Annotated in this window: 99 protein-coding genes, 1 tRNA gene and 1 pseudogene (2 of these 101 only partly in view); 36 read left to right on the top strand and 65 right to left on the bottom strand. The window is 72.6% G+C overall.

The window, feature by feature from the left end; translation table 11 throughout:
• Positions 1 to 870 carry the 3' portion of a hypothetical protein gene (locus ASG83_RS09680; protein WP_055860545.1) on the top strand. The gene continues 456 nt to the left of window position 1, outside the view, so 870 of the gene's 1,326 nt are visible here — the last part of the coding sequence; its start codon lies off the left edge, out of view; the stop codon is at positions 868 to 870.
• Positions 871 to 1,702: 832 nt separating this feature from the next.
• Here the strand turns inward: ASG83_RS09680 and ASG83_RS09670 are convergent.
• From ASG83_RS09670 to ASG83_RS09640, 7 genes are all read right to left on the bottom strand, one after another.
• Positions 1,703 to 3,835, bottom strand: coding sequence for a DEAD/DEAH box helicase (locus ASG83_RS09670; protein WP_055860539.1), 2,133 nt, complete (start codon positions 3,833 to 3,835; stop codon positions 1,703 to 1,705).
• Between the two features lie 296 nt (positions 3,836 to 4,131).
• Positions 4,132 to 5,919, bottom strand: coding sequence for a DUF2207 domain-containing protein (locus tag ASG83_RS09665; RefSeq protein ID WP_055860536.1), 1,788 nt, complete (start codon positions 5,917 to 5,919; stop codon positions 4,132 to 4,134).
• Between the two features lie 26 nt (positions 5,920 to 5,945).
• Entirely contained in the window at positions 5,946 to 6,854 is a 909-nt protein-coding gene (locus ASG83_RS09660; protein ID WP_082599196.1) for a glycerophosphodiester phosphodiesterase family protein, read from the bottom strand.
• Positions 6,855 to 7,030: 176 nt separating this feature from the next.
• On the bottom strand, positions 7,031 to 7,438 hold the full coding sequence (locus tag ASG83_RS09655) for a hypothetical protein (protein ID WP_055860530.1): 408 nt from the start codon (positions 7,436 to 7,438) through the stop codon (positions 7,031 to 7,033).
• Positions 7,439 to 7,587: 149 nt separating this feature from the next.
• Entirely contained in the window at positions 7,588 to 8,415 is an 828-nt protein-coding gene (locus ASG83_RS13360; protein ID WP_055860527.1) for a CAP domain-containing protein, read from the bottom strand.
• A gap of 22 nt (positions 8,416 to 8,437) precedes the next feature.
• Positions 8,438 to 9,907 (bottom strand): SDR family oxidoreductase, encoded by a 1,470-nt coding sequence (locus ASG83_RS09645; RefSeq protein WP_055860524.1) that lies wholly within the window; start codon positions 9,905 to 9,907, stop codon positions 8,438 to 8,440.
• Positions 9,908 to 9,959: 52 nt separating this feature from the next.
• On the bottom strand, positions 9,960 to 10,607 hold the full coding sequence (locus tag ASG83_RS09640) for a hypothetical protein (protein WP_055860521.1): 648 nt from the start codon (positions 10,605 to 10,607) through the stop codon (positions 9,960 to 9,962).
• A 22-nt stretch (positions 10,608 to 10,629) separates the two neighbouring features.
• On the opposite strand from ASG83_RS09640, the gene ASG83_RS09635 reads away from it, so the two are divergent.
• Complete coding sequence (locus ASG83_RS09635; protein WP_055860518.1) at positions 10,630 to 11,517, top strand: A/G-specific adenine glycosylase; 888 nt, start codon at positions 10,630 to 10,632, stop codon at positions 11,515 to 11,517.
• On the opposite strand, the gene ASG83_RS09630 is transcribed toward ASG83_RS09635, so the two are convergent.
• Positions 11,496 to 12,056 (bottom strand): transcriptional regulator, encoded by a 561-nt coding sequence (locus ASG83_RS09630; RefSeq protein ID WP_055860516.1) that lies wholly within the window; start codon positions 12,054 to 12,056, stop codon positions 11,496 to 11,498. The genes ASG83_RS09635 and ASG83_RS09630 overlap by 22 nt on opposite strands.
• An 80-nt stretch (positions 12,057 to 12,136) precedes the next feature.
• Here ASG83_RS09630 and ASG83_RS09625 point away from each other — a divergent pair, with 80 nt between their 5' ends.
• Together ASG83_RS09625 and ASG83_RS12690 are read left to right on the top strand one after the other, a co-directional pair.
• On the top strand, positions 12,137 to 13,447 hold the full coding sequence (locus ASG83_RS09625; protein ID WP_235460165.1) for an MFS transporter: 1,311 nt from the start codon (positions 12,137 to 12,139) through the stop codon (positions 13,445 to 13,447).
• 176 nt (positions 13,448 to 13,623) lie between these two features.
• A complete protein-coding gene (locus ASG83_RS12690) occupies positions 13,624 to 13,797 on the top strand; it encodes a hypothetical protein (protein WP_156376812.1) in 174 nt (57 codons plus the stop codon).
• A gap of 48 nt (positions 13,798 to 13,845) precedes the next feature.
• On the opposite strand, the gene rbfA is transcribed toward ASG83_RS12690, so the two are convergent.
• The 9 genes from rbfA to ASG83_RS09585 form a co-directional block, all read right to left on the bottom strand.
• Positions 13,846 to 14,313 (bottom strand): 30S ribosome-binding factor RbfA, encoded by a 468-nt coding sequence (rbfA, locus tag ASG83_RS09620; protein ID WP_055860513.1) that lies wholly within the window; start codon positions 14,311 to 14,313, stop codon positions 13,846 to 13,848.
• 81 nt (positions 14,314 to 14,394) lie between these two features.
• Entirely contained in the window at positions 14,395 to 17,073 is a 2,679-nt protein-coding gene (infB, locus tag ASG83_RS09615) for a translation initiation factor IF-2 (protein ID WP_055860510.1), read from the bottom strand.
• Positions 17,074 to 17,167: 94 nt separating this feature from the next.
• Positions 17,168 to 17,455 (bottom strand): YlxR family protein, encoded by a 288-nt coding sequence (locus ASG83_RS12510; RefSeq protein ID WP_082515030.1) that lies wholly within the window; start codon positions 17,453 to 17,455, stop codon positions 17,168 to 17,170.
• Between the two features lie 51 nt (positions 17,456 to 17,506).
• Entirely contained in the window at positions 17,507 to 18,502 is a 996-nt protein-coding gene (gene nusA / locus ASG83_RS09610; RefSeq protein ID WP_055860507.1) for a transcription termination factor NusA, read from the bottom strand.
• Positions 18,503 to 18,624: 122 nt separating this feature from the next.
• Positions 18,625 to 20,664 (bottom strand): PhoX family phosphatase, encoded by a 2,040-nt coding sequence (locus ASG83_RS09605; RefSeq protein ID WP_055860504.1) that lies wholly within the window; start codon positions 20,662 to 20,664, stop codon positions 18,625 to 18,627.
• 118 nt (positions 20,665 to 20,782) lie between these two features.
• A complete protein-coding gene (locus ASG83_RS09600; protein ID WP_055860500.1) occupies positions 20,783 to 22,552 on the bottom strand; it encodes a proline--tRNA ligase in 1,770 nt (589 codons plus the stop codon).
• Between the two features lie 289 nt (positions 22,553 to 22,841).
• Positions 22,842 to 23,990: a flavodoxin-dependent (E)-4-hydroxy-3-methylbut-2-enyl-diphosphate synthase gene (gene ispG, locus ASG83_RS09595; protein WP_200959283.1), complete on the bottom strand. Its 1,149-nt coding sequence runs from the start codon at positions 23,988 to 23,990 to the stop codon at positions 22,842 to 22,844.
• A gap of 61 nt (positions 23,991 to 24,051) precedes the next feature.
• Positions 24,052 to 24,693 carry a CoA transferase subunit B gene (locus ASG83_RS09590; protein ID WP_055860494.1) on the bottom strand — a complete coding sequence of 214 codons (642 nt, stop codon included), beginning with the start codon at positions 24,691 to 24,693 and terminating at the stop codon, positions 24,052 to 24,054.
• 1 nt (position 24,694) lies between these two features.
• Entirely contained in the window at positions 24,695 to 25,474 is a 780-nt protein-coding gene (locus tag ASG83_RS09585; RefSeq protein WP_055860491.1) for a CoA transferase subunit A, read from the bottom strand.
• A gap of 156 nt (positions 25,475 to 25,630) precedes the next feature.
• On the opposite strand from ASG83_RS09585, the gene ASG83_RS09580 reads away from it, so the two are divergent.
• Positions 25,631 to 26,812: an acetyl-CoA C-acyltransferase gene (locus ASG83_RS09580; RefSeq protein WP_055860488.1), complete on the top strand. Its 1,182-nt coding sequence runs from the start codon at positions 25,631 to 25,633 to the stop codon at positions 26,810 to 26,812.
• A 28-nt stretch (positions 26,813 to 26,840) separates the two neighbouring features.
• On the opposite strand, the gene ASG83_RS09575 is transcribed toward ASG83_RS09580, so the two are convergent.
• A complete protein-coding gene (locus tag ASG83_RS09575; RefSeq protein ID WP_055860485.1) occupies positions 26,841 to 28,169 on the bottom strand; it encodes an RIP metalloprotease in 1,329 nt (442 codons plus the stop codon).
• 95 nt (positions 28,170 to 28,264) lie between these two features.
• Here ASG83_RS09575 and ASG83_RS09570 point away from each other — a divergent pair, with 95 nt between their 5' ends.
• From ASG83_RS09570 to ASG83_RS12685, 4 genes are all read left to right on the top strand, one after another.
• Positions 28,265 to 29,593: a serine/threonine-protein kinase gene (locus tag ASG83_RS09570; RefSeq protein WP_055860483.1), complete on the top strand. Its 1,329-nt coding sequence runs from the start codon at positions 28,265 to 28,267 to the stop codon at positions 29,591 to 29,593.
• Positions 29,590 to 30,018, top strand: coding sequence for a hypothetical protein (locus ASG83_RS09565; protein ID WP_055860480.1), 429 nt, complete (start codon positions 29,590 to 29,592; stop codon positions 30,016 to 30,018). The genes ASG83_RS09570 and ASG83_RS09565 overlap by 4 nt, the downstream gene beginning before the upstream one ends.
• Before the next feature lie 134 nt (positions 30,019 to 30,152).
• Positions 30,153 to 31,400 carry a serine/threonine-protein kinase gene (locus ASG83_RS09560; protein WP_055860477.1) on the top strand — a complete coding sequence of 416 codons (1,248 nt, stop codon included), beginning with the start codon at positions 30,153 to 30,155 and terminating at the stop codon, positions 31,398 to 31,400.
• Positions 31,397 to 31,912, top strand: coding sequence for a hypothetical protein (locus tag ASG83_RS12685; RefSeq protein WP_055860473.1), 516 nt, complete (start codon positions 31,397 to 31,399; stop codon positions 31,910 to 31,912). Before ASG83_RS09560 ends, ASG83_RS12685 begins: the two co-directional genes overlap by 4 nt.
• Positions 31,913 to 31,914: 2 nt before the next feature.
• Here the strand turns inward: ASG83_RS12685 and dxr are convergent, their stop codons facing one another.
• The 3 genes from dxr to ASG83_RS09540 all read right to left on the bottom strand — a co-directional run bounded on the left by dxr (position 31,915) and on the right by ASG83_RS09540 (position 34,617).
• Positions 31,915 to 33,006, bottom strand: a complete 1,092-nt coding sequence (gene dxr / locus ASG83_RS09550) for a 1-deoxy-D-xylulose-5-phosphate reductoisomerase (protein ID WP_200959282.1) — start codon at positions 33,004 to 33,006, stop codon at positions 31,915 to 31,917.
• Between the two features lie 41 nt (positions 33,007 to 33,047).
• Entirely contained in the window at positions 33,048 to 34,052 is a 1,005-nt protein-coding gene (locus ASG83_RS09545; protein ID WP_235460163.1) for an FKBP-type peptidyl-prolyl cis-trans isomerase, read from the bottom strand.
• A gap of 79 nt (positions 34,053 to 34,131) precedes the next feature.
• Positions 34,132 to 34,617, bottom strand: a complete 486-nt coding sequence (locus tag ASG83_RS09540; RefSeq protein ID WP_055860466.1) for an OsmC family protein — start codon at positions 34,615 to 34,617, stop codon at positions 34,132 to 34,134.
• Between the two features lie 54 nt (positions 34,618 to 34,671).
• Here ASG83_RS09540 and gabT point away from each other — a divergent pair, with 54 nt between their 5' ends.
• Both gabT and ASG83_RS09530 read left to right on the top strand, forming a co-directional pair.
• Complete coding sequence (gene gabT, locus ASG83_RS09535; protein WP_055860463.1) at positions 34,672 to 36,033, top strand: 4-aminobutyrate--2-oxoglutarate transaminase; 1,362 nt, start codon at positions 34,672 to 34,674, stop codon at positions 36,031 to 36,033.
• Entirely contained in the window at positions 36,030 to 37,034 is a 1,005-nt protein-coding gene (locus ASG83_RS09530) for an asparaginase (protein WP_235460161.1), read from the top strand. Before gabT ends, ASG83_RS09530 begins: the two co-directional genes overlap by 4 nt.
• Before the next feature lie 24 nt (positions 37,035 to 37,058).
• On the opposite strand, the gene ASG83_RS09525 is transcribed toward ASG83_RS09530, so the two are convergent.
• From ASG83_RS09525 to ASG83_RS09510, 4 genes are read right to left on the bottom strand one after another with little or no spacing between them, the layout of a single operon-like run.
• Positions 37,059 to 37,814 (bottom strand): ABC transporter permease, encoded by a 756-nt coding sequence (locus ASG83_RS09525; protein ID WP_055862036.1) that lies wholly within the window; start codon positions 37,812 to 37,814, stop codon positions 37,059 to 37,061.
• Positions 37,815 to 37,852: 38 nt separating this feature from the next.
• Positions 37,853 to 38,764 carry an ABC transporter permease gene (locus ASG83_RS09520; protein ID WP_055860460.1) on the bottom strand — a complete coding sequence of 304 codons (912 nt, stop codon included), beginning with the start codon at positions 38,762 to 38,764 and terminating at the stop codon, positions 37,853 to 37,855.
• Between the two features lie 3 nt (positions 38,765 to 38,767).
• Positions 38,768 to 39,982 (bottom strand): ABC transporter ATP-binding protein, encoded by a 1,215-nt coding sequence (locus ASG83_RS09515; RefSeq protein ID WP_055862034.1) that lies wholly within the window; start codon positions 39,980 to 39,982, stop codon positions 38,768 to 38,770.
• A 45-nt stretch (positions 39,983 to 40,027) separates the two neighbouring features.
• Complete coding sequence (locus tag ASG83_RS09510; RefSeq protein ID WP_055860457.1) at positions 40,028 to 41,233, bottom strand: PotD/PotF family extracellular solute-binding protein; 1,206 nt, start codon at positions 41,231 to 41,233, stop codon at positions 40,028 to 40,030.
• Positions 41,234 to 41,487: 254 nt separating this feature from the next.
• Between ASG83_RS09510 and ald the strand changes: the two genes are divergently transcribed.
• Positions 41,488 to 42,603: an alanine dehydrogenase gene (gene ald / locus ASG83_RS09505; protein WP_055860454.1), complete on the top strand. Its 1,116-nt coding sequence runs from the start codon at positions 41,488 to 41,490 to the stop codon at positions 42,601 to 42,603.
• Positions 42,604 to 42,643: 40 nt separating this feature from the next.
• On the opposite strand, the gene ASG83_RS09500 is transcribed toward ald, so the two are convergent.
• The 11 genes and pseudogenes from ASG83_RS09500 to ASG83_RS09455 all read right to left on the bottom strand — a co-directional run bounded on the left by ASG83_RS09500 (position 42,644) and on the right by ASG83_RS09455 (position 61,666).
• A complete protein-coding gene (locus ASG83_RS09500) occupies positions 42,644 to 45,499 on the bottom strand; it encodes an FtsK/SpoIIIE domain-containing protein (protein WP_055860451.1) in 2,856 nt (951 codons plus the stop codon).
• A 100-nt stretch (positions 45,500 to 45,599) separates the two neighbouring features.
• Positions 45,600 to 46,430, bottom strand: coding sequence for an FHA domain-containing protein (locus ASG83_RS09495; protein WP_156711074.1), 831 nt, complete (start codon positions 46,428 to 46,430; stop codon positions 45,600 to 45,602).
• A gap of 33 nt (positions 46,431 to 46,463) precedes the next feature.
• Positions 46,464 to 46,529, bottom strand: a pseudogene (locus tag ASG83_RS13460) (zinc-ribbon domain-containing protein); the annotation flags it as partial.
• Positions 46,526 to 48,862, bottom strand: coding sequence for a transglutaminase domain-containing protein (locus tag ASG83_RS09490; protein WP_156711072.1), 2,337 nt, complete (start codon positions 48,860 to 48,862; stop codon positions 46,526 to 46,528). The gene ASG83_RS09490 and the pseudogene ASG83_RS13460, both read right to left, overlap by 4 nt.
• Before the next feature lie 23 nt (positions 48,863 to 48,885).
• On the bottom strand, positions 48,886 to 50,298 hold the full coding sequence (locus ASG83_RS09485; protein WP_235460157.1) for a DUF58 domain-containing protein: 1,413 nt from the start codon (positions 50,296 to 50,298) through the stop codon (positions 48,886 to 48,888).
• Positions 50,295 to 51,263: a MoxR family ATPase gene (locus tag ASG83_RS09480; protein ID WP_055860441.1), complete on the bottom strand. Its 969-nt coding sequence runs from the start codon at positions 51,261 to 51,263 to the stop codon at positions 50,295 to 50,297. The genes ASG83_RS09485 and ASG83_RS09480 overlap by 4 nt, the downstream gene beginning before the upstream one ends.
• A 49-nt stretch (positions 51,264 to 51,312) precedes the next feature.
• Positions 51,313 to 57,219, bottom strand: a complete 5,907-nt coding sequence (locus ASG83_RS09475) for an Ig-like domain-containing protein (protein ID WP_055860438.1) — start codon at positions 57,217 to 57,219, stop codon at positions 51,313 to 51,315.
• Positions 57,220 to 57,226: 7 nt separating this feature from the next.
• Positions 57,227 to 58,630 carry a serine/threonine-protein kinase gene (locus tag ASG83_RS09470; protein ID WP_082599195.1) on the bottom strand — a complete coding sequence of 468 codons (1,404 nt, stop codon included), beginning with the start codon at positions 58,628 to 58,630 and terminating at the stop codon, positions 57,227 to 57,229.
• 100 nt (positions 58,631 to 58,730) lie between these two features.
• Positions 58,731 to 59,522, bottom strand: coding sequence for a PP2C family serine/threonine-protein phosphatase (locus ASG83_RS09465; protein ID WP_055860431.1), 792 nt, complete (start codon positions 59,520 to 59,522; stop codon positions 58,731 to 58,733).
• Entirely contained in the window at positions 59,519 to 60,172 is a 654-nt protein-coding gene (locus ASG83_RS09460; RefSeq protein ID WP_055860428.1) for an FHA domain-containing protein, read from the bottom strand. Before ASG83_RS09460 ends, ASG83_RS09465 begins: the two co-directional genes overlap by 4 nt.
• Before the next feature lie 57 nt (positions 60,173 to 60,229).
• Positions 60,230 to 61,666 carry a gamma-aminobutyraldehyde dehydrogenase gene (locus ASG83_RS09455; RefSeq protein WP_055860425.1) on the bottom strand — a complete coding sequence of 479 codons (1,437 nt, stop codon included), beginning with the start codon at positions 61,664 to 61,666 and terminating at the stop codon, positions 60,230 to 60,232.
• 122 nt (positions 61,667 to 61,788) lie between these two features.
• Here ASG83_RS09455 and ASG83_RS09450 point away from each other — a divergent pair, with 122 nt between their 5' ends.
• From ASG83_RS09450 to ASG83_RS09430, 5 genes are all read left to right on the top strand, one after another.
• Entirely contained in the window at positions 61,789 to 62,256 is a 468-nt protein-coding gene (locus ASG83_RS09450; RefSeq protein ID WP_055860422.1) for an Lrp/AsnC family transcriptional regulator, read from the top strand.
• A 128-nt stretch (positions 62,257 to 62,384) separates the two neighbouring features.
• A complete protein-coding gene (locus tag ASG83_RS09445) occupies positions 62,385 to 63,734 on the top strand; it encodes an aspartate aminotransferase family protein (protein WP_235451479.1) in 1,350 nt (449 codons plus the stop codon).
• Positions 63,719 to 65,104: an FAD-binding oxidoreductase gene (locus ASG83_RS09440; RefSeq protein WP_235460154.1), complete on the top strand. Its 1,386-nt coding sequence runs from the start codon at positions 63,719 to 63,721 to the stop codon at positions 65,102 to 65,104. Before ASG83_RS09445 ends, ASG83_RS09440 begins: the two co-directional genes overlap by 16 nt.
• 74 nt (positions 65,105 to 65,178) lie before the next feature.
• Positions 65,179 to 65,721 carry a TspO/MBR family protein gene (locus ASG83_RS09435; protein ID WP_055860419.1) on the top strand — a complete coding sequence of 181 codons (543 nt, stop codon included), beginning with the start codon at positions 65,179 to 65,181 and terminating at the stop codon, positions 65,719 to 65,721.
• Between the two features lie 27 nt (positions 65,722 to 65,748).
• On the top strand, positions 65,749 to 66,825 hold the full coding sequence (locus ASG83_RS09430) for a hypothetical protein (RefSeq protein ID WP_055860416.1): 1,077 nt from the start codon (positions 65,749 to 65,751) through the stop codon (positions 66,823 to 66,825).
• A gap of 12 nt (positions 66,826 to 66,837) precedes the next feature.
• On the opposite strand, the gene ASG83_RS09425 is transcribed toward ASG83_RS09430, so the two are convergent.
• Positions 66,838 to 67,779 (bottom strand): aldo/keto reductase, encoded by a 942-nt coding sequence (locus ASG83_RS09425; RefSeq protein ID WP_055860412.1) that lies wholly within the window; start codon positions 67,777 to 67,779, stop codon positions 66,838 to 66,840.
• A 111-nt stretch (positions 67,780 to 67,890) separates the two neighbouring features.
• Here ASG83_RS09425 and ASG83_RS09420 point away from each other — a divergent pair, with 111 nt between their 5' ends.
• Positions 67,891 to 68,472 carry a methylated-DNA--[protein]-cysteine S-methyltransferase gene (locus tag ASG83_RS09420; protein ID WP_082599194.1) on the top strand — a complete coding sequence of 194 codons (582 nt, stop codon included), beginning with the start codon at positions 67,891 to 67,893 and terminating at the stop codon, positions 68,470 to 68,472.
• The gene (locus tag ASG83_RS09415; RefSeq protein ID WP_055860409.1) at positions 68,472 to 69,080 is read left to right on the top strand and encodes a DNA-3-methyladenine glycosylase I; all 609 of its coding nucleotides are present in this window, start codon (positions 68,472 to 68,474) and stop codon (positions 69,078 to 69,080) included. The genes ASG83_RS09420 and ASG83_RS09415 overlap by 1 nt, the downstream gene beginning before the upstream one ends.
• A 24-nt stretch (positions 69,081 to 69,104) precedes the next feature.
• On the opposite strand, the gene ASG83_RS09410 is transcribed toward ASG83_RS09415, so the two are convergent.
• From ASG83_RS09410 to ASG83_RS09355, 12 genes are all read right to left on the bottom strand, one after another.
• Positions 69,105 to 69,890: a YaaA family protein gene (locus ASG83_RS09410; protein WP_235460151.1), complete on the bottom strand. Its 786-nt coding sequence runs from the start codon at positions 69,888 to 69,890 to the stop codon at positions 69,105 to 69,107.
• A gap of 51 nt (positions 69,891 to 69,941) precedes the next feature.
• Positions 69,942 to 70,205: a F0F1 ATP synthase subunit epsilon gene (locus ASG83_RS09405; protein ID WP_055860406.1), complete on the bottom strand. Its 264-nt coding sequence runs from the start codon at positions 70,203 to 70,205 to the stop codon at positions 69,942 to 69,944.
• A 2-nt stretch (positions 70,206 to 70,207) separates the two neighbouring features.
• Positions 70,208 to 71,716, bottom strand: a complete 1,509-nt coding sequence (gene atpD / locus ASG83_RS09400) for a F0F1 ATP synthase subunit beta (RefSeq protein WP_235451440.1) — start codon at positions 71,714 to 71,716, stop codon at positions 70,208 to 70,210.
• Positions 71,717 to 71,740: 24 nt separating this feature from the next.
• The gene (locus ASG83_RS09395; RefSeq protein ID WP_055860403.1) at positions 71,741 to 72,640 is read right to left on the bottom strand and encodes a F0F1 ATP synthase subunit gamma; all 900 of its coding nucleotides are present in this window, start codon (positions 72,638 to 72,640) and stop codon (positions 71,741 to 71,743) included.
• Positions 72,641 to 72,727: 87 nt separating this feature from the next.
• Positions 72,728 to 74,362 (bottom strand): F0F1 ATP synthase subunit alpha, encoded by a 1,635-nt coding sequence (gene atpA / locus ASG83_RS09390; RefSeq protein ID WP_055860400.1) that lies wholly within the window; start codon positions 74,360 to 74,362, stop codon positions 72,728 to 72,730.
• A gap of 58 nt (positions 74,363 to 74,420) precedes the next feature.
• Positions 74,421 to 75,212 (bottom strand): F0F1 ATP synthase subunit delta, encoded by a 792-nt coding sequence (locus ASG83_RS09385; RefSeq protein WP_055860397.1) that lies wholly within the window; start codon positions 75,210 to 75,212, stop codon positions 74,421 to 74,423.
• A 2-nt stretch (positions 75,213 to 75,214) separates the two neighbouring features.
• On the bottom strand, positions 75,215 to 75,766 hold the full coding sequence (locus ASG83_RS09380) for a F0F1 ATP synthase subunit B (RefSeq protein ID WP_055860394.1): 552 nt from the start codon (positions 75,764 to 75,766) through the stop codon (positions 75,215 to 75,217).
• Between the two features lie 10 nt (positions 75,767 to 75,776).
• A complete protein-coding gene (gene atpE / locus ASG83_RS09375; RefSeq protein ID WP_055860391.1) occupies positions 75,777 to 76,010 on the bottom strand; it encodes an ATP synthase F0 subunit C in 234 nt (77 codons plus the stop codon).
• Positions 76,011 to 76,056: 46 nt separating this feature from the next.
• A complete protein-coding gene (atpB, locus tag ASG83_RS09370; RefSeq protein ID WP_369813329.1) occupies positions 76,057 to 76,866 on the bottom strand; it encodes a F0F1 ATP synthase subunit A in 810 nt (269 codons plus the stop codon).
• Positions 76,867 to 77,027: 161 nt separating this feature from the next.
• On the bottom strand, positions 77,028 to 77,486 hold the full coding sequence (locus ASG83_RS09365) for a hypothetical protein (RefSeq protein WP_055860383.1): 459 nt from the start codon (positions 77,484 to 77,486) through the stop codon (positions 77,028 to 77,030).
• A complete protein-coding gene (locus tag ASG83_RS09360) occupies positions 77,483 to 78,739 on the bottom strand; it encodes an MraY family glycosyltransferase (RefSeq protein WP_082599193.1) in 1,257 nt (418 codons plus the stop codon). The genes ASG83_RS09365 and ASG83_RS09360 overlap by 4 nt, the downstream gene beginning before the upstream one ends.
• Positions 78,736 to 79,413, bottom strand: a complete 678-nt coding sequence (locus ASG83_RS09355; RefSeq protein ID WP_055860381.1) for an L-threonylcarbamoyladenylate synthase — start codon at positions 79,411 to 79,413, stop codon at positions 78,736 to 78,738. Before ASG83_RS09355 ends, ASG83_RS09360 begins: the two co-directional genes overlap by 4 nt.
• An 85-nt stretch (positions 79,414 to 79,498) precedes the next feature.
• On the opposite strand from ASG83_RS09355, the gene ASG83_RS09350 reads away from it, so the two are divergent.
• A complete protein-coding gene (locus ASG83_RS09350; RefSeq protein WP_055860378.1) occupies positions 79,499 to 80,122 on the top strand; it encodes an HAD-IA family hydrolase in 624 nt (207 codons plus the stop codon).
• A gap of 42 nt (positions 80,123 to 80,164) precedes the next feature.
• On the top strand, positions 80,165 to 81,328 hold the full coding sequence (locus ASG83_RS09345; RefSeq protein WP_055860375.1) for a N(5)-(carboxyethyl)ornithine synthase: 1,164 nt from the start codon (positions 80,165 to 80,167) through the stop codon (positions 81,326 to 81,328).
• 4 nt (positions 81,329 to 81,332) lie between these two features.
• Here the strand turns inward: ASG83_RS09345 and prmC are convergent, their stop codons facing one another.
• The 7 genes from prmC to lysA form a co-directional block, all read right to left on the bottom strand.
• Positions 81,333 to 82,190, bottom strand: a complete 858-nt coding sequence (gene prmC / locus ASG83_RS09340) for a peptide chain release factor N(5)-glutamine methyltransferase (RefSeq protein ID WP_055860372.1) — start codon at positions 82,188 to 82,190, stop codon at positions 81,333 to 81,335.
• Between the two features lie 22 nt (positions 82,191 to 82,212).
• Positions 82,213 to 83,295, bottom strand: a complete 1,083-nt coding sequence (prfA, locus tag ASG83_RS09335) for a peptide chain release factor 1 (RefSeq protein WP_055860369.1) — start codon at positions 83,293 to 83,295, stop codon at positions 82,213 to 82,215.
• A gap of 40 nt (positions 83,296 to 83,335) precedes the next feature.
• A complete protein-coding gene (gene rho / locus ASG83_RS09330; protein WP_055860366.1) occupies positions 83,336 to 85,450 on the bottom strand; it encodes a transcription termination factor Rho in 2,115 nt (704 codons plus the stop codon).
• Between the two features lie 171 nt (positions 85,451 to 85,621).
• On the bottom strand, positions 85,622 to 86,572 hold the full coding sequence (gene thrB / locus ASG83_RS09325; RefSeq protein WP_055860363.1) for a homoserine kinase: 951 nt from the start codon (positions 86,570 to 86,572) through the stop codon (positions 85,622 to 85,624).
• Positions 86,572 to 87,654, bottom strand: coding sequence for a threonine synthase (thrC, locus tag ASG83_RS09320; RefSeq protein ID WP_055860360.1), 1,083 nt, complete (start codon positions 87,652 to 87,654; stop codon positions 86,572 to 86,574). The genes thrB and thrC overlap by 1 nt, the downstream gene beginning before the upstream one ends.
• On the bottom strand, positions 87,655 to 88,983 hold the full coding sequence (locus ASG83_RS09315; RefSeq protein WP_055860357.1) for a homoserine dehydrogenase: 1,329 nt from the start codon (positions 88,981 to 88,983) through the stop codon (positions 87,655 to 87,657). It abuts the gene before it with no gap.
• Positions 88,980 to 90,434, bottom strand: a complete 1,455-nt coding sequence (lysA, locus tag ASG83_RS09310) for a diaminopimelate decarboxylase (RefSeq protein WP_055860353.1) — start codon at positions 90,432 to 90,434, stop codon at positions 88,980 to 88,982. Before lysA ends, ASG83_RS09315 begins: the two co-directional genes overlap by 4 nt.
• Positions 90,435 to 90,627: 193 nt before the next feature.
• Here lysA and ASG83_RS09305 point away from each other — a divergent pair, with 193 nt between their 5' ends.
• Positions 90,628 to 92,004: an MBL fold metallo-hydrolase RNA specificity domain-containing protein gene (locus ASG83_RS09305; RefSeq protein WP_055860351.1), complete on the top strand. Its 1,377-nt coding sequence runs from the start codon at positions 90,628 to 90,630 to the stop codon at positions 92,002 to 92,004.
• Between the two features lie 4 nt (positions 92,005 to 92,008).
• Here the strand turns inward: ASG83_RS09305 and ASG83_RS09300 are convergent, their stop codons facing one another.
• From ASG83_RS09300 to ASG83_RS09290, 3 genes are read right to left on the bottom strand one after another with little or no spacing between them, the layout of a single operon-like run.
• Positions 92,009 to 92,809 (bottom strand): DUF2993 domain-containing protein, encoded by an 801-nt coding sequence (locus ASG83_RS09300; protein WP_055860348.1) that lies wholly within the window; start codon positions 92,807 to 92,809, stop codon positions 92,009 to 92,011.
• Between the two features lie 3 nt (positions 92,810 to 92,812).
• Positions 92,813 to 94,477: an arginine--tRNA ligase gene (gene argS, locus ASG83_RS09295; RefSeq protein ID WP_055860345.1), complete on the bottom strand. Its 1,665-nt coding sequence runs from the start codon at positions 94,475 to 94,477 to the stop codon at positions 92,813 to 92,815.
• Between the two features lie 31 nt (positions 94,478 to 94,508).
• Positions 94,509 to 95,345, bottom strand: a complete 837-nt coding sequence (locus ASG83_RS09290) for a transglutaminase family protein (RefSeq protein ID WP_055860341.1) — start codon at positions 95,343 to 95,345, stop codon at positions 94,509 to 94,511.
• 54 nt (positions 95,346 to 95,399) lie between these two features.
• On the opposite strand from ASG83_RS09290, the gene ASG83_RS09285 reads away from it, so the two are divergent.
• Positions 95,400 to 95,472, top strand: a tRNA-Arg gene (locus ASG83_RS09285).
• Positions 95,473 to 95,613: 141 nt separating this feature from the next.
• On the opposite strand, the gene ASG83_RS09280 is transcribed toward ASG83_RS09285, so the two are convergent.
• Positions 95,614 to 96,090, bottom strand: a complete 477-nt coding sequence (locus ASG83_RS09280; protein WP_055860338.1) for a RimK/LysX family protein — start codon at positions 96,088 to 96,090, stop codon at positions 95,614 to 95,616.
• A gap of 25 nt (positions 96,091 to 96,115) precedes the next feature.
• Here ASG83_RS09280 and rimK point away from each other — a divergent pair, with 25 nt between their 5' ends.
• The gene (gene rimK / locus ASG83_RS09275) at positions 96,116 to 97,324 is read left to right on the top strand and encodes a 30S ribosomal protein S6--L-glutamate ligase (RefSeq protein ID WP_055860335.1); all 1,209 of its coding nucleotides are present in this window, start codon (positions 96,116 to 96,118) and stop codon (positions 97,322 to 97,324) included.
• 86 nt (positions 97,325 to 97,410) lie between these two features.
• On the opposite strand, the gene ASG83_RS09270 is transcribed toward rimK, so the two are convergent.
• The gene (locus ASG83_RS09270) at positions 97,411 to 98,850 is read right to left on the bottom strand and encodes a helix-turn-helix domain-containing protein (RefSeq protein ID WP_055860331.1); all 1,440 of its coding nucleotides are present in this window, start codon (positions 98,848 to 98,850) and stop codon (positions 97,411 to 97,413) included.
• A gap of 116 nt (positions 98,851 to 98,966) precedes the next feature.
• Here ASG83_RS09270 and ASG83_RS09265 point away from each other — a divergent pair, with 116 nt between their 5' ends.
• The 9 genes from ASG83_RS09265 (at position 98,967) to ASG83_RS09225 (ending at position 109,522) form a co-directional block, all read left to right on the top strand.
• The gene (locus ASG83_RS09265; RefSeq protein ID WP_055860329.1) at positions 98,967 to 100,826 is read left to right on the top strand and encodes a phosphoenolpyruvate carboxykinase (GTP); all 1,860 of its coding nucleotides are present in this window, start codon (positions 98,967 to 98,969) and stop codon (positions 100,824 to 100,826) included.
• Positions 100,827 to 100,923: 97 nt separating this feature from the next.
• Positions 100,924 to 103,056 carry a TPM domain-containing protein gene (locus ASG83_RS09260; protein ID WP_055860326.1) on the top strand — a complete coding sequence of 711 codons (2,133 nt, stop codon included), beginning with the start codon at positions 100,924 to 100,926 and terminating at the stop codon, positions 103,054 to 103,056.
• A gap of 73 nt (positions 103,057 to 103,129) precedes the next feature.
• Positions 103,130 to 103,879 carry a PspA/IM30 family protein gene (locus ASG83_RS09255; protein WP_055860322.1) on the top strand — a complete coding sequence of 250 codons (750 nt, stop codon included), beginning with the start codon at positions 103,130 to 103,132 and terminating at the stop codon, positions 103,877 to 103,879.
• Between the two features lie 26 nt (positions 103,880 to 103,905).
• Positions 103,906 to 105,018 (top strand): heparan-alpha-glucosaminide N-acetyltransferase domain-containing protein, encoded by a 1,113-nt coding sequence (locus tag ASG83_RS09250; protein ID WP_055860319.1) that lies wholly within the window; start codon positions 103,906 to 103,908, stop codon positions 105,016 to 105,018.
• Positions 105,019 to 105,023: 5 nt separating this feature from the next.
• Positions 105,024 to 105,857, top strand: a complete 834-nt coding sequence (locus ASG83_RS09245) for an arginase family protein (protein ID WP_055860317.1) — start codon at positions 105,024 to 105,026, stop codon at positions 105,855 to 105,857.
• A 56-nt stretch (positions 105,858 to 105,913) separates the two neighbouring features.
• Complete coding sequence (locus ASG83_RS09240; protein ID WP_055860314.1) at positions 105,914 to 106,735, top strand: crotonase/enoyl-CoA hydratase family protein; 822 nt, start codon at positions 105,914 to 105,916, stop codon at positions 106,733 to 106,735.
• A gap of 10 nt (positions 106,736 to 106,745) precedes the next feature.
• Positions 106,746 to 108,227: an NAD(P)/FAD-dependent oxidoreductase gene (locus ASG83_RS09235; protein WP_082599190.1), complete on the top strand. Its 1,482-nt coding sequence runs from the start codon at positions 106,746 to 106,748 to the stop codon at positions 108,225 to 108,227.
• Positions 108,228 to 108,278: 51 nt separating this feature from the next.
• Positions 108,279 to 108,695: a hypothetical protein gene (locus ASG83_RS09230; RefSeq protein ID WP_055860311.1), complete on the top strand. Its 417-nt coding sequence runs from the start codon at positions 108,279 to 108,281 to the stop codon at positions 108,693 to 108,695.
• A complete protein-coding gene (locus ASG83_RS09225) occupies positions 108,695 to 109,522 on the top strand; it encodes an SDR family NAD(P)-dependent oxidoreductase (RefSeq protein WP_200959281.1) in 828 nt (275 codons plus the stop codon). The genes ASG83_RS09230 and ASG83_RS09225 overlap by 1 nt, the downstream gene beginning before the upstream one ends.
• Positions 109,523 to 109,550: 28 nt before the next feature.
• Here ASG83_RS09225 and ASG83_RS09220 read toward each other — a convergent pair whose 3' ends face one another.
• Positions 109,551 to 110,981, bottom strand: coding sequence for an amidase (locus ASG83_RS09220; RefSeq protein ID WP_055860308.1), 1,431 nt, complete (start codon positions 110,979 to 110,981; stop codon positions 109,551 to 109,553).
• Between the two features lie 140 nt (positions 110,982 to 111,121).
• Between ASG83_RS09220 and ASG83_RS09215 the strand changes: the two genes are divergently transcribed.
• Positions 111,122 to 111,745 (top strand): hypothetical protein, encoded by a 624-nt coding sequence (locus ASG83_RS09215; RefSeq protein WP_055860305.1) that lies wholly within the window; start codon positions 111,122 to 111,124, stop codon positions 111,743 to 111,745.
• A 24-nt stretch (positions 111,746 to 111,769) separates the two neighbouring features.
• On the opposite strand, the gene ASG83_RS09210 is transcribed toward ASG83_RS09215, so the two are convergent.
• The 3 genes from ASG83_RS09210 to ASG83_RS09200 are packed head-to-tail and all read right to left on the bottom strand — an operon-like array spanning position 111,770 to position 113,838.
• Positions 111,770 to 112,354, bottom strand: coding sequence for a GNAT family N-acetyltransferase (locus tag ASG83_RS09210; RefSeq protein WP_055860302.1), 585 nt, complete (start codon positions 112,352 to 112,354; stop codon positions 111,770 to 111,772).
• Positions 112,355 to 112,363: 9 nt separating this feature from the next.
• A complete protein-coding gene (locus ASG83_RS09205; protein ID WP_055860298.1) occupies positions 112,364 to 113,041 on the bottom strand; it encodes a uracil-DNA glycosylase in 678 nt (225 codons plus the stop codon).
• 5 nt (positions 113,042 to 113,046) lie between these two features.
• Entirely contained in the window at positions 113,047 to 113,838 is a 792-nt protein-coding gene (locus ASG83_RS09200; RefSeq protein WP_055860295.1) for an SDR family oxidoreductase, read from the bottom strand.
• 47 nt (positions 113,839 to 113,885) lie between these two features.
• On the opposite strand from ASG83_RS09200, the gene ASG83_RS09195 reads away from it, so the two are divergent.
• Positions 113,886 to 115,019: an acyltransferase family protein gene (locus tag ASG83_RS09195; RefSeq protein ID WP_055860292.1), complete on the top strand. Its 1,134-nt coding sequence runs from the start codon at positions 113,886 to 113,888 to the stop codon at positions 115,017 to 115,019.
• Between the two features lie 138 nt (positions 115,020 to 115,157).
• Positions 115,158 to 115,343, top strand: partial view of a bifunctional o-acetylhomoserine/o-acetylserine sulfhydrylase gene (locus tag ASG83_RS09190; RefSeq protein WP_055860289.1) — the 5' end (the start) only. 1,131 nt of this gene lie beyond the right edge of the window; the window shows 186 of its 1,317 coding nt (coding positions 1-186); its start codon is at positions 115,158 to 115,160; its stop codon lies off the right edge, out of view.

Raw genomic sequence — 115,343 nt, 5'->3', positions numbered from 1 at the left:
ACCCTGCCGTCGGCGCTCACGTCGCGCGGGTACCGGCAGGTGCCGCGCATGCTCGGCTCGATCACGGGCTACTGGAACGACCCGTACCACGGCGATCGCACGGCGATGGGGCATCTGGCGTTCGCGCAGGAGTTCGTGACCGATGCGACCGACGGGTGGGAGCTCGCGCTCGCGTCGGCCGCCGCGGGCGAGGATTTCAGCGCCGAGGCGGAGCGCCTGGGCCGCACGACCGCGGAGGTGCACACGGGGCTCGCGGAGGCGATGCCGACGCGCGATGCGACCCTCGGCGACATCGTGGGCTTCGTGGCGAACTGGCACCACCGGCTGTCGGTCGCGACCTCCGATGTGCCGGCGCTGCGCGCGCTGCGCCCTGCGATCGAGGCGGTGTACGACGCGGCGCAGGATGCGCCGTGGCCGCAGCTGCAGCGCATCCACGGCGATTTCCATCTCGGGCAGGCGCTGCGTCGCTCGACGGGCGAGTGGGTGCTCGTCGACTTCGAGGGCGAGCCGCTGCGCCCGCTCGACGAGCGCAACCGGGTCGACTCGCCACTGCGCGACGTGGCTGGGATGCTGCGCTCGTTCGATTACGTCGTGGGCGCGCGTCGCAACACCGCGGCGGATGCCGCGGCTCGCGACGCCGTCGACCCCGAGTGGGCGCACCGCTGCCGCCGGGCCTTCCTCGACGGGTACATCGCCCAGTCCGGCACGGATCTCCGAGCCCACCGCGCCCTCCTCGACGCGTTCGAGCTCGACAAGGCCGTCTACGAGGCGATGTACGAGGCGCGCAACCGCCCCACGTGGCTGCCGATCCCGCTCGCGGCGGTCGAGCACCTCGTCAGCTCGGACCGAGCAAGCGCCCGCCCCGCCTGAGCCTGCGCGCGTTCACCTGAGCGCCCGCACACGACCGTCGACTTCGGCACACTCACGATGTGGAGGAGTGACGTAATCCGTTTTCGTCACTCCTCCACATCGTGAGTGCGGCGCGCGGGATTGCTGTTTCCGCAGGCCCTCGCGTCAGCGCACCGGCCGAAGAGGCATGGTGCCGGTCATGGATCTCACATCGTGGATCGCGCCTCCAGGTGTTCGCCGGCTGACGGCCGACTGGTTCGAGGCGACGGCGGAATTCGATGAGGATCAGCTGCTCGACGCCTCTCCGTTCTCGGGGATGGTGGCGCCTCGCGATACGCGCCTTCCGCACGAGCGGCTGCTCGACCACCACGGCGGCATCGTCGCCACTGCGGAGCTGCTGAAGGCCGGCGTCGACGAGATGAGCATCCGGATGCTGCTCGGCAAGAGGCGGCTCGTGAGGCTGCGCAAGGGCTGGTACGGGCGGCCGAACCTCCCCACCGACGCCGCTCGGGCGTGGCGGATCGGCGGCCCGCTCGCGTGCGTGAGCGCCCTCGTGCATCACGGCGTTCTCGACCCCGCAGTTCTTCGGGTCGACGACGGTCTGCATGTCGCCGTGCGCCAGAACACCTCGCGTCGGCCGAGCACGCTCACGATCGCGACATACCCCTTCGAGGACCGCGCGGCTGCCCCGCCGATCCTCCACTGGAGCACGCGCGACTTCCACAGCGGCGATCGCGCCGCCGTCAGCATCCGTGCCGCGCTCGAGCAGGCACGGCACTGCCGGCCCCTGCTCGCCNGCAGCAGCAGCAGCAGCAGCAGCAGCAGCAGCAGCAGCAGCAGCAGCAGCAAAGACCTAGCGGCTCAGCGCCTCCGTCAGCATCGCGATGAGCGCCTGCAGCTGCACCGTGCCCTCCTGCGAGAGCACCTCGTCCGATCCGTCGAGCGCGCGCGCCGCGAGGCCCGCCTTCGAGTCGATGAGGTCGGCGATGCGCGCGTCGATCGTCTGCGCCGCGAGGATGCGCCAGGCGGTGACGGGCAGCTCCTGACCGATGCGGTGCACGCGGTCGATCGCCTGCGTCTGCTCGGCCGAGGTCCACGAGAGCTCCGCGAGGACGACGTTGGACGCCGCCTGAAGGTTCAGCCCCACGCCCGCCGCCGACAGCGAGCAGACGATGACCGCGACATCCTCATCGTTCGTGAACGCGTCGATCGCCTCCTGACGCGCCTTCGTCGACTGATCGCCGCGCACGCTCACCGACTTCAGCCCCGCCGACGCGAAGTGCGCCTCGGCGGCATCCATGACATCGATGTGCTTGGCGAAGAACACGACCTTGCCGACGTTGCGCGCCAGCTGCGCCGTGTAGTCGGCCGCGAGCACCGCCTTCGCCGTGCCGATGCGGCGCACGAGCGTGAACACGTTGTCGCCGTTGGTCGAGCCCTTCGACTCCTCGAGCTCCGACTGCGCGACGAGGCGCACGAGCTCGGCGTCGACGCCGACCGGAAGCACCTCGCGCGCCGCCGCCACTCGGCGGTAGCGCTCCACGAGACGGGCGATGAGCGCGCGCTCGGAGTCGCGGATCGAGCGACCGTACTCGTCATCGAGCTCGACCGGGATGTCGGCGATGCGGCGAGCGGGGATGTCGGAGGCGACATCCACCTTCTTGCGCCGCACGATGCCCATGTCGATGACGCAGCGACGCGCCTCGGCGAAGAAGCCCGGGTCGACGGGTGTGAGGCCCGTCTCCTCCAGTTTCACCATGAGCTCGCCCAGCGGCTTCTTGTCGTCGATCCAGCCCAGGAACTTCCAGATCATCCGGAAATCCTCGATCTGGTTGATGAGCGGCGTGCCCGTGAGCGCCATCATGAGCGCCTTCGGCGTGACCGCGCGGATGCTCGTCGCGAGAGCCTGCACGTGGCGCGAGCGCTGCGAGGTCGCGTTCTTGATGAAGTGCGCCTCGTCGACGACCATGCCCTTGAAGCCGAACCGGCCGAGCCAGCCGACGTGACGGTCGAGGATCTCGTAGTTGACGATGATGACGTCGGCGAACGCGTCGAGGTCGTCGCCGTCGCCGTGGACGACCGTCGACGAGCGCTGCGGGATCCAGCGCTGCACCTCACGCGCCCAGTTCGTCTTCACGACGTTCGGCACCACGACCAAGAGCGGGAACGCCTGCGCGACGTTCGCCGCCATGAGCGCCTGCGCCGTCTTGCCGAGGCCCGGCTCGTCCGCGAGCAGGAACGAGCGGTGACCCGCGCGCACCGCCTCGATGAGCCGCGCCTGGTGACGCATGAGCTCCATGCCGCCCGGAGTCACGAGCGAGCCCGCCTCCGGCAGATCCATCGACGCGGCCTGACCGCCCGCGCCGTACTCGAACGACCGGAACAGCGGTTCGATGAGCTCCCAGTTCGACAGGCGCGCCGTCTGCGGCTTCGGCAGCGCCGCGAGGGCCGAGAAGTCGGGGGCGAGGAAGGGGTTCGCGAGCTGCGCGCGCTTCACCGACGTCGGCAGCACCTGCTTCGCGACCTCCGGCTTCACCGGTGCGGGCTCGGTGATGATGATGAGGTCGTCCGGCTCGAGCTCGGCCCCGGAGGCCAGCAGCATGTCGCGACGCATGAGCTTGGCGGCGTCCGACACCTTGGCCTCGGGCGCGAGAAGCTGGATGAGCGTCGTGTCGCGCGCGGCCGTCTTCGCCATGATGCCGGCGAGGCCGTCGAGACGCTTGAGCACCTCGGCGCGCTCGCCCTCGGGCACCTCGCGGTCCTCCTTGACGCGCGCGCGCTCCTCGCGCACGAGCAGGGCGGCGACCTGGAACTTGGTGCGGTTCGACGGGCTCACCTTGCCGCCGCGCTCGGCGGCGTTCTCCACCTCGCGCACCGCGCGGGCGAGGATCGGGATGATGCCCTGCTCGTCGAGCGGGCGACGGCGACGGGTCGGTGAACCGCCCTTGCGCTGGGACGACTTGACACGCTGGCCGGACTGGGCCATGCCCCTCCTCGGGAACGCGCGGCACGAGGACCGCGGGGATGCTGTGGTGCGTGGGCGGGGCATCCGGACCTCGAAGGAGCATCCGTCTGCGGAACCGCCATCGGCACCCGTGATGAACCGGTGTGCAGTGGCCCCGCCGGTGTGCTCGGGGCCGGTGCCTCCGCGCCCTGACCCGGTCGAGAACGACGCGGTGGGCTCGGGAAGCTGAGAGCAGTCTACGCCTCCCGACGGCGCAACGCAGGCACCATTCTGAGAAAACCCCGACAGACGGGTGGATGCGGCCGCGGCCGCGCGGCTCAGACCCCGCCGCCGCCTCCCCCTCCTCCGCCGCCGCCGGAGGAGCCGCCGCCGCTCGAGCCGCCCGACGAGCTCGTGCCCGAGTAGCTCGACGACACGCGGGAGGACACCGTGCTGATGCCGGAGGAGAACGCGGCGGCCGAGAACGCCGACCGCCCCGAGTACCACGAGGGCTGATGCTGCTCGTCGTAGAAGCGGCCGAGCAGCTCCGCCCACTGCTTCTCGTGGCCGAGCAGCACGGCCCAGGGCAGGAGGCGCTCCGTCAGCCGCAGCGCCTCGTCGCGGTCCTGCACGTCGACCCGGTCGCGCAGGGCGCCCTCCGGCGACTGGAGCACGCGCATCCGGTCGGCCTCGGCGAGCTCGATGTACTGCTCGAGACCGCGGATGTGATCGCGGAGCTCGGCGCCCGACGCCGTCAGCGGCGAGCGCCACAGGCACACGCCCGTGACGATGAGGAGGCCGATCGCGACGGCGATGAGGACGCCGGGGAGCGCCCCGCCCCTGCCCTCGTCGCTGACGAGGATCCCGGTCACGAACGCCGTGATGACGGCGGCGAGCCCGAGCGCGGGGAGCCCCGCGGAGTGCCTCGGCGGGATCGTCGTGCGCCATCCGCGCGATCGTGCATCGGATCCGATCGTCGCGACGAGAGCGGCGATCCGGCTGCCGACGGTCGTGTCGGAGTTCTTCAGCGTGCGCTCGGAGCCAGGGGCGAGGGCGGGCCCGAAGAATGCGGCGAGGAGCTGCGACTCCCGATCGGCCAGCCCCGCGGCCGACTCGAGCCGCAGCCGCCACTGCGAGCGCAGGGAGAACCGCGCATCCACCTCGATGACGGTGATCGCGCGTCGCACCGCGAGGTCGATCAGCTGGCTCGCGACTGCGCGGCTCTGGCGGCGGACGAGCCCCGCGCCCTCGAGCAGCGTGACGCCCTTCGGGGGCAGGTACTCGGCGACGAGGACGGGGCGGCCCGTCGCATCTCGGTACCGCGTTGCGCGCAGGACGAGGGACCGGACGGCGATCGCGAGAAGCGCCAGCAGCGCGACCAGCTGCACCCACGCGGCGGGGCTCGCGAGGTACGAGCGGTCGAACAGCCGGAAGGTGCCGGGCTCGAAGCCGAGCGCGATCGTCGCCGTCTGGTACGGCAGGAGCCCGTCGGCCTGCACCGACACGACCTCCCCCTCGCGCTCGATCGGGCACGTCTCGGTCGAGCCGGCGTCGCCGCGATAGCAGGCGAGCGCGCCGGGGATGAGCGCGTCGGCGAGGCCGTCCTCCAGCACGACGCGGCCGCGGACCTGCGCGAACGGCTGCGCCCAGTCGGTGCCCGTGAGGTTCCAGTAGAACTCCTCGGCGCCGGTGTCGTCGAAAGCGTCGACGACGTCGCGCTGTGTGTAGGTGATGACGTACGTCTGCAGGCCGCGCACGTACCGCCCCTCCGGCACGGCGGCGATGACGTCGACGACGCCGGAGTCCTCCTCGACCGAGTAGGGCCGCCCGATGCCGTTCTCGTCGGTCACGCTCACGACCTCGAGCGCGGTCGTGCGCCCCTGGTACTGGGCGGGCAGCGAGCGGCGGATCCCGCGGTTCTGGTCGAACTCGGGGAACCGCGCGACGAAGGTCTCCACGGTGGTGAGCTCGGCTCTGCCCTCGTCATCGACTCCGAGCCGATACTCGACGTCGAAGGAGTCGAAGGTGAAGTCGTCGACGCTCGCCGCGAGCGGTGCGGCGACCGCGGGCGGCGACCCGAGCATCGCCGTCACGAGCACCGCGGCGAGGAGGGCGAGAGCGCGCATGCGATGACGCTAGCGCCGAACGACGCTCACGTGCCGGGCGCGGTCTCGGCGAGCCAGCCGTCGAGGGCGCTGGGCTCATCGGTGATGACGCCGTCGACGCCGTGCGCCAGGGCCTCGCCCCAGCTCTCCTGCGAGTTGAGCGTGTAGAGCATGATGCCCAGGCCCGCCTCGTGCATCGCGTCGACGACCTCCGGCCGGGAGCGCACCTCCGCGAGGCGCGTCATGACCGCCGCCGCCCCGTAGTAGTGGGCGAGCCGCACCGGGTCGGCGGGCAGCGTGTGCCGCAGCACGACGCGCGGCAGGTTCGGCGCCGCGCGCGCGAGGTGGTGCAGCGTGCCGATCTCGAAGCTCGCGAACACGATCCTGTCCTGCACGCCGGCGGCGTAGATCTCGCTCACGACGGGCTCGAGCTCGTCCTCCGTCCAGATGCCCTTGAGCTCGACGAGCGCCTTCTTGCGCGAGATCTGGAAGACGTCGACGAAGTCGTCGAAGTGCGGGATGCGCGTGCCCGCCCACTCCGGCGCGTACCAGGAGCCGGCGTCCAGAGTCTGAAGCTCGGCCCACGTGCGCTCCGCGACGAGCCCGGTGCCGGTCGTCGTGCGCTCGAGGGTCTCATCGTGGATGATCACCGGCTCGCCGTCGAGGGTCTTCTGCACGTCGAGCTCGACGAACTCCATGCTCGAGTCGAGCGCGGCCTGGATGGCGGGGATCGTATTCTCGGGCGCGCTCGCGCGGTCGCCGCGGTGGCCGGCGATGAAGGCGGGCTGGCCCGGCTCGCGCAGCGTGCCCCACATGTTGGCGGCGTGGACGGTGGCCGCGTCGTGATCGACGACCATGACGAGGACGAGAGCGAGCGACGCGGCGGCCGAGAGGGTCATCCGCCGCACGGAGTACGGCCGAGGAGTGCCGCGATCGGGCATTCGCGCTGTCGTCATCGACGTCGCTCCGTGGGTCGGGGAGCCTGCCTCGGTGCAGGGTTCCGCCACACTATCCCATCCGTTACCGTTTCGTGACCTGAATCGTGATCGCGTGTTCGCACGCTGCACAGGACGACGCCCGCCGCGCGATGCGGGTCGCGCGACGGGCGTCGTCGGTTCGGGGCGGATGCCCGCTAGATGCGATCGCGCCGGTCGCGGTCGCGCGTCGCCGCGTACGCGATAGCGGCCACGAGCGCGATGCCCAGCACCACGAGCAGCACGGTCGACCAGAGCGGGAAGCCGTCGTCGTCATCGGTCTCGACGACGTCGTCCCCATCATCGACGGGCTCGTCGGGAGCCTCCTCGGACGGCTCGTCGGCGGGCTCCTCCTCGGCTGGCTCCTCGCTCGACTCCTCGCTCGGCTCGTCGCTCGGCTCGGGCGAGGCCGAGAGCGACGAGATCCCGCCAGGGCCCTCGCTGGCCGAGGCCGCCGCGCCGCTCGCCACGACGCCCAGCAGGGCGAGGAGCAGGCCGAGCAGGCCCGCGAGGATGAGGGCGCGGACGCCCGTGGAGGGTTCTCGGTGTGAAACGGTGCGCATCATGTCGTCCTCCTTGGACGCCGTCGTCTCCGGATCGGTGACCTCCCTGGTAGGGCGGCCTGCGAGCGATGCTCGCGCACGCGGCACGGCGCGGCGATGCGGTTGACAGCGGCACCGGCCGGGGCTACGACCGCGCGACGCTGACCTCGCGGCTACGACTGCGCAGCGCCTCGGCGGCGGAGGAGGAGCACCGCGGCAGCAGCGGCGGCGGCGAGGAGCACCGCGAGCGCGATGAGTCCGACCGCCATCGCGCCGCTCGAGGCGGCATCCTCCGGGTCGGACACGGGGCTTGCGCTCGGCTCCGCGCTCGGCGAGGGCTCGCGCGTGCCGCTCGGGGCGGGCGTCGCGCTCGGCGACGGAAGGAGCGTCGGAGCACGCGAGGGCTCGGGGTCGATGACGCTCGGCTGCGGGTCGGGCGAGGCGGCCGCAGCGGGCGGAGCGGGCGCCGGTTGCGCCGGGGCGGGCTGCGCGGGGGCGGGCGCCGAGTACGGCGGAAGGGACGCCCCGTAGCGCGCGAAGACCTGCACGCCCCACGTCGACCCGCCGGCGGAGAGGAACGCGATTCCGACGTCGGTGAAGTCGCCGAGCATGTTGGCGCGGTGGCCGGAGGAGCCCCACCAGCCCTGGTGCATGGCCTCACCGCTCGGGTAGCCGCGCGCGACGTTCTCCCCGATGAAGCTCCACCCGCCGGGGATCCGGCTGCCGAGCGACTGGTTGTGCGAGAGCGCGCCCGACGCGGCCATCGCCTGCGCCCACTCGAGCGCGACGGCGTCGAGCGCCGCCATGCGCTCGAGCGAGGAACGGCCCTCGCCGTTGCGCGCCTGGTTCAGGAGCGAGAAGAGCACCCCGCTCTCGTCGGCGTGCGCGGGCTGCGGCGCGGCGATCAGTGAGCCGAACAGACCCAGCACGAGGGCGAATGCGACGAGGAGTGCGGAGCGCGTGCGCGGAGCATCCGCCCCCGGAATCGTCACCAGCCGCATGGCGAGCCCCCTCGCGACGCCGTCAGCGTCGGACCGGGCGGCCCGAGACGGCGGTCTTCGCCATCGAGGATGCCATACCGGCGAAGATCACGTCGTGGAACGGTGCGATCGCGAACCAGTACAGGCGCCCGCCGAGCCCGGAGGGGAAGAAGACCGCGCGCTGCCGGAGAGTCGACCCGCCGCCGGCGCGTGGGAGGACGGTGAACTCGAGCCAGGCGCGGCCCGGGACCTTCATCTCCGCCCGCAGACGCAGGAATCGGCCCCGGTCGATCTGCTCGACGCGCCAGAAGTCGAGCGCGTCCCCGGGGGCCAGGCGGTCCGGGTCGCGACGGCCGCGACGCAGTCCGACGCCGCCGACGAGCTTGTCGAGCCAGCCTCGCGCGGCCCACGCGACGGGCAGCGAGTACCACCCGTTGTCGCCGCCGATGCCCTCGACGACCGCCCACAGCGCCTCCGGCGGCGCGGGCGTGTCGAGCTCGCGCAGGTCGGTGTAGACGGTGTGGCCGCTCCAGTCGGGGTCGCTCGGCAGCAGGTCGCTCGGCGCGCCCTGCACGGCGGCGTTGCGCCAGCTCGTCTCGACCTCGCCCTCGCGCATCTTCGCGAGCGCGTACCGCACGGCGAGCCGGTAGCCCGTGAGTCCGCCGGGCGGCGGCGCGATGACGGCGTCGATGTCGTGCTCGCGCATGACGGCGTCGTACTGCAGGCTCGAGATGATCGGCACGGCGAGGGCGCGCGGGATGGGCGTGACGAGGTTGACCCACTGGCTCGCGAGGTACGGCGTGAGCACCGGGAGGCTCGCGATCGGTCGCTGCTTGAGCCCCGCCTCGACCGCGTACCCGTTCATCATCTGGCCGTAGCGCAGCACGTCAGGGCCGCCGATGTCGAAGGCGCGGTTGACGCTCGAGGGCAGCGTCGCCGACTCGATCAGGTAGTGGAGGACGTCGCGCACGGCGATCGGCTGGATGAAGTTGCGCACCCACTTCGGCGCCGGCATGTACGGCAGCACCTCGGTCAGGTGCCGGATCATCTCGAAGCTCGCCGAGCCCGACCCGATGACGACGCCCGCCTGGAGCGCGATCGTCGGCACGCCGCTGCCGAGCAGGATCTCGCCGACCTCCTTGCGGCTGCGCAGGTGGCGCGAGAGGGGGCCGTCGGGGTGGAGCCCGCCGAGGTAGACGATGCGCCCGACGCCCGCCGCCGTCGCCTCGGTCGCGACGGTGCGCGCGATGCGCTGCTCGGTCTCCTCGAAGTCCCCCGAGCTCGCCATGGAGTGCACGAGGTAGTAGAGGACGTCGATGCCCGACACCGCGGCGCGCACGTCGTCGTCGCGCTGCAGGTCGCCCGTCGCGACCTCGACCTCGTCGCCCCACGGCACCTCGCGCAGCCGCTCGGGGTCGCGCACGAAGACGCGGACGTCGTGGCCCGCCTCGAGCAGTCGGGGCACGAGCCGCCCGCCGATGTAGCCGGTCGCTCCGGTGACGAGTACGCGCATGCGCCCACGCTAGGCGGCGAGGCTGAGTGCCCTCGGTGCCGCGCGGGCGGCCTCAGCAGAAGTCGTCGAAGACCTGGCGCGGGTTCGCGGCATCGCTGTTGTCGATGACGATCGTCGCCGCCCGGCGCGGGTTCGCCTCCGTCTGGTACAGGTACTGCCCCTCGCTGTACCGCGCTGCGCGGCTGCCGTCGCCGTCGCGCGCCAGGAGGCGCGCATCGCGCACCTCGGGCGGGACGTCGAGCCAGATCGACCGGTTCCAGAGGCCACGCAGCTCGGGCTGATGGAGGAAGATGCCGTCGATCAGGAGGACGGCATGATCGGGGATGCCCCGCTCGCGCACCTCGAGGGGCGCATCGTGCCCGTGGTCGAACACGCCGAGCGCGACCGATTCCGCCCCCGACCGGAACGGCTCCACGAGCGCCGCCCGGAGCGCGGCGACGTCGATCGAGTCGCGGTAGTACCCCTCCGCCGAGTCGCGACCCCGCGCGTGCCGCTCGGCTCTCGGCCGCAGGAAGTCGTCGAGCGTCGCGCGCAGCACATGCACGCCCCGCTCGCGCAGCACCGCCGCCCACGCGTCGGCGAACGTCGTCTTGCCGGCGCCGTCGACGCCGTCGATCGCGACGAGCGCGCGCCCGCGGGGGTGCGCGGCCTGCAGGTCGTCGGCCAGCTGCTCCAGGAGGGCGCGTCGGGTCTCGCTCATCGCGCCAGCCTAGGCTTGCCCCGTGACGGCCGCCGAGTCCTCCCCCAGCGCGCGCGTCATCCCGTGGTTCCTCGCGAACGCTCGGCCCCTGCCATGGCGCGCGCCGGGCTTCTCGCCGTGGGGCGTGCTCGTGAGCGAGATCATGCTGCAGCAGACCCCGGTCGCGCGCGTCATCCCGCGGCTCGAGCAGTGGCTCGCGCGCTGGCCCAGCCCCGACGCGCTCGCGAGCGACTCCCCCGCCGAGGCGGTGCGCGCCTGGGATCGCCTCGGCTACCCCCGCCGCGCCCTCAACCTGCACGCCGCGGCGGTCGCGATCAGCGAGCGGCACGGCGGCGAGGTGCCCTCCGACGTGGATGCCCTGCTCGCCCTCCCCGGCATCGGCGACTACACGGCGCGCGCCGTCGCGAGCTTCGCCTTCGGGGTCAGGGCGCCCGTCGTCGACGTCAACACGCGCCGCGTCATCGCGCGCGCGATCCACGGCCGGGGCGCGGCCGGCCCGGCCCGCACCCGCGCGGATCTCGCCGACATGGAGGCCCTCCTCCCCGACGACGCCGCGGATGCCCGGCTCATGAACGCCGGACTCATGGAGCTCGGCCAGGTCGTGTGCGTCGCCCGCACCCCCCGCTGCGACACGTGCCCCCTCGCCGCGCTGTGCGCCTGGCGCGCGGCCGGCTACCCCGACTACGACGGGCCGCGCGCGCCGCGGCAGGCGCGCTTCGAGGGCAGCGACCGCCAGGTGCGCGGCCTCATCATGCGCGAGCTGCGCCACGCGGACGGGCCGGTCCCGGCGGAGATCCTCGACGGGGTCTGGGCGGATGCCGTGCAGCGCGAGCGCGCCCTGGCCGGCCTGCTCGCCGACGGCCTCGCGACCGGCTCGCGCGAGGAGGGCTACGCGCTCCCCGGCTCCTGACGGCGCTCGGGCCGCGCCTCCGGCTCCGGCCGCTCCGCCGGCCGGTCCGCCGGTCGTTCCTCCGGGTGCCCGGCGATGAACAGGCTCGAGAGCTCGCCGTCGTCGTCGGGCGAGCCGTGGAACTCGAGCACGAGGTCGACGAGCCGGCGCTGCAGCTCCTCCAGCCGCTCGGGGCGCAGCTTGAAGCCCATGCGCACCATGAAGAGCTCGTCGAGGTCGCGCCCCTCGATCTCCTCGAGGAAGGTGCGAATGAGGAGGTCTCCGGTGCCGTCGGTCGGGGCATCCCACGACGTGCCCGTCGCGCGGTACGGGATCTCCACGCTCCCGCGCCGCCCGGGGCGCCCCTCCTCCGCGGCGAGGAAGCCCGTGTCGACGAGCGTGCGCACGTGGTGCAGGCTCGTCCCGGGGTTGAGGCCGAACTGCACGGCGATCTCGCGGTTCGAGTGGGACTCGTACAGGCAGTAGCGGAGGATGCGGAGCCGCAGCGGCGACGACAGGGCGCGCCTCGCCGCCCGATCGCGGGCATCCTCGCTGCTCATGGCGGCCACGGTAGTGCGTCGGCGGGCGCGCGGGAAGAACCGATTGACACTTCTCAATCGGTGGCGGCAGACTGGCCGCTGTGAGCTCCGAGACCCCCGCGACCGCCCCCGCTCCCCCGGCCCCTCCCGACGCCGCGCGGACGCTGTGGCGACGCCCGAACTTCCTGCGGTTCTGGGGAGGCGAGGCGGGAGCCCAGCTGGGCAGCGAGCTCGGGTTCCTCGCGATGCCCGTGCTCGCGATCGTGCTGCTCGGCGCCGACGAGGTCGAGGTCGGCCTGCTCGGCGCGGCGGGAACGCTCGCCTTCCTCGTCGTCGGCCTCCCCGCCGGCGCGTGGATCGACCGGGCCCGCAAGCGCCCCATCATGATGCGCGCGAACGCGGTGCGCGTGGTCGCCTTCGCCGCCGTGCCGCTGCTGTGGTGGGCGGGAGTGCTCGAGGTCTGGCACCTCATCCTGTTCGCCGTCGTCGTCGGCGTCGCGACCGTCTTCTTCGACATCGCCTACCAGAGCTACATCCCCGTGCTCGTGCCGCGCGAGCGCATCGCCGACGCGAACGGCAAGCTCGAGTCGACCGCGCAGCTCGCGGGCGTCGGCGGGCCCGCGCTCGGCGGTCTGCTGCTCACGATCGTGCAGGCGCCCGTGCTCCTCGCCGCGACGGCCGCGACCTACCTGGGCTCGTTCATCATGCTCGCGACCGTGCGCGACGACGAGGTCGCGCGCCCGAAGGAGGACCGCCGCCCGCTGCGCGTCGAGATCGCCGAGGGGCTGCGCTTCGTCTTCGGCAACCGGCTGCTGCGCGCGATCACGCTCTGCACCGCGTCGACGAACTTCTTCGCCACGATCGGGCTCACGATGCTGCCCCTCCTCGTGCTGCGCGACCTCGGGCTGGGCCCCGAGATCTTCGGCATCGCCACCGCCGTCGGCGCGATCGGCGGCATCGTCGGCGCGATCGTCGCGGCGCGACTGAGCGCGCTCATCGGCGAGGGCACGATCATCCCTGTCGCGGCCCTGCTCGGCGTCGTCGGCCTCATCCCGATCGTGCTCATGCCGCTCCTGCCTGCCGCGGCCATCCCCCTGCTCATTCTCGGTCAGGCGCTCAGCGCGATCGCCGTGCTCGTCTACAACATCGCGCAGGTGAGCTTCCGCCAGCGCATCTGCCCCCTGCCGCTGCTCGGGCGCATGAACGCGTCGATCCGGTTCGTCGTGTGGGGAGTCATGCCGATCGCCGGCGTGCTCTCCGGCGTCCTCGCCGCCCAGCTCGGCATCGCGACGACCCTGCAGATCGCGCTCGTCGGCATGCTCCTCGGCTCGGGGTTCGTCGTGCTCTCACCGCTGCTGCGCATGCGCCGGCTGCCGGAATCGGCCGACGAGCACGCGGCGAGCGTCGCCTGAGACCTGACGGACGACGCGACCCGACGGACGACGCGACCCGACCGCAGCCCGTACCCCTCGCGCGCGTCGCGCAGGCGATCATCAGCGACAATGATCAGGATGCTCGTGAGCGGCTCACCGCTCCCCCGACCACCCCGCCCTCGCGCTCGAGGGCCGCACCGCACGAGGAGTCCGCGATGACGCTGCCCGGCACCCCCACCCCCTCCGAGTCGACGCAGAGGGTCGGCGTGCTCGAAGGCGCCCTGCTGGGCGTGCTCGGCATCATGGGCGCGCTCATCATCGGCGGCTCGCTCGTCGTCATGGTCGCCTCGCTCGTTCTCGGCGGGAGCGCGCTCGAGATCTCCGAGTAGGCGGGTCCGTCTCCGGAGCAGGGCCGCCTCCGGGGCCGTGCGCGCGGCTCAGCGCGCCGCGGGCTCCTCGTCGAGGTCGTCGTCGTCCTCGTCGAACTCGCGCGGCTTGACGTAGGGGTCGGGGTCGCCGGCGTACTCGGCGGAGGCGGCCTCCGCCTCCGTCCGGGCATCCCGCTCGCGCGCCTCGCGCAGCAGCGCCTCGATGGCCGCGGCGTTCTCGGGCACCCCGTCGAGGATGAACTCGAGCGACGGCGTGAGCCGTGTGTTCAGGTTGCGCCCGACCTCGGTGCGGAGCATCCCCGTCGCCGCCTTGAGCGCCGCGGCCGTATCGGCGCGCTCCTCATCGGTGCCGTAGACGGTGTAGAAGACGCTCGCGTGCTGGAGGTCGCCCGTCACCTGGACCGCCGTGATCGTCGCGAACCCCATGCGGGGGTCGCGGATGCCGCGCTCGAGGCGCTTGGCGATGACCTCGTGGATGCGGTCGGCGACCTTGCGGACGCGGGGGCTCTCACCCATGTCTTCTTCCCCTTGCTGGTGGTGCGGGTAGTGGGACGGGCCCCCGCCTCGCGTGGAGGCGGGGGCCCGTGGCCGGCGTCATCAGACGCGCGGCTTCTCCTTCATCTCGATCGTCTCGATCTCGTCGCCGATCTGGATGTCGTTGAACTTGCCCAGGCCGATACCGGCCTCGAAGTCCGTGCGGACCTCGGTGACGTCGTCCTTGAACCGGCGCAGCGACTCGATCGCGAGGTTGTCGCCGACGACGACGCCCTCGCGGATGACGCGCGCCTTGGCGTTGCGCGTGATCGTTCCCGACCGCACGATGACACCGGCGATGTTGCCGAACTTCGACGAGCGGAAGATCTCGCGGATCTCGGCGACACCCGACTGGACCTCCTCGAACTCGGGCTTGAGCATGCCCTTGAGCGAGTTCTCGATCTCCTCGAGCGCGGCGTAGATGACCGAGTAGAACCGGATGTCGACGCCCTCGCGCTGAGCGCGCTCGCGCGCCTTCGTGTCGGGCCGGACGTTGAAGCCCACGATGATCGCGTTGTCGATCGTCGCGAGGTTGACGTCGCTCTCGGTCACGGCACCCACACCGCGGTGGATGATGCGCAGCTGCACGCTGTCGTCGACCTCGATCTTGAGCAGGGCCTCCTCGAGCGCCTCGACGGCACCGGAGACATCACCCTTGATGATGAGGTTGAGCGACTCGACCTTGCCGTCCTCGAGGGCCTTGGTGAAGTCCTCCAGGCTGATGCGCTTGCGCGCCTTGGCGAGCGAGGCGTTGCGCTCGGCAGCCTCGCGCTTCTCGGCGATCTGTCGGGCCGTGCGGTCGTCGTCCGTGACGATGAAGGTGTCGCCGGCGCGCGGAACGCTCGACAGACCCTGCACCTGCACGGGACGCGAGGGGTAGGCCTCGTCGACCTTCTCGCCGTTCTCGTCCGTCATCGCCCGCACGCGGCCGTAGGCCGTGCCCGCGACGATCGGGTCGCCGACGCGCAGCGTTCCCGCCTGGATGAGCACGGTGGCGACCGAGCCGCGACCCTTGTCGAGTCGGGCCTCGATCGCGACGCCGCGGGCGTCGCGGGCCGGGTTGGCGCGCAGGTCGAGCCCGGCATCCGCCGTCAGGAGAACGGCGTCGAGAAGCTCGGTGATGCCCTTCTTCTGCAGCGCCGAGACGTCGACGAACATCGTGTCGCCGCCGTACTCCTCGGCGACCAGACCGAACTCGGTGAGCTGCTGGCGCACCTTGGCGGGGTTGGCCCCCTCCTTGTCGACCTTGTTGACCGCGACGACGATCGGGACGCCGGCGGCCTGGGCGTGGTTGAGCGCCTCCACCGTCTGCGGCATGATGCCGTCGTCGGCCGCGACCACGAGGATCGCGACGTCGGTCACCTGCGCACCACGGGCGCGCATGGCGGTGAACGCCTCGTGACCCGGGGTGTCGATGAAGGTGATGGCGCGCTCGATCTCCTCGTGCTCCGTCCAGACCTGGTACGCACCGATGTGCTGCGTGATGCCACCGGCCTCGCCCGCGACGACGTTCGCCTCGCGGATCGCGTCGAGCAGCTTGGTCTTTCCGTGGTCGACGTGGCCCATGACGGTGACCACGGGCGGACGGATGACGAGGTCCTCCTCGTCGTCGACCTCGTCGAGGTCGATGTCGAAGCCCTCCAGGAGCTCCTTGTCCTCGTCCTCGGGCGAGACGATCTCGATGCGCCAGCCCAGCTCGGCGCCGAGCACCTCGAAGGTCGCGCCGTCGAGCGACTCCGTCGCCGTGGCCATCTCACCGAGGTGGAACAGCACGGTCACGAGGTTGCCCGGAGGGCAGTTCATGCCGCTGATGGTCTCGAGCTTGTCGGCGAAGTCGGTGATCGAGGCGCCCTGGCGCAGACGGACCACCGTCTTGCCGTCGCCGCGGGGAACGCTGACGCCGCCGACCGACGGCGCCTCCCGCATCTCGAACTCCTGCCGCTTCGTCCGCTTCGACTTGCGAGCCTTGCTCTTGCCGCCGCCACGACCGAAGGCGCCCGCCGTGCCGCCGCCGGGGCCGCGACCGCGACCGCCGCCACCGGGCCGGGGGCCGCTGAAGCCGCCGCCGGGAGCGCCGCCGGGGCGCTGGAAGCCGCCGCCACCGGCGCCGCCGGGACGACCGGGGCCGCCCGTGCGCGCCTGGAACGGCGCGTTGGTGCGCGGGGCACCGGGGCGCGGCGACCCGGGACGCGGGGCGCCGGGACGCGGGGCGCCCGGGCGCGGGGCCGTCGGACGCGGGATCGCGCCGCCGCCGGGGCGGGGCATTCCCTGCGTCGACGAGAAGGGGTTGTTGCCCGGGCGGGGCTGGCCGGGGCGGGCCATGCCCTGCTGCGAGGCGAAGGGGTTGTTGCCCGGGCGCGGGGCGCCAGGAGCCGCGGGACCGGCCGGCTTCGCGTCGGCGGGCTTCGCCTCCGCCTGCGGGGCGTCGGCGGGCGCGGCCTCAGCCGCGGGGGCCGCCGGGGCGGCCGGCGCGACGGGCGCCGCGGGAGCGGGCGCCGCCGGGGCCTCGGCCTCGGGCGCCTTGGGGGCCGCGGGGGTCGCCGGCTTGGCCGCGGGCTTCGCGGCGGGCGCGGCAGCGGCCTTGGTCGCGGTCACACCGGCGGCCTCGAGCGCCTGGCGCAGCTTGCGCGCCACGGGGGGCTCGATCGTCGACGACGGTCCCTTGACGAACTCGCCGAGCTCCTTGAGCTTCTCGAGGGCGACCTTGCTTTCGATGCCGAGCTCGCTCGCGATCTCGTGCACGCGTGGTTTTCCAGCCACAATTCTCCTGTCTGGGGTCCGCTCCCAGGCAGGGGCGGACCGTTAGGGGTTGACGAAACTCATTTCGAGTCGCTCATTAGTTGTCCAAGAGCCGATCAGCCTGTTCTCTCGTGGATCCGTCGGATCCGATGTGCGTCAGAACCGGCCCCGCGTCGAGCGGACCAGCGACACGGAGCGCGCGAGCCCATGCTCGCCGCGCAGTCGCGGTTTCGACGCAGTCGCGGGTGCGATGCACCCACGCGCCCCGACCCGGCAAGCGGCTCAGGGCATCCGGCTCGACCGCTCCATCGCGAGCCACCACCCTCAGTAGCGAGAAGCGGGAAGCGCGCCGACGGCAGCCGATGCACGTTCTGACGGGATCCATACTACCCCCTCGCCCCTCGATCGCCCGAGCCGGGCGTGTCGCGCGCGGCGATCAGTCCTCCATCACGGAGTCGGGCTGGATGTCGATCTTGGCGCCGGTCAGCTTCGCGGCCAGACGGGCGTTCTGCCCCTCCTTGCCGATCGCGAGGGACAGCTGGTAGTCGGGGACGAGCGCGCGGACGGCCTTCGTCGCCGGGTCGATGACGAAGGCGTCGGTCACCTTCGCCGGCGAGAGGGCGTTCTTCACGAACGTCGCGAGGTCGTCGGAGTGGTCGACGATGTCGATCTTCTCGTTGCCCAGCTCGGCGGTCACGGCCCGCACGCGCTGACCGAGCTCGCCGATGCACGCGCCCTTGGCGTTGACGCCCGGCTCGGTCGCGCGGACGGCGATCTTGGTGCGGTGGCCGGCCTCGCGCGCGAGCGCCGTGATCTCGACGACGCCGCTCGCGATCTCCGGCACCTCGAGGGCGAACAGGCGCCGCACGAGCGAGGGGTGCGTGCGGCTCACGGTGATCGACGGGCCCTTGAGCCCGCGCGAGACGCTCGTGACGTAGACGCGGATGCGCTGGCCGTGCGGGTACTCCTCGCCAGGCACCTGCTCCTCGGGCGGGAGGATCGCCTCGATCGCGCCGAGGTCGATGTGCACCATGCGGGGGTTCGGGCCCTGCTGGATGACGCCGGCGATGATGTCGCCCTCGCGCCCCTTGAACTCGCCGAGCACCTTGTCGTCGCCGATGTCGCGCAGGCGCTGGTTGATGACCTGCTTGGCGGCGAACGCGGCGATGCGGCCGAAGTCGTCGGGGCTGTCAGGAGCCTCGCCGACGAGCGCGCCCTCCTCGTCGAACTCGGGCGCGTACACCGTGACGTGCCCGGTCTTGCGGTCGAGCTCGACGCGGGGCTGCGGCTGGTCGGAGCCGCGCTGATCGGGCTGATCGGTGTGCTTGAGGTAGGCCGTGAGGATCGCCTGCTCGATGATCTGCACGAGCTCCTCGAACGGGATCTCCCGCTCGCGCTCCATCATCCTCAGGACTGCCAGGTCGATGTCCACGTGGGGTACCTCCGCTATTCGATTGGGCGACGCGACGCGCGATGGCGCGGGCGCGGGTCGGACCTCCACGGTACCCGACTCCGCGCCCGCACCGCCTCCCGCGGCCGCTGCGGGGGGCCTCCTCAGTCGCGCCAGACCTGGACGACCGAGGGCCGCGGCGCCCGCACCGCACCGGGTTCGGTCGAGCCGTAGTCCGGGAAGAGCGAGGTCGGGGCGTCCACCGTGCCGTCCTCGCCCGGGTGCTGCACGGCGACGAGCACCATGCCCTCCTGGGCGCGGATCACGGGCCCGCACGTCTCGGCATCCCTCGGCACCGACAGGAACTGCTGCACCCGGCCGCGGTCCGGCCCCTCGAGCGGCACCTTGAAGAGCCCGTCGTTCTTGCGGATCGTGCTCGGGGCGCCGTCGGTCGAGATCCAGAGGTTGCCCTCGGAATCGAAGGCGACGTTGTCGGGGCACGAGATCGGCGAGACCATCGCGGGCGGGAATCCGGCGAAGTACGTCAGGGCGGCGCCGCTCGGGTCGCCGCAGAGCAGCAGGATGCTCCAGACGAACCGCGCACCGGCCTGCCCGTGCGACTCCACGAGCTCGATGACGTGGCCATCCCTGTTCGCGAGCCGCGGGTTGGCCTCGTCGACCGGCGCGTCGATGCCACGGCGGGTGTTGTTGGTGCACGCGATGTACACGCGACCGGTCGTCGGGTGCGGCTCCACGTCCTCGCAGCGGTCCATCTTCGTCGCGCCCACGAGGTCGGCGGCGAGCCGCGTGTGCACGAGCACCTGCTCGACGGTCATCCCCGGCACAGCGCTGCGACCGTCGCGGGTGAGCGCGATCCACTCCCCCGAGCCGTCGAACGCGCCATCCTGCGGCAGACGACCCGAGCCGTCGATCTCGGCGGCGGGCGAGTCGCCCGTGAACCGCGCGACGAACAGGTCGCCCTCGCTGAGCAGCCGCAGGTTCGCCCGCCGCGCGCCCGGCCCGCGGCCGCGGTTGACGCGGTGCTTCGAGACGAACTTGTAGAGGTAGTCGCCGCGCTCGTCGTCGCCCATGTAGGCGACGACCCGGCCATCCTCGGCGATCGTCACGTTCGCGCCCTCGTGCTTGAACCGCCCCATCGCGGTGTGCTTCACGGGGGTCGACGTCGGGTCGCTCGGGTCGATCTCGACGATGTACCCGAAGCGGTTGGCCTCGTTCTCGAAGCCGGCCGCCGTGCCGTCGAAGCGCGGGTCCCAGGTCTCCCACCCCGTGCTCGTGGGTCGCTGCGCGAAGCCGTATCGAGCGCGCTCGGGCGAGTCGGCGGGGGCGGAGAAGTAGCCATTGACGTTCTCCTCGCCCGACAGGACCGTGCCCCACGGGGTCGTTCCGCCCGCGCAGTTGCCGAGCGTGCCGAGCACGGTGCGCCCCTCCGGGTGGGCCGCGGTGCGCAGGAGTGCGGAGCCGGCCGCGGGACCGGTCAGCGCGAACGGCGTCTCGACGGTGATGCGGCGGTTGCGACGGCCGCCCGGAACGGTGCGCCACGGGGCCCCCGGGGCATCACGCACGACCTCGACGACGCTCATGCCCTGCGCGGCCTTGTAGATCTCGCCGCGGCGGCGCAGCTCGGCGGCGTCGCTGGACGGAGGGAACATGATCCCGGGGTTGACGTACTCGTGGTTCGCCACGAGCACGCCGGTGAGCCCGCCCTCGTCGACGAGGATGTCGAGGTAGTCGTTGTTGTAGCCGAACTGCATCGCCTGCGCGGCGGGCGACTGGGCGGCGAGGTCGAACACCGGCGCGCCGGCGAGCACGGGGTCGCCCCAGCGGATGAGCGGCGCCCAGGTGTACCCGGCGGGCACCACGAAGGAATCCACGCTCGCGTCGACGGGCGCGATGGGGTCGAAGGGCAGCCCGGTCGTGGCGGGCGCGGCGAGGGCGGGTGCCGGGCGATCGACCGACGTGCTCGCGATGGCCAGGGCACCCGCGGCGGCTCCGCCCAGGAGGGCGCGACGGCTGAAGGCCGTCTGCACGACCGAGCGGAAGCTGACGTTCTGCGAGGTGTTGCACTCCGGCCCGAGGCACGCGTCCGCGCACTTCAGCCGGCACGTGACGGGTGAGCGCTTGCCCCGCGCGTGATCGACGATCGGCAGGCTCGGTCGCTGCTCGCGGTCGGCACTGATGGTCATGGTCGGACCCCCCTCGGTCTCGTGACGGATGCTCCGCCACGCTCGCGCAGGGTCGCGACCTCCCGATGGCTCACGCGCGACCAGTCGGTGGTCGCCTCGTGAACGCGGGGTGAACCGGTCAGCCGGCCGTGCGGATCGCCTCCGGCACGTCGGCGATCGCGAGGTCTCGGCGCTCGCCCGAGCGGCGGTCCCAGAACTCGACGACTCCCTCGGCGGCCGTCCGGCCGACGATGACCACGAGCGGCACGCCGAGCAGCTCCGCGTCGCCGAACTTGACGCCCGGCGAGACCTTGGGACGGTCATCCAGCAGCACATCGAGACCCGCGCCCTCGAGCTCGCTCGTCAGCGTCTCAGCGATCTCGAACACGACCGGGTCCTTGCCGGTCGCGACGACGTGCACGTCGAACGGCGCCACCTCGCGGGGCCAGATGAGCCCGCGCTCGTCGTGGTTGGCCTCCGCGATCGCCGCCAGGATGCGCGTGACGCCGATGCCGTACGAGCCCATCGTGACCGTGACGAGCTTGCCGTTCTCGTCGAGCACCTTCAGGTCGAGGGCCTCCGCATACTTGCGGCCGAGCTGGAACACGTGCCCGATCTCCATACCGCGCGCGAGCTCGACCGGGCCCGAGCCGTCGGGCGCGGGGTCGCCCGCGCGCACCTCGGCGATGTCGGCGACCCCGTCGGCCACGAAGTCGCGCCCCGCGACGAGCGAGATCACGTGCTTCTCGGGCAGGTTCGCCCCCGTGACCCACGCCGTGCCGTCGACGACGCGGGGGTCGACGAAGAAGCGGATGCCCGTGCTGGAGGTCTCGCCGAGAACCGGGCCCTCGGCCGACCAGGGCCCGATGTAGCCCTTGACCAGGCCGCGATGCTTCGCGAAGTCCTCGTCGGTCGCGGGGTCGACGGCCGCGGGCGCGAAGGCCACCTCGGCGCGCTTCAGATCGACGTCGCGGTCGCCGGGAAGGCCGACGATGACGAGCTCGGTCTCGCCGCTCAGGTGCGTGAGCCGCAGGACGACGTTCTTGAGCGTGTCCGCGGCCTCCCACGCGCGGTCCTCGCGCGCGTGCCGCTCGTTGAGCAGGGCCACGAGCGTCGCGATCGTCGGGGTGTCGGGCGAGTCGACGATCTCGGCGTCGGGCAGGCCGTCGACCGGGCGCGACTCGGGAGCGGGCGAGCGGTACGCCTCGACGTTCGCGGCGTAGCCGCCGTCGGTCCGCACGAAGGTGTCCTCGCCGATCGGCGTGGGGTGCAGGAACTCCTCGCTGCGCGAGCCGCCCATGGCGCCGGCGTCGGCGTGCACGATGACGTACTCGAGTCCGAGACGCTGGAAGATGCGCTCGTAGGCGTCGCGCTGAGCCTGGTACGAGACGTCGAGCCCGGCGTCGGTGTAGTCGAACGAGTAGGCGTCCTTCATCGAGAACTCGCGGCCGCGCAGGAGGCCCGCCCGGGGTCGCGCCTCGTCGCGGTACTTGTCCTGGATCTGGTAGATCGACAGCGGGAGGTCCTTGTACGAGGAGTAGAGGTCCTTCACCAGCAGCGTGAAGACCTCCTCGTGCGTCGGCGCCAGGAGGTAGTCGGCGCCCTTGCGGTCCTTCAGACGGAAGATGCCGTCTCCGTACTCCTCCCAGCGCCCGGTCGCCTCGTAGGGCTCGCGGGGAAGGAGCGCCGGGAACAGCACCTCCTGCGCGCCGATCGCCGCCATCTCCTCGCGGATGACCTCCTCGACGCGGCGCCGGACCCTCAGGCCGAGGGGCAGCCAGGCGAAGACGCCGGGCGCCTGACGACGGATGTAGCCGGCGCGGACGAGCAGCCGGTGGCTCGCGACCTCGGCGTCGGAGGGGTCGTCGCGGAGCGTGCGGACGAAGAGCTGGGAGAGGCGGGTGGGCACCCGTTCAGCCTAGTTCGTGCGCGGGACGGGCATCCGACACGGCACCCCCCGTTCGAGGGGATCGGCAGCGCGCAGGGCACAATGAAACAGGCCTGCGAGCGACGGCAAGGGGGGCTTGGGTCGCTCGCAGGCCCTTCCCGTCGCGCGAGAGTGCGCGCAGCGNCCCCCCCCGGCGTCGTAGTCAGAACGGCCCCCCGGCCGATGTCCCCACTGTAGTGACCGCGCGGGTGCGCGGTTCAGTCCCCCATCAAGGGGACAGCCCCGCGCGAGAGGTGCGCGGGCGGCCGGATCAGGCCGTGACGACCTCGGGCTCGCCGGCGGCGCCCGCGGGCATCGACGCGGCGAGGCGGTTGGCCTCCTCGATGAGCGTCGCGACGATCTCGCTCTCGGGCACGGTCTTGATGACCTCGCCCTTGACGAAGATCTGGCCCTTGCCGTTGCCGGAGGCGACGCCGAGGTCGGCCTCGCGCGCCTCGCCGGGGCCGTTCACGACGCAGCCCATGACGGCGACGCGAAGGGGCACGGTCATGCCCTCGAGGCCCTTCGTGACGTCCTCCGCGAGGGTGTAGACGTCGACCTGGGCGCGACCGCACGAGGGGCACGAGACGATCTCGAGCTTGCGCTCGCGCAGGTTGAGGCTCTCGAGGATCTTGAGGCCCACCTTGACCTCCTCGGCGGGAGGGGCGGAGAGCGAGACGCGGATCGTGTCGCCGATGCCCTCGCCGAGCAGGATGCCGAAGGCGGTCGCGCTCTTGATCGTGCCCTGGAAGGCGGGGCCGGCCTCGGTGACGCCGAGGTGGAGCGGCCAGTCGCCGCGCTCGGCGAGCTGGCGGTAGGCCTTGACCATGACGATCGGGTCGTTGTGCTTGACCGAGATCTTGAAGTCGTGGAAGTCGTGCTCCTCGAACAGGCTCGCCTCCCACACGGCGCTCTCGACGAGGGCCTCGGCGGTCGGCTTGCCGTACTTCTGCAGCAGGCGCGGGTCGAGCGAGCCGGCGTTCACCCCGATGCGGATGCTCACCCCCGCCTCCTTCGCCCGACGCGCGATCTCGCCGACCTGGTCGTCGAACTTGCGGATGTTGCCGGGGTTCACGCGGACCGCGGCGCAGCCGGCGTCGATGGCCTGGTAGACGTACTTCGGCTGGAAGTGGATGTCGGCGATCACCGGGATCTGGCTCTTCTTGGCGATGATGTGCAGCACATCGGCGTCGTCCTGGCTGGGCACAGCGACGCGCACGATGTCGCAGCCGGTCGCGGTGAGCTCGGCGATCTGCTGGAGGGTGCCGTTGATGTCAGTCGTGGGCGTCGTCGTCATCGACTGCACGCTCACCGGGTGGTCGCTGCCGACCATGACCTTGCCGACCTTGATCTGGCGGGTCTTCCGGCGAGGAGCGAGCACCTCGGGAACCTTGGGCATTCCGAGATTGACAGCAGGCACGGCGACTCGACTTTCCGGTGGAGCACGGGCGCGCGCGGCGCCCCTCAGGGACAGGCTCAGACTAGAGCACGGGGCTGAGCAGGAGCTCGGGCTCGGTCGCGGCTCGCACCTCCTCCGCGCTCACCCCCGGAGCGCACTCCACGAGCACGAGGCCGTCGGGCGTGACGTCGATCACGGCGAGATCGGTGATGATGCGGTCGACGACCCCGCGCCCCGTGAGCGGCAGCGAGCACTCGCGGACGATCTTCGCCGAGCCGTCCTTCGCGACGTGCTCCATGAGGACGATCACCCGGCGCGCGCCGTGCACGAGATCCATCGCGCCGCCCGGACCCTTGACCATCTTCCCCGGGATCATCCAGTTGGCGAGGTCGCCGGACTGCGAGACCTGCATGGCCCCCAGCACGGCCGCGTCGATCGCGCCGCTGCGGATCATGCCGAAGCTCAGCGCCGAGTCGAAGAACGCGGCGCCGGGATCGATCGTGACGGTCTCCTTCCCGGCGTTGATGAGATCCGGGTCCACGGCATCCTCGCCCGGGTACGGTCCGACGCCGAGGATGCCGTTCTCGGACTGCAGGATGACGCTCACGCCCGACGGCATGACGTTCGGGATGAGGGTCGGCAGCCCGATGCCGAGGTTGACGTACGAGCCGTCGGCGAGCTCGCGCGCGGCGCGCGCGGCCATCTGCTCTCTCGTGAGCGCCATGTCACTCCCCGTCCGGTCGACGCACGGTGCGACGCTCGATGCGCTTCTCGATGTCGGGGCCGACGACCACGACGCGGTCGACGAAGACGCCCGGCAGGTGCACCGCATCGGGGTCGAGCTCGCCGGGCTCGACGAGCCTCTCGACCTGGGCGATGCAGACGCCGCCGGCCATCGCCGCGAGCGGCGAGAAGTTGCGCGCCGACTTCTCGAAGACGAGGTTGCCGTGGCGGTCGGCGACGGCGGCGTGGACGAGCGCGAAGTCGGTCGTGATGGCCTCCTCGAGCACGAACTCGCGCTCGGCGCCGCGGTACGGCAGCAGGCGCACCTCCTTCGGCGCCGAGGCGAGCGCGACCGTGCCGTCCGGCGCGTACCGCTGCGGCAGGCCCCCCTCGGCGACGGGCGTGCCGACGCCGGTCTGCGTGAAGAACGCCGCGACGCCCGAGCCGCCGGCCCGCAGCTTCTCGGCGAGCGTGCCCTGCGGCGTGAGCTCGACCTCGAGCTCGCCGGAGAGGAACTGCCGCTCGAACTCCTTGTTCTCCCCCACGTACGAGGAGGTCATCTTCCGGATGCGGCGCGCCGCGAGCAGGACGCCGAGCCCCCAGTCGTCGACGCCGCAGTTGTTGCTCACGATGCTGAGCTCATCGGCGCCCTGATGGAGCAGCGCCTGGATGAGCACCATCGGGATGCCGCAGAGCCCGAACCCGCCGACGGCGATGCTGGACCCGCTCGGAATGTCGGCGACGGCCTCGTGAGCCGATCCGACGGTCTTGTCGATGGACACGACCCTCGTCCCTTCCCGAGTCGACGACGGAGCGGCCCCGTTGCCGCTCACAGATCGACTCGGCACCAGCACCCTACCCACCCGACGGCGCTACTGTCGTTCGTATCCGCACGAGCCCTCACGAGGCGCGCGGACGAGCGCGAAGGAGCCCTCCCCATGTCGGACGACATCGTCATCATCGGCGCAGCCCGCACCCCCCAGGGTCGCGCGCGCGGCGCCCTCGCCCCGCTGACGGCCGTGCAGCTCGGGGCGACGGCCATCGCCGCGGCCCTCGCCGAGTCCGGTCTCTCGCCCGAGGCGGTGAGTCATGTGCTCATGGGGCAGGTGCTGCAGGCGGGAGCGGGGCAGAACCCGGCTCGCCAGTCGGCGCTCGCGGCGGGCATCCCCTGGTCGGTGCCCGCGATGACGCTCAACAAGGTCTGCCTGTCGGGCGCCGTCGCCGTCGTCGATGCGGTGCGGATGCTCCGCCTCGGTGACGCGGACGTCGTCGTCGCCGGCGGCCAGGAGTCGATGACCAACGCCCCGCACCTGCTGCCCGGCAGCCGCCTGGGCTGGGCCTACGGGACCGTGAGCGCGCTCGACTCCGTCGCGCACGACGGCCTCACCGACACCACCGACGGCATCTCGATGGGCGAGAGCACCGAGCGGCACGTCGGTGCGCTCGGCATCACGCGCGCGGAGCAGGACGAGATCGCCGCCGCCTCGCACCAGCGCGCCGCCGCGGCGCGCGACGCCGGGCGCTTCGCGGCCGAGCTCGCCCCCATCGAGGTTCCCGGGCGCGGCGGGGCGACGACCGTCATCGACGACGAGGGGGTGCGCGCCGACAGCACCGTCGACTCGCTCGCCCGGCTGCGGCCGGCCTTCTCCGCGAACGGCACGATCACGGCCGGCAACGCCTCGCCGCTGAGCGACGGCGCCGCGGCCCTTGTGCTCGCCCGCGCGGCGTGGGCGCGCGAGCAGGGGGCGCCGGTTCTCGCGCGCGTCGTCGACTACGGGCAGGTCGCCGGCCCCGACAACTCCCTCCACGGTCAGCCCGCGCGGGCGATCGCCCGGGCGCTCGAGCGAGGCGGATGGCGGGCCGACGAGCTCGACCACGTCGAGATCAACGAGGCCTTCGCGGCGGTGTCGCTGCAGTCGGCGCGCGATCTCGACCTCGACCTCGCGGTCGTCAACCCCGACGGCGGCGCCATCGCGCTCGGCCACCCGATCGGCGCCTCCGGGGCCCGGCTCACCGTCCACGCCGCCCACTCGGTCGCGGCGGGGCGGGCGCGCCGCGCCGCGATCGCCCTGTGCGGCGGGGGCGGGCAGGGCGAGGCGATCCTGCTCGAGCGGGTGTGAGGCGCGCGGCGAGCATCCGCCCTCTCGACTAGAAGAGCGAGACCGGCTTGACGATGTCGGCGTAGATGAGCAGAGCGCTCATCGCGCCGAGCACGACGACGACCGCGAGCGTGAACGGCACGAGCTTCGCCGTGTCGATCGGCCCCGGGTCGGGGCGCCGGGTGAGCCTCGCGAACGCGCGGCGCAGCCCCTCCCACAGGGCGCCGGCGATGTGACCGCCGTCGAGCGGCATGAGCGGGATCAGGTTGAAGACGAACAGCGCGACGTTGAGCGAGGCGAGGAGGCCTATGAGGCTCGCCACGCGCTCGGCGACCGGGGTCGAGTCCAGGCTCGCGATCTCGCCCGCGATGCGGCCCACCCCGACCACGCTGATGGGGCCGTTCGGGTCGCGCTCCTCGGGGCCGAACGCCGCTTCGGCGACGTCGACCATCCGCTGCGGGAGGTTCAGGATGATTCCGACGACGGCGGAGACGTTGTCGCCGACCGCGGGCAGCACCTCGCCCACCGGCTGCTGCACCGTCTCGTACGCGGGCGCGATGCCGACGAAGCCGACCTCCTCGGTCAGCAGCTCGCCGTCGGGCCCCTCGACGATCTCGCCCTCGGCGTCGAACGCGTAGCGCTCGGTCAGCAGCGGCGTGATCGTGACGGTCCGCTCGGCGCCATCGCGCTCGATCACGACGGGCAGGGCGTCGCCGGCCGCGGGACGGACGAGAGCGGTGACGTCGGCCCACTCGCGGATGCTCGTCCCGTCGATCGCGACGATGCGGTCGCCCGGCAGCAGCCCCGCCTCGGCGCCCGGGGCCGCGGGGTCGCCCGACTCGCACTCCTGGCGCTCGCTCGTCGCGGGGAGGACGCACTGGGACACGCTGCCGAGCGTCGTGGAGGGCTGCGGGATGCCGAAGCCGACCAGGAGGACGGCGTACAGCAGGACCGCGATCACGAGGTTCATGAGGGGGCCGCCGAGCATGATGACAACGCGCTGCCAGACGGGGAGCCGGTAGAAGGTTCGGTGCTCCTCCCCCTCGACGATCGTGTCGGCGGAGGCCGAGCGGGCGTCCTGCACGAGGGTCTGGAAGAAGCCGGTCGAGGCGGTGCGGGCTCGACCGCCGGACTCGACGGGCGGGTACATGCCGGCCATGGAGATGTAGCCGCCGAGCGGGATCCACTTGACCCCGTACTCGGTGTCGCCGCGGCGCCACGAGACGATCGTGCGGCCGAAGCCGATCATGAACTGGCCGACCCGCACGCCGAAGAGCTTCGCGGGCACGAAGTGCCCGAGCTCGTGCAGCGCGATCGAGACGACGAGCCCGACGACGACGACGAGCACGCCGAGGATGTACAGCAGAACGGGCTCCACGGCGCCACTGTAGCGCCGCGGCACCGCCCCGGCCCTGAGTCGCGGCTGAGCGGAGCCCTGACGGGCGCTCGGCGCTCGGAGTACGATCGGTCTCCGTGACGGGGGTAGAGCAGGCCGAGCAGGTGGCGCAGCCGACGGACGAGCGCGTGGGCACCCTCGTCGCCGAGCGGTACCTGGTCGAGAGGCTCATCGGCCGCGGCGGCATGGCGACCGTCTACGAGGCCGCCGACCAGCAGCTGCCTCGCCGCGTCGCGCTGAAGATCTTCAAGCCCGAGCTCGCCGACGGCGACGACATGCGCCGCCACGAGGCGGAGGTCGCGCTGCTGGCCTCGCTCAACCACCCGGGCCTCGTGACGCTCTTCGACGCCTCGACCACGGAGGACGGCGGCGCCGTGCTCGTGCTCGAGCTCGTGCAGGGCGACGATCTGCGCCTGACGATGGATGAGGGTCCGCTCCCGAGCGAGGAGGTGGCCGTGATCGGCGCCGCCGTCGCCGACGCCCTCTCGTACAGCCACGATCGGGGCATCGTGCACCGCGACGTCAAGCCGGGCAACATCCTCGTGCCCGCCCACGACGGCACCGACACCGCGCCGCGCGCCAAGCTCGCCGACTTCGGCATCGCCCGGCTCGTCGACGAGACCCGCGTCACCGCCACGGGCGCCGTCCTCGGAACGGCGCACTACCTCAGCCCCGAGCAGGCCGTCGGCGGCGAGGTCGGCCCGGCGAGCGACGTCTACTCGCTCGGACTCGTCCTGCTCGAGGCGCTCACGGGCGAGCGGACCTTCCCGGGAACCGGCGTGGAATCGGCCGCCGCCCGGCTCGCGCGCGATCCCTTCCTCCCGCCCGACATGAGCCCCGAGTGGGCCGGCCTCATCCGCGCGATGACCGCGCGCGAGCCCGACGATCGGCCGACCGCTCGCGAGGCCGCGGAGCGTCTGCGGGCGATCGCGAGCATCCCCGCCTTCCGGCCCGTCGACGAGTCGCTCGACGCGACGCGCGTGCTGCCCGCCGTTCCGACCGAGGCCACCGAGGCGATGGGGGCGGATGCTGTGCTCGGCTCCCCCGGCGCGGCCGCGATCGACGCCCCGAGCTCGGCGCCGCGCTCGTCCGTCGACGAGCCCACCGCCGCGATGACCGCCGCGCACGCGCCCGCCGACGGCGCTGCGAGCGCGCCCGCCACGAGCATCCCCGCTCGTCACGAGAACGGGCTCGCCTCGCGCTGGGAGCAGCTCCGGACGCGGCCCCTCGCCGTCGCGGCGACGATCCTGGCCGCCCTCGTGCTCGTGCTCGTCGGCTACGGCGCATCGACGGCGCTCGCCGGGCTCGCGGCGGCCGACGCGCCGCCCGCGGCTCCCGAGTACCCCGCCGTCGACGGCGCACTGGGCGAGCACCTCGAGCAGCTGCAGCGGAGCGTGGCCCCGTGAGACGCCGACTCGGCGAAGCCCTCGGCGCCGGGGCGATCGTGCTGGCGCTGCTCGCCGGCTGCGCGCAGGCCCCGGCCTACGACCCGGCGACCGCCGAGCGCCTCCAGCAGCACGTGCTCGCAGTGAGCGACGCCTCGGCCGCCGGCGACTGGGCGACGACCACGACGCGACTGCTCGAGCTCGAGGCGTCGGCGAGCACCGCCCTCGCGCGCGGCGAGATCACGCAGGAGCGCTTCGACGCCATCATGTCCGCGCTCGCCCTCGTGCGGGCCGACATCGACGCGGCCGTCGCCGAAGCGGAGCGCGCGGCGGAGCAGGCAGCCGCGGAGCAGGCGGCCGCGGAGCAGGCCGCCGCCGAGGAGGCCGCCCGTCAGGCCGAGGAGAACAGCGGCAACGGCGACAAGCGAGGCAAGAAGGACGACTGACGGGTCGTCGCGGGCGATCGCCCGATCGGCGCCGTGACCGGGCGCTCGCACTGCTTGTACCGGCGCGCGGAGGCGAGCGCAACCCCCACTCCGCGATGAGGCGTCCCGGCCGTCCGGGGATACCGTGAGCACTGATGACGATCGAGGCGATCCACGGCGGTGCGCTCGACCCTCGGGTCGGGCGCGTCGTCGGCGAGCGCTACCGCGTCGAGCGGCTCATCGGTCGCGGTGGGATGTCGAGCGTCTACGCCGCCACCGACACCGCTCTCGGGCGCACCGTCGCCCTCAAGCTCTTCGTGAGCACAGCGCGCGGCGACTTCGATCGGCAGAGCGCCGAGATCGGCGTGCTCGCCGGCCTCAGCCACCCCGGCCTCGTCACGCTGTACGACGCCTTCGAGAGCTCCGACGGCGACGGCGTGATCGTCCTCGAGCACGTCGACGGCCCCGACCTCCGCCAGCGGCTGCGCCAGGGACGGCTCGACCCCGACGCGGTCCGGCTGCTCGGGCGCTCGATCGCCGATGCGCTCGCCTACGTGCACGGCCACGGCGTCGTCCACCGCGACGTGACGCCCGCGAACATCCTCCTCCCCGGCGAGCGCAGCCACGGCAGCCTCCCCGTCGCCAAGCTCACGGACTTCGGCATCGCGCGCATCATCGACAGCACGCGGCAGACGAGCGAGGGCTCCGTCATCGGCACGGCCAACTACCTCAGCCCCGAGCAGGCTCTCGGTGCGGATGTCGGCCCGGCGAGCGACGTCTACTCCCTCGGGCTCGTCATGCTCGAAGCGCTCACGGGCGAGCGGGCCTTCCCTGGCACCGGCATCGAGGCGCTCGCCGCGCGACTCCACCGCTCCCCCGCGATCCCCGAATCGGTGCCGCCGGAGTGGCACGGCATCCTCGCCGCCTGCGTCGCTCGCGAGGCCGGCGACCGCCCCACGGCGGACGAGGTGGTCAAGCGCCTGCGACGCCTCGGCCGGGCATCCGCCGCTCACGGGGTCCGCACCGGACCGACGGCGACCGCGACCGCCGCGTCCCCCTCCCCGGTCGCCATCGATGACGAGCACGGCGCGGGCGCCGCCGTCGGGACGAGCCTCACGATCGAGCAGGCCCTCGCGGTCGACCCGACCATCGCGACGGCGCAGTCCCGTCGCGTCCGTCTTCGCGGCCGTGACGACTACCGCGGCGCACCCAGCCGGGGGCGCCGCGCCCTCCTGCTCTACACCGCCGTCGGGGTCATCGCCGCCGCGCTCTCCGTCGGCCTCCCGCTGCTCCTGACCGTCGAGCAGACGGACCCGGTCGAGACCGTCGAGCCCGATTACCCCGGTGTGGACGGATCCCTCGGGAACCACCTGGAGCTCCTGCAGAGACTGGTGGCGCGATGAGAGCCGGAGCCGCGGTCATCCTCGCGCTCGCGATCGGCCTCGCCGGCTGCGCCTCGGACGAGCCGGAGCGGGTCTACACGCCCAGAGCGGCGAACGAGCTGCAGTCCGTCGTCCTGGAGATCTCCGAGGCCGCGAGCATCGCCGACTACGCCGCGGCCGCGGGATCGCTCGACGAGCTCGAGGCCGCCACGATCGCCGCGTTCGCGCGGGGAGAGCTCAGCAGCGCCCGGTACGACGCGATCATGGTCGCCATCGGGCTCGTGCGCTCGGACCTCGAGGTCGCCATCCAGCAGGAGGCCGAGGCCACGCGCGAGCCGACTCCGACCCCCGAGCCCGTCGACGCCGGATCCGGGACGATCGGCGGGACGACGGGCGGCACGACGGTCGGCACGGGCGCGACGACCGACGGCGGCACCTCCGGGAGCACGGGCACGGGCACCGGCAACGGCAACGGTCGCGGCAACCCCGGCGAACCCGGCCCGCCGGACGACCGGGGCAAGCCGAGCGGCTGAGGCTACGGGGCGAACGCGCCGCTCGCGATGAGCGCGTCGGCCTCGGCCCGCGCCCAGCGCTCCGCCTCCAGCACGCCCTGCAGCGTCATGGGCTGCGGCTCGTGCCGGTCGACCACCGCCCGCACGACGTCCAGGATGCCCAGGTAGCTCACCGCGCGATCGTGGAACGCGTGGACGGCCTGCTCGTTGGCCGCGTTGAACACGGCGGGGAAGGTCGCGCCCGCGACGCCGACGCTCTTCGCGAGCGCCACCGCCGGGAACGCCTCCTCGTCGAGCGGCTCGAAGGTCCAGGTGCTCGCGGTCGTCCAGTCGAGGGGCGCGCCGACGCCGACCACCCGATGCGGCCAGTCGAGGCCGAGCGAGATCGGCAGGCGCATGTCGGGCGGCGAGCACTGCGCGATCGTCGACCCGTCGACGAACTCGACCATCGAGTGGACGATCGACTGCGGGTGCACCGTGACGTCGATGCGGTCGAAGGGCACGTCGAAAAGCAGGTGCGCCTCGATGACCTCGAGCCCCTTGTTGACGAGCGTCGAGGAGTTCGTCGTGATGACCTTCCCCATGTCCCACGTGGGGTGCGCGAGCGCCTCGGCGGGCGTGACGCCCTCGAGCGAGGCGCGCGAGCGGCCGCGGAAGGGCCCGCCGCTCGCCGTCAGCACCAGACGCCGCACCTCGTGGTGCTCGCCCGCGAGCAGCGCCTGCGCGATCGCGGAGTGCTCGCTGTCGACCGGCACGATCTGGCCGGGCGCGGCGAGGCTCGTCACGAGCGAACCGCCGACGATGAGGCTCTCCTTGTTGGCGAGGGCGAGGATGCGCCCCGCCTGCAGCGCCGCGAGCGTCGGCGCGAGACCGACCGACCCGGTGATGCCGTTGAGCACGACATCGCAGTGCACGTCCCGCACGAGCTCGGCCGCGGCCTCGGCGCCGAGGGCGACGTGCTCCACGGAGTGGGCGCGCGCCTGGGCCTCCACGAGCTCGCGGTTGCGACCCGCCGCGAGCCCGACCACGCGGAAGCGATCGGGGTTCGCGGCGATGACCTCGAGCGCCTGGACGCCGATCGAGCCGGTGGAGCCGAGGATGATGACGTCGCGCATGGTCACCATCCTGCCCGACGCGCGCCGGGCATCCGTCGCCGCTAGCTCGTAGCGAGGATGTCGACGACGAAGACGATCGTGTCCTCCGCGCCGATCGATCCGTCGGGCGTGCCGCCCTGCGGGCCGTAGCCGAGCTCGGGCGGGATGATCGCGATGACCTGCGAGCCGACGAGCTGGCCGACGAGCGCGTCGCGGAAGCCGGGGATCACGCCGCTGGTCGGGAAGGATGCGGGCTGGCCGCGCTCCCAGCTCGAGTCGAAGATCTCGCCGGTGTTCCAGTTGATGCCGGTGTAGTGGACGGTCACGGTGTCGTCCGCGCCGACCTCCTCGCCGTCGCCCTGGATGAGCGTCGCGAGCTGGAACTCGGCCGGCGGCTCCTCGTCGGGGATCGTCACGGTCGGCGCGCCGTTCTCCGCGAGCTCGACGGCCGGGAAGCCCTCGGGTGGGTCCTCTGCGCTGCCCTCGGCGCGCTCGAGCTGCTTCGGGGCGATCGAGACGACGTCAGCGACGAATACGAGCGACTGCTCGGCCTCCAGCCCGAACTGGGGCTGGCCCTCGGCGCCGAACGCGTCGGCGGGCGGGATGACGCCGACGACGCGCGAACCCTCAGTGGCGCAGACGAGCGACTTCGACAGGCCGGAGAGCAGCTCGGACTCGCTGTCGACGAGCACCTGGACCGTCTGGCCGGCCTCGAACGTGGTCTCGATCTGCTCGGCGGTGCCGCCGTTGAGGATCGTGTAGTTGACGTTGACGGTGTCGCCCTCGGCGACCGCCGCGCCGTCGCCCTCGATGACGACGGTGCGCTCGGTCTCCTCCGGCTCCAGGGGGCCCTCGAAGGAGATCTCGGGCTGAGTCTCGAAGTCGCCGGCGACCGTGATGGCCTCGGAGGAGGCGCCCGAGGCGGCGGGCTCGCAGGCCTCGTTGGCGCGGTCGGCGGTGGAGTCCTCCGCGGCGGGGGTGCAGGCGGCGAGCGTCGCCACCAGACCGAGGGAGAGCAGAAGAGCGGAGGTGCGGCGCACGAGAGAGTCCTTTGCGTCAGCGGGCACGAAGTCCCCATCCTCCCACGGCCGGCCTTGGTGCGGGCTCCGAGCGGCGGCTCTGCCCCCGGCGGCGGCTCCCCCGCCTCTACGCGCTCGCGATGAGGATGCTCACCTCGTGGTGCACGGGGAAGCTCACCGAGTTCGCGATGAAGCACAGCTCGCTCGCCCTCTCGTGGAGCGCGCCTGCCCGGTCCGCATCCGCCCTCGTGTGATGCGCCGCGAGCGTCACGATCGGCCGCAGCGTCGCCTCGGTGAGCCGGCCGCCGTCGCCGACGGTCTCGAGGGTTCCCGTCGCGTCGTCGGAGTAGTCGACGACGACGAGCCCGTTCGCCGAGGCGACGTGCAGGTAGCTGAGCATGTGGCACTGGGCGAGGGCGGCGATCACGAGCTCCTCGGGGTTCCAGCGCTCGGCGTCGCCGTGGAAGGTGCGATCGCTCGACCCGTCGATCGCGTGGTTCTTGCCGTCGGCGAGGATGCGGTGGTCGCGCCCGTAGGCCCGGTACGAGGCCGTGCCCTCGCCCCTGTTGCCCGTCCACTCGATGCGGACGGCGTAGCCGTGGTGAGCGCTCATGATCGTTCCGCCTTCCGGCCCGGGCGGAGGACCCGGGAGTACACTCATCCCACCATGACTGACACCCTCTCCGCCTCCGTTCCGAGCGCCATGAGCGAGCACGAGGTCGCCCAGGAGCGCCGCATCGTCACCGCCGTTCCCGGCCCCAAGTCGCAGGCACTGCACGCGCGCCGCCTCGAGGTCGTCTCCGGCGGCGTCGGCACGACCCTCCCCGTCTACATCGACCGCGCGCACGACGCGATCGTCGTCGACGTCGACGGCAACCACTTCATCGACCTCGGCGGCGGCATCGGCGTCATGGGCGTGGGGCACACGAACGACGCGGTCGTCGCGGCCGTCCAGGAGCAGGTCGCCAAGGTCACCCACACGCTCTTCACCGTCACCCCGTACGAGCCGTACGTGCGCGTCGCCGAGCTGCTCGTGCAGCACACCCCCGGTGACCACGCGAAGAAGGTCGTGCTCGTGAACTCCGGCGCCGAGGCGCTCGAGAACGCGGTGAAGATCGCGCGCAAGCACACGGGCCGCAACGGCGTCGCGGTGCTCGACCACGGCTACCACGGCCGCACCAACCTCACCATGGCCATGAACTTCAAGGCCATGCCGTACAACCTCGGCTTCGGGCCCTTCGCGGGCGACGTCTACCACGCGCCGAACTCCTACCCCTTCCACGACGGCCTCTCGGGCGCCGAGGCCGCCAAGCGCACGATCTCGTACCTCGAGAAGCGCGTCGGCGCTCAGGACCTCGCGTGCCTCGTCGCCGAGCCCATCCAGGGCGAGGGCGGGTTCATCGTCCCCGCCGAGGGCTACCTGCTCGCGCTGCAGGAGTGGTGCACCGCCAACGGCATCGTCTTCGTCGCCGACGAGGTGCAGTCCGGGGTCGCGCGCACGGGCGCCTGGTACGCGAGCGAGCACTTCGGACTCGTCCCCGACATGATCACCACGGCCAAGGGCATCGCGGGCGGCATGGTCCTCGCGGGCGTCGTCGGCCGCGCCGAGATCATGGACTCCGCGCACGCGGGCGGGCTCGGCGGCACGTACGGCGGCAACCCCGTCGCGTGCGCCGCGGCGATCGCCGTCTTCGAGCAGATCGAGCAGCGCGGGCTCCTCCACGAGGCGGCGCGCATCGAGGGCACCCTCGTACCGCTGCTGCGCGAGCTCCAGGCCAAGCACCCCGTCATCGGCGACGTGCGCGGGATCGGCGCGATGATCGCGATCGAGTTCGTCGACCCCGAGACGCACGAGCCCGACGCCGCGACGGTGTCGCGCGTGGCCGCGGCCGCGGCGCAGAACGGCGTGCTCGTGCTCACCGCCGGGACCTACGGCAACGTGATCCGCTTCCTGCCCCCGCTCGTGATCACCGACGAGCTGCTGCGCGAGGCGGTCTCGGTGCTCGACGCCGCGCTCTCGGAGGCGTGAGCGCCCGCAGCGACGGCGCAGGTCGCGGGCACGGCGCGCTGACCGCGGCCGGCTCGGTCGAGCTCGCGGTCATCGAGCGGTCCGGCCTCGTCGAGTCGCGGCACCTGGGGGCCGCCGCGCTCGTCGACGCCGAGGGCCGCGTGCTGCGGGCCGTCGGCGACATCCGCGCCACCGTGTACCCCCGCTCGACCCTGAAGCCCCTGCAGTCGATCGCCGTGCTCGGCACGGGCGCGCGCTTCGCCGACGACGAGCTCGTGCTCGCGACCGCCTCGCACTGCGGCTCGCCCGCGCACGTCGCCGTCATCGAGCGGATGCTCGCGGCCGACGGGCGCGACGCCTCCGCTCTGCAGTGCCCGGCTCAGTGGCCCCTCGGCGCCGGCGCGCGCGCCGACCGCCGCGCCGCCGGCCTCGGCCCCTCCCGCACGACGATGAACTGCTCGGGCAAGCATGCCGGATTCCTGCGCGCGAGCGATGCGCTCGGCGCCGATGCCGCGACGTACCTCGATCCGGCCCACCCGCTGCAGCAGCGCATCCGCTCGACGATCGAGGAGTGGACGGGCGAGCCCGTCCGGCTCTCCAGCATCGACGGGTGCGCCGCTCCCCTGCACGCCACCTCGCTCGCGGCCCTCGCGCGCGGCATCGCCCGGGTCTCCGCCGGGAGCACCCCGGACGCCGCCCGCCTGATGCGCGCGATCGCCGCCGAGCCGTGGGCGATCGACGGCCCGGGTCGCGCCAACACCCTCGCCATCGAGCGGCTCGGTGTGCTCGCCAAGATCGGCGCGGAGGGGCTCGTCGTCATCGGCACCCGGTCAGGAGTCGCCGTGGCCGTGAAGGTGCTCGACGGCTCGATGCGCGCGACCACGCCGGTCGCGCTCGCCCTCCTGGTCGACGAGGGCCTCGTCGACGCCGACGCGGCCGCCGAGGTGCTCGCCGCGATCGTCGAGCCGGTGCTCGGTGGCGACGAGGTCGTCGGTGCGCTCCGCGTGACCCTCGACGGCTGAGGCCGGGCTCGGCGCCGTGCCCAGCTAGGACGTCTTCGCGAGCTTCCGTCGGCGCGCAGCCGCGGAGAACTGCGAGATCAGCACGAGCGCGATCGCGAGCAGGAAGACGCCCGAGGCGATGACGTTCGCCTCGGCCGGGATCCCGCGGGCGGCGGCCGTGTAGATGTACGACGGGAAGGTGACGTCGGCGCCGCGGTTGAAGTTCGTGATGATGAAGTCGTCGAAGCTCAGGGCGAACGACAGCAGCGCGGCGGCGATGATGCCCGGCAGCAGCAGGGGGAAGGTGATCCGCCAGAACACCTCGCGGGGGGACGCGTACAGATCGCGCCCCGCCTCCTCCAGCGCCGGGTCCAGGCTCGCGACCCGCGCACGCACCGTGACGACCACGAAGCTGATGCAGAACATCGTGTGGGCGAGGATGATCGTGCCGATGCCCTTGCCGACGCCGGCCTGCAGGAACTGCGCGGCGAGTCCCGCGCCGAGGACGACCTCCGGGGTCGCCATCGGCAGGAACAGCAGGAGCGTCGTGGCGGAGCGGAACCGGAAGCGGTAGCGCACGAGCGCGATCGCGATCATCGTTCCCAGGGTCGTGGCGAGCACCGTCGCCACGACGCCGATGAGGATGCTGTTGCCGAAGGCCTCGCAGACTCCCTGCGCGTCGCAGACGTTGAGCCAGTTGTCGAGGGTGAAGCCGCGCCAGACGATGTTGGTGCGGCGCGAGTCGTTGAACGAGAACACGATCGTGTAGACGATGGGCACCATCAGGAACACGAGCGCCATGATCGAGTAGATCCAGATCGCGTACTTCCCGAAGCCTCTCACAGCAGGTCCTCCGTTCCGCTGCGCTTCACATACGCGCTCACCAGGATCAGGATCGCGGCCATCAGCACGAGGGAGAGCGCGGCGGCGGCCGGGAAGTTCTGCAGCACCAGGAAGTTCGCCTCGATGACGTTGCCGATCATGGCCGTATCGGTGGAGCCGAGGAACTCGCGGCTCGCGTTCACGTAGTCGCCCGCGGCGGGGATGAACGTCAGCAGCGTTCCCGACATGATGCCGGGGGCCGCGAGCGGCAGCGTCACGCGGAAGAACGTCGACCGGGGGCTCGCGTACAGGTCGCCGCCCGCCTCCACATAGCGCAGGTCCAGCCGCTCGAGGGAGGTGTAGATCGGCAGCGTCATGAAGGGGATGAAGTTGTAGGTGAGGCCGAAGACGACCGCGAACGCCGAGCCCGTGATCGCGGCATCCCCCGGAAGGATCGCGAGCGCCTGCAGGAAGCCGACGATCGGGCCCTCGTCCGAGAACAGCTGCTTCCACGCGATGGTGCGCAGCAGGAACGAGATGAAGAACGGGGCGATGACGAGGACGAGCGCGAGCGCCTGCAGGAGCGGCCAGCGACGCAGCGTGATGCCGACGAAGTAGGCGAGCGGGAACCCGATCAGCAGGGCGAAGAGCGTCGCGAGCGCGGCGAATCCGAACGCCCGGATCGTCTGCGGCCAGTACTGCTCGAGAACGGTGACGTAGTTCTCCCAGCGGAAGGCGTTCTCGAACTGGCCGAACAGCACCGGGTCGGGCTGCTGAAGGCTCGTGATGACGAGCGAGAACAGCGGGACGAGGAAGAAGAGTCCGAGGTAGAGGAGCCCGGGCAGCAGGAGCAGAAGAGCGATCGGGCTCTTCCTGCGGGCTACCGGCTCGGCCGCCGTCGTGGCGGTCGCGAATGCGCCGAAGGCCATGGGTCAGGCCCCCTCCAGCTCCGCCTCGAGCTGCTCGCGGCGCTGCGTCGCGATCATGCTCGTGTCGGTGTCGTCGTCGAACCGGTGCGCGGGAAGCTCCGAGGGCTCGTCCGCGAGCCCGAAGGTGTGCCCGACGTCCCAGGTCATCCAGACCTGGTCGCCGTCGCGGTGCATGCGGGAGATGCTCGTGTTCTGCGCGAACACGGTGAAGAGGCCGAAAACGGGCGAGCTCACCTCGTACTGCGTGCTGACTCCGCTGAACGACACGTCGGTGATGCGCCCGGGGCCGACCATGTTACGGCCGGAATCGCGCGCTGGTTCGGTGGCGTGCAGGGTCACCTTCTCCGGGCGGACGCCGATCGCGACCTCGCCCGAGTGGCGCGAGGCGCGGTCGCGGGGAACCTCGACGCGGTTGCCCGCGACATCGACGACCATCGACGAGCCGGTCGCGCTGACGACCTGGCCCGACATGATGTTCGACTGACCGAGGAAGGTCGCCACGAAGGCCGTGCGCGGCAGCTCGTAGAGCTCCTGCGGCGCGCCCATCTGCTCGATGACGCCCTTGTTCATGACGGCGACGGTGTCGGCCATAGTCATGGCCTCCTCCTGGTCGTGCGTCACGTGGAGGAAGGTGAGCCCGACGGTGTCCTGGATTCCCTTGAGCTCGATCTGCATCTGGCGGCGCAGCTTCAGATCCAGAGCGCCGAGGGGCTCATCGAGCAGCAGCAGCGCAGGACGGTTCACGATCGCGCGGGCGAGCGCCACGCGCTGCTGCTGACCGCCCGAGAGCTGGGAGGGCTTACGGGACGACACGTGGTCGAGCTCCACGAGACGCAGCGCCTCGTGAGCCAGAGCATCCGCATTCGCCATCTTGCGCCTCTTCAGCCCGAACGCGACGTTCTCGATGATCGTCATGTGCGGGAACAGCGCGTAGCTCTGGAACACCGTGTTGACGGGGCGCTGGAAGGCCTTCGTCGCCGTAACGTCCTTCCCGCCGATGAGGATCCGCCCGGCGGTGGGCTCCTCCAGACCGGCGATGAGCCGCAGGGTCGTCGTCTTACCGCAGCCGGAGGGGCCGAGCAGGGCGAAGAACGATCCGGCGGGGATGCGCAGATCCAGGTCCTCGATGGCGGTGAAGCCGGGGAACCGCTTGGTGATGCCGACCAGTTCCAGGTCGGCACCCGCCTCGGCGAATCCCGACTGCGGAACAGCGCTGATGGACACCTCGGTGGTGCTCCTTCGGATGAGTGGGGTGGAGTCGGACTACGAGCCGAGCAGGATGCTCTGGAACGACGACTGGAACTCGTTCTCCTCCTGGGCGGTGAGCCCGCGGAAGATCTTCGCGTTCGCGAGAGTCTCGGCGTTCGGGAAGATGAGCTGGTTCTCGGCGACCTCAGGATCGATCGCGAGCGCCGCCTCCTTCGCGCCCTCGACGGGGGTGATGTAGTTCACCCAGAGCGCCACCTCCGCCGCGACCTCGGGCTCGTAGTAGTAGTTGATGAGCTTCTCAGCGTTCGTCTTGCGTGGCGAGCCGATCGGGATGAGGAAGTTGTCGTTCCAGAGCGTCGCGCCGCCCTCGGGCAGCACGAACTTCCACTTCTCGTAGCCGGCCTCGTAGTTGAGCAGCGTGATGTCTCCCGACCAGCAGATCGCGGCGAGGGTGTCGCCGTTGACCAGGTCCTCCGAGTACGCGTTGCCGCGGACGTTGCGGATCTGACCGGACTCGACCTGCTCGCGGAAGACGTCGAGCGCCGCGTTGAACTCGTCGGCCGAGAAGTCGCCCGAGATGTCGACGCCCTGCTCGAGCATGATGACGCCGATCGTGTCGCGCATCTCCGAGAGCACACCGACGCGGCCCTTGAGGTCGGGTCGCCAGAGGTCGCTCACCGCGCGCACCTCGTCCGTCTCGTCGGTGTTGTAGCAGATGCCGGCGAAGCCGCCCTGCCACGGCAGCGAGTGCACGCGGCCCGGGTCGAACTGAGGGTCCTGCAGGCTCGCGACGAGGTTGGCCGCGTTGGGGATGTTGTCCTTGTTGAGCTCCTGCGTGTACCCGAGCTGGATCCAGCGGTTGACCATCCAGTCGGTCAGGCAGACCGTGTCCGCCCCGATGTCCTGACCGAGGGCGAGCTGGTCGCGGACCTTCGCGAAGTAGGAGTTGTTGTCGTCGACGTCGATGAGGTAGTTGACCTCGATGCCCGACTCCTCCTGGAAGCGCTGGAGCGTCGGGTAGTTGCCGTCGTCGTCCTCGTCGATGTAGAGCGGCCAGTTCGCCCAGTTGAGCGTCTTGTCGCTCTCGGACTGATCCTCGGCGGGCGAGACCTCCTCGGAGCCGGTCGAGCACGCTGCGAGAGCCAGTGCCGTGGCGCCCGCGCCGGTGCCGGCCAGCATGGCGCGGCGGCTGATCTGCGCCCGCTTGGCCTGTGCGATGAGGCTGCGGATCATCGGGTCTTCGGGAAGCGGACGGTGCATGGCGCTGCTCCTAACGCGAATCAGGTACGACGGTGTACTCGGGTTCTGTGACGGTGGGTCGATACTGGCACACCGCTTCCGGCATCGCACCATGTGCGGCCCGATTCGTCCATTCTGAAACACAATCTTCACGAAATCAGCACATCCGGGCGAAAAAACGTGCGGAATCCATCGCCCCGTGACGCTACGCTGATGCCGCAGCGCACCGTGGCGATGTGACCCGGGACGACGCTCGCCGACACAGGAGAGAGAACATGAGAATCGCGGTTCCCGCGGAGGTCAAGAACAACGAGTACCGGGTCGCGATCACGCCGGCCGGAGTGCACGATCTCGTCGCCAACGGGCACGAGGTCATCGTGCAGGCGGGCGCCGGACTCGGCTCCTCCATCACCGACGACGAGTACGCGGCGCAGGGCGCGCGCATCGTCGCCGACGCCGCCGCCGTGTGGGGCGAGGCGGAGCTCCTGCTGAAGGTCAAGGAGCCGATCGCCTCCGAGTACGCCCACTTCCGCCCCGGCATGGTGATGTTCACCTACCTGCACCTCGCCGCGGAGAAGGAGCTCACGCAGGCGCTGCTCGACTCGAGCGTGACGGCGATCGCCTACGAGACCGTCCAGCTGCCCTCGCGCGCGCTCCCCCTCCTCGCCCCCATGAGCGAGGTCGCGGGCCGACTCGCCCCCATCGTCGGTGCGAACGCCATGATGCGCCCCAACGGCGGGCCGGGGCTCCTCGTGCCCGGAGTCCCGGGCACCCACCCCGCGGACGTCGTCGTCCTCGGTGGCGGCGTCGCCGGGACGAACGCGGTGGCGATGGCCGTCGGCCTCGGCGCGCGCGTCACCGTGCTCGACACGAACATCCAGCGCCTGCGTGAGCTCGACGCGCTCTACGCCGGCAGGGTCCAGACGATCGCCTCGAACGGCTACGAGATCGAGCGCGCCGCGGTGCGGGCCGACATGCTCATCGGGTCGGTGCTGATCCCCGGGGCGAAGGCGCCGAAGCTCGTCAGCAACGAGCTCGTCTCGCGCATGAAGCCGGGCAGCGTTCTCGTCGACATCGCCGTCGACCAGGGCGGCTGCTTCGCCGACTCGCGGCCGACGACGCACGCCGAGCCGACCTTCACGGTGCACGACAGCATCTTCTACTGCGTCGCGAACATGCCGGGCGCCGTGCCGTCGACCTCAACGCACGCCCTCACGAACGCGACCATGCCGTACGTCCGCGCGATCGCGAACCGTGGCTGGCGCGACGCGCTCCGCGCCGACCCCGCCCTCGCCCTGGGGCTCAACACGCACGACGGCAGCGTCACCAACGAGCCCGTCGGCGCGGCCCACGGGCTGGACTCGATCGAGCTCGCGAGCGCGCTCGCCTGAGCCGCACCCGGCCGGCCCCGCCCGCGCGGGGCTGGCCGGGTCACACGTCGCGACCGGCCCCGAGGCGCAGCGCCTCCCATCGCGCGCGGATCGGACGGCGCCCGTCGACCACGATGACCTCGTCCTGCGCTCCCTCGTCGCGGAGGGGGATGCTCGCGCGCGCGCCGAGCACGGCGCGCGCGTCGCTCTCGCCGGCGTCGACGAGCACCACGTCGCCCTCGCGTCGCGCGAGCGCGAGCGCCGCCCATGCGGCCTGCCACGACTCGGCGTCGGCGACGACGATCCACCCGGGGTGCGGCGGCGTCAGGCGCGATGACGTCGGATCCGATGGCTGCGGGTGCGGCGGCGGCGGATGCGGCGACTCGGTGGAGCCCGAGGGCGGCATGCTGACCGCACTGGACAGCACGGCGGGATCGGTCGCGACCGCGATTCCCGCGCGGCGCAGGCGATCGGCGGTGACCGCGGGCCGCGGCGAGACGACCGCGGTCGGACGCCCCGGGGTCGGGCGCCAGAGCGGAACCTCGGGCAGGCGCGGCCCGGGGGGCGGGCCCTCCGGCTCGATCAGCTGCACCGCCCGGCCCCGCCAGCGTCCGCGACCGGGCGGGGCCGCGGCATCGAAGTCTCCCGGTGCGCCACCGGCGGCACGATGATCGTCGAGCGAGGCGGCCCGGAGCAGGAGGACCGAGTCGAAGCGGCCAACGACGCCGGAACGGGCGCGCAGGACCGATGAGCAGCTCGCCACGAGGGAGCCTCCCCGTCGGCGGAGCCGGCGATCGATCGCGTCGAGCGCGTCGAGGACGTCCAGCGCTCGGTCGCCCGCCTCGGCGACGAGCGCGTCGATCTCCGAGGCGATGAGCACGAGCGGGCGAGGAGGGGCGGCGGCCTGCGCGGTCGCTCCGTCGAGCTCGTCGCGGAGCTCCGCGAGCACGCCGAGCGCGTCGGCGAGCCCCGCAGGCAGCACCACGACGTCGCACTGGGCCTCCCCCGCGCTGCGCGCGATCATCGCGAGGGCCTCCGCCGCTCCGCTCCCCCGCGCGCCGACGACGAGCAGCGCGCCGTCGCGCTGCGGATCCCATTCGCCACGCACGCGACGCTGCCGATCGGGATCATCGACAGCACCCAGTGCCAGCCGGAGCGGCGGGGTCGAGGCGGCGGGCGCATCCCCCTGCGGCACCGGCGCCCAGGGGTCGGGCGCGGCGAGCGCGCTCGGCGCCCCGGTCTCCGCGTCGAGCGCCCGCGCCTCAGCGCGCGTGACGCGGGCCGGGAGGGGCGGGAGCCAGGGCCGCGCGGCTCGCGGGGCCGCCGCCCATCGAGCGGCGACCGCCTCGATGTCCGCCGGGGCGATCGTGGCGATGTGGACGGCGCGCGATCGACCGGCGACGGCGAGCACCGCCCGCCCGGCGGGAGACCCGTCCGGCGGGGGCGGACCGGGAAGGAGCCCAACGGCATCGGACGCGCTGGCCATGCGGAACGCGAGCCGGATGCCGCAGTTCGCGGCGACCGCATCGCGGACCACGCCGCCGGGTCGCTGCGTGCAGAGGACGAGATGGATGCCGAGCGAGCGCCCGCGGGCAGCGAGATCGGCCACGAGGGCCTGCAGCTCGGGGAAGCTCTCGACGAGGACGGCGTACTCGTCGACGAGGATGAGCAGTCGCGCAAGGGCCGCGGGCGGCAGCTCGCCGATGTCCCGCGCCCCGTGCTCGAGGAGGGCCGTCTCGCGCCGCCGGATCTCCGCGCGCAGGCTGCGGAGCGCGCGCTCGGCGGCGACCGCGTCGAGATCGGTGAGCAGGCCCGACACGTGCGGGAGGGCGGCGAGCTCCGCGAAGGCGGACCCGCCCTTGAAGTCGACGAGGAGGATCGATCGCTCGGCGGGGGCGCCGCCGGCCGCCCATGCGAGGGCGACCGTGCGGAGGAACTCGCTCTTGCCGCTGCCCGTGGTGCCGCCGACGAGAGCGTGCGGGGCGTCGCCGAGCAGGTCGAGCTCGACGAGCCCCTCAGCATCGACCCCGATGACGCCGGGCGCCCGGAGCGCCGGCGCCCCCGAGGACTCCGATGCGGGCGACGCCACCGGCGCGACGAGCGCCGCCCAGCGCAGGGACTCGGGCAGCGCGGGCGTCGCCGTCGCACGGCGATCGACGATCGCGGCGTGCTCGCGACGCGTGGCGCCCTCGGGGCGGATGAGGCGCTCGCGGCCATCCGGCAGGCGAAGGCGCGCACGCGTGGGCGATTCCACGATCAGGTCGACGGACGCCGACGCGGACTCCCCCGACCGGACGGGAGCGGCCTCCGTGGGAACGCGCTCGACCGAGCAGCCGGGATGCAGATCGACGAGTCGTGCGATCGAATCCGCGGCCCTCCCCCGACCGATCACGCGGACCGGGCCGGCGGGGACGACGACGGGGAGAGCCGGGTGGGTCGCGGCCTGCGCGACGAGGTCGGCGAGGCGCTGAGCGGTCGGCCCGTCCTCCAGCACCGGCGGCCTCTCCGGCGCGATCGCGCTCGGGGCCGGGGCGACCCCGAGCCGGACGGGCGCCTCCGGCGTGACACCCGGGTCGCGGGCGCGGACGCGCTCGTGCACGGGCGGATGCGCGGCGTCGGCGCGCGCACGCTCGAGGGCGTGCAGCTCGGGCACCCGGGCCAGCCATGCGCTGCAGTCGCGATCGAAGCGGGCCGCCTCGTCGCGCACGTGACGACGGGCGGTGCGCCGGGAGTCCAGCGCGGTCGCGATCGCGATGAGGGGGCTGAGCGCGGCGAACACGAGAACGAAGACCGAGCCGGTGATCAGGAGGATCACCACGGCGCCGATCGCCGGGGCGATGACGGCGATCACCGGGAACGGCGTACGCGGAGGGGGCGACGGCGGGGCGGGGAGCGGGGGCATGACGAGCGCGGTCATGCACGGAGTCAAGCGCGGACGACACGAATGACGGACGGGCCGGAACGAGCTCGTGGAGCCAGGTGGCGGGCGACCGCGCTGGGGAGGAGCGGCGCCCCGGTCAGCTCACGACGACGAACTGCTCGCCGATGTCGATGCGCGTTCCGCGCACCACGCGGTACCGGCGCCCGGGTTCGCAGTAACGGGGCTCGGAGCCGGGCTCGCGGATGACAGAGCCGTTGCCCGAATGGCGATCGCTGACCCAGAACACCCCGTTGTCCTGACCGAACTCGAGGTGCGACTTCGACACGGAGCGACCCGGGTCGACGATCGTCACGATGTGGTCGACCGCCTCGCCGGGCTCGGGGCTCGGGTTGCGGCCGATGATGCCGGAGCCGAGGACCGTGTAGCTCTCGCCCGTGGAGAACTGGAGGACGAAACGGGCTCCGGTGGAGCCGCGCGGGACGAGACGGGTGTTCTCGGTGTCGGGCTCGAGAGTGGACTCGGGCGGCGACGACACGAGCGGGGCCGGTCTCGGGGCCGGGGCGACCGCGGGCGCGGGCGGGGTGGCCGGGGCCGGGGTGGCCGCGGGCGCTGGCATCGGGACGGGCGCCGAGGTCGCGCTCACCGACGCCGGGCTCACCGCGGCCGGGCTCGCGATCGTCTCCTGCCCCACGATCGGGACCGGCGCGAGCGCCTCGCCGCACGTGCCGCAGAACAGGTCGCCGGGCTCGGGCCGCGTGCCGCAGCGGGAGCAGCCGCTCGGGGCGGCCTGCGCGACCTCCGCCCGACGCGGGCCGCCGTCGACCGGCAGGACGGAGGCGACGCCCGGCAGGACGGACGCGACGGCCGGCGGGGCGAGCGGCGGCTCGTCGGGCTCGGGCGGCGTCGCGGGCGTGATGGAGAGCGGCTCGCTCGCCGAGAACGGCATCGCCGTCGAGCTCAGCGTCACGGGAGGCACGACAGGTCCGCGCGCGGCGACCGAGCGCCCGCATTCGCCGCAGAACATGGCGATGGGAGGGAGAGTGGCACCGCAGTGCTGGCAGATCACGGCGCTCGCCTCCCCGGCTCGGTGCTCGAGCGGCCAGGATACCGGCGCAGCGAGCGCACGGAGAGCGCGGCGCGCCACCGGTCGCGGCGGCGGCGGCCCGCATCGAGACCGGCTCTCACGGCGTCCACGGCGGTCCAGACCCGGTCGGCCTCCCCGGGCTGCGGCGGCTCGGGCGCGTAGTCGACCCGATCGGCGACACGGGCGAGCACGCCCGCCTGCGGCTGGCCGATGATCCCCGCGACCTCGCGCCGGGTCGCGCCGACGGGGATGTCGAGGCCGTGGTCGGCGGCGGCGTCCGTGAGCTCGCGCCATCCGCCGAGGATCCGCAGGGTCGGGTCCGCGGCGCGCCGTCGCCGCCTCCGGCGCCCCGCCTTCGCCGCGACGACGCCCACGAACGGCGCCGCGATCAGCGCCATGGCGAGCAGGACGATGCCGCCGATCCGCGCAATGGCGAGCAGGAGGGCGAGGAGCGGATCCTCGTCCGGCCGCTCCCCCGGCTCGATCTCCGGGGGCGCCTGCTCGTCGGCTACGGGCGGCACCTCGGCGGGAGGCTGAACGGCGTTCTGCGGCCGCGACACCGGCACGGGCTCCTGCGGCTCGGCGGGCGGGATCTCCCGCTCGGGCGGCATGACGTCGATGGGTACCCAGCCCTCCCCCGCGACGTCGACCTCGATCCACGCGGTGAGCTGGTCGGAGCGCAGGCTCGCCTCCTCGCCGTCGAGCGGCCCGTAGCCGAGCACGACGCGCGACGGGAAGCCGAGCTCGCGGGCGACGAGCGCGGCGAGCACGGCGTACTGCTCGGCGTCGCCCACCATCGGTCGTCGGGTGACGAGCTCGCCGATGCGGTCGAGAGAGTGTCCGGAGCGGCTCGCCGGCTCGTCGGGGTCCACCCCGTGCGAGATGTAGCCCTGCTCGCGGATCGCGTCGAGCGCGGCCTGCAGCCGCGCGCCCGCGCCGTCGACGCCCGCTGTCACGCCATCGAGCCAGGTCCGGACGTCCTCCGAGACGGCGGCGATGCCGGGCACGGCGGTGGCGCCGGGCGCGCTGTCGGCGAGGCGGATGCTCGGCTCCTCCTCCACGACGGCGTCGAGCTCGTAGACGGTCTCGGGTGCGGCGCCGCCGATCAGCACGGCCGTGCCGGTCGTCGCGTTGAGGCGCACGCGGTCGCGCAGGTCGGCGGAGTCATCGCCCGCGAAGCGCACTCCGCGGAACTCGCCGACCGTCGGGAGCCAGCTGCCGGTGCTCTCGAGCAGCTCGATCCGGATGGTCGCGCGCTCGCCCGGCGTCTCGACCTCGCGCTCCGTCGGGATCCGCACGAAGCGCCCCGACGCCGCCGCCACCTCCGAGCTGCCGACCGCGAAGACCACGCCGTCGTAGCTGTCGAGGGTGGCGACGCGCAGGCGCGAGCCCGCCGGCGCGCCCGAGACCCGCAGAGCGATCGTGGATGCCCGGTCGAGGGAGAACGCGGAGCGGTACGCCGCGAGGGGGCTGGGCAGGTCGCGCGGATCGAAGGGCCGCTCGACGATCGAGCGCAGCACCACGCGATCCGCGGGCGGGGCGAGCGCGTCGGCGGCCGCGACGCCCGCGCCCACGGCGATGAGGAGCAGCACCGTCGCGGAGGCGAACGCGCGGGCGACGGCGCCGCGGGCATCCACCGGGTTCGCCGCGCCGCCCGCGCGGAGCGACTCGGTCCGGCGATGGCGCCGGAGAACCGCGATCCAGAGCATGAGGACGACTCCGAGCCCTGCCGCGATGCTGAGAGGGAGCGGCCGATCGTCGCGACCGAGCGCGATGGCGAGGACGAACCCGAGAGCGGGCACCGCGGTCGCGAGCGCGGGGCGGCGGGTCCGCAGAGCGATCGACGCCGTGAGCAGCGGGCCGACGTAGAGGAGCACGAGGGCGGGCACGAGGAGGGCCTGGTACGACCCGACGGGCAGATCGATCGTCAGGAGCTGGCGCCAGCCCAGTACGATCCCCGAGGCCAGTTCGAGGAGCCCCGCGGGCTCCGGCAGGATGCCGTACACGGTGCGCCCCGGCACGGCGAGAGGCACGCCGACGATCGTGAGCACCGCGACGGAGGCGAGGATGCCGCCCCACGCCGGCCAGCGCAACAGAGCACCGGCTGCCGCGATCGCGGTGCCCGCGGCGATCGCGATGACCGCGAGGAGAACGTACGGCGCGGCCCGGTACACGGGCCAGAGCGCGACGGCGACGAGCGCCCAGGCGAGGAGGGTGAAGACGATCGCGGAGGCGAGGATCGCGGAGCGGGGCGGCGCGGCGCGGGGTGCCGGCCGGGGCCGAGGCGTTCGCCCTCCGCCGGGACGCGACGTCACCGCGGAGCGCGAGGGCCGACCGCTCACCACTGCTCGGCCCCCCGCATCGCGCGGCGCAGGTCGGCGAGCGAGCCGATCGTGACGACGCTCAGCCCGCTGAGGCGCCTGCGGCCCGGCACGTGCTCGGGGTCGCACTGGATCGCGACGACCTCGACCGAGGGCGGGAAGGCCGCCGCCGCCGTGCGCAGCCGCGCCGGTCGCACGCTCGAGCCGATGACGAGGAAGGCGACCGAGACGCCGCGCGCGCTGCCGCCGGCGAGTCGGCTGACGTCGACGACGCCGAGCGCCGCGGGACTGAGGTCGACGAGGGCGAGATCGTCGAGCAGGCGGTGCGGGGCGATCGTGGAGAGGTCGCGCGTCGCGACGACGGTGCGCTTGGCGAACTCGGGCGTGAGCTCGGAGACGACGACCGAGACCTCGCGCGCGTCGCGGATAGCGCGGGCGCCCAGGCTTCCCGCGACGCTCACCGCGAGCTCGAACTCGGCGTCGGAAGCGAAGTCGATGCTCGCGATGCTGAGCGCGACGACGAGGTGGCTGCGCCGGGTCTCCTCGAACTGGCGCACCATGAAGGTCCCCGTCTTCGCCGTCGACTTCCAGTGGATGTGCCGCCGATCGTCACCCGGCGTGTACTCGCGCAGCGCGTGGAAGGCGAGATCGCTCGGCGTCAGGTCGCGCGTGGGCTGGCCCTCCAGATCGCGCACGAGCCCGCTGGAGGTCGACGGGATGTCGATCGTGCGCGGGTGGACGATGATCTCGACGGGCTCGGTGAAGGTCACCTCGCGTCGCACGAGGCCGATCGGGTCCGCCCGCACGGTGCGGACCGGACCGAGGACGAGACGGCCGCGGCGCGTCGTGGGCACGGGGATGTCGCGGTCGAGCCGGGCGCCGTGCGCGAGGCCGGGGAGGGCCACCGGCACGATCCCCTGCCCGACCGGCACGTCGAGGGACACCCCGAAGGCGCGTCGGCGCGAGGAGTTCGTGACCGCGAGCCGGGCGAGGGCGGCATCGCCGACCGCGATGCGGCTCGGGGGCGTCACGAGCTCGACGACGAGCGGCGTGCGACCGATCAGGTACAGCAGGGCCACGAGGGCGAGAGCGGCCGCCGCCACGCCGATGACGACGAGCTCGCGCCAGCCCCACAGGTACCCGGCGAGGAGCGCGAGCGGGGCGATCGCGGCGAGGGTCCACCCGACGGGCGTGACGACCGCCGAGGCGGCGCGGCGCACGCGATCGAGGCCCGCGCCCAGGGCGCGAGCGATGCGGACGGCGGCGACCAGGGCATCCGCCGTCACGCCGGTCCGCGTGCCGACGATGCGCGTGCGCGCGGTCGTCACCGTTGAGGTGAGAGTTCCCTCCTCCACGCCGCGGTGCGCGCGCTCCTCGGTGCGGCCGCGCGTCGCGGTGCGCCTGGAGTGCTCGACGGTGCGTGAGGTCACACGGCGACCCGATCGCTCGGCGGCGGGGTCTCGAGCAGCACCTGCCCCATGACGGAGGACGCGGTCACGCCGTCGAACTCCGCCTCGGGGTCGAGGATGAGCCGGTGCCCGAGCACCGGCTCGACGAGCGCCTTCACGTCATCGGGGATGACGTAGTGACGCCCCTCGACCGCGGCGTACGTCTTCGCGCAGCGCACGAGCGCGAGAGCCCCGCGCACGCTCGCGCCGAGCCGGACGTCCTCGTGCGCGCGCGTCGCCTCCACGAGCCGGGCGACGTAGTCGGTGATGACGGGGTCGACGTGCACCGTGCGGGCCGCGCCGATGAGGTCGCGGACGACGTCGAGGCCGACGACGGGCTCGAGCTTCGAGGCTCGGGGGCCGCCCGCCCCGTCGAGGATGCGCACGGTCGCGGAGTGATCCGGGTATCCGATCGCGGTCTTCATGAGGAAGCGGTCGAGCTGCGCCTCGGGCAGGCGGTAGGTGCCGGCCTGCTCGATGGGGTTCTGGGTAGCGATGACGAGGAACGGGGCCTCGACCTCGTGCTCGACGCCGTCGACGGTGACGTGCCCCTCCTCCATGACCTCCAAGAGCGCCGACTGCGTCTTCGGCGAGGCGCGGTTGATCTCGTCGGCGAGCACGATCGTCGCGAAGACCGGCCCCCTGTGGAAGGAGAACTCGCCCGAGCGCTGGTCGTAGACGGTGATGCCCGTGATGTCGCCGGGCAGCAGGTCGGGAGTGAACTGCACGCGCGTCGTGGTGCCGCGGATGCTCTGCGCGAGCGCGCGGGCGAGCGAGGTCTTGCCCGTGCCGGGCACGTCCTCCAGCAGCAGGTGCCCCTCGCTCAGCATCGCCGTGAGGCTCAGGCGGATCACGTAGCTCTTGCCGAGGAGGACCTGCTCGACGTTGGCCACGATGCGGCCGGCGATGTCGGCGAACCAGCGCGCCTGGTCGGGGGTCATGGTCATTGCGGTGCTGCCTCTCGTCGACGGATGCCCGTTCGGCTCCCAGCCTGCCTCACGGCTCGTAGGTTCTCGTGTAGGCGACCCCGGCCTCGGTCACGGTGATGCTGAGCTGCGGCGTCCCGGCCGGGCCCATCCGGAGGGTGCAGGTGCCCGCGACCTGGTCCTCGGAGAGGAGCTCCCCGCCGAGGCACGCGGTCTCGACGGCGTCGTACGCGGTGCCGGTGACGGGAGTCCAGTCGATCGTCACCTCGCGCTCCGCGGGAGCGGGGGCGGTCTCGGTGAAGACGGGGCGCGCGTCGATGAGGATCGCGGTGTCGATCGGGAACGGCTCCGACCATCCGCCGCACAGGAGGGTCTCGTTCTGCTCGCAGGCCTGAACCTGCACCTGGAGGCCGCGACCGTAGTGCGCGCCGTCCGGGGTCGTGAGCACCGTCGGCATCGACACGAGGGCCGAGTCCGTGACGGCGGCGCCGTCGACGATGAGCCGGTAGCGCACGAGCTCCGCAGCGCCCGAGGAGGTCGCGGCCGACTGGAGCACCGCATCCCATCGCCCTTCGCCGTTGGCCTGCGGTGCGCTCGCGACGATGCTCGTCACCGTGCCCGGGGTGGCTCGCGGGGTCGCCCTCACTTCGGCGCTCGCGGTGCATCCCTGACCGTTGTAGGCGTACACGACGACGCGGTACTGCACGTCGGCGGAGAGACCCCCGATGGTCAGCGAGGTCGTCTCGCCGCTCACCGTGCGCACTCCGGGCGGCGGTGTGTGCGATCGGGCGCCCTCCTCCACGCCGGTGACGGTGCACTCGGGAGCGGTGCCGGAGTCGCTGATCCAGACGTAGTGGCTCTGGATGGAGCGCCCGTTGGGGGTGAATACGCCCGCCCACGACACGCTCACGCTGTGGTCCGCGGCCCCCGTGCCGGTCGTGGATCCGGTCGCGCTGGGGGCGCCGACGAGGATCGGCGGGCCGGCCGGGGTGCCCGAGCCCGAGGAGCTGTTCCACACCGTCAGCGGGTCGAAGGAGTCGTTGCGCGCGCTGACCGAGACCGCGTACGAGGTGCCGTTCTCAAGCGAGGCGTCGACGACGTTGAGCCAGTAGACGGTGCCGGCGGCGTCATCGGCGCCGACGGTGAGCTGGCGGACGACGGGGCCGACGACGACGCGGTACGAGCGGATGGGCGACGCCGAGGCGTCCTGCGCCGGCTTGCTCCAGCCGATGCGCAGGCCGCGGTCGAGCGGCTCGATTCCGACGATCGCCGGGGCGGGCGGGACGAGGTCGGACCACACCGGGTCCGGTAGCGAGGCGGGCTCGGACTCGCCCTGCGCGTTGATCGCGACGATCGAGATGCGCACGCGGTTGTCCGGCCCGTTCCCGGGGGTCGGGACGGTGCACGGCGAGAACCCGCACTCGACGGTCTGGAAGACGGAGCCGTCGCCGGCGCGCGCGACGGTCGCCCGGAAGCCCTCGATCGGCGCGTTGTTGGCGCTCCCCGGCGCCCACGCGATGTCGAGCGAGCGGTCGCCGTACGCCTGCACGCGCAGGTCGGTGACGGGGTCGGGCACGTCCTGGACGGAGATGCGCACGCTCGCCCAGACGTAGCGATCGGGATCGTCGGTCGCATCCGCCACCTGGTACTGGATCGCCGTGTCCGCGGGCGCCGCCCCCTCGGCCACCGTCACCCGGAGGCTCTGGCCGCCCTCGGTCGGTGCGACCGACACGCCGTCGGGGACCCCGGCGCCGTCGATGCCGCGGATCGCGACGACGCGCAGCGGCTGCTCGGGGAAGGGGTTGCCCGCCAGGTCGTTCGCGAGCACGTCGACGACGGTGCTCTCGCCGCGCGGGGCGATCGCGACATCGTCCGCCGGGCGGGCGAGCGGACGCGTGGAGGGCACGACGAGCACCTGGACGCGCCCTGCGGTGCCCTCGACGACGTCGTCGCGCACCGAGAGCGACACCGCGCTCGTCGTGCCCTTCGCGGCCGCGTCGTCGACGCGCAGGATGAGCCGCTGGCCCTCCACGCGGGCGCTCAGCCCCGAGCTCGGGCCGCCGGTGATCGCGTAGGCGAGCTCGTCGACGTCGTCGGGGTAGGGGTAGGAGGTGACGCGGACGAGGTCGATCTCGCGCTCCTGGCCCGGCTCCATCTCGAGCGAGGCGCCGAGGAGCACGGGCGGCTGGTTCTCGCGCGGGGTGACCGTGATCGGCAGCACGATGGTCGACACGCGCCCCTGCGGATCCTGCGCGCTCGTGCCGTCGGTGACCTCGAACGAGATCGAGGCGGGGCCGAAGTAGAGGTCCTCGGAGGTGAAGCGCAGCGTGTCGTCGTCGACGACGAGCTCGTCGCCGTTCGCGTTGGTCGCCCGCACGGTCGCGCTGTCGGTGAGCCGCACGCCGTCATCGCCGACGGCGAGCACGTAGTCGTTGATGTCGATCGTGACGGTCTCCTCGCTCACGACCTGGACGCGCGGCGCGCGCCGATCGAGCTGCGGGAAGGCATCGTCCGTGCCCGGCACCCAGATGAACGCGTAGGCGCGGACGGAGGGGTCGACCGGGTGCCGCACGACGAAAGGAATGATCTGGCGCTGGTCGTCGACCTCGATGCGCACGCGCCCGTTGGACAGGATCCGCGCGCCGCCCTCGTAGCCCTCGACGAGCTCGAGTCCGAGGTCCTCCACCTCGCCCTCGGCGAAGAACACCTGGGCGAGCACGTCGACGTCGACGGTGTCGACGTCGAGGATGTCGGAGAGCTGGAGCACCGTGTCCCGCGCGACCGGGGGCGTCAGCGGGGCGTCTTCGCGGACGACGACCGAGACGAAGGCCTGGGATGCCCCGCCCAGCCCGTTCTCGATGGCGTAGACGAATCCGTATCGGCCCTCGATCTCGGGCGGGGTGATGCGCACGTACTCGCCGTCGACGACCTCGGCCTCGGCCTCGGCGTCGGTGGACTCGACGGCGACCACCTGGAGGGGGGACCCGTCGGGGTCGGTGTCGTTCTCGAGGACGGGCACGAGCACGCTCACGCCCGTCCGCACCGTCACCTGGTCGTCATTGGCGACGGGATTCCGCGCGCCCTCGAGCCGCTGGCTGATCCCCACGCGGATCTCGCCCGTCGCGCGGGCTCCGATCGCATCGACGACCGTGTAGCGGAAGGAGTCGGTCCCGGAGCTGTAGACCCCGGCCTCGTACTCGAGGTAGTCCTGCCCCGTCTCGACGACCGTGCCCTTCTCGGGCGCGGTCTCCTGCCCGATGAGCTGCACGGAGTCGCCATCCGGGTCCATCCCCTCGACGGGGATCCGGATGCGCACGGTCTCCCCGGCGATCACGCGCGCGGTGAGAGTGCGCGGCACGGGAGGGGTGTTGGTCGACTCGTCGACCTCCCGGACGCTGATCCGGACGGTCGCCTGGGCGCGCTCGAGGCCGAGCGGCCCGAGGACCTCGTAGACGGCCGTGAACTCTCCCGGCGCATCGGGCGCGAGGTAGCGCAGGGCGTCGCCCGAGACGAAGAGCAGTCCGGAGTCTCCTTCGAGCCCGAGCGGGAGGTCGGGGGCGAGGGTGATGGGCTCGTCGTCGGGGTGCTCGTCGTTCTCCAGGACGGGGATGGTGACGGCGTCGCCGACGCGCACGATGATCGAGTCGTCCCGGGCGATCGGCGGCTGGACGCGCTCCAGGGGCGGGATCTCGATGACGGTGATCGTCCCGGTCGCCTGCGCGGCGCCGTTGCTGATGACGTACTCGATGCCGGTCGGCCCGGAGAGCGGACGGGTGAGGGTGACGCGGACATCGCGCTGCTCGAGGATCTCCGCGCGGATCCCGCTCTCGGCCGGGACGTCGGTGATGCCGGTCACCACGAGCACGCCCCCGCCCGGGTCGATGTCGGTCGTCGCCACGGCGACGGTCGCACTGCTGAGCGTGCGCACGAAGGCCGTCTTCGGGATCGTGATCGGAGCGGTGCCCGCCGCCGGCGGAGCGGCGACCTCGACGCGGACGACGCCCGTCGCGGTCTGCTCGCCGTCGGTCACGACGTACTCGAGGTAGTGCGTTCGCACCTCCTCGCTCACGAACCGGACGATGCCGCGATCCAGACTGGGCGTGATCGTGGCGCCGGGCTTGTCGGGCACGGCGCTCAGCCGGATCGGCCCCGTGCCGCCCCGGACGTGCGTGAGCGGCTCGATCCGAACCTCCTGGCCGGCGTAGGCGAGCACGACGAAGGGGTCGGCGATGATCGGCGTCTGCCCGCTCGGCTGCACGGTGACCGAGAGGGTCCCGGCCGCGGTCGCGGTGCCGTCGGAGACGGTCAGGGCGACGGGTCGGAGGCTCCCGGCGCCGCCGAGCTCCTGCACCGTCACGCGTCCGTCGGGGCGGAACGTCGCCCGGTCGGGGGCGGCCATGGTGGCATCGGCGAGGTAGAGCGGGTCGCCGTCGGGGTCGATCCAGTCACCCAGCACGCTCGAGGTGACGCTGCCGCCCTCCGCGACGAGGGTCTTGGAGGGGCGCACCTGCGCGGGCGGGCCGTTCTCGAACTGCTCCCGGATCCGCACGCGGACCGTCGCGGTCGCGGCCCCGCCGCGGCCGTCGGTGATCGTGTAGGCGAACACCACCTCTCCGCGGGCGGCGGGTGCGAGCGCGAGCTGGACGAGCTGCCCCTCGCCGACGATGTCGAGCCGGCCGACCTCCGGATCGAGCGCATCGACCTGACTGATCAGGAGCGCGTCGCCGTTCGGATCGGTGTCGTTGAGGAGGACGGGCAGCGAGGTCGACCTCCCGGGCCGGGCGCCGAGCTCGTCGTCGACGGCCACGGGCGGCTGCTGGGCGAGCTCGATCTCGGGGGGCGTGTCGAGCTGGTCGAGCTCGGCCTCCTGCTCGTCCTCCTCCTCGCGGAGCAGCTCGTCCCAGTTGTCGATGAGCGCGCCGTCGGTCTGCACGGCCCACGCGGCGCCCGAGAGCCGATCGTTGAGCACGACCCTCTCGTCGCGCACCGAGAGCTCGAGCTCGGCGCCGGGAGCGACTCCGGTCAGGTCGAGCAGTTCGGGCTCGCCCGCGCAGTCCCTCCACGCGCCGCCGTCGCTCCATGCGGCGAGCACGCAGTCGCCGACCGCGACGGGCTGGGCGGGCGCTCCATCGCGCCCCTCCACGAGCGCCCGCGGGTCCCCGCCGTCGAGCGGGACGGCGAGCAGACCGCCGCGATGCGCGATGAGCGCGGAAGCCGCCGCCGCGTCCGGGGCCGCGAGGAGGGGCTCCGAGCCCGCCGGCAGGATCGCGCTGAGGTCGATGACGCCGCTCTGCGTGTGCAGCAGGCGGCTCGCGGTCTCGAGCACGACCCAGCGATCGGAGGCGATCGAGACCTGAACCGCGGCGTCCGGCTCGAGGTCGAGGGGCCAGCGCCCCTCGACGGCATCCGGGCGGTCGGGGTCGATGCGGAGCACCTCGCCGCTCGCGGGCGACACCGCCACCACGCCGTAGCGATCATCGATCGCGATCGCCGAGCCCTCGCCGAAGACGAGCGGTGCGCTCGACGCGGCGTCGAAGTCGCCGAGGAGCAGCCGGGGCAGGATCCAGGTCTCGCCCGAGCCGGCGCTGTGGACGACCGCGGTCTCGCCGTCGATCGCGAGCGACGGATCGTCGGGAGGCAGCGGGACGCTCTCGACGACCTCCGCGCGCGCCGCGTCGATGATCTCGGCGGTGGCGTTGGCGCGGTCGACGACGACCACGTCGGCGGCCGACTGCACGAGCCGCAGGTCGGCCCCCTCCGACTCGACGACCGTGTCGAGGGCCGGGATCTGCAGGTTCGCCCGCCCGACGGAGCGCTGCTCGCCGTTGGCGATCCAGACCGATCCGTCGTTGAGGTCCAGGCGCTGGACCTCGAAGCCGGGCGAGATGATCGCGATCGTCGCGATGACCGCCGCGACGACCGCCGAGCTCGTCGCGGTGATGATGCTCGAGCGCCGAGCGTGCAGGAGGCGGCGCATCAGCGGCTCACGCCCCCGCCTCGGCGCACTTCTCGCCGCTCGCGTCGCCCACGCGGCCCTCGCGCACGACTCTGACCGTGATGCACGCCCGCTCGCCCGGGTCCACTGCGACGGCGAACTCGGTCTCCCGCTGCACGGTCTGGCCCGCGTCGGCGACCTGCACGCGGAAGGAGTCGCCCTCGGCGAGACCGGGATCCGCCCACGTGAAGACGATGGTGCCGCCGTCCTGCGCAGCCTGGATGCCCGTCACGCGCGGGATCTCGTCCTCGCCCCGGAGGGCGAGCATCGTCGCCGCCGCTCCCAGACCGATGACGACGAGCGAGACGAGAACGAGCACGACCGCGGCGGCGCGCGAGCCGGAGGTCCGTCCGACGCGGCCGCCGTTCTGCGTCGAGCTCTCCGCCGACTCCGCCGGTCCGGCCGCGTCGAGGGCGGGGGGCCGGCGTCGGCGGCGCGCCGGCCGACCGGCCGCGGAGGCCGGGGCGACGGCCTTGACGATCGTGCGGTCGCCCGGGTCGGAGACGGTCGCGAGCGCCCACTCCTCGACCGAGACGTCGGCCTGCGTGGGCACGAGGCCCATCTCGAGCTCGACGCGCTGCAACTCTCGGACCAGCTCCATGGCGCTCTGCTGACGGCGGGAGGGGTCGCGCGACATCGCGCGCTTCAGCACGGCCTCGAGCGCCTCGGGCACGTCGTCGCGACCGATCGCCGGCACGCGGGCCTTCGTGATCCGGCCCATCAGCTCGTCGGAGGTGTTCGGGCCGTCGGGGATCTCGAACGGCGAACGCCCGGCGAGCAGCGAATAGGTCGTGGCCGCGAGCGACCAGACCTCGCTCGTGACGGCGCCGGGCGTGTGGTCGAGGAGCACCTCGGGCGCCGACCAGGGGATGGACATCCCCACCGTGTCGTGGCTCGCCGCGGCGCTCAGGGTCGCGGCGATGCCGAAGTCCGAGAGGACCGGGTGCCCGTAGGCGGTGGTGAGGATGTTCGAGGGCTTGATGTCGCGGTGGAGCACGCCCGCGCGGTGCGCGGTCTCGATCGCGCTGCCGATCTGCACGGCGATGCGCAGCACCTCCGCGACCGGGAGGCGCTCCTTCCGGTAGCGGTCGGCCAGGCGCGCGGAGCAGAGCTCCATCACGAGGTACGGCCGGCCGTCGGCCGAGATGCTCGCCTGGTAGACCGTCAGGATCCCCGGATGGGAGGAGAGCTGGGCCATGAGGTTGGCCTCGACCTGGAACATCTGCCGGACGTTCTCGGTCACGACGTCGGCGAGCATGACCTTGACCGCGACGTGCCGCCTCGGCATGTTCTGCTCGTAGAGGAAGACGTCGGCGAAGCCGCCCGACCCGAGCAGACGGATGTGCGTGAAGCCGGGCAGGATCGGCGGCTCTGACGGTCGGCGACGTGCCACGGATTCCCCCCTCCCCGCTCGAGTCACCCTCAGTGTAGGAGCAGGCCGACGCACTCGGGCGCCGCGTCGCCGGGATGTGACGACATCGGAACGACCGGGGTCAGTCCAGCGATTCGGGAGCGCGGACGATGTCGACGACGATGATCGTGATGTTGTCGCGGCCGCCCTGCGCGAGCGCGGCGTCGACGAGCGCGTTGGCGGTCTCGCGCGCGCTCAGCCGGGCGGCGAGGTGGAGGCGCAGGCGCTCCGCCGGAACCTCCTTCGTGAGGCCGTCGGAGCAGAGCAGCAGGCGCATGCCCGGCTCGAGCGGGATCCGGGCGAAGTCGATGTCGGGCTCGGTGGAGAACCCGACGGCGCGCGTGATCACGTTGGCCTCCGGGTGGCTGTCGGCGTCGGCGGCGGCGAGCTGGCCGGAGTCGACGAGCTCCTGCACCATCGAGTGATCGGTCGTGACCTGCCGCAGCTCGTTGCCGATGAAGGAGTACACGCGCGAGTCGCCGACGTTGAAGACGGTGAGCACCGGGCGGCCCTCGTGCATCGTGAGCGCGACGCCCGTCACGGTCGTGCCGATGCCGCGGTCCTCCTCGTCGAGCTCGTGGATGTCCCACGTCGCCAGGCGCAGCGCCTCGGCGATCGCCTCGCTCTCGACGAAGTCGCCGTCGACGGCGGCCTGGAGGCGCCGCACGACGGAGTCGGACGCCCGATCGCCGTGCGCGTGCCCGCCCATGCCGTCGGCGACCGCGAAGAGGGGCACGTCGGCGAGATAGCTGTCCTCGTTGGCGGCGCGGCGGTAGCCGGTGTGGGTGACCCCGTGCCAGGAGAGCTCGATGACCTCGCCGCGGTGCGGCAGCGCGACGACGTGGCGGACGGTGCTGCGGCCGAGCGCGGTCACGAGGTACTCCGTGGGGGCTGAGGACGGTCGACCGCCATGACGACGATGTCGATCCCGTCGCCGAGGGCGATGGTCGAGTCGGGGAGCACGACGCACGACTCGCCCGGGCGGAGCCGCAGCTGCGGCCCCGTCGGCAAGTGTACGACGGTCCCGTTGCTGGAACCCAGGTCGGTCACCACGACCGACTCCCCGAGCTGCTCGATCCGAGCGTGGCGGCCGGACACGCCCTGCCGATCGGCGGGGACGACGATCCGGCGCGGCGCCGGCACCTCGGGCACGCGGCTCGCGCCGGGCCGCCGCCCGATCACGACGGGCAGATCGAGGGGCACCGGATGCTCGACCCCCGGCACGCGGAGGGCGAAGTCGGCGTGCTCGCCGATCGGGGGCGCCTCCCCCGCGCCTGCGAGCGCGCTCGCGGCGTCGCCCGGGCGATGCGGCAGGAGCGAGTCGAGCAGGAGCACGGGGCGGTCGGCGACCCGGCTGCGCGAGGGCAGGAACGGCTCGACGAGTCGGATGACGGTGTCGTCCCCCGGGGGCTCGTCGCCGTGCGGCTGGGGCGCGGCCGAGGGCGGGCCGGGATCGGAGGCGGACACGCCGGAAGGCCGGCGCCGGATCACGGTGTCGGCGGCATCCCCCTCGAGCTCCCCCATGCCGACCACGCTACCTCCCGCGGGAGGGCGCGGTCGGGCGCGCTCCCCGGCCGCGCGTCACTCGCCGAGGTACGTCATCACGTGCTTGAGGCGCGTGTAGTCCTCGAAGCCGTAGTGCGAGAGATCCTTGCCGTAGCCGGAGTGCTTGAAGCCGCCGTGCGGCATGTCGGAGACGAAGGGGATGTGCGTGTTGATCCAGACGCAGCCGAAGTCGAGGTCGCGGCTCAGGCGCATCGCGCGAGCGTGATCGTTCGTCCACACGCTCGCCGCGAGCGCGTACCGCACGCCGTTGGCGAGCGCGAGCGCCTCCGCCTCGTCGCGGAAGGTCTGCACCGTGAGCACGGGTCCGAAGATCTCCTCCTGCACCGCCTCGTCCTCCTGCCGCATGCCGGTCACGATCGTCGCCTCGTAGAAGTAGCCGCGCTCGCCCTGGCGGCGACCGCCCGTGACGATGTCGGCGTGGGCGGGCAGCCGGTCGACGATGCCGCTCACGCGCTCGAGCTGGGCGGCGTTGTTGAGCGCCCCGTAGAGGATCCCCTCCTCGTTCGGCGCGCCCGTGCGGCCGTGACTGCGGGCGCGCGCCGCGAGCGCCTCGACGACCGCGTCGTGCACCGACTCGTGCACGATGACGCGCGTCGCGGCGGTGCAGTCCTGACCGCCGTTGAAGTAGCCGGCGAGAACCAGGCCCTCGGCGACCTTCTCGGGGTCGGCGTCGGCGAAGACGATCGCCGGGGCCTTGCCGCCGAGCTCGAGGTGCACGCGCTTGAGGTCGCTCGCCGCCGACCGCGCGACCTCCATGCCGGCGCGCACCGAGCCGGTGATCGCGACCATCTGGGGGGTGGGATGCTGCAGCAGGGCCGCGCCCGTGCTCCGGTCGCCCATCACGACGTTGAGCACGCCGGCCGGCAGGAATTCCGCCGCGACCTCCGCGAGCCGGAGCGTCGAGAGCGGAGTCGTGTCGCTCGGCTTGAGCACGACCGTGTTGCCGGCGGCGATCGCGGGCGCGATCTTCCACACGGCCATGTTGAGCGGGTAGTTCCACGGCGTCACCTGGCCGATGACGCCGATGGGCTCGCGGCGCACGTAGGAGGTGTGGCCGGCGAGGTACTCGCCGGCCGATCGGCCGTCGAGATCGCGCGCGGCCCCGGCGAAGAAGCGGAGCTGATCGACCGACTGGTCGATCTCGTCGGCGACGAGCGTCGCGCGGGGCTTGGCGGTGTCCTGCGACTCGAGGTCGGCGAACTCCTCGGCGCGCTCGGCGACCGCGTCGGCGAGGCGGAAGAGCGCGAGCTGCCGCTCGGCGGGCGTCGTGCGGCCCCAGTGCGAGAACGCGCGGTCGGCGGCGCGATAGGCCTCGTCGATCTCCTCCGGCGTGCTGATGGGGGCGCGGGCGTACACCTCCTCCGTCGCGGGATCGATGAGGTCGATGCCGGCGTCGGCGCGGCTGGCGACGGTGCGGCCGTCGACGACATTGGTCAGGGTGCGAACGCTCATGCCGGAACTGTAGCGCTCGATTCGCGCGGATTCCAGGCGAATACGACGGAATCCGTCGCCCGAATCCGCTTCGCGGTGCGGATTCACTTGAATTAGTCCGCGAGCACTGACAGAATCGGGGAATGGCAGCCCGTTCCAAGCCCGTTCAGCTCGATGATGTCTCGAAGGCGATCATCGAGCAGCTCCAGGACGATGGGCGGCGCTCCTACGCCGAGATCGGCAAGGCGGTCGGCCTGAGCGAGGCGGCCGTCCGTCAGCGGGTCCAGAAGCTCACCGAGTCGGGCGTCATGCAGGTCGTGGCGGTCACCGATCCGATGCAGCTGGGCTTCTACCGTCAGGCGATGATCGGCATCCGGGTGGCCGGCGACACGACCTCGGTCGCGGAGGCGCTCGCGCGCATCCCTGCCGTCGACTACGTCGTCCTCACCGCCGGGAGCTTCGACATCATGGCCGAGGTCGTCTGCGAGAACGACGACGACCTCATCGATCTGCTGAACAAGCAGATCCGCGGCATCGACGGCGTTCAGACGACCGAGACGTTCGTCTATCTACGACTGCTCAAGCAGTTCTACAACTGGGGAACACGATGACACTCTTCACCCGCAGCAAGAAGAAGCAGACCAGCGAGACGCACGACGTGCACGACGCTCATGGCGCGACGGGCGGCGGCGAGCTGCCGGGCTCCGTCGGCGCGACGCGCGAGGCCGAGCTTCAGACGATGGCCCGCGACCACCTCTGGATGCACTTCGCCCGTCAGTCGGGCATGGAATCGGGCGCCGGCGTGCCGATCATCGTGCGCGGCGAGGGCCATCACGTCTACGACTCGCACGGCAAGAAGTACATCGACGGCCTCTCAGGGCTCTTCGTCGTGCAGGTCGGCCACGGCCGCGAGCGCCTCGCCGAGGCGGCGCGCAAGCAGGCGGAGGAGCTCGCGTTCTTCCCGCTCTGGTCGTACGCGCACCCCACGGCCATCGAGCTCGCCGACCGCCTCGCCGACTACGCGCCCGGCGACCTCAACCGCGTGTTCTTCACCACCGGCGGCGGCGAGGCCGTCGAGTCGGCCTGGAAGCTCGCCAAGCAGTACTTCAAGCTCACCGGCAAGCCCATGAAGCACAAGGTCATCTCGCGCGCGATCGCCTACCACGGCACGCCGCAGGGGGCGCTGGCGATCACGGGCATCCCCGGCATGAAGGAGATGTTCGAGCCGCTCACCCCCGGCGGGTTCCGCGTGCCGAACACGAACTACTACCGCGCCGAGGAGATGGGCTTCCACGGCTCGCTCGAGGAGTTCGGCCAGTGGGCCGCCAACCGCATCGAGGAGGCGATCCTCTTCGAGGGCCCCGACACCGTCGCCGCGGTCTTCCTCGAGCCCGTGCAGAACTCCGGCGGCTGCTTCCCGCCGCCCCCCGGCTACTTCCAGCGCGTGCGCGAGATCTGCGACAAGTACGACGTGCTGCTCGTGAGCGACGAGGTCATCTGCGCCTACGGCCGCATCGGCGAGATGTTCGCGTGCACCGCCCTCGGCTACGTGCCCGACATCATCACGAGCGCGAAGGGCCTCACGAGCGGGTACTCGCCGCTCGGCGCGATGATCGTCAGCGACCGGCTGTACGAGCCGTTCAAGCACGGGCAGACCGCGTTCTACCACGGCTACACCTTCGCCGGGCATCCGGTCTCGGCCGCCGTCGCCCTGGAGAACCTCAACATCATGGAGGAGGAGGGCATCCTCGAGCACGTGCGCGAGAACTCGCCGAAGTTCCGCGCCGCGCTCGAGCGCTTGAAGGATCTCCCGATCGTCGGCGACGTGCGCGGCGAGGGCTACTTCTTCGGCATCGAGCTCGTGAAGGACAAGGTGACGAAGGAGACCTTCTCCGACGACGAGGCCGAGCGCCTGCTGCGCGGCTTCCTGTCGAAGGCGCTCTTCGACGCCGGGCTCTACTGCCGCGCCGACGACCGCGGTGACCCCGTCATCCAGCTCGCTCCCCCGCTCACGATCGGCCCGGCCGAGTTCGACGAGATCGAGGGAATCCTGCGGAAGGTGCTCACCGAGGCGTGGACGCGGCTCTAGACGACCACTCGGCGCAGCGCTACGCGGGGCTGAGCCACTGGCACGCGACGGCCGGCGACGATCTGTCGCCGCGCCCGTCGCTGCCGGGCGACCTCGAGACCGACGTCGCGATCATCGGCGCGGGGCTCACGGGGCTCTGGACGGCGTACGAGCTGCAGCGACGCGACCCCTCGCTGCGCATCGCCCTGCTCGAGAAGCGCATCGCTGGCTTCGGCGCATCCGGTCGCAACGGCGGCTGGGTGTCCGCCCTCTTCCCGCGCTCCGCGGCGTCGCTCGCGCAGACCCACGGGCGCGCCGCCGCGATCGCGATGCGCCGGGCCATGATCGGCACCGTCGCGGAGGTGGGTCGCGTCATCGCCGAGGAGGGCATCGACGCCCACTACGCGCTCGGCGGTACCGTCGTCTTCGCCCGCTCCGACACCCAGTGGGCGGATGCCCGTGCCGAGGTCGAGCAGGCGCGCGCCTTCGGCGCCGACGCTCTCGAGCTCTGGGGCCCCGAGCGCGTGCGCGCCTCGGACGCGCGCGGCGCCGTATTCGACCCGGCCTGCGCGCGCGTGCACCCGGCGCGGCTGACGCGCTCGCTCGCGCGCATCGTCGAGCGCCGCGGCGCCACGATCTACGAGGGCACCGAGGTGACCTCGTGGGCGCCGGGGGTCGTCGAGACGGCTCGGGGGCGCGTGCGCGCCCGGCACGTGATCGCGGCCCTGGAGGGGTACGGGGCGACGGTCGCGCAGTCGCGCCGCCGCATCCTGCCCCTGTACTCGCTCATGATCGCGAGCGAGCCGCTGCCGGCCGCGGTCTGGGACGAGATCGGCATCGAGCACGGCCAGACCTTCTCCGACGGCCGCCACCTCGTCATCTACGGCCAGCGCACGGCGGATGACCGCATCGCCTTCGGCGGGCGCGGCGCGAGGTACCACTTCGGCAGCGCCATCCGGCCCGAGTACGACCGAGTGGGAAGCGTCTTCGACCACCTGCGGCGCACGGTGCAGGAGCTCTTCCCCCAGCTGCCCCCGCTGGAGGTCAGCAGCACCTGGGGCGGGCCCCTCGGGGTGCCGCGCGACTGGCACGCGAGCGTCGCGTACGACCCGCGGACGGGCCTCGGCTCGGCCGGCGGCTACGTGGGCGACGGGCTGTCGACGACGAACCTCGCCGGCCGCACGCTCGCCGATCTCATCACGGGCGCCGACACCGAGCTCACGCGCCTGCCGTGGGTCGGGCACCGCTCGCCGTCCTGGGAGCCGGAGCCCCTGCGGTTCCTCGGCGCGAACGCGGGGCTCGTCGCGATGACGGGGGCCGACATCGAGGAGCGTCTCACGAGGCGGCCGTCTCTCATCGCCCGCGCGATGGCGCCGCTCGTCGGCCACTGAACCGCTCCCGCCCAGCGCACGCGCAGGAGGCTCGGAGCAAGCGCCCCTAACCTGCGATGCGGAAGGAGGGCCGGATGACCGACACGCGCACGGCGACCACGGCGACGCGACTCGCCGACCGCTCCGGGCTCCGCTCCGGCCTCGTCCTCCTCGGACTCCTCTCCCTCTCGCTCGTGATCGGCCTCGTCGGCTCGCTCATCTCGCAGCCCGCGATCGACGGCTGGTACGCGGAGGCCGCGAAGCCCATGTGGACGCCGCCGAACGAGGTCTTCGGCCCGGTCTGGACCTTCCTCTACGCGGCGATGTCGGTCGCCGCGTGGCTCGTCTGGCGCCGACCGTCCTCCCCCGAGCGCACTCGCGCACTCACCGTCTACGGCGTGCAGCTCGCCCTCAACGCGATCTGGACCCCGGCGTTCTTCGGGCTCGGCTCGCTCGTCGGCGGCCCCGGCCTGTGGGTCGCCCTCGCGATCATCGTCGCGCTCGACTTCGCCGTGCTCGCCACGATCATCCGCTTCGGCGACGTCAGCCGGGCTGCCGCGGCGCTCCTCGTCCCCTACTGGCTGTGGGTGCTCTACGCGACGACACTCAACGCCGCGATGGCCGTTCTCGCCGGCTGAGCCCGTCGCCGCCGGTAGCGTGAGGGCGTGACCTCGACGCCGCCCGCGCATCGCCGCCGGTCGCGCGCCCGCGGCGGCAGGGGCATCCTCATCGGCCTCGCGGTCGTCGCGATCGCCGCGCAGGGCGTCGTCATCGCCGGCGCGGCCTGGGCGGTCGCGAACCCGCGCATCATCGCCGACCGGGTGACGGTGCTGACGACCGAGCTCGACCCGCTCGTCGCGGAGTACGCCGAGCGAGCCGGTGTCGGTGAGGAGGGCGTCGATCTGCTGCACGCGAGCCTCACCCGGATCGTGCCGGCGGGCGACTTCGACGACTACTGCTCCTCGGACGAGCCGGGGATCGGCGTGCTCGGCTGCTACACCCTCGACGACGGCCGCATCTACCTCTATGACGTCGAGAACCCCGACCTCGCCGCGCTCGAGCCCGTCGTCGCGGCGCACGAGATGCTGCACGCCGCGTGGGACCGCCTGACGGCGGATGAGCAGGATGCTCTCGCCCCGCTCCTCGAGGAGGCCTTCGCCGCGCTCGGCCCCGACCACGAGCTCGTCGAGCGCATCGCCGCGTACGAGGCCCAGGACCCGCGCTCGAGGATCCCCGAGCTGTACGCCATCATCGGCAGCGAGATCGCGCAGGTGCCCGCCGCCCTCGAGGAGCACTACGCGCGGTACTTCGTCGATCGCGCGGCCTCGGCCGGCCTCACCGATCAGGTGAACGCCGTCTTCGCCGACCTCGAGGCGCGGCTCACCGCCCTGAGCGACGAGCTCGAGGCGCTCGGCGCGCGCATCGATGCCGAGCAGGCCGCCTACGACGCCGACGCCACCGCGCTCGAGGCGGAGATCACGGCGTTCAACGCGCGCGCCGCCGAACCCGGCGGCTACACGAGCCAGTCGGTGTTCCTCCGCGACCGCGACGCGCTCCTCGCCCGCCAGCAGGAGCTCGACGCGCGCCTGCAGGCGACGAACGCCCTCGTCGCTCAGTACAACGCCCTGCTCGAGGAGCTCGACGCCCTCAACGCCGAGGCCGACGACCTCAACCGCTCGATCAACGTCGAGCTCGTTCCGATCGAGGAGCGCGAGGGCGTCGACGCGCCCGCGAGCGGCTGAGCGCCGGGCTCGTCAGTAGCTCGTGAGCACGTCGTTCGTGGGGAAGATGCGCTCGATCTCGGCGAGGTCGTCGGGAGTCGGCGCCCACGCATCCGCTGCCGCCGCGTTCTGCGCGATCTGCTCGGGCGTCGTGGCGCCCGCGATGACGCTCGTGATGGCCGGGCGGCTCAGCAGCCACGCGACCGTCGCCTCGAGCATCCCGACCCCCCTGCGGGAGCAGAAGGCCGCGTAGGCCTCCATGCGGTCCCAGGGGGCGTTCTCGACCAGGTGCGGGCGCTGGCGCATGATGCGCGAGTCGGCGGGGCCGCCCTCGCGCGTGAACTTCCCCGTGAAGAGGCCGTTGTAGAGCGGGAAGTACGGCAGAACGCCGACGCCGCGCGCGGCCGCCGCGGGCAGGAGCTCGCGGTCGGCGCCGCGGGTCAGCAGGCTGTACTCGTTCTGAGCGGACACGAAGCGCTCGTGGCCGTGCAGCTCGGCCACGAGGTCGGCCTCGACGAGCTGCCAGGCCGCGAAGTTCGAGTGACCGAAGTAGCGGATCTTGCCCTCGTCGACGAGCTCGTCGAGCGCCGCGAGGGTCTCCTCGATCGGGGTCGCCGGGTCGGGGGTGTGGAACTGGTAGAGGTCGATCCAGTCGGTCCGCAGGCGGCGCAGGCTCCCCTCGACCGCGAGGCGGATGTAGCGGCGGGAGCCCTTCGCGCCCCAGTGCGGGATGGGGCTCTCGTAGTCGGCGTGCCCGAACTTCGTCGCGAGCACGACCTCGTCGCGGCGGCCCGCCAGCGCCTCGCCCATCATGGACTCGCTGCGCCCGTAGGCGTAGCCGTAGATGTCGGCGCCGTCCATGAGCGTGATGCCGTGGTCGAGCGCGGCGTGCAGAACGCGCGTCGTCCCCTCCTGCGACTCGGTCGCGCTGCCCGGGCGGCCGAAGTTGTTGCAGCCGAGCCCGATCGTCGACACGCNCCCGGGCGGGGGCTGCGCCGCTCCTCCCCAGGAGGCGGTCCGCGAGCGCGCGTCAGCCGCGTCCGATTCCCGCCGGTCGGGGATGCCACGGGCGGTTAGCCTGTCGACATGACGAGCACCACCGCCCCCGCCGCCCCTCCCGCAGCCGCGTCCACCGCGGCGCCCACCGCCTCGGCCGCGCCCACCTCGGCGTCGCCGTCCTCCTCCCCCGCGGGTCGTCTCGTCGTCGACTCGCCTCTCGGCCGCATCCTGCTCATCGGCGACGACGAGGCCGTGACGCGGCTCGAGATCGAGACCGCCGACGGCTTCAGCGACGGCGAGGGGCCGGACGCCCCCACACCCGTCCTCGAGCGGGCCGCCGCGCAGCTCGCCGAGTACTTCGCGGGCGATCGGCGGGAGTTCGACGTGCCTGTCCGGCTCGGGGGCACCGCGTTCCAGCGGGCGATCTGGGCGGAGCTCGACGCGATCCCGTTCGGCACGGTGCGCAGCTACGGCGAGCTCGGGCGCGCGACCGGGCGGGCCACCGCCGGTCGCGCCGTGGGCGGAGCCGTCGGGGCGAACCCCGTCCCCCTTCTCGTCCCGTGCCACCGGGTCCTCGCGGGCGACCAGCGCATCACGGGCTACAGCGCGGGGCTCGGAGTGCCCACCAAGGTGTGGCTGCTGGACCACGAGGGCATCGCGCACCGCTGATGGGTGCCCGCATCGACCTCGTCGTCGCCGCCGACGGCCGTGCGCGCTGCGGGTGGGCTGGGGACGACCCGGAGTACCGGCGCTACCACGACGAGGAGTGGGGCCGAGAGCTCCGCGGGGATCGCGCCCTGTTCGAGAAGCTCAGCCTCGAGGCGTTCCAGTCGGGACTCTCCTGGATCACGGTCCTCAAGCGCCGCGAGGGCTTCCGCGCCGCCTTCGCCGGCTTCGAGCCGGAGGCCGTCGCCGCCTTCGACGAGACCGATGCGGACCGCCTGATGAACGACGTCGGCATCATCCGCAACCGCGCGAAGATCTCGGCGACGATCGCGAACGCGCAGGTCATCGCGCCGTGGGTGCGGGACGAGCCCGGCGCTCTCGACGCGCTCATCTGGTCGCACGCGCCCGCGCACCGCGCCGCTCGGCCCCGCTCACTGGGTGAACTGCCTGCCACCACCCCGGAATCGATCGAGCTCGCACGCGCGCTGAAGGCACGGGGGCTGCGGTTCGTCGGGCCGACCACGGCCTACGCGCTCATGCAGTCCGCCGGCCTCGTCGACGATCACCTCGACGGTTGCTGGCGGGCGGACAGCGCAGTCGCGGAGGGGTGAGCGGCGCGGTCAGCAGCGGCGCGATCAGCCCGCGGCGGCGAACCCCTCGAGCGTCGCCGGGACGATGAGCTCGAGCTCGCCGGGGGCGCCCGGGCGCATCGGCCAGCCGCACTCCCCCGCCGCGGCGATGACGCCCTCGACGGACCCGGGCAGGGGCCCGCGCTCCAGGAGCGCGCGCACGAACGCCCCCTTGCCCTTCTTGTTGAAGTGGTTCAGCGCGCGCGTCGCGCCGTCCTCCCCGAGGGAGACCACGCGCACGAAGAGGGCGTCGTCGCGCTGCGGCAGCGGACCGAGGGCCGCGTAGCCCTCGGAGCGCAGATCGAGGATCGGACCACCGATCGACGCGAGCACCTCCGCGTTCGCGCCGCTCCAGTGACGCTTGAGCGCGATCCCCGGCAGTCGCGAGTCGTGCGAGAGCCGGTAGGCCGGGATCGCGTCGCCCGCGCCGATGAGACCGAGCAGCGCCGAATGGACGAGCACGTGCGCCTCCGCTCGCGTGCGTGCCGGGCGCGCGAGCGTCGCGGCGTCGAGCGCGTCGTACAGCACGCCCGTGTATCGGTCGATCGCGGCGAGCGTCGGGCTGGAGCGGACGACGCGGTTCCGGGCCAGCTCGCGCTCCGCGGCGCGGGCCGAGAGCTTGAGCGCCCGAGCAGCGGCGGCATCGTCGGCGGCGAGCGACGCGAGCGCGTCGAGGACGGTGCGCCGGGCATCCCCCAGATCAGGGAACGACAGAGCCGCGAGATCCAGAGAGGATCCCGCGGCTCCGCCGTCGCGCTTGGTCTCGGAGGGCGGGAGGAGCAGCGTCGTCACGACGCCGACCTCCGCGGCCCGGCACCCGTGAGGGTTCCGAGGCCGGACACGTCAGGAGACGAGCTCGGCCTGGCCCGCGACGATCGTCACGGTGTCGTTCTCGACCGACAGGAATCCGTCTTCCGCACGCGCCGTGATGGCGGCGCCGCTCACGGGAGTGATGCGCACCTCGCCGGCGCTGAGGACGCCGAGGATCGGCTCGTGCCCGGGGAGGATGCCGATCTCGCCCTCGGTGGTCCGAGCGACGATCTGCTTCGCCGCCCCCGACCACACCTCGCGGTCGGCGGAGACGACGCTGACGGAGAGCTCCGCCATGATCAGCCGTTCTCCTTCTGGATCTGGGCCCACTGGCGCTCGACGTCCTCGATCGCGCCGACGTTGAAGAACGCCTGCTCGGCCACGTGGTCGAAGTCGCCGCGGACGATCGCGTCGAACGACTCGATCGTGTCCTTGAGCGGGACGGTGGAGCCCTCCACGCCCGTGAACTTCTTGGCCATGTAGGTGTTCTGCGAGAGGAACTGCTGGATCCGGCGCGCACGCGACACCGTGATCTTGTCCTCCTCGCTGAGCTCGTCGACACCGAGGATCGCGATGATCTCCTGAAGCTCCTTGTTCTTCTGGAGGATCGCCTTCACGCTCGTGGCGACGCGGTAGTGGTCGTCGCCCAGGTAGCGCGGGTCCATGATGCGGCTCGTCGAGGTCAGCGGGTCGACGGCGGGGTACAGGCCCTTCGACGCGATCTCGCGGCTGAGCTCGGTCGTCGCGTCGAGGTGCGCGAAGGTCGTGGCCGGGGCCGGGTCGGTGTAGTCGTCGGCGGGAACGTAGATCGCCTGCAGCGAGGTGATCGAGTGACCGCGCGTCGAGGTGATGCGCTCCTGAAGGATGCCCATCTCGTCGGCGAGGTTGGGCTGGTAGCCCACCGCGGACGGCATGCGGCCGAGGAGGGTGGAGACCTCCGAGCCGGCCTGCGTGAAGCGGAAGATGTTGTCGATGAAGAGCAGGACGTCCTGCTTCTGCACGTCGCGGAAGTACTCGGCCATCGTCAGCGCCGAGAGGGCGACGCGCAGACGCGTCCCCGGCGGCTCGTCCATCTGGCCGAAGACGAGGGCGGTCTTGTCGAAGACGCCCGCCTCCTCCATCTCGTGGATGAGGTCGTTGCCCTCACGGGTGCGCTCACCGACGCCGGCGAACACCGAGACGCCGCCGTGGTCCTGCGCGACGCGCTGGATCATCTCCTGGATGAGGACGGTCTTGCCGACGCCCGCGCCTCCGAAGAGGCCGATCTTCCCACCCTGCACGTACGGGGTGAGGAGGTCGATGACCTTGATGCCGGTCTCGAAGAGCTGCGTCTTCGACTCGAGCTGGTCGAACGACGGCGGCTTGCGGTGGATCGGCCAGCGCTCGCTGACCTCGACGGCAGCGCCCGGCTCGCCGTTGAGGACCTCGCCCAGGACGTTGAAGACCTTGCCCTTCGTGACGTCGCCGACCGGCACCGAGATCGGGGCGCCGGTGTCGCGCACCTCCTGGCCGCGGACGAGGCCGTCGGTGGGCTTCAGGGCGATCGCGCGGACGAGGTCGTCGCCGAGGTGCTGAGCGACCTCGAGCGTGAGCGTCGTCGACTCCTCCCCGATCGTGACGGTCGTCTGCAGCGCGTTGTAGATGCCGGGGATGGCGTCGTGCGGGAACTCGATGTCGACGACGGGGCCCGTCACGCGCGCGATGCGGCCGACGCCGGCGTTCGCGGTGGGGGTCGCCGAGGTCGAGGCCTTCTTCGCCGCGGGCTTCTTCGCGGCGGGCGTCTTCTCGTCCGGAGCAGTCGTAGTCATGGGTTCGTCCCTTTTTCTCGGTGCTTACTTCGCCGAGACGAGGGCGTCTGCGCCGCCCACGATCTCGGAAATCTGCTGGGTGATCTCGGCCTGGCGGGCGTTGTTCGCCAGACGGGTGTACTCGCGGATGAGCTTGTCGGCGTTGTCGGTGGCCGACTTCATGGCCTTCTGACGTGCGGCGTGCTCGGAGGCGGCCGACTGCAGCATCGCGTTGAAGATGCGGCTCTCGATGTACACGGGCAGGAGCGCGTCGAGCACGTCGTCGACCTCGGGCTCGAACTCGTAGAGCGGGAGCACGTCGGTCGAGCCCGGCTCCTCGACGCCGTCGACGACCTCGAGGGGCAGGACGCGCACGATCTCGGGAGTCTGCGTGACGAGGCTGACGAAGCGGTTGTAGACGATGTGGATCTCGTCCACGCCCTCCGACTCGCCGCCCGCGATGAACGCCTCGACGAGCGTGTCGGCGATGTCCTTCGCGGTCTCGAACGTCGGCTGGTCGGTGCCGCCCATCCACTCCTTCGCCGCGGCGCGGCGACGGAAGGCGTAGTACTGAACGGCCTTCCGACCGACGAGGTAGTTGACGACCTCTCGCCCCTCTCCCTCGAGCCGCGTGCGCAGCTCGTTGGCCTCGCGGATGACCTGCGAGCTGAAGCCGCCGGCGAGGCCGCGGTCGGAGGTGAAGACGACGACGGCCGCGCGGCGGGGGTTCTCGCGCTCGGTCGTCAGCACGTGGTCGACGTTCGAGTACGTGGCCACGGCCGAGACGGCGCGCGTCACGGCACGGGCGTAGGGCGCCGACGCGGCCATGCGCGCCTGAGCCTTCTGGATCCGCGAGGCGGAGATGAGCTCCATCGCACGCGTGATCTTCTTGGTCGTCTGGGCAGACCGAATCTTCTGCCGGTAGACCCGAAGCTGCGCTCCCATGTCTCTCTTTCTGTCGGAGGGGTGAGGATGTCCGGTGCCGGTACGCGGCGGGCCCTGCGCCGTGGAGGTGCGGGCCCGCCGTCGCGCCTAGCGCTTGCGGCGGACGATCTTCTCCTGGTTGATGTCGTCGGCCTCGGTCTCGTCGAACTCCTCGTGACCGGCGTGGACGCCGCCCTCGGCACCGCCCTGGAACTCGAGGACGAAGGCGTCGACCGCCTTCTCGAGCTCGGCCTCGGTGTCGCCGTCGAGCACGTTGGTGTCGCGCAGCGTCGTGAGGATCGAGGTGTTGCGGTGGAGGTGGTCGAGCAGCTCGCGCTCGAAGCGGAGGACGTCGTCGACGTCGATCGTGTCGAGCTTGCCCTTCGTGCCGGCCCAGATCGAGACGACCTGCTCCTCCACGGGGTACGGCGAGTACTGCGGCTGGCGCAGGAGCTCGGTCAGACGGGCGCCGCGCGCGAGCTGACGACGGCTGGCCGCGTCGAGGTCGGAGGCGAACATCGCGAACGCCTCGAGCGAGCGGTACTGCGCGAGCTCGAGCTTCAGTGTTCCGGAGACCTTCTTGATGCTCTTCACCTGCGCGTCGCCGCCGACGCGCGAGACCGAGATTCCGACATCGACCGCGGGACGCTGGTTGGCGTTGAAGAGGTCGGACTGCAGGAAGATCTGGCCGTCGGTGATCGAGATCACGTTGGTCGGGATGTACGCGGACACGTCGTTGGCCTTGGTCTCGATGATCGGCAGGCCCGTCATCGATCCCGCCCCGAGCTCGTCCGAGAGCTTGGCGCAGCGCTCGAGCAGCCGGGAGTGCAGGTAGAACACGTCACCGGGGTACGCCTCGCGCCCCGGAGGACGACGGAGGATGAGGGACACGGCGCGGTAGGCCTCGGCCTGCTTCGACAGGTCGTCGAAGATGATCAGGACGTGCTTGCCGCCGTACATCCAGTGCTGGCCGATGGCCGAGCCCGTGTAGGGCGCGAGGTACTTGAAGCCCGCGGGGTCGGACGCCGGTGCGGCGACGATCGTCGTGTACTCCATGGCGCCGGCCTCCTCGAGCGCGCCCTTCACGGCCGCGATCGTCGAGCCCTTCTGACCGATCGCGACGTAGATGCAGCGGACCTGCTTCGAGACGTCGCCCGACTCCCAGTTGGCCTTCTGGTTGATGATCGTGTCGATCGCGATCGCCGTCTTGCCCGTCTGGCGGTCGCCGATGATCAGCTGGCGCTGGCCGCGGCCGACCGGGATCATCGCGTCGATGGCCTTGATGCCCGTCTGGAGAGGCTCGTGCACGCTCTTGCGCTGCATGACGCCGGGCGCCTGGAGCTCGAGGGCGCGGCGACCCTCCGCGGCGATGTCGCCGAGGCCGTCGATCGGGACGCCGAGCGGGTCGACGACGCGGCCGAGGTAGCCGTCGCCGACGGGGACGGAGAGGACCTCGCCCGTGCGGGTCACCTCCATGCCCTCGACGATGCCGGTGAACTCGCCGAGCACGACGACGCCGATCTCGCTCTCGTCGAGGTTCTGCGCGAGGCCCAGCGTGCCGTCGGCGAACCGCACGAGCTCGTTGGCCATGACGCCCGGGAGGCCCTCGACGTGCGCGACGCCGTCACCGGCGTCGGTGACGCGACCGACCTCGGTCGCGACCGCGGCGCCGGGAGCGTAGCCCTTGGCGAAGTTCTTCAGCGCGTCGCGGATCTCGTCCGGGCTGATCGTCAGTTCTGCCATGTTCTTCCCTTTTCGTTCGGGCCCGGAGTGGGGCCCGTTCTGATGTGACGGCGAAGGCCTAGCCGGCCAGCCGGAGCTTGAGTTCGGTGAGTCGGGCCGCGACGCTTCCGTCGATGACCTCGTCCCCGACCTGGATGCGGACGCCGCCGATGACGGACGGGTCGACGATCTGGTCGATCGAGAACGCCCGGCCGTAGCGGCGCGCCAGGCTCGCGTCGACGGCCACGCGCTGCTCGCTCGTGAGCGGTCGAGCGACCGTGACGGTCGCGACCCCGCGACCGGCGGTGTCGGCCACGAGCTCCGCGCCGTGGCGCACGAGGGCGCCGATGCGACGGCCACGCGGCTGCTGCACGAGGTGGCCGGCGATGGCGACGGTCTGCGCGCTCGCGGAGGAGGCGAGCAGGCTCGTCACGAGACCGAGCTTGCCCTCGGCGTCACCGCGCTTGCTGCCGATCGCGAGCTCGAGCTCGGGGTCGGAGGCGACGGCGCGAGCGAAGGCGAACAGCTCGCCCTCGACCGAGACCGTGCTCGGCGCGGTGGCCGCGACAGCGCGGATCCCGATCTCCTCGATGCCGGCCAGCAGCTCGTCCCCGCTCGACCAGCGGCTCGCGACCATGCCCTCGAGCAGGGTGCGGGCCGAGGTGGGCATGCTGCCGAAGATCGTGCCGATCAGGCCCGCCTTCGCCTCGGGCGTCGCCGAGGTGTCGGTGAGCGCGTTCACGAGCTGAGGCGAGGAGCCGATCGTCCGCGCGGCGAACAGCAGCTGCTCACCGGCCGCCAGATCGATGCCCTGAGCGGAGGCCAGCGCGCTGCGGGCCGACTCGAGGGCGCTTCTCGTCGCTGATCCCATGCCTACTTGGCCGCCTTCTCGGAGGACTCGAGCTCGGCGAGGAAGCGGTCGACGAGGGCCGTGGCCTTCGTGTCGTCGGCGAGCGATTCGCCGATGACGCCGCTCGCGAGGTCGAGCGCGAGCGAGCCGACCTCGGCGCGCAGCGAGACGAGCGCCGCCTGGCGCTCCGCCTCGATCTGCTGCTGAGCGGTCGCCGTGATGCGCGCGGCCTCCGTGCTCGCCTGCTCCTTGAGCTCGGCGAGGATGGCGCCGCCGTCGACGCGAGCCTGCTCGCGGATCTTCGACGCCTCGGCGCGGGCCTCGGCGAGGAGCTTGTTGTACTCCTCGAGCGCGGCCTTCGCCTCGGCCTGAGCCGACTCCGCCTGCTTGATCCCGCCCTCGATCTTGGCGCTGCGCTCGTCGAGCGTGGCCTGCATGCGCGGAAGTACGACCTTCCAGAACACGAGCAGGACAAGCAGGAACGGGATGATCGAGTAGACGATGTCGTACCACGCCGGAATCAGCGGGTTGACGGCTTCGCCCTCCTCCGCCGCGATGATGAGTGCTTCGAGCACGAGCGATTCCTTAGACGAAGATGAAGTAGGTCGCGATACCGATGAAGGCGAGCGCCTCGGTGAACGCGATACCGATGTACATGAGGACCGTCAGGCGGCCCTGGAGCTCGGGCTGGCGGGCGACCGACTCGATGGTCTTGCCGACGACGATGCCCACGCCGATAGCGGGGCCGATCGCGGCGAGGCCGTAGCCGACCGTCGCGATGTTGCCGTTGATCTCGGCGAGAACGGTGTTTGCGTCCACGAGGGGTGTTTCCTTCCGTGTTGGATGAACCGAGCGGGAGCTCGGTCTAGTGCTCTTCCGCCAGCGCGAGCTGGAGGTAGACAGCGGTCAAGAGGGTGAAGACGTAGGCCTGCAGCACGGCGACCAGGATCTCGAAGAACGTGAACGCCACACCGAAGAGCTGGGTGCCCACACCGGCGAGGATCCATCCGCCGCCGAGGTCGGTCATGAAGAAGGCCGACGCCGAGAAGAACAGCACGAGAAGCAGGTGGCCGACGACCATGTTCATGAGGAGTCGGAGCGTCAGCGTGATGGGCCGCAGGACGAACATCGAGACGAACTCGATCGGCGTCACGATGATGTAGAGCGGCCACGGCACGCCGGGCGGGAACAGCGCGTTGCGGAGGAACGCGCCGGGGTGCTTGCGAAGGCCCGCGTAGATGAACGCGATGTACGAGGCGACGGCGAGCACGAGCGGGAGGCCGATGACCGCGGTGCCGGCGATGTTGATCCCCGGGATGATGCCCGTGAGGTTCAGGAACAGCACCAGGAAGAAGATCGTCGTCAGCAGCGGGAGGAAGCGGCGGCCGTCCTTCTTGCCGAGCAGGTCCTCCGCGATGTTCACGCGCACGAGGTCGAGACCCATCTCGACGGCGCCCTGGAAGCGGCCGGGGACCAGCTGCATCTTCCGGGTGCCGAGCCAGAACACGAGGATCAGCAGCGCGACGACGACCAGGCGCAGCAGCATGATGCGGTTCAGCTCGAAGAACTCATTGCCTTCGAAGAGGATCGCGGGAGGGAAGAAGTCGAGGATCGACGGACCGGAGAAGCCTCCCTCGGAACCTTCTTCGGTCGCGAACGGGAGCAGGGGGATCAGGGCGGCAGCGCTCAGGGGAGTCTCCAGAATCGGGGCGGCACACAGGTGTGCCGCGGCGATCGGCAGTTGCCCTCACCCTATCAAGGAAAAGGGGCCAGACCGAATCGGCATCGGGTGCTCGGGGGGCCCGCGCGGCGGCCCGGCGGGGCCGCAGCGGGGTGCTACGGGCGGGCCGTCGGGCGGGGATCGCTCACGTACGGGACGCGCGCTCGCGCCACCGCGACGAGGTCGACCACGAGCCCGCCGAGGACGGCGATGACGAGGGTGACGAAGAGCACTGCGGGCTCGACGAACGGCGCATCGCGCAGGGTGAAGACGAGCACGAGGAAGAGCGCGAACTTCAGCAGCCAGGCTCCGAGCACGATCCCGAAGTAGGCGGGCGAGAGCAGGTCGCCCTTCGTCACCCGGTCGGCGAGCAGGATGCTGCCGGCGGTCACGGCGAGGAACACGAAGCCCATGCCGGCGCCGATGAGTCCGCTGAGGAGACCGGGGAGCTCGGCGACGAGCGCTCCGACGATGCTGCCGACGACCGCGATCGCGACGCTCAGGGAGGCGCCGTAGACGAGGGAGAGCCGCAGCGCGGGGGCGGCGGAGGATCGGGGGCGGTCGGCGGCGGTCATCGGGTCTCCTCCGGCAGGCGACGGGATCGGGTCAGGGTGTCGAAGACGGGGTCGTTCTCGTCGAACGCCGCGTCGATCGGGGGCGCGGCGGCGTCGAGCGGGTCGAACCGCGCGAGGGGACCGTCGGCGTCGTGGCTCGACTGCGCCGCGGCCTCGGCGCGCTTCCGGGTGCTCAGGGGCGCGAGCGTCACGACCGTGCACGCGATGAGCCCGAGGACGACCGCCGTGAGCGCCCATCCCCACGGCACGAACATGAACAGGAGGGTGCCGATCGCGATGACGGCCGTCCAGGCGTAGAAGATCAGCACGGCGTGGAAGTGGCTGTGCCCCATGTCGAGCAGGCGGTGGTGCAGGTGGAGGCGGTCGGCGCTGAAGGGGGACTTGCCCGCCCGCAGGCGCCGCAGCACCGCGAGCCCGAAGTCGAGCAGGGGCACCACGAGGACCGCGAACGGCAGCAGGAGCGGGATGAAGGCCGGCAGCAGCTGGCTGCGATCGATCGAGCTCGGGTTGATCTGCGAGGTGACGGTGATCGTCGAGATCGCCATCAGCATGCCCACCACGAGCGCCCCGCCGTCGCCCATGAACATCTTCGCCGGGTGCCAGTTGAGGGGCAGGAAGCCGGCCGTCGCCCCCAGGAGCACCGCCATCGTGAGCGAGGCGAGGTTGAACGCCGACTGGTTGGTCGTGATCGACAGGATGTAGCTGTAGATGAAGAAGACGCCGCCCGCGATGAGCGTGACTCCCGCGACGAGACCGTCGAGGCCGTCGATGAAGTTGACGGCGTTCATCACGAGCACGATCGCGAGGACCGTCACGATGAGCGACAGGGTCGGCGAGAGCACCGTGATGCCGTTCTCCGGGCCGATGGGCAGCGAGACGATCTGCAGGCTGGCCCAGGCGAGGAAGCCGGCGATGAGGATCTGGCTGGCCAGCTTGGTCATCCAGTCGAGGTCCCATAGGTCGTCGGCGACGCCCACGACGAGCATGACCGCCGCCGCCGCCACGATCGCGAGGATCGGGAAGGGGTCGGAGTACACCCGCTCGAACCAGCTGATCTGCGAGGCGACCGCGAGGGCGATCGCGACCCCGAGCACGATGCCGATGCCGCCGAGGCGGGGGGTGGGGCGCGTGTGCACGTCCCGGTCCCGGATGCCCGGGTACAGCTTGAATCGGTGGCTGAGAGCCAGCACCGCCGATCCGACCGCGAAGCTCGCGATCGCGGCGATCAGAGCGACGAGGGCGTAGAAGGTCACGCGATGCGCTCCGCGCCGACGACGCGGGCGATCTCATCGTCGGGGATGACGCCGTGGCGCACGATGCGCAGCCGCCCGTCGGGCAGGTGGAGGCTCGTCGCGTCGACGATCGTCGAGCCCGGGTCGCGCGCGGGGTCGCGCCCCTCCCCCACGGCGCCGCCGTCGAGGTAGACGGCGACCCGGTCGCCGAGCATGTCGAGCGCCTCCTGCGCGGTCCGCGCGGCGGGCTGCCCGCTGATGTTGGCGCTCGAGACGGCGAGCGGGCCGGTGTCGGCGAGCAGGTGCAGCGCGTGGCGGTTGTCGGGCATGCGCAGGGCGACCGTGCCGCGCGTCTCGCCGAGATCCCACACGAGCGACTCGCGCGCCTCGACGATCACCGTGAGCCCGCCCGGCCAGAACTCGGCGACGAGGGCCTCGACCTCCGGCGGCACGCTCTCGGCGAGGGCGGCGAGGGTCGGGATGCCCGGGATGAGCACGGGAGGCGGAGCGTCGCGCCCGCGCTCCTTCGCATCGAGCAGCCGCTGGACGGCCTCGGGGCGGAACGCGTCGGAGGCGACGCCGTAGACGGTGTCGGTCGGGAGGACGACGAGCTCGCCGCGCCCGATGGCGCCTCGAGCCGCGCGCAGACCGGCGAGCAGCTCGGCCTCGACGGAGCAGTCGAACACGGTGGTCATGATGCGTTCATCGTAGTGGGGCATGCTTGGAGGGCCGCCCTGGCGCGGCTCCTCCCCCAGTCGACCGAACGGGATCCCGACGCGCATGAGCCTGCTCTTCCTCTTCGACATGGACGACGTCCTGTACGACTACGACTGGCGCACCCGCATGGCCGACCTCACGGCCATCACGGGGCACGACCTGCACGAGCTGCGGCGCCGGTGGTGGATCTCCGGGCTGGAGTGGCAGGCCGAGGCGGGGACACCGGCGACGCCCGAGGCGTACCTGGCCGCGGTGAACGCGTCGATCGGCGCGGACATCCCCGTGACGGAGTGGGTGCGGATCCGCGCGGAGGCGACGCGACCGCGGCCGGACGCCCTCAGTGCGGTGCGTCGGGCGAGCGAGCTGGGGCGCGTCGCGCTCCTGACCAACAACGGCATCCTGATCCACGATCAGCTGCACGTCGTCGCGCCCGAGCTCGTGCCCATCATGGGCCGCGAGAACATGCACGCGAGCGCCGCGTTCGGGGCGCGCAAGCCCGACCCGCTCGTCTACGCGCGCGTGCTCGAGCACTACGGCGTCGCCGCCGAGAGCGCCTTCTTCGCGGATGACCGGCCCGAGAACATCGAGGGCGCCGCCTCGATCGGCATCACCGCGCACCTCTACCGCGACGCGGCCGGGCTGCGCGCGGCGATCGAGGAGTTCGCCGCCGAGGCCCAGGCGGCCTAGCGGCCCCGGCGCTCGGCCGGAGCGCCCCCTCTACAGTGGGGTATGACCTCCCCCTCCCCCGCGCCCGGCCTTCTGCGCCTCGGCGTCGTCGCGAGCTCGCGCAAGCCCGACGAGCACCGCCTGCCGATCCACCCCGGGCACCTCGAGCGCATCGACGCCGATCTGCGCGCGCGCATGACGCTCGAGCGCGGATACGGGGCGCGATTCGGCATCGGGGATGCGGAGCTCGAGCCGCTCGTGGGCGCCATGGCCGACCGGGCCGAGGTCATCGCCGAGGCCGACATCGTGCTGCTGCCCAAGCCGCAGGCCGCCGACCTCGCGGAGCTGCGCGAGGGCCAGGCGCTCTGGGGCTGGCCGCACTGCGTCCAGGACCGCGCGATCACCCAGCTCGCGATCGACAGGCGCCTGACCCTCATCGCCTGGGAGGCGATGAACCACTGGCGCTCCGACGGCGGGTTCGGGCTGCACGTGTTCCACAAGAACAACGAACTCGCCGGCTACTGCTCCGTCATCCACGCCCTCCAGCTGTGCGGCTCGACGGGCGACTACGGCCGCCGCCTCAGCGGGGTCGTGATCGGATTCGGAGCCACCGCCCGCGGCGCCGTGACCGCGCTCAATGCGCACGGCATCCACGATGTGCGCGTGCTCACGAACCGCGACATCGCCGCGGTCGGCTCGCCGATCCCGTCGGTCGACATCGTGCAGTTCGAGCACGACGCCGCGTCGCCGTTCGCGAGCACCGTCAACACCGACGACGGACCCGTCGCCCTGCCCGAGTTCCTCGCCGCCAACGACATCGTCGTCAACTGCACGCTGCAGGACCCGAACGCCCCGCTCACGTACCTGCGGGAGGACGACCTCGGCGCATTCCGCCCCGGCAGCCTCATCATCGACGTGTCGATCGACGAGGGCATGGGCTTCAGCTGGGCGCGGCCGACCTCGTTCGCCGACCCGATGCTCACGATCGGCGACTCGACGAACTACTACGCCGTCGACCACAGCCCGTCGCTGCTGTGGAACTCGACGACGTGGGAGATCAGCGAGGCGCTCATGCCGTTCCTCCGCACCGTCATGGAGGGCCCGGCGTCGTGGGCGGCGTCCGACACCATCGGCCGCGCGATCGAGATCGAGGACGGCCGCGTGCGCAATCCCGCGATCCTGGCGTTCCAGGGACGGTCGGCGGAGTACCCGCACGCGCTCGCCTGAGCGGTCAGCGGCGCGCGGTCGTCGCGCGGTCGCGGCCGAGCAGGTCGCGGTGGCAGGCGATCGCCGAGAAGCCGTCGGCGCGGAGGATCGCGCCGATGTCGGCCGCCTGCAGCTCGCCGTGCTCGATGACGAGCGCGCCGCCGGGGCGGAGCAGACGGCGGGCCGTCCGGGAGAGCGCGCGCACGGCATCCAGGCCGTCCTCGCCGGAGTAGAGCGCCGCGGCCGGATCGAACAGCCGGACCTCGGGGTCGCGGGGCACCGCGCCGAGAGGGATGTACGGAGGGTTCGAGGCGACGACGTCGACGAGGCCGTCGAGCTCGGGCAGCGCATCGGCGAGGTCGCCCTCGACGAGGCGCACGCGGCCGTCGCCGTGGCGCTCGATGTTGCGAGCGGTCCAGGGCAGGGCATCCGCCGACTTCTCGACCGCGACGACCCGGGAGTGCGGCACCTCCGTCGCCATCGCGAGGGCGATCGCGCCGCTGCCGGAGCCCAGGTCGACCGCGAGCGGATCAGGGCTCGGCACGAGCGCGAGCGCGTCGATCGCGAACTGCACGACGAACTCGGTCTCGGGGCGCGGGGTGAAGACTCCGGGGCCGACCTCGAGCTCGAGCGAGCGGAACGGGGCGAGGCCCGTGATGTGCTGGAGCGGCTCGCGCGCGGCGCGACGCGTGACCGCCGCGCGGATGGCGGCCGCGGCATCGTCGGCGACGGCGGAGGAGATGAGCGCGCGAGCCTGCACTCCCCCGCGCGAGAGGCCCAGCACGTGACCGATGAGGAGGTCGGCGTCGACCTCGGGGGCGGGCACCCCTCCGGCCGCGAGGGCGTCGATCGCCTCGCGCCGCAGCGCGTCGATCGTCGTCATGAGCGGATGCCCGTGGCCGGGCTCAGGAGGCGCTCTCGCCGAGCGCGGCGAGACGGGCCTCTTCGTCTGCCTGGATGCACGACTCGATGACCGGGCCCATGGCGCCGTTCATCACCGCGTCGAGGTTGTAGGCCTTGTAGCCGGTGCGGTGATCGGCGATGCGGTTCTCGGGGAAGTTGTAGGTGCGGATGCGCTCGGAGCGATCCATGCCGCGGATCTGGCTCTTGCGCGCGTCGCTCGCCGCGGCGTCGATCTCCTCCTGCTGCTTGGCGAGGATGCGCGCGCGCAGGACGCGCATGGCGGCCTCGCGGTTCTGGATCTGGCTCTTCTCGTTCTGCATCGACACGACGATCCCGGTCGGCAGGTGCGTGATGCGCACCGCCGAGTCGGTCGTGTTGACGCTCTGCCCGCCGGGGCCGGAGGAGCGGAAGACGTCGATCTTGAGGTCGTTCTGGCTGATCTCGACCTCCTCGGGCTCGTCGACCTCGGGGAACACGAGCACGCCCGTCGTCGAGGTGTGGATACGGCCCTGCGACTCGGTGGCCGGCACGCGCTGCACGCGGTGCACGCCTCCCTCGTACTTCATGCTCGCCCAGACGCCCTGCGAGGGGTCGGTCGCGTTCGACTTGATCGCGACCTGGACGTTCTTGAAGCCGCCCATGTCGCTCTGCGTGGAGTCGAGGACCTCGACCTTCCAGCCGCGCGACTCGGCGTAGTACGAGTACATGCGCAGCAGGTCGGCGGCGAAGAGCGCCGACTCCTCGCCGCCCTCGCCTCCCTTGATCTCCATGATCACGTCGCGGCCGTCGTCGGGGTCGCGCGGGATCAGCAGGCGCCGCAGCTTTTCCTGCGTCGTCGTCACGCGCTCCTCCAGGCTCGGGACCTCCTCGGCGAAGGCCTCGTCCTCCTTCGCGAGCTCGCGCGCGGCGACCAGGTCGTCCTGCGCCTGCACCCAGACCTCGTGCGCGTGCACGATGCGGCTGAGCTCCGCGTAGCGGCGGTTGAGCTTCTTGGAGCGCGCCGCATCGGCGTGCACCGCGGGGTCGGCGAGCTGCTCCTGCAGCGCCTCGTGCTCGGCGATGAGTGCGGCGACCGAGTCGAACATGGGTACTCCCTCGTGGGGCGGGGGCTTCGGGCCCCCGCGATCAGTCCTCCTTGTGGGCGGGCTGGGTGCGGTCGGCCTGCGGCAGCGCCTTCTGGATCTGCACGAGGAACTCGACGTTCGACGCGGTCTCCTTCAGCTTGCCCAGGACGACCTCGAGCGACTGCTGCGTGTCGTGGCCGGCGAGGGCGCGGCGCAGGCGCCAGGTGACCTTGACCTCCTCCGAGCCGAGCAGCATCTCCTCGCGGCGCGTGCCGGAGGCGGAGATGTCGACGGCGGGGAAGATGCGCTTGTCGGCGAGCTGGCGCGAGAGGCGGAGCTCCATGTTGCCGGTGCCCTTGAACTCCTCGAAGATCACCTCGTCCATCTTCGAGCCGGTCTCCACGAGCGCGGTCGCGAGGATGGTCAGCGAGCCGCCGTCCTCGATGTTGCGCGCGGCGCCGAAGAAGCGCTTCGGCGGGTAGAGGGCGGCCGAGTCGACACCGCCCGAGAGGATGCGCCCGCTCGTGGGCGCCGTGACGTTGTACGCGCGACCGAGCCGCGTGATCGAGTCGAGGAGGACGACGACGTCGTGACCGAGCTCGACGAGGCGCTTCGCGCGCTCGATGGCGAGCTCGGCGACGGTCGTGTGGTCCTCGGCGGGGCGGTCGAAGGTCGAGGCGATGACCTCGCCCTTCACCGAGCGCTGCATGTCGGTGACCTCCTCGGGGCGCTCGTCGACGAGCACGACCATGAGGTGGACCTCGGGGTTGTTCTTCGCGATGGCGTTGGCGATGGCCTGCAGCACGAGGGTCTTGCCCGCCTTGGGGGGCGAGACGATGAGGCCGCGCTGGCCCTTGCCGATCGGGGCGACGAGGTCGATGATGCGCGTCGACAGCTTCTGCGGCTCGGTCTCCAGGCGCAGGCGCTCCTGCGGGTAGAGCGGCGTGAGCTTGCCGAACTCGACGCGCGCGGCGGCCTCCTCGACGGTCTGGCCGTTGATCGAGTCGATCGAGACGAGCGCGTTGTACTTCTGGCGGCCCTGGCTCTCGCCCTCGCGCGGCTGCCGGATCGCGCCGACGACGGCGTCGCCCTTGCGCAGGTGGTACTTCTTCACCTGGCCGAGGGACACGTAGACGTCGCTCGGTCCTGGCAGGTAGCCCGTCGTGCGCACGAAGGCGTAGTTGTCGAGCACGTCGAGGATGCCCGCGACGGGGATGAGGACGTCGTCCTCGCCGACCTCGGGCTCGAAGTCGTCGCCCGCGGGACCCCGACCGCGCTTGCGGTCGCGCCCGCGGCCGCGGCCGCGGCCATCGGCGTCCTGGTCGGCGCGCTCGCTCTGCGGGCCGTTCTGGTTCTGCTGGCCGCGCTCGTTCTGCGGGCCGTTCTGGGCCTGCTGGCCGCGCTGGTTCTGCTGGCCGTTCTGGTTCTGCTGGCCGTTCTGGTTCTGCTGGCCGTTCTGGGCGTCCTGGCCGCGGGCGCTCTGGCGTCCGGCGGGGGCGGCGTCGCCCTGCTCGGCCTGCTGACCTCCCTGGTTGCGGTCGCGGTTGCGGCGGTTGCGGTTGCGGTTTCGACCGCGTCCGCCCGCGCTGTCGGGGTCGTCGTCTGCGGTCTCGGCGTCGCGGGAGCGGTCGGTGTCGGCGGACGCATCGGCGGGCGCGACCTCGACGCCCGCAGCGGCGCCGGCGGCGTGCTCGCGAGCGGAGCGGCGGCCCGAACGACGGGCAGCGGGAGACTCGTCGCCCTCGGCGGCGGCGTCGCCTCCGCCGGTGGACGCGGTCGGCGCTGCCACGGCCGGTGCCGCCTCGGTCGCGGCGGGCTCGGTCGCGGCGGGCTCGGTGGGGGCGGGCTCGGTCGCGGCGGGCTCGGTGGGGGCCGCGGTGACGGTGCCGCTCGTGACGCGACGCGAGCCGCGGCGCGCGGGCGCCTCGGTGCGGGCCGCGGGAGCGTCGGGCGCCTCGGGCGCCTCGGCCGGCGCGGTCTCGGTCGACAGGTCGGCGTCGACGTCGACGCTCCCGCCGCTCTGAACGGCGACGATCGCCGCGAGCAGGTCGCCCTTGCGGAGCTTGGAGACCCCGGTGATGCCGAGCTCGGTCGCGAGCTGCTGCAGCTGCGGGAGCTTGAGGGAGGTCAGGTCGGATGCGGTCGCGCCCGAGGCGCGATCGGTGATGTCAGTCACGGAGGTGGTGTCCTTTCGACTCCGGGCATGGTGCCGCGGAGGATGCTGATCGCTTCGGACCGACCGCACGGGAGGCGGTGATGATGAACCGGGAAAACGGGCGCAACGCGGTGCCGCGGTACGAGCCGGTGGAAAAGCGATAGCTGCTTGGGGATGCCCGGGGAGGTGGGCCTAAGCCGCGGCCTCGACCGGATGCGCCACCACTGTAGCACCCTTGAAATCGACGGCCAGCATGTGCGACTGCCACGGTGTGGCGGCGTTCTGCGCGACGACCTCGGCGGCGGCGAGGCGCTGCGCGGGGTCGCCGCAGAGCACCAGGATGGACGGGCCGGCGCCGGAGACGACGGCCGCGAAGCCGTTCGCGCGGAGCACCTGGATGAGGGCATCCGTCTCGGGCATCGCGCTCGCCCGGTAATTCTGGTGGAGCTTGTCCTCCGTGGCCGCGAACAGCAGCTCCGGGCTCTGGATGAGCGCCGCGATGAGCAGCGCCGAGCGCGAGACGTTGAAGATCGCGTCCTCGTGGGGCACCGACTCCGGCTGCAGCGAGCGGGCGAGCGCCGTCGACATCGTGGTCGACTCGGGCACGCACACCAGCAGCGAGACGCCGCGATGCACGGTGAGGCGCTTGTGCTGCGGACCCTGCGGGGTCATCCAGGCGATCGTGAGTCCGCCGAACAGCGCGGGAGCGACGTTGTCGGGGTGGCCCTCGAGCTCGGTCGCGCGGGCGAGGAGCCCGTCGGCGTCGATCTCGACGATGCCCTCCAGGAGCCCCTTGGCCGCCATGATGCCGCCGACGATCGCGGCGCCGGAGGAGCCCATGCCGCGGCCGTGCGGGATCACGTTGTGCGCCACGAGCTCGAGCCCCGGCATCTCGACCCCGTAGTGGTCGAAGGTGTGACGGATCGAGCGGACGATGAGGTTCGACTCGTCGGTCGGGACCTCCCCCTCCCCCACGCCCACGACGCGCACGGTCGCCCCCGGGGCCTCGCGCACGGCGACCTCGAGCTCGTCGTAGACCGAAAGGGCGAGCCCCAGGGTGTCGAAGCCCGGCCCGAGGTTCGCGGTCGTCGCGGGCACCTTCACGTGCACGCGGCGGCCGGCGAGTCGCGGATCGAGCGCCATCAGTGCGCGCCCTTGACGAGGCCGAGGACGTCGGCGACCTCCGCGGTATCGACGGGGACGACGGTCGGGGCGACCTCGCTGCCGTCGGCGCGCTTGAGCGCCCACTGCGGGTCCTTGAGGCCGTGGCCGGTGACCGTCAGCACCACGCGGGCGCCGCGCGGGATGACCCCGGCCTCGGCGCGCTCCAGGAGACCCGCGACCGAGATCGCCGAGGCGGGCTCGACGAAGACGCCGACCTCCTGCGACAGGAGGCGGTGCGCCTCGAGGATGCCGGCGTCGTCGATCGCGCCGAAGTAGCCGTCGCTGTCGGCGTGCGCCGCGAGGGCGAGCTCCCACGACGCGGGGTTGCCGATGCGGATGGCGCTCGCGATCGTCTCGGGCCTCCGGACGACCTCGCCCGTGACGAGCGGGGCCGAGCCGGCGGCCTGGAAGCCGAACATGCGCGGCAGCGTCGTCGCGACGCCGCGCGCGAGCTCCTCGCGGTAGCCGCGGTGGTACGCGGTGTAGTTGCCGGCGTTGCCGACGGGCAGGATGTGGAAGTCGGGAGCGTCGCCGAGCACCTCGACGACCTCGTACGCCGCCGTCTTCTGACCCTCGATGCGGTCGGGGTTGACCGAGTTCACCAGGTGCACGGGGTAGTTCGCGGCGAGCTCGCGCGCGATGTCGAGGCAGTCGTCGAAGTTGCCCTGGATCTGGATGATCTCGGCCTTGTGCGCGACGGCCTGGCTGAGCTTGCCCATCGCGATCTTGCCCTCGGGCACGAGCACGGCGGCGGTGATGCCCGCGTGCGTCGCGTAGGCCGCCGCGGAGGCGGACGTGTTGCCGGTCGAGGCGCAGATGACGGCCTTCGCGCCGTGCTCGACGGCCTTCGAGATCGCCATCGTCATGCCGCGGTCCTTGAACGACCCCGTGGGGTTCATGCCCTCGAACTTGACCCACACCTCGGCGCCCGTGCGCTCGGAGAGGTAGCGGGCGGGGATGAGCGGCGTGCCGCCCTCGCCGAGCGTGACGACCGGGGTCGCGTCGCTGATGTCCAGTCGGTCGGCGTACTCGCGCAGAACGCCGCGCCACTGCTTCGCCATCTACAGTCCTTCTACTCGCAGCACGCCGGTCACGCTGTGGACGACCGTGCTGGTGGTCAGTGCCGCGACCGTTGCGGCGAGATCGGCCTCCGAGGCCTCGTGGGTGCCGATCACCAGAGTAGCGGCGGGAGCGGTCGCTCCCTCGCCCTCGCGGATCGACACGACGGACTGTTCGACCGTCTCGACGGAGACCCCGTGCTCGCTGAAGAGGGTCGCGATCATCGCGAGCACGCCGGGCTGGTCCGCCACCTGGAGGGTGATCTGGTAGCGGGTGGTGACGGCGCTGATGGGCAGCACCGGGAGATTTGCGTGCGTCGACTCCGCGACGCCGGGGCCGCCGACGACGTGGCGGCGCGCCGCCGAGACGACGTCGCCGAGCACGGCCGAGGCGGTCTGGATGCCGCCCGCGCCCGCGCCGTAGAACATGAGGGGGCCGGCGGCCTCAGCCTCGACGAAGACGGCGTTGTTGGCGCCGTGGACCGCCGCGAGCGGGTGATCCTCGGGGACGAGCGCCGGGTAGACGCGGGCCGAGACGCCCTCGGCGAGGGTCTCGGGGTCGACGATCTTCTCGCAGATCGCGAGCAGCTTGACGACGTAGCCGGCCTTCCGGGCGGCGCGCACGTCGTCGAGCGTCACCTCGGTGATGCCCTCGCGGTAGACCGCGTCGGCGGGCACGAGCGTGTGGAAGGCGAGGCTGGCGAGGATGCCCGCCTTCTGCGCCGCGTCGTAGCCGCCGACGTCGGCGGTCGGGTCGGCCTCCGCGTAACCGAGCTCGGTCGCCGTGGCGAGCGCCTGCTCCATGGTCTCGCCGTGCCGGTCCATGCGGTCGAGGATGAAGTTCGTCGTGCCGTTGACGATTCCGAGGATGCGCGTGACGCGGTCGCCCGCGAGCGAATCGCGCAGCGGGCGGATGATCGGGATCGCCCCGCCGACGGCGGCCTCGTAGTAGAGCTGCGCGCCGACCTGCTCGGCCGCCTCGAACAGCTCGGGGCCGTGGGTGGCGAGGAGCGCCTTGTTGGCGGTGATGACGTCGGCGCCCGAGTTCAGGGCCTGGAGGATGAGCGTGCGCGCCGGCTCCAGCCCGCCCATGAGCTCGACGACGATGTCGGCGCCGAGGATCAGGGACTCGGCGTCGGCGGTGAGCAGCTCGCGCGGGATGTCGGTCGTGCGCGGAGCATCCACATCGCGCACCGCGACGCCGACGAGCTCGATGCCGGCGCCCACGCGCGCGGCGAGCTCGTCGGCGTGGGTCAGCAGCTGGTCGGCCACCTGGGCGCCGACGCTGCCGGCTCCCAGCAGGGCGATGCGGAGGTTGCGGTACTCGATCACGGGCGGGTGATCCTCTCGGGTCGGGCAGCGGGGTCGTGGGGAGCGGCGGGCTCGGAGATGCCGACGTCGCGACGCAGCAGATCGGCCTCGGTCTCGCCGCGCACGATCACGCGGGCGGCGCTGTCGCGGACGGCGACCACGGCGGGGCGGGCGAGGTAGTTGTAGTTGCTGGCGAGCGAGAAGCAGTAGGCGCCCGTCGCGGGGACGGCGACGAGATCGCCCGGGGCGACGTCTCCGGGCAGGTAGTCGGCCTGGACGACGATGTCGCCGCTCTCGCAGTGCTTGCCGGCGACGCGGACGAGCGCGGGCTCGGCGCTCGAGGAGCGCCCGGCGAGGCGGACGCCGTAGTCGGCGCCGTACAGCGCGGGGCGGGCGTTGTCGCTCATGCCGCCATCGACGCTGACGTAGCGGCGCACGGCGCTCCCGCCGTCGTCCGTCGTCACGACGACGTCCTTCGTCGTGCCGACCTCGTACAGGGTCACGCCCGCGGGGCCGATGATCGTGCGGCCCGGCTCGACGGCGATGCGCGGCACCGGGATGCCCAGCTCGGCGCACACGGACCCGATCGCCTCGGCGAGATGGGTCGCGATGCTCTCGATCGCGGGCGCCTCGTCGGAGTCGAGGTAGGCGATGCCGAAGCCGCCGCCGAGGTTGAGCTCGGGCACGTCGCCGCCCGCGAGCAGCTCGGCGTGGACGGCGAGCAGGCGGCGCGCGGCCTCCAGGAAGCCGTCGACGACGAAGATCTGCGAGCCGATGTGAGAGTGCAGGCCCAGGAGCCGCAGGTGCGGGGCGTGCGCGCGGATGCGGGCGACCGCGTCGGCCGCATCCGCGAGCGGGATGCCGAACTTCTGATCCTCGCGCGCCGTCGCGAGGTACTCGTGGGTGTGGGCGTGGACGCCCGAGTTGATGCGCACGCGCACCGACTGGGTGCGGCCGTGCCGCACGGCGGCCTCGGCGACGCGCTCGATCTCGACGAGCGAGTCGACGACGATCGCCCCGACGCCGACGCCGACCGCGCGGTCGATCTCGGCGAGCGACTTGTTGTTGCCGTGGAGGCCCAGGCGGGCGGGGTCCGCTCCCGCCGCGAGCGCGACGGCGAGCTCACCGCCGCTCGCGACGTCGATGTTGAGGCCCGCGTCGAGCATCCAGCGGACGACCTCTGTGCACAGGAAGGCCTTGCCGGCGTAGTAGACGACGGCGTCGGCGTCGAGGCTCGCGAAGGCGGTGCGGAAGGCGTCGAGCGTGCGGGCGGCGCGCGAGCGGGCATCCGCCTCATCGACCACGTACAGGGGGGTGCCGAACTCCGCGGCGAGCGCCGGGGCCGGAACGCCGCCGATCAGGAGGGAGCCGTCGGCGCCGCGCTCGGCCGAGGACGGCCAGACGTGCGCGGGCAGCGCGTTCGCGTCGTCGGGGTGGCGGAGCCACGCCGGAGCGAGCGGGTTGACGGACACGGAACGCACCTCACGGGGATCTGCACGGAAGTCTCTGCACGGGAGTGAGGCGAGCGAACCCGGATTGGTCCCTGAAGCCAGGGGAATTCTACCGTGCGCCGACAGGGGCCTTTCGCCCCTGGGCCGGGTCGCGGATGCGGAGCACACTGGGCGGGCGACGAGACGGCGCCGTCTCGCGAGAAGGGATGCGGAGATGGCCCACGACGAGCACCCGACGCTGCGGTTCCTCGGCGGGACGGGAACGGTGACGGGGTCCCGGTTCCTGCTCGAGTCGAACGGCGCGCGCATTCTCATCGACTGCGGCCTGTTCCAGGGGTACAAGCAGCTGCGGCTGCGCAACCGGGCGCCGTTCCCCGTGCCGCCGTCGTCGATCGACGCGGTCGTGGTGACGCACGCGCACCTCGACCACTCCGGCTACCTGCCGGCGCTCGTGCGCGACGGGTTCAGCGGGCCGATCATCTGCTCGTCGGGCACCGCGTCGCTCGTCGGGCTCCTGTGGCCCGACTCGGCCCACCTGCTGGAGGAGGAGGCGCGCTTCGCGGCGAGGAAGGGGTACTCCAAGCACGACTCCCCCGCCCCGCTCTACACGACCGTCGACGCCGAGCGGGCGCTCGAGAGCGTCAGCGCGCGGCGGTTCGGCGAGACGATCACCCTCCCCGGGCGCGTGGAGGCGGAGCTGCATCACGCCGGGCACATCCTCGGCGCCGCGCACGTCCGCTTCCGGGCGAGCGGACGCGAGCTGCACGTGAGCGGAGACCTCGGCCGTGCCGACGACGCACTCATGATCGCGCCCGAGCCGCTCTCCGCCCTGTCACCCGCGCACGCGCTGCTCGTCGAGTCGACGTACGGCGACCGCGCGCATCCGGTCACCGACCCGGCGGAGGAGCTCGCTCCCGTGCTCGAACGCGTGCTCGGGCGGGGCGGCGTCGTGATGATCCCGGCGTTCGCGGTCGGGCGCGCGCAGGCCCTTCTGCTGCACCTGTCGAGACTGCGGCGCGCGGGCAGGATCCCGAACGCGCCGATCTACCTCAACAGCCCCATGGCGGTGGATGCGACGGCCCTCTACCGCGCGCACCCGGACGAGCACCGCGTGACCGGCGACGACTTCGCCGACCTGTACGACCTCGCGACGATGGTCCGCACGGTGGACGACTCGAAGCTGCTGAACCTGCGCGGCGGGCCGATGATCATCGTCGCCGCGAGCGGGATGCTCACCGGCGGGCGGATTCTTCATCACCTCGCCGCATACGGCGGGGACGCGCGCAACGCGATCGTGCTCACGGGGTACCAGGCGGGCGGGACGCGCGGGGCCGCTCTCGCCGGGGGCGCGGAGTCGCTGCGGATCTTCGGCCGCGAGATTCGGATCGCGGCCGAGGTCGTGCAGCTGCAGAGCATGTCGGCGCACGCCGACGCGGAGCAGATCCTCGATTGGATGCGCGACGCGAGCGTCGAGCACGCCTACGTGGTGCATGGCGAGCCGGACGCCGCCGACGTGCTGCGCGGGCGCATCGAGCGCGAGCTCCGCGTGCGCGCGCGAGTGCCCGAGCAGGGCGAGCAGGTGGAGATCTAGCGGGTCAGCACGTGCCGCGCTGAGAGAGCGCCGGCCCGTCGAGCGCGACGTCGTCGGCGCCGAGCGCGATCACGAGAGCGTCCTCCTCGACGTCGACCTTCTCCAGGAGGAGACCGCTCGGCAGGTGCTCGGCGACGCACACCGACTGCGCCGAGAGCAGGCCGTCGCCGAGCCCGCCGAACTGCTCGGCGAAGCGCTGCAGGTCGATCTCCTCCTCGCCGAGGACGAGCGAGGCGGGGGTGAAGGTCAGGGCGCCGTCCGCCGCCTCCGGCAGGAGCCCCACGCCGACCTCGAGAGGGATCCCCAGCAGGTCGAGAGTCGAGCGGAAGCGGATCTGGCCGCCCTCGAGCGCCACCTCTTCGATCGACGCACCCGAGAGAGCGCCCGCGATCGCGGCGATGTCGCCCTCCTGGACGACGAAGCGGGCATCGACGCGCTCGGTCGGCCGCGTGCTGTCGACGGGGATGCCCGTGGCCGACATGGTCAGAGTGCCGGTCAGGTCGCCGGCCGAGATCTCGCCGGCGTCGACGTCGACGCGCTCGAATCGCCCCGACGCGAGCTGAAGGAGCACCGATCGGCCCGCGATGTCGACTGCGACAGGATGCTCGGGGTCGAGCTCGAGGGCGGTGCGCACCCGATCGGCGACCTCGTCGCGGATGACTCCCCGGACGGCGCCGTCGGCGACGATCGCGGCGAGCGCGAGCACGCCGAGGAGGGCGGCCGTCACGCCGACGATGATGACCGCTCGGCGACCGCCGCGACGGCGGCTCGCGACGGGCCGGTCGGCGGGAGCGGAGGCGCTCATCGGCTACATCCGCTCCGGAGCGGAGACGCCCAGGAGGCCCAGGCCGTTGCGGAGCACCTGACCGGTCGCGTCGGCGAGCACGCGGCGGGAGTGGTGGACCGGCTCGACCGGGTCGTCGCCGACCGGTGTCACGCGGCAGGCGTCGTACCAGCGGTGGAAGGACGCCGCGAGCTCCTCGAGGTAGCGCGCGACGCGGTGCGGCTCGCGCAGGCTCGCCGCCTGGGCGACGATGCGCGGGAACTCGGCGAGGGCGCCGAGCAGGATGCTCTCCGTCTCCTCGGTCAGCAGCTCGGCCGAGAAGCGGGAGCCGTCCACCCCGGCCGCGTCCGCGTTGCGCGCGACCTGGTGCGTGCGGGCGTGGGCGTACTGGACGTAGAAGACCGGGTTGTCGTTGGTGCGCTTCTGCAGCAGCTCCGGGTCGAGAGTCAGCGGCGAGTCGGCCGGGTACCGGGCGAGCGAGTAGCGCAGGGCATCCGTGCCGAGCCATTCGCGCAGGTCGTTCAGCTCGATGATGTTGCCCGCGCGCTTGCTGAGCCGCGCCCCGTTGATGCTGACGAGCTGCCCGATGAGGACCTCGATGTCGGTCTCGGGGTCGTCGCCGGCGGCACCCGCGAGCGCCTTCAGACGATGCACGTAGCCGTGGTGGTCCGCGCCGAGCAGGTAGATCGTGCGCCCGAAGCCCCGGTCCTTCTTGGAGAGGTAGTAGGCGGCGTCGGCGGCGAAGTAGGTGTGGACGCCGTTGCCGCGCCGGATCACGCGGTCCTTGTCGTCGCCGAAGTCGGTCGTGCGCACCCAGATCGCGTCCTCCTCGTCGAAGACGTGCCCCTGAGCGCGAAGGCGGTCGACCGCCTCATCGATCGCGCTGCGCGTCCCGTCGGTCGCGGAGTGCAGCGTGCGCTCGCTGAACCAGACGTCGAAGCGGACGTTGAAGCGCTCGAGCGACTCGCGGATCTCGGCGAGCTGCCAGCCGTAGGCGAGCTCCCGGGCGACCGCGACGGCGTCCGCGCGCGGGAGGTGGGCGAGGTCGGGCCGTTCAGCGAGAGCGCGCGCGCCGAGGTCGGCGATGTACTGGCCCGGGTAGGCGTTCTCCGGAGCCGGGTCGCCGAGCGCGGCCGCGAGGACCGACTCCCCGAAGGTGTCCATCTGCGCGCCGGCGTCGTTGATGTAGAACTCGCTCGTGACCGCCGCACCGGCGGCCTTCAGCACGCGCGCGAGCGAGTCGCCGAGCGCCGCCCACCGGGTGTGCCCGATGTGCAGGGGCCCCGTGGGGTTCGCGGAGACGAATTCGAGGTTGATCGACTGGCCCGCGAGAGCGTCGTTGCCCCCGTAGCCCTCGCCCGCGGCGACGATCGCCGCGGCGAGCGCCCCGGCCGCGCCGGCCTCGAGCCGGATGTTGAGGAACCCGGGACCGGCGATCTCCACGCTCGCGACGCCCTCGATCGCGCCGAACGCGGTCGCGAGCTCCTCCGCGAGCGCGCGCGGCGCGAGCCCGATGCGCTTCGCGAGCTTGAGCGCGACGCTCGTCGCCCAGTCGCCGTGGTCCCGGTTGCGCGGGCGCTCGAGCGCGATGTCGCCGACCGAGAGCGAGCCGGCCGCCTCCGCGTCGCGTCGCTCGACCGCGGCGGTGACGGCGGCGAGCAGAGACGAGGCGAGGAGGTCGGGATTCACCCTCGAATCCTACCGAGGCGCACCGGGGCGATCAGCCGAGGGCGAGCAGCTCCTCGGGCAGCTCCGGCCCGCATTCGCTCGCCGCGGCCCGCACGCGCACGGAGGTCAGGGCGAGCGCCGAGCCGTCGCTGGCGAGGTACGCGGTGTCCGCGGCATCCCGCCCCGTCGCGATGCGGAGCATCGTCCGCCGCGGCGCGAGACCGGTCGCGTCCACGAGAAGCCACTCCTCGCCCACCGCGACCTCGACGACGGCGTGGAAGTCCATCGGCTCGAGCCCAGGAGCGTAGACCGAGACGACGCGCGCCGGCAGATCGGTCGCCCGCAGGATGCCGGCGACGACGTGCGCGAAGTCCCGGCAGACACCCTGCCCCGCCTCGAGCGGCTCCGCGATGCCGTCGGTGAGGCGTGTGGACGCCCACGAGTACTCGAGGGCGCCGCCGACCGCGTCGCGCACCGCGCCGATGCGCTCGAGCGGCGGCAGCGTCGCGAAGGCTCGCACCACCTCCCCGTGGATGAGGGCGGGGACGATGTCGCTCTGCACGTAGCGGCTCGGGCGCACATCGAGGATCCGGTCCAGCGGCGAGACCGCCGCCGGCCGCGCTCGGCCGCGCACCGTCGCCTCGTACTCGATCCGCAGTCGCCCCGCGGGCGCGTCGACCGTGTGCCAGCGAGTGCCCGCCGGCCCGGGATGCTCGGCCGCCGCGAGCGATCGGCCGTCGACCGCGACGCGGAGGCGCTCCGATCGCGACAGGCCCTCCGCGTCGGCGACGGCGATCGCGAGCACGAGCGCGGTCGGCTCGCCGAGGACCCCGTCGAGCGCGCACCCGACCTCCCGGACGAGCTGAGTGCGGACCGAGGCCGGCGTCATGGCCACATGCTGGCACGGCGCCACGGCCCCGGGGAACCCGCTAGGCTGACTCTCGCCTCCGTAGCTCAGGGGATAGAGCATCAGTTTCCGGTACTGAGGGCCGCAGGTTCGAATCCTGTCGGGGGCGCTGCGTTCACTCCTGGCTGCGCCGCCGCTCCTGCGGCGCAGCGCGCTGTTCATTCCTGGCTGCGCCGCCGCTCCTGCGGCGCAGCGCGCTGTTCATTCCTGGCCGCGTCGCCGCCCCTGCGGCGCAGCGCGCTCCGCGCGGCTAGCGGCCGCGGTTGGCCCGACGCACCTCTTTGGGCGCGCGGCCGCCGAGGAACGACCGGGCCGAGTCGACCACGAAGCCGTGGCGCAGCGCCTGACGACCGATGAGCATCCGGAACCCCATCGTGTCGCGATTGCTCAGCGTGACCTCCGTCGTGACGGGGCGCCCCATGATGGCGACGTCCATGAGGACGACGAGGCGCTCCTCGACATGGCCCGACGAGCTGCGCACGCTGCGGCGGTCGTGCACGGGGCACTCGACGAGCACGGCGTCCGCCGCCGACTCCTGCCAGGGGTGGATCCGGAAGCGCACGCGCTCGTCCTCGCCCTCCCCGACGAGCTCGACGTCGAACGCGTGCACCGAGGAGGTGCGGGCGCCGGTGTCGAGCTTGGCCTTGATCCAGGGGATGCCGGCGCTGGGCAGAGCGATCCACTCTCGCCATCCGGCGATGGTGATTGAATGGGCGGACTCCGTCACACCCTCATCTTGTCAGGGGCGCCCCATGAAAATCGCCATCCTCTCGCGTGCCCCGCACTCGTACTCCACCCAGCGCCTCCGCGCCGCCGCCGAGCAGCGCGGTCACCGCGTCAAGGTCCTCAACACGCTGCGCTTCGCCGTCGACCTCACGGGCCCCGAGCCCGACCTGAACTACCGAGGTCGACCGCTGTCGACCTACGACGCGGTGCTGCCGCGCATCGGCAACTCGATCACCTACTTCGGCACCGCCGTCGTGCGTCAGTTCGAGCAGATGGACGTCTTCACCCCCAACACCGCCAACGGCATCAGCAACGCCCGCGACAAGCTGCGGGCCACCCAGATCCTCAGCCGCCACGGCATCGGGATGCCCGCGACGGCCTTCGTGCGCAACCGCGCCGACGTGCGCCCCGCCATCGAGCGCGTGGGCGGTGCCCCCGTCGTCATCAAGCTCCTCGAGGGCACGCAGGGCATCGGGGTGATCCTCGCTCCCCAGGCCAAGGTCGCCGAGGCGATCATCGAGACGCTGCACTCGACGAACCAGAACGTGCTCATCCAGCAGTTCATCGCCGAGAGCCGCGGCCGCGACATCCGCGCCCTCGTGGTCGGCGACCGCGTCGTCGCGGCCATGCGCCGCACGGCGGAGGGCGACGAGTTCCGCTCCAACGTGCACCGCGGCGGCTCGGTCGAGGCGGTGTCGCTGACGCCCGAGTACGAGCGCGCGGCGGTGCGCTCGGCGCAGATCATGGGCCTGCGCGTCGCGGGCGTCGACATGCTCGAGGGCAACGACGGGCCGCTCGTCATGGAAGTCAACTCCTCCCCCGGGCTGCAGGGCATCGAGTCGGCGACCAAGCTCGACGTCGCGGGCGCGATCATCGACTACATCGCCCACGAGGTCGCCTTCCCCGACATCGACGTGCGCCAGCGCCTCTCGGTGTCGACGGGCTACGGCGTGGCCGAGCTCGTCGTCCACGCCGGCGCGGACATCGTCGGCAAGACCCTCGGCGAGTCGGGCATCCTCGACCGCGACATCACGGTGCTCACCCTGAACCGCGGCACGACCGTCATCCCGAATCCTCGCGCTCGGCAGGAGCTGCTCGCCGAGGACCGGCTGCTGTGCTTCGGCAAGATGGACGAGATGCGCTCGATGACGCCTCGGCGCCGGCGCCGGGCATCCGTGCGTCGACTGCCCAAGGGCGCGACGAGCGGCGCGCAGGGCACGTCCGCCGACTCCTGACGCGTCGCGCGGACGACCCGTCGACCGCGCCTCGCCCGGCGGGCCCGATCGGCCGGGCCTGATCGGCGGGGCCCGGTCGACCGGCCTCAGTCGTCGACGCGCTCGGCGTGCGCCTCGAGGAAGCGGTAGAGCTCCTGGTCGTCGACGCCGGGGAAGGTCCCGCTCGGCAGCGGCGACAGGATGTGCGCGTGCAGCTTGGCGCTCGTCCACGCCTTGCCCCGCCAGCGGCTCGCGAGATCGCCCGAGGGGCGGCGGCAGCATGCGGGGTCGGGGCAGGTCGAGACGCGGCGGTTGGTGGTCTCGCGACCGCGGAACCACTTCGACTGCGCGAAGGGCACGCCGACGGTGATCGAGAACTCGTCGCTCGCGCTCGTGCCGGTCTGCGTCGACTCCCAGAAGGTGCCCTCCGGCGTGTCGGTGTACTGGTAGAACTCCGTCGTCCTGTTGGTGCGCGTGAAGGCGACGCGCGCGCTCCAGTTCCGGCACACGAGCTGGCCCTCGACCGAGCCGGTCACGTCGACCGGCAGGCGCAGGCCGTCGTTCTCGTACGCCTTGTACACGGCGCCGTCGTCGCCGACGCGCAGGAAGTGCAGGGTGAGGTCGAGGTGGGAGGTCGCGAGGTTGGTCAGACGCAGGGCCGCGGCCTCGTGCGTGACGCCGAAGGCGTCCCGGAAGTCCTCCACGGCGATGTTCCGATCGCTCTTGGCCTGCGAGAGGAAGGCGACGGACTGCTCGCGCGGCATGAGGCAGGCGGCGGCGAAGTAGTTGATCTCCAGCCGCTGGCGCAGGAACTCGGCGTAGGTGCGCGGCACCTCGTGGTCGAGAAGCCGGTGCGCGATCGCCTGCAGCGCCATCGAGCGCAGGCCGTGGCCCCCGGGGATCGAGGCGGGGGGCAGGTAGATGCGGCCGTTCTCGAGGTCGATGACCGATCGAGCCGAGTGCGGGAGGTCGCCGACGTGGACGAGCTCGAACCCGAGCTTCTTGGCCATGAGGCCGACCTCGCGGTGCGTGAGGGCTCCGGTCGTGTGGCCCGTCTCGCGGACGGTCCGCTCGGCGAGCTCCTCGATGTCGGGAAGGTAGTTGTCGAGCGTCCGCATGCGGTGGCGCAGCTCCGTGTTGGCCCTGCGGGCCTCCTCGGGGGTCGCGATCGTCTGGCTCTCGCGCTCCACGAGCTCGCGGTGCAGGCCGACGAGCGCCTCGAGCACCTCGTCGCTCATCGAGCGCGACGCGCGCACGGCGGGCAGACCCAGCGAGGCGTAGAGGGTCGAGCGCTGGGCGCGCTCGAGCTCGATCTCGAGCGCCGCGCGGTGCGAGGGCGGGGTCTCCTCCAGCAGATCGGCGAGCGCCACCCCGAGCGCCTCGGCGATGGCCGTCAGCAGCGTGATGCGCGGCTCGCGGCGGCCGTTCTCCATGAGCGAGAGCTGACTGCCGGCGACGCCGACCCGCTCGCCGAGCTGATCGAGGGTGAGCCCGGCGGCCGACCGGAAATGACGGATGCGCTGGCCGAGGGTGACGAGGTCGCTCATGCCTTGACAATACCGAAAGATCGCCTTTTCTTACATCCTTGACGGCGCGTAACCCCGCCTTCTGGCGGGACATCATGGTCGTAACAGGGAATTCTTCCCAGGACGGAGAGACGATCATGACGCTGCTCGACCACCCGCGCGCCGATTCCCCCCTCGAGGACGCTCCCGCATCCGCTCCCGATGCGCCGACGGTGCATCCCGCCGCCGTCATCGACTGGGTCGCCGAGCTCGCCGAGCTGATGCAGCCCGCCGACATCCACTGGTGCGACGGATCGACGCGCGAGCGCCACGAGCTCCTGCAGCTCCTCGTCGCCAACGGAACCCTCGAGCAGCTCAACCCCGAGCTCCGCCCCTACTCCTTCCTCGCCCGCTCCCACGAAGCCGATGTCGCCCGACTGGAGTCGCGCACCTTCATCTGCTCGGCCGAGAAGATCGACGCCGGCCCGACGAACAACTGGGCGGAGCCGACGCGCATGCGCGCCGAGCTGACCGACCTCATGCGCGGGTCGATGCGCGGCCGCACGATGTACGTCATGCCCTTCTCGATGGGCCCCGTAGGCTCGCCGATGGCGAAGCTCGGCGTGCAGGTCACCGACTCGCCGTACGTGGTCGTGAGCACGGGCTCGATGACCCGCATGGGGACCGCCGCCCTGGAGGAGATCGCCGCGGGCGCCGAGTGGGTCCCCGCGATCCACACCGTCGGCGCGCCGCTCGCCCCGGGCGAGAAGGACGTCGCGTGGCCGTGCAACGACACGAAGTACATCGTCCACTTCCCCGAGACCCGCGAGATCTTCTCCTACGGCTCCGCCTACGGCGGCAACGCCATCCTCGCCAAGAAGGCCTTCGCCCTGCGCATCGCCTCCGTCCAGGCGCGCGACGAGGGCTGGCTCGCCGAGCACATGCTGCTCATCAAGGTGACCGCGCCGACCGGCCGGGCGTACCACCTGGCCGCCGCCTTCCCGAGCGCGTGCGGCAAGACCAACCTCGCCATGCTCTCGCCGAGCATCCCCGGCTGGAAGGTCGAGACGATCGGCGACGACATCGCGTGGCTGCGCATCGGCGCCGACGGCCGCCTGCGCGCGATCAACCCGGAGGCGGGCTTCTTCGGCGTCGCCCCCGGCACGAGCGCGAAGACCAACCCGACGGCGATGGACACCCTGTGGGGCAACACCGTCTTCACCAACGTCGCCAGGACCGAGGACGGCGATGTGTGGTGGGAGGGCATGACCTCCACCCCGCCTGCGCACCTCACCGACTGGCGCGGCAACGCCTGGACGCCCGACTCCGGCGTCCCGGCCGCGCACCCCAACTCCCGTTTCACCGTGTCCGCCCGCCAGTGCCCGTCCATCGCGAGCACCTGGGAGGACCCGGAGGGCGTCGTCATCGACGCCATCATCTTCGGCGGCCGCCGAGCGACGAACGTGCCCTTGGTGGTAGAGGCGCGCGATTGGGATCATGGCGTTTTCCTGGGCGCCACGATCGCGTCGGAGCAGACGGCGGCCGCCGAAGGCACTGTGGGCGAGCTGCGTCGCGACCCGTTCGCGATGCTGCCCTTCTGCGGCTACAACATGGGCGACTACTTCGCCCACTGGCTCGACTTCGGTCGTCGCCTGCGCCGCTCCGCCCGCGTGCCGCGCGTGTTCCAGGTCAACTGGTTCCGCAAGGGCGCCGACGGCTCCTTCCTGTGGCCCGGCTTCGGCGACAACGCCCGCGTGCTGCAGTGGATGGTCGAGCGCCTCGACGGCACCGCGGGCGCCGTGGACTCGCCTCTCGGCTCGATCCCGACCGCCGACGGACTCAACCTCGACGGCCTCGACATCGACGAGAGCCGCCTGGGCGAGCTCTTCGCCCAGGACCGCGAGGCTCTGCGCGTCGAGGCCGACGACATCGAGACGTTCTTCGCGACGTTCGGCGACCGGATGCCCGCGGAGCTCGACCGCCAGCTGGAACTGCTGCGCCGCCGCCTGGCCGACTGAGCGCTCTCGACGCGCCGTCGTCGAGCATCGCTAGACTCGCCGGCACCATCGGCGCCGCCGGGCGACCGGGGCGGTGACGGCGAGTCGGAGGGCACCCATGAGCGTGATCGACCGGTCGCGCCGACGATCGAGTCGCGCGGCGCTGGCCGTGGTGGCGATCGCGGGGGCCGCACTGTCGGTCTCGCTCGCGGTGCCGGCCACGGCATCCGAGCCTCTCGACCTCGAGGGGGCGTACGTCCTGGACTCCGCGGGAGCGCTCGGCGCCGACGCCGCTCGCGTCGAGCGCGCGCTCGACGCGCTGTTCGAGGAGACTGGCGCGGGCCTCTTCGTCGTCGTCACCGACCGGTTCGACGGCGCCGCCGACAGCTTCGACTGGGCCGAGAGGTCGGCCGTGATGTCCTCCCTCGGCGATCGCGACACCCTGCTCGCGATCGCGGTCGACGACCGCGCCTACGCCTTCTCGTACGGCCCCGACTGGCCGGTGGACCCGTCGGTCGCCGATCGCGCCGAGGTCGACCGGCTCGTCCCGGCGCTGCGCGACGACCGCTTCGCCGATGCGATCGTCTCCTACGCCGACGCCCTCGTCGACGAGGGGGCCTCCGGCGGATCGACCGGGGGCCAGAGCGGCGGTTCGGGCGGCGGTGGCTCCGGCGGGGATGCCCCCGGCGGCGGGATCCCGATCGTCGCGATCGTCGCGGGGCTGGCCGTCATCGCTCTGCTGGTGTGGATCGTCGTGCGCGCTCGACGCCGCTCCCGCGGCACGGGCGGCGCGGGCGGCGCGCTGCCCGGCGGCGCGCGGCCCGGCGAGCCCGCCGGCCCGCCCGCTCCGAGCCTGGAGCAGCTGGACAGCGCTGTCGCCCGACGCCTCGTCGAGCTCGACGACGCCCTCACCACGAGCGAGCAGGAGCTCGGCTTCGCGGAGGCGCAGTTCGGCGCCGAGACGGTGGCCGGCTTCCGCACGGCGCTCCTCGCCGCCCGCGAGCGCGTCACCGAGTCGTTCCGACTGCGGCGCACCCTCGACGGCGCGGAGCCGCGCGCCGAGGCCGAGCGGCGCGCGTCGCTCGGGCGCATCGGCGCGCTGCTCGACGAGGCCGACGACCTGCTGGAGGAGCAGGAGGAGGCCTTCGACGCCCTGCGCGACGTCGAGCAGTCGCTGCCGGAGGCTCTGGCCGCGCTGCGCGCCGCCGAGGTCGCCCTCGAGGCGCGCGCCGCGACGGCCGCCGCGACCGTCGAGAGGCTGCGGAGCGAGTACGCCCTCGACGCGATCGCCGCTGTCAGCGGGACTCCCGATCAGACCGCGCGCCTGCTCTCGCTCGTGCGCGAGGAGGTGCTGGACGCCGAGGCCAAGTCCTCCACGGGCGCCACCGGCGAGGCCGCCGTCGCCGTCCGGGCCGGTCAGCTCGCCGCCGGGCAGCTGAGCGGCTCCCTCGACGCGGTCGATCGGCTCGCCGACGAGCTCGCGACGGCCAGGAGCCATCTCGCCGCCCAGCGCACCGACCTGCGCGCCGGGCTGCAGGCCGCCGCCGGCCTCCCGAGCGACGCCGCCGTGGGCGCCGCGGCTGCGGCGGCCGAGGAGGCTCTGCGCGTGAGCGAGGGCGGGGAGTCCGATCCCGTCGACGCACTGCAGGCGCTCGTCGTCGCCGACCGGCGGCTCGACGAGCTCCTGGCCACCGCGCGCGAGGCGGGTGAGCGACGGCAGGCCGCGGCGGCCGCGCTCGACCGGAGCCTCGCGGCGGCGCGCAGCCGGATCCTCAGCACCGCCGAGTACGTCGCCGCCCACCGCGGCGGCGTCGGCGCGACCGCGCGATCGACTCTCGCCGAGGCGCAGGCCCAGCTCGACGCGGCCGTCCGCGCACCGGCGGACCAGCCGGAGCAGGCCGTCCAGGCGGCGCAGCGGGCCGCCGAGCTCGCGGCCCAGGCCCTCCGTCAGGCCGAGGCCGACGTCTCCTCCACCATGAGCGGCGGCGCCCCGGTCGGTCTCCCCGGCTTCCCCGGCGGGCTCCTGGGCGGCGGGCGCTCCGGGGGCGGCCTCGGCGAGGCGATCATCGGCGGCCTCATCGGGGGCCTGCTGAGCGGCGGAGGATCGCGGGGCGGGTTCGGCGGGGGCGGGTTGCGCGGCGGATTCGGCGGGGGCTCCCCCACCTTCGGCTCGTCCCGACGCTCCGGAGGCGGCGGCTTCAGCGGCGGATCGCGCTCGAGCGGACGACGCAGCGGCGGCGGACGATTCTGAGCGGCACCCCTTACGGCATCCACCGCCCCGATCGATCGATCACGGGCATCCCCGACAGAAAGGCAGCACGAGAATGACGAAGCAATCGATCTTCGGCCGCATCGCCCAGCTCGCACGGGCGAACATCAACGCCCTCATCGACGCGGCGGAGGACCCGCGGACGATGCTCGACCAGATGGTGCGCGACTACTCCTCGAGCATCCAGGAGGCCGAGGCCGCGATCGCGCAGACGATCGGCAACCTGCGCCTGCTCGAGCAGGACCACGCGGAGGACGTCGCCGCCGCGCAGGACTGGGGGCGCAAGGCCGCGGCCGCGAGCGCGAAAGCGGATGAGCTGCGGGCGAGCGCGAACACGGCCGACGCCGACCGGTTCGACACCCTCGCGAAGGTCGCGCTCGGCCGCCAGCTGGCCGCGGAGAACGAGGCGAAGGGCGTCGAGCCGACGATCGCGGCGCAGACCGAGATCGTCGCGAAGCTCAAGACGGGGCTCGAGCAGATGCGCGGCAAGCTCGACGAGCTCGCCGCCAAGCGGGACGAGCTCGTGGCGCGCTCGACCATCGCCGATGCGCAGTCGCAGGTGCTGGACGCCGTGAAGAGCATCGACATCCTCGACCCGACGAGCGAGCTCGGCCGCTTCGAGGAGAAGGTGCGCCGCGAGGAGGCCCGCGTGATGGGCCAGCAGGAGCTCGCCGTCTCGAGCCTCGACGCCCAGTTCGAGAGCCTGGAGGACGCGAGCGAGTCCGCCGAGATCGAGGCGCGGCTCGCGGCGCTCAAGCTCGGCTCGTCCTCCGGGTCCACTCCGCCCTCGGCGATCGAGGGCTGACGCCGCTGACCGCCTCCTGGCGCCGCGTGATCGAGCGCCCCGTCATCGACCCCCGTCCGCGCTGGGCGGGGGTCGATGCCGCGCGCGGTCTCGCCGTCCTGGGCATGATCGCCGCGCACACCGTTCCCCGCCCGGGCGGGCTCGGCGCCGAGGAGCTCGTCGTCGACGGCCGCCCGTCGCTGCTGTTCGCGCTCGTGGCGGGCGTCTCGCTGGGCCTGATGACCGGGCAGGATGCCCCGCCTCCCGCCGGGGCGCGCTCCGAGCCGCGACTGCGCCTCGTGATCCGGGCGCTCGCGCTCGTGGCCGCGGGGTCGCTCCTGTGGTTGCTGCCGCACGGCATCGCCGTCATCCTCGACTACTACGGCGTGATGTTCCTGCTCATGGTGCCTCTGCTCTTCCTCCCTCGCGCGGCCCTCGCGATCCTCGGCGTCGCGACCCTCGTGCTCGCCCCCGCGCTCCGCGACGCCGTCGTGCGCGCCGGCGCCCCCGCGCAGGAGCCGGCCGCGACCCTCGTCGACTACCTGCTCACGGGCTGGTACCCGGCGCTGCTGTGGGTGCCGGTGCTCGTCGCGGGCCTCCTCGCTGCGCGCTCCGGGCTGGCTCGACCGCGCGTGCGAATCGCGCTCGTGCTGGGCGGCGCGACTGCGAGCCTCGCCGGCTACGGTGCGGGCGCCCTCCTCCCCCGGCTGCCGGCGAGCGCGGGCCTCGACCTCGACGCCGTCACGGCGGAGGCGCACTCCGGCACGGTCGCCGAGCTGCTCGGCTCGGGCGGACTCGCCGCGGTGATCCTCGGGCTGCTGCTGCTCGCCCTCGACCCGGTCGGCCGCGGCGCGGGGGTCGGCGTCCGGCGCGGCCGCAGGATCGTCGTCCTCCGCCGCATTCTCGAGCCGCTCCGCGCGCTCGGCCGCGTCGCGCTCACCGTGTACGTCGGCCACGTGCTCGTGATCGCCGCGCTCTCGCCGCTCGGCGGAGCGGGTCGCTTCGAGGGCCTCGTCGGGTGGGGCATCCTCATCCTGCTCTCCGTCGCGGGCGTGGCCGTCGGCCTCGCGTGCGAGGCTCTCGGGCGGCGCGGCCCGCTCGAGGCGGCGCTCTCGGGTCTTGCGGCCCTCCCCTTCCGACCGGCGCGAGTGCAAGACTGACCGGCATGGCAGCGCACTTCGTGGTGGTCCCCCAGTGGCAGGGCTCGGGCGCCGAGCGAGCGATGCGGCTCGTCGACGGCGCCGAGGCGATCCGCGGCGACCTGCCGGCGAGCGCGACGACGCTCGTCGAGGTGCCGCTCGAGGCCGGCGACGCCGAGCAGACGGGGGTCCACCGCTGGAGCTCGCTGCGCATCGTCCGCGAGCGCCAGACGGCCGCTCTCGCCGCGATCGGCAGCCCGGCGATCACGATCGGCGGCGACTGCGGCGTCGAGCTCGCGGCCGTCGAGCACGTCGCACGCGCCGGCCGCACGGTGCTGGTCTGGGCCGACGCCCACGCCGACCTGAACACGCCGACGAGCTCGCCATCGGGCGCCTTCCACGGCATGGTGCTGCGCTCGATCATCGACCACGGGATCGTCGCTCCGGCCGACGTGCTGCTCGTCGGCACGCGCGATCTCGACCCCGCGGAGGAGCACGCCGTCGAGTCCCTCGGCATCGCCCTCGTCGCGATCGGGGAGGTCGGTGCCGCGGTGGCCGAGCGCGCCGCCGAGGGCGCGACGGAGCTCTACGTCCACGTCGACCTCGACGTCATCGACCCGTCGGAGTTCGCCGGCGTGGGCTTCCCCACGCCGTTCGGCACGACGATCACCGAGCTCGTCGGCGCGATCGGCGCGGCGCGCGCCGCGCTCCCGCTCTCCGGCGCGGGCGTCACCGAGTTCGCCCCCGCGAGCGCCGCGGCCGCGGGCGACGACCTGCCGAGCATCCTGCGCGTGATCTCGGCGCTCACCCGGCCCGAACCCGCCCCGGCGGCCGCCGCGGACGCGCCCTCGGCGGGCTGAGCGCCGCTGTCGACGGGCTCGCCGCGCCCGCGGACCCGGTGACTAGAGTGGCGCGCATGTCCGACTCCTCCGCCTCCCCCGCCGGCGACGGCTCCGCTCCGCGCCGCGTGACCGTCGAGCGCGACGGCCACCTCCTGCTGATCGGCCTCGACCGCGTCGACAAGCGCAACGCCGCCGATCTCGCGATGCTGCAGCAGCTCGCTCTCGCCTACGGCGAGCTCGACCGCGACGAGGAGGCTCGCGCGGGCGTCGTCTTCGCGCACGGCGACCACTTCACGGGCGGCCTCGATCTGGGCGACATCGCCCCGCGCGTCGGCCCCGAGGGCCTCGTCATGGTGCCCGACGGCGGCATCGATCCGTGGGGCGTGCAGGGCCCGCGCGTGCGCAAGCCCGTCGTGCTCGCCGTGCAGGGCACGTGCCTCACGCTCGGCATCGAGCTCGCGCTCGCGAGCGACGTCGTCGTCGCGGCGAGCGACACCTCGTTCTCGCAGCTGGAGGTCGCGCGCGCGATCCTGCCGTTCGGCGGCGCGACGCTGCGATTCCCGGCCGTCGCCGGCTGGAGCAGCGCGATGCGCTGGATGCTCACGGGCGACCGCTTCGACGCCGTCGAGGCCGCGCGCATGGGCATCGTCTCCGAGATCGTCGAGCCCGGCGAGCAGCTCGCGCGGGCGGTCGAGCTCGCGCACCGCATCTCCGTCCAGGCGCCGCTCGCCGTGCAGGCCACCCTCGAGAACGCCCGCCTCGCCGTCGCCGAGGGCCCGGCGGTCGCGGCCGCTCGCCTGCAGGGCGAGCTCGTCCGCCTGATGCAGACAGAGGATGCCGCCATCGGCATGGAGGCCTTCCTCCGTCGCGAGATCCCCCGCTTCGTCGGCCGATAGGAGCCGCACCATGACGCACCCGCCCCGCCCCCTCACCGCCACCGCCGCGACGAGCGCGCCGACGGCGGAGGAGTACGACCTCATCGTCATCGGTGCGGGCGCAGTGGGCGAGAACGTCGCCGACCGCGCCGTGCAGGGCGGCCTGACCGCGGTCGTCATCGAGAGCGAGCTCGTCGGCGGCGAGTGCTCGTACTGGGCGTGCATGCCGTCGAAGGCGCTCGTGCGCTCGGTCTCGGCGCTGCGCGCGGCCCGCGCGGTCGCGGGCGCCCGCGAGGCGGTCAGCGGTCCGCTCGACGTCGCCGCGGTGCTCGCCCGCCGCGACGACGTCGCGAGCCACTGGGACGACTCGGGGCAGGTGCGCTGGCTCGAGAGCGCGGGCATCGACCTCGTGCGCGGCGAGGCCCGGCTCGACGGCGCGAAGCGGGTCGTGGTGACCTCCCCCGACGGGAGCGAGCGGGTCGTGGTCGCGCGCACCGCCGTCGCGGTCTGCACCGGATCCGACGCGGCGATCCCGGGCATCCCGGGCCTCGCCGAGGCGGAGCCGTGGACCTCGCGGGAGGCGACGAGCGCCGAGCGCGTGCCCGAGCGGCTCGCCATCATCGGCGGCGGCGTCGTCGGCTGCGAGATGGCGACCGCGTTCGCCGGACTCGGCGCGCGGGTGACCCTCATCAGCCGCGGCCGCCTGCTGTCGGGTCTGGAGGAGTTCGCGAGCGAGCTGGTCGCCGAGCGGCTCCGCGAGGAGGAGGTCACGGTTCTCACGGGCGCGTCCCCTGCGCGGGTCGACCGCGCCGCCGACGGCACCGTGACGATCGCGCTCGAGGGCGGTGCCGACCCCGTGACCGCCGACGAGGTGCTCGTCGCGACCGGACGCCGCCCCCGCACCGAGCGGCTCGGGCTCGACAGCGTGGGTCTCGAACCCGGCGAGTGGCTGCACGTCGACGACACCCTCCGCGTCGAGGGCCACGACTGGCTCTACGCGGTCGGCGACGTCAACCACCGCGCGCTGCTGACCCACCAGGGCAAGTACCAGGCGCGCGCGGCGGGCGACGTCATCGCCGCCCGCGCGCGCGGCGAGCAGGTCGACGAGGCCGCGTGGGGGCCGTACGTCGCGACGGCCGATCACGACGCCGTCCCCGCGGTCGCCTTCACCTCCCCCGAGGTGGCATCGGTCGGGATGACCGCCGCAGGCGCCGCCGAGCGCGGGCTCGCGACCCGGGTCGCCGACTACGAGCTCGGGCACGTCGCGGGGGCGAGCCTGCACGCCGACGGCTACCGCGGCCGCGCCCGGCTCGTGATCGACGACGAGCGGGACGTCGTGATCGGCTTCACGGTCGTGGGCGACGACGTCGCCGAGCTCCTGCACGCGGCGACGATCGCGATCGTGGGCGAGGTGCCGGTCGCTCGGCTGCAGCACGCGGTGCCCTCCTACCCCACGATGAGCGAGGTCTGGCTGCGGCTGCTCGAGATCGATCGGGCCCAGCGCCGCGGCTGAGCACCGGCATCACCTCCCCGCCGCGACACGCGCACCTGCTAGGAATGGGGCATGACCGACGTCCGGCCCCGCTCCGCGCGCGCCATCGCCGCGCTCGCGAGGGTGCGCTGGCTGCGTCGCGTCGGCCTGCACCCCGTCGTCGCCCTTACCGGCTACGCCCTCGTCTCCGCGATCGCACTGGTCTGGGGCGCCGTGCTCGGGGGGTTCCGCGTGTCGCGGCGCGGCGGGGTCGTCGTGTGCGCGGGGCTGCCCCGCTGGGCGTTCGGCCGCGGCGGCACGACCCTGGGCGCCGTGTACCTCACGCGCGACGCCGTGAGCCCGCGGGTTCTCGAGCATGAGGCCGTGCACCGCGCGCAGTGGCGCCGATACGGGCTCGCGATGATCCCCCTCTATCTCGCGGCGGGGCGCGACCCGCTGCGCAACCGCTTCGAGATCGCGGCGGGCCTGCGATCGGGCGGGTACGTCTGATGCGCACGGTCGTCGTCACGGGGGCGAGCTCCGGCCTCGGCGCTGCCGCGGTCGTCGAGCTCGCGCGCCGCGACTGGCAGGTCGCGGTCGTGGGCCGGGATCCGGAACGGACCGCCGCCGTCGCCGCGCGCGCGGGGGGCATCCCGTTCACCGCCGACTTCGACGAGCTCGACCAGGTGCGCGCGCTCGCGACGGATCTGCTCGCACGGTTCCCCCGCATCGACGCGCTCGTGAACAACGCCGGAGGCATCGTCAGCCGCCGCACCGTGACCGTCGACGGCAACGAGACGACGCTGCAGCGCAACGTGCTCGCCGCGGCCCTGCTCACCGAGATGCTCGCGCCGCGCCTGCGGGCCGGGCGCGAGACGGGCAGGGTCGTCCTCACCTCGAGCGTGCTCAACCGGCTCGGCGGGCTGCGGCTGGACGACCTCGACTTCGCGAGCCGCCGCTACGGGGCGGGCTGGCGGGCCTACGGGGCGAGCAAGCTCGCGACGATCCTCTACGCGAGATCGCTCGCGGCGCGCACCGGGCTCGAGGCCCACCCCTTCCACCCCGGCTACGTCCGCAGCGGCTTCGGGGCCGAGTCGCGCTCGGCGCGGCTGCTGCAGCTTCTGACCGGGTCGATGCAGATCTCGCCCGAGGCGGGCGCCGCGCCGCTCGTGCACCTCGTCGACACGCCCGAGCTCGGGGTGCCGAACGGGACCTACTTCGACGGGCTCGACCCGCTCGGCGCCACGCACCCCAGCGCGGGCGACGCGCGCCTCGCCGACGAGCTGTGGCAGGCCGTCGCGCGCCGCATCGACGTGCCGGCGGCCGTCGAGCGCTGACCCGCACCGATCGCGGCCGCGTGCGGGATCACCACTGCGGCGGGTGGAGCCGCACCCGCCGACGGCGCTCCCACTGCGCGCCGAGGGCGAGCAGGTCGGCCTCGCCGCCGGGCCGGCCGATCAGCTGGATGCCCATCGGGAGCCCGGGCTCCGCCGAGTCGCCCGACGTGAGGCCCACGGGGAGGGTGAGGGCGGGGAGTCCGCTGACGTTCACGAAGCTCGTCCACGGCGTGTACTGCACCTGCTGCTCGAAGTTGCGCTCCGCATCCGCGGCGTCGTACCAGCCGAGCGGGCGCGGCGTCATCGCGACGGCGGGCGTCACGACGACGTCGACGCTCGAGAAGCGGCGGATGACCCGGCGCTCGAAGCCCGTGAGCCAGGCGAGCGACTCGAGGAGCCGCTCGACCGGCAGCGCTCGCCCGCGCTCGACGAGCCACGCGGTGAGCGGCTCGAGCAGCGCGAGCTCGGCGTCGGTGCGGGCGGGGATCCCCGCGGCGCCCGCCATCCACACCGTGCGGAAATGGGGGCCGTAGTCGGGCTCCGCGTCGAGCGAGATATCCTCGACGCCGTGGCCGAGCGCCGCGAGCTCGGTGACCGCCTCCTCGAGGGCGGCTCGGGCCTCGGGGGCGATGCCGATGTCCGTCCACGCGTCCCACGGGGAGCTCGTCATGACTCCGAGCTGGAAGCGGCCCTCTCCGCGCACCGCCGCACCGAGGAACGGGCCGTCGTGCGGGCTCGGCGCGCGCGTCGCGAACTCCCAGGGCGTCGCGGTCGCGAGGGCGTCGAGCAGGAGGGCGGCATCCGCCACCGTTCGCGCGATGGGGCCGGGGACGACGAGGCCCGCGAGCCGGTCGAGCCCGCTGCCCCCCGGCAGCCTGCCCCGCGAGGGCTTGAGCCCCACGAGACCGCAGGCGGCGGCGGGGATGCGGATGCTGCCGCCGCCGTCGCTGCCCGGCGCGACGGGGAGGAGCCCGGCCGCGACCGCCGCGGCGGCTCCCCCGCTCGACCCGCCGGCGCCGCGCGCGAGGTCGTACGGGTTGCGCGCGGGAGGAGCGATGAGCGACTCCGTGTACGAGGCGAGACCGTACTCGGGCGCCGCGCTCGCGCCGACGCTCACCGCACCGGCCGCGTCCAGCTGCTCGACGAGCTCGTGCGAGTCGGTCGCGATCGCGTCCGCGTGCAGTCGCGACCCGTAGCTCGTGCGCTGACCCGCGCGGGGAACGAGCTCCTTGTCGGCGATCGGGAGCCCCCACAGCGGCGCGGTGGGCGGCACGGAGCTCTCGACCTCGCGCGCGCGGGCACGGGCGCGCTCGGGCTCGACGACGGTGAGGGCGCCGACGGCCGGGTTGAGCCGCTCGACGCGCGCGAGGTAGTGCTCGAGCAGCTCGCTCGGCGAGACGCGTCCCGCGTGCAGCCATTCCCACTGCTCGAGGGCGGTCAGATGGTGGAGTTCGAACACCCTCGCGAGCCTAGCGACGGCACCCGTGCAACGATTCGGCAACGAAGGCCCGTCCCCGCCTCTCGCACGTGCCCGGTCGGAGTTCCGGCGGTGCGCCGACTGTTAGATTCGCGCCGACGATCTCGCAGCCTAGGAGTGCCATGACCCCGATCCGCCTGCTCTCGAGCGCCACGGCGCTCGTCCTCGCCCTCGGCCTCGTCGGCTGCGCGAGCGAGCCGGAGGAGCCGGCGGCGGTCGAGACGGCCGAGCCGACGACGTCGCCCGAGCCGGTCGAGACCGCCGAGCCCGAGCCGGTCGTGGAGACGTTCGCGATGCCGACCGACTGCACGACGATCCTCCCCGAGGCGCGCGTCGCGTCCTTCCTCGACCAGGGCATCGTGCTCGTCGGCGGTCCGGGCACGGAGATCGGCGCGACCTACCTGCCCGAGCCGACGCGCGAGGAGGCCGCGGGCGGCATCAGCTGCTTCTACGAGGACGAGGCCCGGCCCAACATCGCCGCCTTCACCCTCAGCGTCGCCCCCGTCTCGACGGCGACGCGCGCGCAGATCGTGACCGACCTCACCTCGCAGGGGCTCAACACGGGAGCGACCGAGAACGGCGATGCGACCTTCTGGGTCCTCGGCGACGAGGAGGGCCCCGGCGCCGTGCATCACGTCATCACCGACGACGCCTGGATCTCGGTCATCACTCTTCTGGGCGGCGAGGTCTTCTACGAGGAGGCCGTCGTGATCGCGGGCGACATCCTCGACGTCGTCTACAACTGATCGGCTCACGGCCTCGCCGGCGCGTCAGCGCTTCTTGAGCGACTTCTGCAGCATCACGATGCCGAGCCAGCGCTCGAACTTGAAGCCGACGCGCGCCATCTCGCCGGTCTTCCGGAACCCGAAGCTCTCGTGGAGGGCGATCGACGCCTCCGCCCCGCGGTCGGCGATGACCGCGATGACCTCCTTGATGCCCGCGGCGCGCGAGCGCTCGAGCAGCTCGCCGAGCAGCGATCGCCCGAGCCCCTTGCCGGTGGACGCCGGGCCGAGGTAGATCGAGTTCTCGACCGTGAAGCGGTAGGCGGCCTTCTCCTTCCACGGGTACACGTAGGCGAAGCCGAGGATGACGCCCGCGGGCGACTCGGCGACGAGGAAGGGGTGGCCGAGCGAGCGCACCTTCGCGAACTTCGTCTTGAGCGCCCGGAGGGTCCACGGCTTCTCATCGAAGGTGACGGTCGAGTTCGCGACGTAGTGGTTGTAGATCTCGCGCACCCAGGGCAGGTCGGCCTCGGTCGCCTCGCGGATCGTGTACGCGAACGGCGCCTCCGGCTCGGGCTGCTTGCGCAGGTGCGGCGGCAGCACGCGTCGCGGTTGGTACTCCTCCTCCAGCACGCGCCCAGTCTAGGCGGGCAGCGACCAGTCGACCGCGGCGCCGCCCTGCGCGAGAAGGAGCGCGTTCGCGCGCGAGAACGGGCGGGAGCCGAAGAATCCCGTGCGCGCCGACAGGGGGCTGGGATGCGCGCTCCCGACGACGGGGACGTCGCCGAGCAGCGGCAGCGCCGACTGCGCATCGCGGCCCCACAGGATGGCCACGAGCGGGCCTCCCCGCTCCGCGAGCGCGCGCACCGCGCATCCCGTCACCTCCTCCCAGCCCCGCCCGCGGTGCGAGCCCGGCGAGCCCGGTCGCACCGTGAGGACGCGGTTGAGCAGCAGCACGCCCTGCCTCTGCCAGGCCGAGAGGTCGCCGTGCTCGGGGGTGGCGATGCCGAGGTCGTCGCGCAGCTCGCGGTAGATGTTCACGAGGCTGCGCGGGAGCGGGCGCACATCGCGGTCGACGGCGAAGCTCAGGCCGATCGGGTGCCCGGGGGTCGGGTACGGGTCCTGCCCCAGGATCAGCACGCGGACGTCGGAGAGCGGCGTGCGGAGGGCGCGCAGCACGAGGGGCGCCTCGGGCAGGAAGGGCGAGCCGGCGGCGGACTCGGACTCGAGCTCGGCCAGGAGCGCGACGGCGCGGTCGGCGACAGGGGCGAGCGCGTCGGACCAGTCGGGCGCGACGAGGCCGTCGAGGGGGCCACGCACCTCTGCTAGCGCACCCGCAGCGGCTCGCGCACGAGCTTGTGCTGCGCGGCCTGCGCGACGGGACGGATGGTCACCTCGTCGAGGTTGACGTGGCCGGGCAGCTCGATGGCGTGGACGATGGCCTCCGCGATGTCCTCCGCGAGCAGCGGATGCTCGACCCCGGCGTAGAGAGCCTCGACCTTCGCCGTGTCGCCGCCGAGGCGCTTGATCGCGAACTCCTCCGTACGCACCATTCCCGGCGCGATCTGCACGACTCGCAGGGGCTCGCCCGCGAGCTCGAGCCGCAGCGCGCCCAGCAGCCCGCGGAGGGCGAACTTCGCGGCGTTGTAGGCGCCGCCGCCCTCGTAGGCGACCTGGCCGGCCGTGGAGGTGACCGCGACGATGTCGCCCGATCCGCGCTCGGCCGCGCCCTGCCGCAGCGAGGGCAGGAGCGCCGCGATGGCGGCGTGCGCGGTGAGGACGTTCAGGGCGAAGGAGTCGGCGAGCACCTGGGCGGAGACCGACTCGACCGGGTCGGCGCCGATGGCTCCGCCCGCGTTGGCGACGAGAGCGTGCAGGGGGCCGGCCGCGCGCACCCGTTCGGCCAGGGCATCCGCATCGCTCGCGACGGTCAGATCGGCGACGACGACCGAGCACCCGGTCTCCTCGGCGAGCGCCGCGAGCCGGTCGGCCCGGCGAGCGACGGCGGTCACCTCCCAGCCGTGGGAGCGCAGGAGGCGGACGGTGGCGGCGCCGATGCCGGAGCTCGCCCCCGTGACGACGGCGCGCAGGGTCGGGGCGGTGGTGGAGTCGGTCATGGGGCAACGCTACCCCCGCGCTCGCGCCCCTGCCCTAGCCTGGGCGGATGAGCACCACGACGACGGCGATCGCGCCAGCCCGGGCCCGACCCCCGCGCGAGCGGGTCCCGTTCTGGGACAACGCGCGCTTCGTGTGCATCGCACTCGTCGTCGCCGGTCACGCCATCCAGCGGCTCACCTACGAGAGCGACAACGCGCTCGTCGTCTATCTCTTCATCTACGCCTTCCACATGCCGGCGTTCGCGATCATCAGCGGGTACTTCTCGAAGTCCGGGCCGCCGACCGCCCGCCAGATGCAGCGCGTGATCACCGACATCCTCCTGCCCTACGTGATCATGGAGACGATCTGGACACTGCTGCAGTTCGCGGCCTCCGGCACGCTCGCGCTCAACCCGACGACGCCGTCGTGGACCCTGTGGTTCCTCCTCGCGCTCGGCATCTTCCGGCTCGTGCTGCCCTACCTCGCGCTCGTCCGCTGGCCGCTGCTGTGGGCGATCGTCTTCTCGGTCGGCGTGGGGTACCTCACGAACGTCGACTCGACCTTCTCGCTCTCGCGCGCGATCGGGATCCTGCCGTTCTTCGTCCTGGGCTGGAAGCTCAAGGAGTGGGGCCTCGTCGACCGCTGGCGCCTCGTCGAGCGGCAGACGGTGCCCGCTCGCCTCATCGCCGCCGGTGTGCTCGTGGCGTGGGGCGCCGTGCTCGTGGCCTTCATCGACGTGTGGCGCGCGATGGACCTCCGCTTCTGGTTCTTCTACGACGACTCCTACGAGGGCCTCGGCGAGGACCAGTGGTGGGCCGGCGCGGTGCGGCTGCTGCTCATCGCGCTCGCGATGCTGCTGACCGCGGCCGTGTTCGTGCTCGTGCCGCGGCACGAGACGTGGATGACGGCGTTCGGCCAGTCGACGATGTACGTGTACCTGCTGCACTCGTTCGTCCTGTGGCCGATCCGGGAGTCGGGAGTGATCGGCGGCGAGAACTCGTCCCTCACGTGGCTGCTCGGGCTGCTGTTCGCGAGCGTCGCGATCACGGTGCTGCTCGCGAGCCCGTGGGTGCGGCGCGTCACCCGCCCGATCATCGAGCCGAAGCCGTCGTGGATCTTCCGCCCGGCGGAGGAGACCAGGACCGGCCCGCTGCGCATCGGCCCGTCGCGCACCGATCCGACGGGCGCGCGCCGGCGCTGACGGCGCGCGGGTCGAGCGCCCGGCCGAGCGCGTTACGGCGTGTGTCGGTGCCATTGACCGTCGGATGCCGGCCTCCGTAGCGTGGGCGTGCACCGGGCGCCGACCGTCCGGCCCGCGACCCCACGAGGAGCAACCCCGATGAGCGACTACCAGTTCGAGACGCTGCAGATCCACGCCGGCGCCCAGCCCGACCCGACCACGAAGGCGCGCGCGACGCCGATCTACCGCTCGACGGCCTACGTCTTCGACGACGCGCAGCACGCCAAGAACCTCTTCGCGCTCGCCGAGTTCGGCAACATCTACACGCGCATCCAGAACCCCACC

The sequence above is a fragment of the Yonghaparkia sp. Soil809 genome, from assembly GCF_001429705.1.
Lineage (GTDB): Bacteria > Actinomycetota > Actinomycetes > Actinomycetales > Microbacteriaceae > Microcella.
Note: the sequence above shows the minus strand (reverse complement) of the source record. Positions and strands in the feature narration are given on the sequence as shown.

Coding starts and splice junctions, on each gene's coding strand:
- gabT (WP_055860463.1), top strand. CDS start 34,672: ATGACTGACACCCTCTCCGCCTCCGTTCCGAGCGCCATGAGCGAGCAC.
- ASG83_RS09645 (WP_055860524.1), bottom strand. CDS start 9,907: ATGCGCGTACTCGTCACCGGAGCGACCGGCTACATCGGCGGGCGGCTC.
- rimK (WP_055860335.1), top strand. CDS start 96,116: ATGAAAATCGCCATCCTCTCGCGTGCCCCGCACTCGTACTCCACCCAG.
- ASG83_RS09445 (WP_235451479.1), top strand. CDS start 62,385: ATGGCCCGCGACCACCTCTGGATGCACTTCGCCCGTCAGTCGGGCATG.
- ASG83_RS09640 (WP_055860521.1), bottom strand. CDS start 10,607: ATGAGCGAGACCCGACGCGCCCTCCTGGAGCAGCTGGCCGACGACCTG.
- ASG83_RS12690 (WP_156376812.1), top strand. CDS start 13,624: ATGACGCTGCCCGGCACCCCCACCCCCTCCGAGTCGACGCAGAGGGTC.
- ASG83_RS13360 (WP_055860527.1), bottom strand. CDS start 8,415: ATGCGGCTGGTGACGATTCCGGGGGCGGATGCTCCGCGCACGCGCTCC.
- ASG83_RS09525 (WP_055862036.1), bottom strand. CDS start 37,814: ATGGCGCTCGTGTTCCTGATGGTGCCCATCGTCTACACGATCGTGTTC.
- ASG83_RS09590 (WP_055860494.1), bottom strand. CDS start 24,693: ATGGCGCTCACGAGAGAGCAGATGGCCGCGCGCGCCGCGCGCGAGCTC.
- ASG83_RS09415 (WP_055860409.1), top strand. CDS start 68,472: ATGGGTGCCCGCATCGACCTCGTCGTCGCCGCCGACGGCCGTGCGCGC.
- thrC (WP_055860360.1), bottom strand. CDS start 87,654: ATGGCGAAGCAGTGGCGCGGCGTTCTGCGCGAGTACGCCGACCGACTG.
- ASG83_RS09450 (WP_055860422.1), top strand. CDS start 61,789: ATGGCAGCCCGTTCCAAGCCCGTTCAGCTCGATGATGTCTCGAAGGCG.
- atpA (WP_055860400.1), bottom strand. CDS start 74,362: ATGGCAGAACTGACGATCAGCCCGGACGAGATCCGCGACGCGCTGAAG.
- dxr (WP_200959282.1), bottom strand. CDS start 33,006: ATGCGCGACGTCATCATCCTCGGCTCCACCGGCTCGATCGGCGTCCAG.
- ASG83_RS09215 (WP_055860305.1), top strand. CDS start 111,122: ATGACCCCGATCCGCCTGCTCTCGAGCGCCACGGCGCTCGTCCTCGCC.
- ASG83_RS09460 (WP_055860428.1), bottom strand. CDS start 60,172: ATGGGGGAGCTCGAGGGGGATGCCGCCGACACCGTGATCCGGCGCCGG.
- ASG83_RS09255 (WP_055860322.1), top strand. CDS start 103,130: ATGACGAAGCAATCGATCTTCGGCCGCATCGCCCAGCTCGCACGGGCG.
- ASG83_RS09225 (WP_200959281.1), top strand. CDS start 108,695: ATGCGCACGGTCGTCGTCACGGGGGCGAGCTCCGGCCTCGGCGCTGCC.
- ASG83_RS09670 (WP_055860539.1), bottom strand. CDS start 3,835: ATGGCCCAGTCCGGCCAGCGTGTCAAGTCGTCCCAGCGCAAGGGCGGT.
- ASG83_RS09510 (WP_055860457.1), bottom strand. CDS start 41,233: ATGCACCGTCCGCTTCCCGAAGACCCGATGATCCGCAGCCTCATCGCA.
- ASG83_RS09200 (WP_055860295.1), bottom strand. CDS start 113,838: ATGACCGACTCCACCACCGCCCCGACCCTGCGCGCCGTCGTCACGGGG.
- ASG83_RS09630 (WP_055860516.1), bottom strand. CDS start 12,056: ATGAGCAGCGAGGATGCCCGCGATCGGGCGGCGAGGCGCGCCCTGTCG.
- ASG83_RS09540 (WP_055860466.1), bottom strand. CDS start 34,617: ATGAGCGCTCACCACGGCTACGCCGTCCGCATCGAGTGGACGGGCAAC.
- ASG83_RS09405 (WP_055860406.1), bottom strand. CDS start 70,205: ATGGCGGAGCTCTCCGTCAGCGTCGTCTCCGCCGACCGCGAGGTGTGG.
- ASG83_RS12685 (WP_055860473.1), top strand. CDS start 31,397: ATGAGAGCCGGAGCCGCGGTCATCCTCGCGCTCGCGATCGGCCTCGCC.
- ASG83_RS09350 (WP_055860378.1), top strand. CDS start 79,499: ATGAGCCTGCTCTTCCTCTTCGACATGGACGACGTCCTGTACGACTAC.
- ASG83_RS09605 (WP_055860504.1), bottom strand. CDS start 20,664: ATGACCATCAGTGCCGACCGCGAGCAGCGACCGAGCCTGCCGATCGTC.
- ASG83_RS09665 (WP_055860536.1), bottom strand. CDS start 5,919: ATGCGCGCTCTCGCCCTCCTCGCCGCGGTGCTCGTGACGGCGATGCTC.
- ASG83_RS09230 (WP_055860311.1), top strand. CDS start 108,279: ATGACCGACGTCCGGCCCCGCTCCGCGCGCGCCATCGCCGCGCTCGCG.
- ASG83_RS09260 (WP_055860326.1), top strand. CDS start 100,924: ATGAGCGTGATCGACCGGTCGCGCCGACGATCGAGTCGCGCGGCGCTG.
- ASG83_RS09385 (WP_055860397.1), bottom strand. CDS start 75,212: ATGGGATCAGCGACGAGAAGCGCCCTCGAGTCGGCCCGCAGCGCGCTG.
- ASG83_RS09500 (WP_055860451.1), bottom strand. CDS start 45,499: ATGACCGCGCTCGTCATGCCCCCGCTCCCCGCCCCGCCGTCGCCCCCT.
- ASG83_RS09265 (WP_055860329.1), top strand. CDS start 98,967: ATGACGCTGCTCGACCACCCGCGCGCCGATTCCCCCCTCGAGGACGCT.
- ASG83_RS12510 (WP_082515030.1), bottom strand. CDS start 17,455: ATGGATCCCGTCAGAACGTGCATCGGCTGCCGTCGGCGCGCTTCCCGC.
- ASG83_RS09270 (WP_055860331.1), bottom strand. CDS start 98,850: ATGAGCGACCTCGTCACCCTCGGCCAGCGCATCCGTCATTTCCGGTCG.
- ASG83_RS09195 (WP_055860292.1), top strand. CDS start 113,886: ATGAGCACCACGACGACGGCGATCGCGCCAGCCCGGGCCCGACCCCCG.
- ASG83_RS09305 (WP_055860351.1), top strand. CDS start 90,628: ATGGCCCACGACGAGCACCCGACGCTGCGGTTCCTCGGCGGGACGGGA.
- ASG83_RS09345 (WP_055860375.1), top strand. CDS start 80,165: ATGACCTCCCCCTCCCCCGCGCCCGGCCTTCTGCGCCTCGGCGTCGTC.
- ASG83_RS09355 (WP_055860381.1), bottom strand. CDS start 79,413: ATGACCACCGTGTTCGACTGCTCCGTCGAGGCCGAGCTGCTCGCCGGT.
- thrB (WP_055860363.1), bottom strand. CDS start 86,572: ATGGCGCTCGATCCGCGACTCGCCGGCCGCCGCGTGCACGTGAAGGTG.
- ASG83_RS09365 (WP_055860383.1), bottom strand. CDS start 77,486: ATGACCGCCGCCGACCGCCCCCGATCCTCCGCCGCCCCCGCGCTGCGG.
- ASG83_RS09435 (WP_055860419.1), top strand. CDS start 65,179: ATGACCGACACGCGCACGGCGACCACGGCGACGCGACTCGCCGACCGC.
- ASG83_RS09560 (WP_055860477.1), top strand. CDS start 30,153: ATGACGATCGAGGCGATCCACGGCGGTGCGCTCGACCCTCGGGTCGGG.
- prfA (WP_055860369.1), bottom strand. CDS start 83,295: ATGTTCGACTCGGTCGCCGCACTCATCGCCGAGCACGAGGCGCTGCAG.
- ASG83_RS09240 (WP_055860314.1), top strand. CDS start 105,914: ATGTCCGACTCCTCCGCCTCCCCCGCCGGCGACGGCTCCGCTCCGCGC.
- ASG83_RS09475 (WP_055860438.1), bottom strand. CDS start 57,219: ATGCGCCGCCTCCTGCACGCTCGGCGCTCGAGCATCATCACCGCGACG.
- ASG83_RS09660 (WP_082599196.1), bottom strand. CDS start 6,854: ATGACGACAGCGCGAATGCCCGATCGCGGCACTCCTCGGCCGTACTCC.
- rbfA (WP_055860513.1), bottom strand. CDS start 14,313: ATGGGTGAGAGCCCCCGCGTCCGCAAGGTCGCCGACCGCATCCACGAG.
- ASG83_RS09580 (WP_055860488.1), top strand. CDS start 25,631: ATGTCGGACGACATCGTCATCATCGGCGCAGCCCGCACCCCCCAGGGT.
- atpD (WP_235451440.1), bottom strand. CDS start 71,716: ATGACTACGACTGCTCCGGACGAGAAGACGCCCGCCGCGAAGAAGCCC.
- ald (WP_055860454.1), top strand. CDS start 41,488: ATGAGAATCGCGGTTCCCGCGGAGGTCAAGAACAACGAGTACCGGGTC.
- ASG83_RS09395 (WP_055860403.1), bottom strand. CDS start 72,640: ATGGGAGCGCAGCTTCGGGTCTACCGGCAGAAGATTCGGTCTGCCCAG.
- ASG83_RS09655 (WP_055860530.1), bottom strand. CDS start 7,438: ATGATGCGCACCGTTTCACACCGAGAACCCTCCACGGGCGTCCGCGCC.
- ASG83_RS09520 (WP_055860460.1), bottom strand. CDS start 38,764: ATGGCCTTCGGCGCATTCGCGACCGCCACGACGGCGGCCGAGCCGGTA.
- ASG83_RS09245 (WP_055860317.1), top strand. CDS start 105,024: ATGGCAGCGCACTTCGTGGTGGTCCCCCAGTGGCAGGGCTCGGGCGCC.
- ASG83_RS09290 (WP_055860341.1), bottom strand. CDS start 95,345: ATGACGCCGGCCTCGGTCCGCACTCAGCTCGTCCGGGAGGTCGGGTGC.
- ASG83_RS09420 (WP_082599194.1), top strand. CDS start 67,891: ATGACGAGCACCACCGCCCCCGCCGCCCCTCCCGCAGCCGCGTCCACC.
- ASG83_RS09480 (WP_055860441.1), bottom strand. CDS start 51,263: ATGACCATGACCCCCGACCAGGCGCGCTGGTTCGCCGACATCGCCGGC.
- ASG83_RS09300 (WP_055860348.1), bottom strand. CDS start 92,809: ATGAGCGCCTCCGCTCCCGCCGACCGGCCCGTCGCGAGCCGCCGTCGC.
- ASG83_RS09235 (WP_082599190.1), top strand. CDS start 106,746: ATGACGCACCCGCCCCGCCCCCTCACCGCCACCGCCGCGACGAGCGCG.
- prmC (WP_055860372.1), bottom strand. CDS start 82,190: ATGACGACGATCGACGCGCTGCGGCGCGAGGCGATCGACGCCCTCGCG.
- ASG83_RS09455 (WP_055860425.1), bottom strand. CDS start 61,666: ATGAGCGTTCGCACCCTGACCAATGTCGTCGACGGCCGCACCGTCGCC.